We start from the raw sequence: 80,831 nt of genomic DNA, 5'->3' as shown, positions 1-80,831 counted from the left end.
GATCAGGTTGATAGGTTCGAGGTGGAAGTGCAGCAATGCATGCAGCTGACGAATACTAATCGGTCGAGGGCTTATCCTACGAACATTCAGCTCGGATGTTCAACTTCGGACAAGATCAGCTAAACAAGACCTTCGCAAAGGTTCGTATCCAGTTTTCAGGGTGACAAAAGTTCCTGAATTAAACTGTTCCCTGATAGCTCAGTTGGTAGAGCACTCGACTGTTAATCGAGTTGTCACAGGTTCGAGTCCTGTTCGGGGAGCCATTACGCTCTCATAGCTCAGTCGGCAGAGTGCATCCATGGTAAGGATGAGGTCACCGGTTCGATTCCGGTTGAGAGCTCCAGTGATTTTTTTGCAAGATGGCCCGTTGGTCAAGTGGTTAAGACACCTCCCTTTCACGGAGGTAACAGGGGTTCGAGTCCCCTACGGGTCACCATTTTTTTCTCTCTATCCCGGAGGCTTAGCTCAGCTGGGAGAGCATCTGCCTTACAAGCAGAGGGTCGGCGGTTCGATCCCGTCAGCCTCCACCAGTATACTGGGGATTAGCCAAGCGGTAAGGCAACGGACTTTGACTCCGTCATCCCTAGGTTCGAATCCTAGATCCCCAGCCATTTTAGTTTGAGTCATTAGCTCAGTTGGTAGAGCACCTGACTTTTAATCAGGGTGTCGTAGGTTCGAATCCTACATGACTCACCATTTTCACCTAATGAGAATGGAATTGAATATGCGCGCGTATGGCGGAATTGGCAGACGCACCAGACTTAGGATCTGGCGGGCGACCGTGGGGGTTCAAGTCCCTCTACGCGCATCACAAACAGAAGGCCCTCGTTGAGGGCTTTTTTGTGTATAACTCTGTAGATAACTATGGCATAAGTGGCGAAACGCTTGCTATCACTGCTTTACTTATCCACAATTACGCCTGAATGTTGTGACAATTTAAACGATGAATAGATGGTTCTTCACAATTTTGTGCATAGTGTGGGGATATAAAAGTAATGAACCTCCGTTAACGCTTGACGGATCAACTGAGAATGATTATCATGGTATAGAACGTAATGAGAAATATTATCACAAAGCGGAACAGTCTGTTCTGCAAGGAGCTGTAAACAGATGAATTCTTTCATGACATCCAAACTTAATATCGGCTATGAGGAACGCCTTATTGTCGAGAATTTAAATATTATTATCCCTAAAGGTAAAATCACTGCCCTAGTGGGTGCCAACGGATCCGGTAAATCGACGATTCTGAAGACGATGGCTCGTTTGATGTCCCCATCTGCCGGAACGGTGCTTCTGGACGGCAAATCGGTACATAAACAATCCACGAAGGACGTGGCGAAGCAGCTTGCTATCCTTCCGCAGAATCCTACGGCTCCGGATGGACTGACAGTGGCTGAGCTTGTCTCCTACGGACGTTTCCCTTATCAGAAGGGTTTTGGCTCGCTCAGCAAGGAAGACCGCTCTGTCATCCAGTGGGCGGTTGAGAAAACGGGGATGACGGAGTTTGCCGATCGGCCTATCGACCGTCTATCCGGCGGCCAGCGTCAACGTGCGTGGATTGCGATGGCATTGGCACAGCAGACGGATATGCTGTTCTTGGATGAGCCTACAACGTTCCTCGATATGACGCATCAGCTTGAAGTATTGGAGCTCTTGCAGCATTTGAATGAAACGGCTGGCAGAACCATTGTCATGGTAGTTCATGACTTGAACCATGCATCGCGTTATGCCCATCATATGATTGCCATCAAGAACGGTAATGTGGTTGGTGAAGGAACACCGGTTGCCGTTATGAATAAGGATGTCCTCCGTGAGGTGTTCAGCATCGAAGCGGATATCATTCTGGATCCTCGCTCCGGTGTGCCGCTTTGCTTACCGTATGCACTGGCTCGTGCCGGAGCTCCTGCTGCGGTTCAGCAAGAGATTCCAAAACCATTGAGTATGTCGGTATAGCAGCTGTGAGCGTAGCGTAATAAACGCATTTCATCGCCGTCCATAGCAGCATGGCCGGCGATTGCAAAGGTATCATATTTTTTTTTAGAAAAAGGGTTGCATTTCATAATTCAGCATGATATATTATTACTTGTCGCGCTTGAGAAAAAGTGACTGACACAATGCGGAAGTGGCTCAGCGGTAGAGCATCGCCTTGCCAAGGCGAGGGTCGCGGGTTCGATTCCCGTCTTCCGCTCCATTAGTGCCCTTAGCTCAGCTGGATAGAGCATTTGACTACGAATCAAAAGGTCGGGAGTTCGAATCTCTCAGGGCACGCCATTCTTTAATTGCATTAGATACATAACGGGATGTAGCTCAGCTTGGTAGAGCACCTGGTTTGGGACCAGGGGGTCGCATGTTCAAATCGTGTCATCCCGACCATCTTCTTCTGCGGGTGTAGTTCAATGGTAGAACTTTAGCCTTCCAAGCTAATAGCGTGGGTTCGATTCCCATCACCCGCTCCATAAACGACATTCAAGGCCTTGGATTTCCAAGGCTTTTTATTTTTATATAGTTCGACCCTTATTCTTCCAAGCGTGAAAAAGCTTCAACCGATTGTTAATTTGTAGTATGATGGTTAAAGTTAAAAACCGACAATACGGGTTAAATGGGCTTATGTTGATGATTTTACGACCTGGAATCCGAAAGGAAGTCGTATAAATACACAGTGTAAGTAGAATTCATACGTTAAATCCGAAGATTTGCTTACGAGTGGTTTTGCTCCGTTAAACACAAAGACTATGCTTACGAGGTGGTTTTGCATCATGCGAAACCTGGAGGAGGATTAGGGAATGTCGGAACATGCTGGAACAACTGTCACAACCACAAGGCCGCAATCAAACAATTTGCTTCGCCGAGACGTGCGGTTCTTGGGGAACATTCTTGGGGATGTGCTTGTCCACCAAGGCGGTCACGAGCTGCTGGAGAATGTAGAGAAAATCCGTGAGATGAGTAAAGCGCTGCGCGCGCAATTCCTGCCGGAGCTGTATGAAGAATTCACTGCAGTCATTGATGCTTTGAATCCGGAGACGCGTCATCAGGTTATTCGTGCATTTGCGATTTATTTTCAACTCGTTAATATTGCGGAACAGAATCACCGTATTCGCCGTAAACGCGATTATGAGCGTTCAGCCGGAGAAACGGTACAGCCTGGATCGATCGAGAGCGCTATTCAAGTGCTCAAGGATCAAGGTATCGATGTAGACAATGTTAGAAGCATTATTGAAGATATTTCGCTTGAGCTCGTTATGACGGCTCATCCAACCGAAGCTACACGCCGCGCCGTGCTTGATATTCATCAGCGCATTGCAGCGGATGTCGTGGAACTGGACAATCCGACGCTGACTTATCGCGAGCGCGAGAAATTGCGCGAGAAGCTGCTTAATGAAGTACTGACACTGTGGCAAACGGATGAACTTCGCGATCGCAAACCTACGGTTATCGATGAAGTGCGTAATGGCATGTACTATTTTGACGAGACCTTGTTCGAAGTGCTTCCAAGTGTGTATGAAGAGCTTGAGCGCTGCTTGGACAAGTACTACCCTGAAGAGCGCTGGCATGTGCCTACGTATCTCCGTTTTGGTTCGTGGATTGGCGGCGACCGCGACGGTAACCCATCGGTAACGGCAAAAGTCACTTGGGAGACTTTAACGCTGCAGCGCGGCCTTGTACTGGAAAAGTATGAGGAGCTGCTGAAAGATGTGATGAGCCAGCTCAGCTTCAGCACGAATATCATTGAGGTTTCGCAAGAATTGCTGGATTCGATTAAGAGTGATCGCGAGAAGATCGACACACGCAGTGTGGATCTATGGCGTAACGATAAAGAACCATATCGTGTTAAACTCGGCTACATGCTGGAGAAGCTCGCGAATACATCGAAGGATGCGCTTAAGGGCTCCGTCAAGCGCTATAACAGCGCGGATGAGCTGAAAGCGGATCTGTGCATCATCGACAGAAGCTTGCGTAATCATTTTGCCGACTATGTTGCAGATACGCATATTCGCAAATTGATTCGCCAAGTGGAATTGTTTGGATTCCATCTCGCAGCACTCGACGTTCGTCAGCACAGTAAAGAGCATGAGAATGCGATGACTGAAGTGCTTGCGAATATGAACATTGTGGATAATTATGCGTCCCTGACCGAAGACGAGAAGATCGAGCTGCTGCACAAATTGCTGAACGATCCGCGTCCGCTTACTTCGCCGCATTTTGATTATTCCGAGAGCACTCGGGAGTGCCTGGATGTTTATCATACGATATATCGCGCGCAAGCGGAGTTCGGTGTGAACTGTATCTCCAGCTACCTGATCAGTATGACGCAGGGTGCCAGCGATATGCTCGAAGTCATGGTATTTGCCAAAGAGGTTGGCTTGTTCCGCAAGGAATCAAATGGTCAAGTTCGCTGTACGCTGCAGGCAGTCCCTCTATTCGAAACCATCGACGATTTGCATGCGGCACCTGGCATTATGGAGCAGCTGTTTGCACTGCCAATCTACCGTCAATCTGTTGAAGCGCGCGGTAATCTGCATGAAATCATGCTCGGCTACTCCGACAGCAACAAAGACGGCGGCGTGGTTACGGCGAACTGGGAGCTGCGTGTAGCGCTTAATGCGATTACAAGCGCAGCTAAGAAATTCGACGTGAAGCTGAAGTTCTTCCACGGTCGCGGCGGAGCGCTTGGCCGCGGCGGTATGCCGCTGAACCGCAGTATTCTTGCACAGCCTCCACATACGGTTGGCGGCGGCATTAAGATTACGGAGCAAGGGGAAGTGCTGTCGTCCCGTTACTCGATGAAGGGCATTGCTTACCGCAGCTTGGAGCAAGCGACTTGGGCGCTGGTTACGGCTTCGCGTTTGGCGAAGTATCCGGAGCAAGAAGCCGAAGCAACTGCAGAGTGGGATGAGATTGCACGAGGCATTTCGGAGACGGCGCTTACGAAGTATCAGGATCTGATTTTCCGTGATCCGGACTTCATGACGTTCTTCAAAGAGTCGACACCTCTACCGGAGGTTGGCGAGCTGAATATCGGTTCCCGTCCTGCAAAACGCAAAGGCAGCGACCGTTTCGAGGATCTGCGCGCTATTCCATGGGTATTCGCATGGACGCAAAGCCGCTACTTGCTGCCTGCGTGGTATGCAGCCGGAACGGCATTGCAAGGATATGTCGCAGGTGACGAGAAGCGTATGAACACGCTGCGCGTCATGTACGAGAAATTCCCGTTCTTCACCACATTAATTGACAACTTGCAAATGGCGCTTGCGAAAGCCGATCTGCAAATTGCGAAAGAATATGCCGGCATGATTTCAGACACGACGATCCGCGACCGCATCTTCACTCAAATTGAGGAAGAGTACGCCATGACATCTTCGTTCATTCTGCAAATCACAGGCCAAGCGGATATTCTGGACAACGTACCTGTTATCCAAGAATCGATCCGTCTGCGTAACCCGTACGTAGATCCGCTGAGCTACATGCAAGTGCAGCTCCTGAAGGAACTGCGCGAGAAACGTGCCAACGGCGAAGCCGACGATCCGGAGCTGCTGCGTGAAGTGCTGCTCACGATCAACGGAATAGCGGCGGGACTTCGGAATACGGGCTGATCCTGACCATTGGTTTGCGTGCCCATAGGGGTTAGCAGCATGCCTTTGCCAGATAGCGCATAACATTCATAAAAAGGGCTGGACGCCCGGACAGCTGTTGTCCGCCCGGGGTCCGGCTCTTTTTTCGTTGTTATCCGGTCATCTGGCAAGGGAGGCGGCTGCACATGAAGCGGGATCCGTTCTATTGGTTTTGCCTACTCTGTGTGCTGATGGGGGCTGCGAGCTACGGCTTGCTGTCGGTTCTTATTAAGAAGGCGTACGAGGACGGCTTTACGCAGGGGCAAGTGACCGTCCATCAGACGGGGATAGGCATGGCGTTGTTGTGGCTGATCGCGATGGCGCGGTGGAGGCGATGGCGGAATCCTCTTCGCGGACCATGGCTGAAGCTTGTACTAATCGGCACATGCGGACTCGCGATGACGACGATTCTATATAATGCGGCGCTGCAGCGGTTGGACGCTTCGCTTGCGATAGTATTGCTTTTTCAGTTTACATGGATTACCATCTTGCTAGACAGCATTCAGAAACGGACATGGCCCGGCAAATTACGTTTGCTTGCGATTGTCATCGTGATGATCGGTACGGTGCTTGCCGCCCGGCTGCTGGAGAGCGGATTAACCAAGGCGAGCTTCATCGGTGTCCTAGCCGGGTTCTTTTCTGCCGTGTCTTACAGCCTGTTTATATGGTGGACGGGGCAGCTTGAGGGGCAGCAGGATGCTGTTATACGCTCCGCTGTCATGGTCAGTGCGGGTTTTATGCTCATTACGCTTCTCTATGGCTCTGAGGCCTTCTCAGCAAGTCGAGAAGCTGCGCTGGTTGGCTGGGGATTGCTGCTTGGCACATTGGCCCAAGTAGTGCCCACCTTGTTGTTTAATATCGGCATTCCCCGGATTGGCAGCGGCTTGTCTGCTTTGCTTGGTGCGGTGGAGCTGCCGGTAGTGATTTTAACGGCATGGACCATCCTTGGAGAGCCGCTTAGCTTATGGCGGGTAGTTGGTATCTTGCTTATTGTAACAGGGATCGGAATAGCCGAATTGCCGACCGGTAAACGGAAGGGGAACTCGGCGCGTTTGGAGGAGAAGCATTGAAATCAGTTGAGGCGAGATTAGCCAAGTTAGCTTTGAAAGGCGATCAACGGGCTTTCGCAGAGCTCGTGGAGCTTTATCAGGACAAGCTTTATCATATGTCTTATCGAATGCTGTACAACCGTCAGGAAGCCGAGGACGTCGTACAGGATGTCTTTTTGCGTGTATACAAAAATTTAGAGCGTTACGATGATACGATGAAATTCTCCACTTGGATTTATCGTATCGCCACGAATTTATGTATCGACAGACTGCGAAAGAGAAAGCCTGTGTACTCGCTGGATGCTGAGTCGGGTGAACATGAGGGGCTCGATGGTTATGCCATGATCCCAAGTGATAACCGCACGCCGGAGAGCGAGATGCTGCTGTCGGATACGCAGCGCATCATTCATCAAGCCATTGAGACGCTGCCGGCTAAGTATAAGTCGGTTATGGTGCTTCGCTATTTAGAGGAGCTTTCCTTGCAGGAGATCGGCGATGTGCTCGACATGCCGGTAACGACGGTGAAAACCCGTGTCCATCGCGGCCGGGAGTTCCTTCGCAAGAAATTGGAGCATAAGCTGTAGGCAGAAGCGGATGGATCAGAAAAGTTAAATTTTGGACAGGTGCGGATATTCAAAAAAAGTGAAACATCGCCGCCTTGAACACGTAACGTATATTACCGTAACTAACGAAGAAAGGAATGGCTGCTATGAATTGCAACGTCGCCGTCATGCTGATGCATGATTATTTGGATGATGAGCTGCCTCACGATGATCTGGCTGAATTGAAACTTCATATAGATTCCTGTGAATCATGCTGCACAAGGCTTGAGCAACTGGAACGGACGGAAGCGCTGACACATTCGATGATGGACACTCGCGTAACGATTTCGCCGCAACAATCCGCGCAGCTCACCAACCGCATTATGAGCTCGCTTCCCGTGAAACGCCGCAGAATCGGTTTTGCCAGCTGGATTCGCAATCATCCCGCCGTCTCGGTTGCCGCAGTATTTGCCCTTGTGATGTTCTCGAGCTTCCTCGCCATGTGGCAGCAGGATAATGATCTTACTGTACGCGGTGGAGATCTGGCACAGGTTATCATCGAAGGGGATACGGTTACTGTACCGGAAGGTGCCCATTTGAAGGGGGACCTTACGGTTGAGAACGGCAAAGCAAACGTACTAGGCGATGTGGAAGGCGATGTAACCGTGATTTCAGGTTCGTTGTATCAAGCCTCCACCGCACATATATCCGGAGAAGTGAAGCAGATTGACCAGGCGCTGGACTGGTTTTGGTACAAAGTTACGCATTCCATCAGCAGTTTGGCCTATTGATTTTTGACTGCCTCCTCTTGCGGGAGGTTTTTTTGTGAAAAAAAAAGGATTTGCATCCCCGGTTCTAGAAAATAATAAAGTTAGAAATCCGATAAAAGAATTAAAATGCCCAGGCATTTGGTCTTTGGGGGTTGGCAGATGAACTATTTTGCAGATTTGACTTGGAAAGAATGGATCAAAGATCTCATTGATATTTCCGTTGTTAGCTATATTATCTATAAATTGATTCTGCTTGTCCGAGGAACAAGAGCGGTTCAGCTGTTGAAAGGAATCATTGTCCTGGTTGCGACATGGGCCATCAGCACCTGGTTTAATTTGTATACGCTCAAGTGGCTGATGAATCAAATGTTTACGTTCGGGGTCGTTACGATTCTGATTATTTTCCAGCCGGAGCTTCGCAGGGCGCTGGAGCAGCTCGGACGAGGCAGTTTGTTTAGCCGGTCCTCTGTCGTGGAGCGGGATATCAGCGATCGCATTGGCGAGATCATTAAGTCGCTTAATTATATGGCCAAACGCAAAATCGGCGCATTGATCGTCTTTGAACGTAATACCGGGTTGTCGGACTACATAGAGTCCGGAATCCAAATGGAATCCATCGTGAGCTCGGAGCTGCTTATCAATATCTTCATCCCGAATACGCCGCTTCATGACGGAGCTGTTATTATTCGAGGTAGTCAGATAATGGCGGCGGGCTGCTATTTGCCGCTGTCGGAGAATCCTTTTATCAGCAAGGAATTAGGGACAAGGCATCGCGCTGCAATCGGCGTCACCGAGGTGTGTGATGCGGTGTCTATCGTCGTCTCGGAAGAGACGGGGCAGATTTCGCTTGCGGTCGGCGGGATGATTGTTCGCGACATTAAGGAAGAATCTCTGATCTCGAAGCTGTTCGAGGAGCTGAATCCGAACTCGAAAGCGCGTGAGCGTCAAGGCGCGAAGAAACCTTTCTGGAAACGGAAAGGAGGCAAGCAGCATGGATAAGTGGCTCAGCCATCCGACGGCGATTAAGATCCTTTCATTGATGATCGGGATCCTGATGTGGGCTGTTGTGCATTTCGATTCGGAGAAAACGCCAAATACGGTGGCTAACCTGACGGAAACGCAGGAGATCGATGCGGTTCAGGTGACGCCGATTGGAATGGATGATAAGAACTATGCGCTTCGGCTGCTGGATCCGGAAGTCGTTCATTTGACGGTACAGGGCTCGAAGTCGGATTTTCTAATCGCTTCGCGCAACAATGATTATCAAGTCACGGTTGATCTCAGCCAAGCAACGGAAGGGCGCAAGGTGCTTCCGGTTAAGGTGAATTTGCCGCGCGGCTTGGATCTTATTGAAGTGCGACCAAGTAACGTGACGGTCGTATTAGAACGTATCGTTACGAAAGAATATGAAGTTACGGTTAAGACCGACGGTATTCCGGGTAAAGGGTACAAGATCGGACAACCTGTTGTAAAGCCGAACAACCGCGTGCATGTGACGCTGCCGAAGGATCAAATGGATTTAGTCGCATCGGTCGGAGGAACGGTATCGGTTGAAGGGGAAGAAGAGACGGTCAACGATAAGAAGATGAAGCTTGTCGCCTACGATAAGGAAGGCAATGAGTTGACAGATGCGGTCATCAGTCCGAGTGTGGTGGAAGTGGAAATTCCGATTACGAAGCCGTTCAAGAAGCTGCCGCTGCAAATTGGATTTACGGGTAAGCTGACGGATGGTTATGCGATTGCTTCCTTTACGCAGAGCGTGGATCAGATTACGGTATACGGTCCTCAGGATGTGCTGGACAAGTATGATTACTATGACGGCATTACAATTGACTTGTCGAAGCTAACAGAATCAGGTACGATGGAGCTCGATATTCCACAACTAGAAGGAATTGCCACCGTTGATCCGCTGACAGTCACGTTCGAGTATAAGATCGTGCCTGCCGAGACGAGAGTGATGTCGCATTTGCCGGTGAAGATGATTGGTCTGTCCGAAGGTCTGAATGCCAAAGTAACCGTGCCTCCAAACGGCATGGTGGATGCCATTGTCAAAGGCGCCTCGAACGTGCTGGCCTCGCTTGAATCCAAGGATGTCCAGCTGATTGCGGACTTAAGCGGTTTAGGACCGGGCAGCCATGATGTTCCGCTTGAGGTCCATCTGCCGCGGTTCGTCGATCAAGCTCCAAATGCGCCGATTACGATTACGGTGGAGATCACGGACAGTACGGAGACGCTCACCGATCCGGGAGGAGCGGGAGAAAACGGTGGAGATTCGAATGCAACCGCTCCTGATTCCGAGGCTGTGAATGGTGGGGAAGACGCGATAACCGGAAATGAGTCTGCCGGTGATGCTAAAGGAAACAGCGATGGCGGCGCAACAAATTCGAGTACAAACTCGAACACGGGAACATCGGTGCCATAGTGCCCGATTGTTGCTTCATGCATATAGAATAGATAAAGGGGATTTTGGAACAATGGGAAAATATTTCGGAACAGACGGTGTACGCGGTGTCGCAAACCGCGAGCTCACGCCTGAGCTTGCTTATAAAATCGGTCGCTGCGGCGGCTACGTACTAGCCGGTCAGGCTGAGAAGCCGAAGGTCGTTATCGGGCTCGATACCCGTATTTCAGGTCCAATGCTGGAGGCATCGCTGATCGCGGGTCTGCTGTCCATCGGGGCAAGCGTTGTACGTATCGGCGTTGTATCGACGCCTGCAGTCGCTTATTTAACACGTGTGCTGGGCGCAGATGCGGGTGTCATGATCTCCGCATCGCATAACCCGGTTGAAGATAACGGCATTAAATTCTTTGGCGGAGACGGCTACAAGCTCTCCGATGATACAGAGCTTGAAATCGAGCGCTTGATGGATGCGGAAGTGGATGAACTGCCGCGTCCGGAAGGCGGAGATATCGGTACGGTTACGGTGGATGAAACGGCAAAACGCCAATTTATCGACTTCTTGAAAACAACGGTTACGCATTCCTTCACAGGATTAAAGATTGTGCTCGACTGTGCGAACGGTTCCGCGCATTCCATTGCGCCGACGGTGTTCCGTGAGCTAGGTGCAGAGATCATTACGGTCGGCGCGGAACCGAACGGCTTGAACATTAATGACGGCGTAGGTTCGACGCATCCGGAATATTTGCGTGAAGAAGTGCTGAAGCATGGCGCGGATTTCGGTCTTTCTTTCGACGGTGACGCGGATCGTTTGATCGCGATTGACGAGAATGGCGAAGAAGTCGACGGCGACTACATCCTGTGCATCTGCGGCGACGCGATGAAGCGGGCAGGCAAGTTGAAGAACGATACGGTCGTAACGACAGTTATGAGCAACATCGGCTTCTTCAAGGCTGCCGGCAAAATCGGTCTGAACACGGCACAAACGGCGGTCGGTGACCGTTACGTGATGGAAGAGATGCGCCGAGGCGGATTTAACTTGGGCGGCGAGCAGTCCGGCCATGTTATTTTCCTCGATTACAATACGACAGGCGACGGTATTCTGACTGCCCTGCAGTTGACGGATACGCTCGTTGCTTCCGGCAAGAAACTTAGCGAACAGAAAACATTGATGCGCAAGTATCCGCAGGTGCTGATTAACGTGCGCGTTGCAGATAAGAGCACCTACAAGGACAATCCGGCGATTGCCGCGGTTATCGCTGAAGTGGAGCAGGAGCTTGGCGACAACGGCCGCGTGCTGGTGCGTCCATCAGGCACGGAATCGCTTATCCGCGTCATGGCTGAAGGTCCGGATAAAGAGCAAGTTGAAGCTTACGTAGCTCGTATCGTGGACACGGTGCGCGCAGAGCTTGGTGCAGAGTAGTAAACATGGGCATTATCGTTCATAACTTTATGTGATCGGGCAACCCTAGACATACGCAGTTACTGCGGGCATCTAGGGTTGCTTTTGTCATGGATGGCGTCTTCGAAGCGGAGTAAGATGAGCTCTTGGAAAATATGTACCAATTGTAAACGGTTCCCTCAATTATTTGTTGCACCTCAGCATAAAAATGAATATAGTAGGAGAAGTATCATTCAGGAAGCGAAAGTGAGGACAGAGGTTGTAAGCAAGACAAAGCGCCAGAGCTTGCAAGGGTTTCATGCAGCTGCTGCACGGTCCATACGGAAATGGCCATGCGGGTAATCGGTTGTATAAAGCGGCAAGCTGACGAGGTGGAGGTGTTCGGAATGTTCGGCGGGGACCTCCCGGTATTGCATTTAACCGTAAGCCGATACTCAAATAGACCGGGCGACCGGGCTGACAAAGGGTCGGTAAAATGCTCCATAGGATTTTTTGAAGCACCTGCGGCAACGGAGGCCGGAGTGTGTCGATTTTAGCGTATTCATCTGTTCAAGTCTCAGTCACGGGCAGTGGCAGCAACCCATAGAGGGGCTGTCTCTATTGCGTTGTGTTCGGACTCATTGCTTATTATTTTTTCAAAACGCACGGATGGTGCGCTTTCTTTCTTATTGTCTTTTTTGATATTTTCCAACCTTAGCAGGGACGATGCCGGCGAACCGAGGCGGCTTTGTGCCGACCTATTCATTAGTCATGGCAACCGTTGAAGCGGGGTAAACTACCCAATACGGAGGTCTATTCATATGTGTGGAATTGTAGGATATATTGGTAAACGGGATTCGCAGGATATTTTGATCGAGGGCTTGAAGAAGCTGGAATACCGCGGTTACGACTCGGCGGGTATTGCTGTTTTCACGAAGAATGGTCTTGAAGTGCGCAAGTCGATTGGCCGTCTTGCAAACCTGGAACAAAAGTTAGACGGACAGCCGCTTGAAGGATCGGTTGGTATCGGGCATACACGTTGGGCTACCCACGGTAAGCCGTCGGACGCTAACTCCCATCCGCATACAGACAACACGCATAAGTTCTCTGTTGTGCACAACGGCATCATCGAGAATTATCTGGATTTGAAGGATGAGCTGATTGCAAAAGGCTGCAAATTCGTATCCGAAACGGACACGGAGGTTATTTCCCACCTTGTTGCCGATGAGTACGATGGCGATATCGTGAAGGCTGTACAACGTGCGGTTAAACGGATGCGCGGTGCTTTTGCGCTTGGCGTATTGACTGAATATGAACCGGAACGTTTGGTTGCTGTACGTTTCGCCAGCCCGCTCGTTATCGGAATCGGCGAAGGCGAGAACTTCATCGGGTCGGATATCCCGGCAATTCTGGAGCATACGCGCAATGTGTATATTCTGAATGACGGTGAAATGGCGATTTTGACGAAAACCGGTGTCGAATTGATGACGACTGAAGGCGAATTTATTTCCAAGGAAATATTCCATGTCGATTGGGACTTGGTAACGGCGGAGAAAGCCGGATTCGATCACTTCATGCTGAAAGAAATTTACGAGCAGCCGAAAGCATACCGCGACACGATGATGGGCCGTATTTCGGATGATGGCCGTTCCGTTGAATTGACCGAAATCGGCATGACTGCAGACGAGATTCGCGCAATCCGTAAGATTCATATCGTAGCTTGCGGTACGGCGATGCACGCTGGTTTGGTTGGTAAAACCGTTCTTGAGAGCCTGGCTCGCATTCCGGTTGAAACGGACGTGGCGTCGGAGTATCGTTACCGTTCCCCAATCATTACGCCTGACACGCTTGTTATCGTGGTCAGCCAATCCGGTGAGACGGCGGATACGCTGGCTGCACTGCGTGAAGCTAAACGCTGCGGCGCACGTGTTCTGGCCATTACGAATGTGGTTGGCAGCTCGGTTTCCCGCGAAGCCGATGATGTCATCATCACGCAAGCCGGACCTGAGATCGCGGTTGCTTCGACGAAAGCTTACACTTCCCAATTGATCGCGTTCTACCTGCTCGGTCTGTTCTTGGCGGAAACGCTCGGTACGAAGGACAGCGCGTTTATCGCTGAAGTAGTGACGGCGATGCACCAGCTGCCTGAGCAAGTGGAAAGCATTCTTGATAACGCCCCTGTGCTGAAGCAAGTGGCAGAGAACCTTTCCAAGCACAACAACCTGTTCTTCATCGGCCGCGGCGTTGACTTTGCAGTGGCGCAAGAAGGCTCGCTGAAGCTGAAAGAAATCTCCTACATTCACTCCGAGGCTTATGCAGCGGGTGAGCTGAAGCACGGTACGCTTGCTCTGATCGAAGAAGGCATTCCGGTTATCTCGCTGATCACGCAAGAAGATCTGTACGAGAAAACACTTAGCAACATTAAAGAAGTGAAAGCTCGCGGCGCGCATGTACTTGGCGTTGTGAACGAAGGCTTCGAAGGAGAAGTTGCGAAGTCCGTCGATGAGCTATTCGCGATTCCGAAGACGCTGCCGCTTCTATCGCCGGCATTGTCGGTTGTTCCACTGCAGCTGATCGCATACTATGCGTCGCTGGCACGCGGTAATGATGTGGATAAACCGCGTAACCTTGCAAAGTCGGTTACGGTGGAGTAGGGATTACAGGAGCTTAAGATCATTCTGAATGCGTTAAATATTGTTTGTAACTGCAAAATAAAGATTGTAACTGATAAAAGAAGTTTGTAACTGCAAAATAATGTGTGTAACTGTTACTAGCGTAAGATCGTTTCATAGCTGAAGCACTGCACACTTAAAGGCCTGGGAGAGCATTCCCGGGCTTTTTTTTTAATTTAGCAGACTATAATACCTTCGTAAAACAGCCTAAATGGGCATTTTAGTAGTGCATCACTAATTCCACTTTATCTGTAAATTTCATCTTGGCTATGAATTCTACCAAGAACTTCATTCAAGTATTGCAAGACACTAGTTCATAAATCAGTCTAAAAGCTTTCATTAGTAGCAAACTAGAATTAATTGCTCTAATGGGAGGTCTTTATATGATATTAAACGAGCTTTGGCGTCTTTATAAAACAGATAAGCAAATCCAGGGGTTTAGCCCAAATACATTGAAAGCCTATGCCTTGCAGTTCAAGATGCTGGCTATTGAACTAGGAGGAGAAATAAATGTTTCTGAAATAACCTTAAGTCTCCTAAAGGGATATATAGCAAAGCAATCGGAACGATTGAAGCCAAGCAGCTTAGGACATCGCATCCGTTTCGTTCGTTCCCTTTTCCGTTTTGCATATGAAGAAACGTACTTACCATATAATCCCTCTTTAAAATTACGGAACCAAAAATGGAAAAACGAATTCCTAAATTTTTGATGGAGGAAGATGTTATTAACTTAAAGATCTCATGTCAGTCACTTAGGGAAAGAGCACTCCTGGAGTTTCTATACAGCACTGGGTGCCGTATAGGAGAAGTGGCGAAGATTAACACTGAGGATTTGAACTGGGAGAACTGTTCCGTGATTGTAAATGGTAAGGGTTCAAAGCAGAGAGAGGTTTACTTTACGACAGAGTGTAAAGTGTGGTTGAAGAAGTATGTGGCTAAACGAGATGATGCATGTAAAGCCTTATTTGTAACTACAATGAAGCCAGCTAGACGAATGGCGATACCTACGCTCCGGTGGGAATTAAAACGGCTTGCAAAACGGGGGAAGATTGACGCAAATGTGTACCCGCATCGTTTTCGTCATACATTTGCTTGCCAACTCCTTGATAATGGAGCTCCTTTAGATTTTATTCAAGGTATGTTGGGGCATGAAAAAGCGTCGACCACACAACTATATGCTCAGTTGCGCGGGGAGCGTAGAAGAGAACTCTATCGCCGATTTTTTTAGTGTAGGATAGCAGCGGATTCTCTCCATGATATCCGTCAATATTCAACTAAAGGGCAGGTTAGTTATACTCATTTCTATCCAATCCTGCAACTATTTCCTAAATAAAGAGTCTATATATGTATTAGGAGGTCGTTGGTATTCATGGTGAAGAGATTCGTATTTGACCTTGTTACCAGTTCCAACGAGGAAGGATGTTAGCAAGTGAAAAGAGCAAAAGGAAAACAATATTTATTTTTTATATTTGTATTTATATTTGCACTAGCGGCTTGCACCTCAAACCCAGTTTTCGAGTTGTATTCAGGAAAACCGTTAAGAATAGCTGTGGTTGGAGTACCACCAAAAGTAAAAGAAGAACAAGTAAGTTTTATAAAGATTTCATTTGATGAAATGACAATTAATAAATTGAAGGATTATGATGCGGTCTTTGTTATGAAAGAAAATCTTCTCAAAGCCGCTGAGAGTCAATATGCGGATTTTTACATGAGTTCAATCATTCCAGTTTATTTTATTTCGACTAAAAGTCATGTTCCATTTACTGAAAAAGACATAGAATTTGAAGATTCTTGGAGATGGTCTCCTGGCAATAGCTACGCTGTTGGGGTTCTTTCATCACAAAAAAATCACACTTTAAAAAATTGGGGATTCGATTTATATAATGATGAGAAAACTGATGCAAATATAGAAGAGTTGTATTCAAGAATTTTCAAGACAATTGAAGATAATAAACTTTAATTGTTATTCAGTTGACTACGCTAACGGGTACGATAGTTTCATGATACGACGGCAGCCGGCCAAACGATCGGTTGCCGTTTTCATTGAAGTAACGGGCAGAATAGCAACTTTAAGATGGTCATTCGCGTCATAACACATGGGTATATTTGTAAATTTAGGCAAGGGATTAGGTCTTGATTAAATCGTATACAGGGATGATTGCTTCAGCCATGTGCATCGTATTGTGTCCTATTCTTTTTTTTATGAATCACTAACGTTCCAACGGAGGTGTGAATTGAAAGTGGATAATAAAGATCTACTGATTTATCTACACAAGAGATTATCACATTTGAAGAAGAAATTTATCTTGTTTGCTTACACTCGTCATAAAAATGAAGGGAAAATTGAAGAGCTTGAAGATATTATTCGACGGATAGAAATTGGCAATTTTGAGTATCAAGACAATGATTAAACACTTGTCGATTAGAATCAAATTATTCAACAAAGGAAGCAGGCAGAAACTATCCCGCGTTTCTAACGTAATGCGTTTTGATGCATCGGTCGAAAGAGGACTGCGCGCGTTTACTCGCCGGAGCCTTTTTTGTTGATATGATGTAAGGGAGAACGTAAACCGACTGATATCTAACAAGTGAAGGGGTATGAAATATGGTTTCAATGCCGCCACCGAGCTATTACGATTGGCCAGAATGGGATCCTGAGAAAGGTGAGCTGCGACCTGATGCTCCTCTTGAGATCATCAAGAAATACGAGCAGGAACGTAAGCGCTGGCAGCAACGGGCATCAGCGACAGTGGGCAGAGATGGAAGAACCGAGTCAGCCGCCGCTTGTTGATGACCTTCTTACCGATGCCGAAAAGAAGAATATTTTTAATGAGGCTATTGCGACGCTAGCGGAACAGAAACAGCCATCGGATCTGTTGCCGCTGCAGCCAAAAGTCGAGATCGAGGAACCGAGGCATTACCATGACGTTTGGAATTGGGAATGTGATATGGGGGCTATGATCGCCGCAATGCAGCGTGTCGGTCTGAGCCGCGAGCATATCGTCAAGATACTAAAGGAGAACAAGAAAGCCTCGAACGAATTACGACCCGATCAGGCGGCTCTAATATACTGGCAGTTCACGGGAGGCGCGAATGGAGGTTCGGACAGTGAACGATGACAACATAATCAACTTCAAACCTCGGAAGGCAATCCCTGCACCGCTAACCGAAGCAGAACAGAAGCGCAAGCTTACGCAATGGGAAAATGGCTTTACGCTTTATGTCTTTAGTGTAGGACTGCAAGAGATCGCCAAAACTTCTGAAATCGTTTCAGCTACCGACACCCAAGACAAGATGTATCAAGGGATCAGGTACATGGCTGAATCGAATTATCCCAAGATGCTTGCGGTTGTAACGAACGAGCTGCTGATCCAGCGCGCATTCGTTGGCAAAGAAGATCTTCATGCGGAACTACACAGGTAGCGACCTTAGAAGAGGGGGATGATGCTGAGTGATTGGACGTGAAAACGAAGAGGAGCTGACAGGATTACCGGCCGCGGTTCGTAATATGTGCCAATATTCTATTATCAAGCACACGGTGATAGGTCCGAATGCCGGACCGTTAATTACGAGGCTAGAAGGGGTTAGGGAACTACTCGTTATCTTAAAGACACATAACCATGAACATGTCGATAACATGATAGCTATGGTTGACGCAAATATCGAGTCATTGAAGAATCCGATCGAGCTCATCGTTCCTGAAGATTGGGATTTCCCGTCGGGGTAACCATCATACTGTGAATGCACGGAGGATTAGGAATGACTGAAGCTGTGCTGCCGGTTAAACGAAAAGTCGAATAAGCGTTAATCAGAATATCGTGATAACGATAGATGACCCATTTTGCAATTACTATAGTGGAGTACAAAAGGAAGACTTATATAAAGTGTTCCCTCCCTTCGTTTATTTGATTTTCCATGTAATTTGACCCATACTGATAGGGAAAGCCGAACCGTTCTCACGTAAGTCAATACTTTTTAGAGATATGCTTTTCCGACGAACAAAGTGCTATGAATTGCTCTTGCATAGTCAGGTGACGTCATTACAATCTCAGAGGATACAGCTTATTATAAACTTCTTACATCATAGAAAGGCAGGTCACAATGGCCTACAATTATCCATTTGAAGACTTCCAAGAAGTCTGGAAGGAAGAGCCTCTAATAGTACTCGATACCAATGCTTTTCTAGGACTATATAGGTACTCACCAAATACAGCAAATCAGTTTTTATCTGTAATGGACCGAAACAGGGAGCAAATATGGATTCCTGCGCAAGTCTTATCGGAATTCTACAATAATCATAAAGACGTAGTGAAACGAGAGCATAACAAATATAGGGAAGTTAAAAAAGAAATTGATAGAATTACTGAAAACGCTAAAAATAGCTTTGAGAAACAATTTATTCAATTTAACAAATATAGCTACCCTCGCGTAAAAGAACTTTCAAAACATATCGATGCTTCAATAGAGAGCATCCGTGAACAAGCAAAGAAGTTTGAAACCGAAGTTGCAGATGACTCAAAAGAAAATATTAGAATGTTAAAAGAAGATAGAGTGAAGCAATTTTTTGATAAACTTGTCGAAGATGGTAACATCGGAAACATGTTTACTCTATCAAGATTGTTAGGTGTATATGCCGAAGGAGAGAACAGGTATAAATATAAGATACCACCAGGGTATATGGACAGCGTAAAAGACAAAGACGATGAGACCAAAACAAAGAAATTCGGCGATTTACTGTTATGGAAGCAATTACTAGAGAAGGCTGGAGCAACACAAAAACCTATTATATTTATTACTCTAGATGAAAAGGAAGATTGGTGGGTGCTTGGTGATGACGATCAACCAATTAGTCCACGAACTGAGCTAATTTCTGAATTTAGGGAATATAGCAACAAGCCATTTGCTATGATGAGCCTATCCAATTTCTACAACCATGCATCTGTACTCAATAACATGGTAGATAATCGAACCTATCTAGAAATGAACTCGAGGGCTATTTGTTACAGATTACTTGATCAGTCCGATTGGCATACGATTGCAGATGATAACCTTAACTTGACTACGTACCTCATTCATGGTGGTGATCTACAAGAATATGTAGATAATCCTCTACAAGATGTTGAAGTAGAAGGTGTTTCTTCCCCAGATTTATTGATTGAATCGGTATATATCAATGAAAATCATGTAAACATCGAAGGGAAGTTTACATGTGAGGTTGAGGCTTCAATAACTGAGGCTATTTCTTCAAGTTATCATGAGGACTATTTATTCAAAATCACTATATCTGGCTCAATAAGTTTTGAATTTGAGGTGGATTTATTAAAGAAGACTAACTTCATAATTAATAATTCATTATTTGTAAATTGTGGTGGATTTGAGGTTATTGAAGCAGGCTATATTTACGACGATGATGTGTTTGATCAAGATTATGATGATTCGTGCGTCAAATGCGCGAATCCTGTAACGGTTCATTTTACTAATCATGGTGAATCAGTTTGTGAACGGTGCTCAACTTACTACGAAACATGCCCTGAATGCGGAACATTATTTGAAGAAGGTACCCTTGGTGGAGCATTTTGTGTGAAGTGTATAAAGAATCGGTAATGAGCCGGGATTTTTAGCTAATACTTTTTTCATGCCTGTATTTTGAATGGTAACGGGATAATCACATCAGCAAAAAACCACCGCTACTCACGGTGGTCAATGTTGAACTAAATGAGGTGCTTCGCTCGTTGAAAGATCTGAAGCATTGTATCGAAATCTTCCTTTAAGGTCACTTCATTCATAGCTTCTGATTTTTTGTTTAATTGTTGCTGTTCGTTTTTAATCCTTATTTCCTCTTTTAATTCAGCGATCTGTTTGGCCATGTTCTCTATAATCTTTTGTTGTCTTCTAGCCAACTCAACAATTTGATCAGTGATTGTTAATTTGATGTCCTGTTCATCGATTGCAGCAATAGTAACTTGCTTACTAACTGAAGCTCTTTGAATTTGATTCCGCTCTAGCTTAGCTTCTTTAATTTCATTTAAGTAACTTTTTCTGACTTCTGAATTCCATCTAAATCCGCAAGCACTTTCGGTACGTCCTAATAGTTCGGCTGCCTCAGCAAACCCCGCTAATTGAGTACTTTTATTTCGAATGTGTTTAATTACAATATTAGCGAGAAGTAGATCGTCCTCTGACCGCCAACCATCTTTTCTGGCTTCCTGCATGGTATCCATCACCTCAACAACGAATTAGTAGCCATTGTTACCTGTTCTCTTATATTTATGCAAAGATACAAGGTAACAGCAAAGGCAGTCATCGATATAAACTGCTTTTATTCCAACTAAGGGGTAATAAATTCTTGCTGTATCCGGTTAGCAGATAAAGCTAACGGAGAACGATAGTTTAACAAGACACGAAGGCAGCTGGTCAGAGAAAATGATCAGCTGTCTTGTTTCAACTACCATGAAAGAACGAATTAACTTTCATGCTCTGTGGTGCAGTAGAAGAGATGCATGAATGGCTAACGGGGCAGGATATAATAAATCACTCCTCGAATACATTGAAAGAGCCTAATATATGATATGGAGCTAAATCAAGGATGAAATTTCACTTAAAGAAGACAATCATAATTACATTGGTGGTATATCCCATATTTCTTTTTATACTTTACTTAATGGCGGGTTTTGTTATTGAGGCATTTGTTTTGTTTTCTGGTATTTTTTTATTTTTTATGATTTTCCAACTCGGATATTACTGGGTAATTGAAGGTGAGAAGATTAGTAAATACATTTTTTTTATGAAGCATGTCGACATTGAAATATCTGAAATAAAACTAATTGAGGCATATAAAGTAAAGGAAATAGGAACTATTCATTTTTATTTAGGTAAGGGACCACATGAAGATGAATATCAATTCATTATGAAGAATGGATTAATAATTAAGAGCTACGCACATTGCTATAATTCGAATGGCTTAACTATAGGACGTTATTTGAATAACGAAAAGAGAATAAAGCTAATAGAAAAGACTAGATATAAAATTATGAATTCTTAGGGATTTGGTGGTTTTTCGAGGAGAGGCTCCTTCAGATAACACCGTATTCACCAATCGGTCTAGCGTATTCGGTCTAATGGTTAATTGATGAAGACCATGGATTAAACTAACGAGAATCATTAGTTAAACGAAGCAACGAACATATGGGGGGAACCATGACTCGAAAAAAACGAAGAAGGTTAAAAGTTGGAGATGTGTATGCAATTCCACTGCCTAATAAAAAATATGCATTCGGCAGAATGCACATGGATGGATCAATTGCAATTTATAAACAAGTTTCTGAGAGTATAGAAGATCTACCTCAAACCGAAGATTATCAATTTATTGTCGGTGTTTATGAATATGTTTTAAAGTCCGGAGAATGGCCAGTTGTTGATTATCGCCCTTTCGACAACGATGAGGATGCTTGGCCTCCACCAGCTTGTATCGTTGATATTATTTCTGGTGAATACTCAATATACTACAAAGGAGAAATTCGTGATTCGACGAAGGCTGAGTGTGAAGGATTAGAGACAGCTGCGGCTTGGGCTGACAACCATATCATAGACAGAATTATGGGGGACGATAAATGGCATAGACCCTCATAGCATAATAAAGCAGTATCCAAGAGCTCGATAAGAGTTATACGGATTCTATGAAGTAAGACGGTCCTGTGGAGTGGCAATCTCATTACGATAAAAAGGAACGATCGTTGAGGAGCTAGCTGCGGGCAATTCCTTTTTCATTTGTTGAAGTAACGTGCAGTTTTGTTGAAGAAGCAATATCTTTTGTATAATGAAGGATGCGTCGGGGAGGTATACAGTACTATGTCACATCCGTATGGACAATTTGAAGGCTCACCATTATGGGAAGTTATAAATAAAGGGATAAATGACCTTGTAGAAAATAACGACCTCGAAGAAAGAACACAAAGAGAATACATAGTTGGATATCTTTGTAAGTTGATCAATGAATCTCTTATTACAAAACCTTAAACAGCCGTTACTGAACTAACGGGTACGATAGTTGAACGTATTTTTTTGGAGCAGGTTGCCAGCGGCAGCTGCTCCATTTTCATTAAATTTAGCGGCAGGAGAGCTTAATCGCTTCACGAATAATTAAATAGTCAATTTTACTTTGTAGTTGGTAATCAGACGATGGAATCCTCGTGCAAGTACAATAGAAGTAAAAATTAAGAGTTGGTGGTGTATGTAATGCAGTTTCGTGTTGACATAGATGGAACTTTGGAAGGCCGTTGGATGGGGCACATTCTATCTGAATTCGGGTGCATTTGGAAAAGTACAAGTCCAGAAAGGGTTCTTGAACTGGCAAAGGAGGAAACTGTAAAGTATTACTCCTGGTTAAATCAGAACGGAGAGCCTGTTCCAGATCTCAGAGGAAAAGAGATTACTTTTGTACTAGGAGAGCAACAGGAGATTTCCAATTTCGGAATTTCTGGTGCTTCCGTAGGTTTTTTTGAACTTGACCTTATTCCGATAACAGATGTTGATATTTTAACAGCAGTTAAAAGATTGGGATTTGCACGGAATGAAATAATTGATTTGGTCACGGTACTACCAGAGTCATGTTTAGATTGGGAACCAGGTAAGGGGAAAAGGACAATAAGGGATAACCTTATTCATGTTCGAAATTGTTATCCATGGTACTTGTCACGCATTCTCGGGTTAGAGGAAGCAAAGAGGCTTATTCCAAAGCCGTTTCCGGAAGATACCATAGAGAGCTTAAATTATGTTATGAATTGTGCGGTTGAGGTTTTATTGGCTTTTCCTCAAGAATATAGAGAGGGAACTTATTGTGCTCAAAAGCCAAGTGAGGAATGGACCGCTCGTAAGATGCTTCGAAGGTTTGTCGAACATGAGTTAGAACATTTGGCAATTATAAAACGTACAATTGGTGAATGGAAAAGGTTAAACAAAAGGAAAACAATAGAACATGGTGATTATGAAGACATTGATTAAAGGTTAACATTCCGCTGACGGGACACGATAGTTCAATAAAGCAAAGACGGTAGCCAGCTTTATTGCCGTTTTTCTTTGAAGTAACGGGCAGGATAGTTTAATTACTTCGCGAATACCTATGGATGGAATTTTTGCGAAGTTCAAAATAAATCGTTATGTGAAATGCAAACTGAAAGGATAATTATTATGAGAGATGAAATATTAAACAATTATTTCTATCAAGATGGAAGTCTTCGAGATATTTATATACTACAAACCCATTATACTGATTGGGATTTCTTAATGGACTATTTCAAATCAAACCCTGATTTTGAAATATTTATTTTTAGAGATGGAGAAGAAGTACACGATAGACTAAGTATTAAAGAAATATTAAACCTTAAAAATGATTTTTCAATGTCCATTAATATCGTATATAAAGGTATTTCAATTTCTGGATATTTCTATGAAACTGATAATATCGAATTTGACATATCACCTAGAGAAATTGTAAGTCTCAAAGAAGTAGATAAAGTAATTGAGTTTATGAAGGAGATTGCTAAGTTCACTAATAAGGAAGTTATTTTAACACCAGAAATGGATATGAAAGAAGTTTACATAAGGATACTTTCTACAGGAGAAACAATTTTTTTGTAACAGCTCAGGAGCACTTCACATAACACTGTATTTACGCTTCGGACCATTCATTATTAAGCTAACGGGACACGATAGCTGAACGAAAAAGGAGTAGTTTGCCAGCGGAAGAGCAACGGCCTGCTGGAGAAATCCAGCAGGCTGTTAAAAAGTGTTTAGATTATAAAAAGTATGATTAGGCTTCGTCGCTCCTTCTCATGCCTCCAAGAATAATGCTGTACCCGTCCGGGTCCGTAATACGCGCATCGAGAAAGTCCCAGCCATCATTTGAGGTTTCAAGCGGTTCCGTTCCGATCGTACCGCCTCTGGCTCGTACTTCGTCAACGATAAGTAATACATCCTCCCATGACACATGAACAAAAGTATCCCACGGGAAATCGGGGCCTTCCCATAAACCCTCAACGTCTCTGACTTTTGCGCATTGGGCATTCGGACATACATCGTGCGGAGATGCCGCTTGTTGTAAAATCACTTCCATCACAGGATACGGTGCCTCCGGATCACCTCGTCTTGCATACCCGAAATCGTTTACCTCGTCGCATCCTAGCACGTTTTTGTACCAGTCCAGCGATTTCTTCAAATCGGAAACAAGGCGTACTTGAACCGTTTTCATAAACTTATCTTCCGGCTGCTGCGAAATCGGTTCCTCCGTCTGAGAACGGTTGGTGCTTAAAACAATGTTGTAACCGTCATAATCGGTAATATGCGCTTTCATATATAGTCGGCCTTCGTACGCGTATTCATAAGGCTCTACTGTAATTTTACCGCCTCTGCTGCGTACTTCCTCGATGATATAAGCGAGGTTATTCCAAGCGACCTCAACCAAAGAATCACAGCCATACTCCGAGCTTGCCGCTTCCGCTGGTTCATCCGTGCGTTTCTGTGCGACTGCGTTCGGGCGAATATGGTCCGGCGAAGCGGCTGTGCTGACAATGAGCCCCATTCCCCCTCTGTCTCCCCGAGTTGCATGTCCATAGCCGCTGATGTCGTGACATTGCAGCACATTGCGATACCATTCCTGAGACTTTCTGATATCGGATACTAGACGTACAGGGAACGTTAAACCAAATTCTCCTCTTCTGACCGGTTCGTTGGAAGTCAAAATGACAGCTCCTCTGCTACAAATATTGGTGATACCATCTTCGCCTGACAGGCTCACAACAAATATATCATATGAACTTTAACCAAACTATTCCTTTATTGCTATAATTAGCGGGATCTATATTAATTTGCAAGTGGGAGGCTGCCCTTGTTCAGCCAGGGGCAAGAATGACCTCAGTAGCATCGGCAGCCTGTTCCGCTAACGGGCAGATTAGTGGAACAATTTACATGTGTTCCTAGTTGAGGATAGATGTAAAATTGGTAAGTGAGGAAATGAGGAATTACTTTTTTTACATACAGATTTGGAGAGGCGAAGAAATGCCAATAGAGTATAAATTAATTACAGCAGGAGCATTTGCTGGTAAAAGCCGCATGAAGCTTCATTACGTGGAAATTGATACTGACCAAGTTCTTTGTGGTTCACACCTCTCTGGATATGAAACTCAACCTAGAGAAGGGATTAGAGTATGTAAGAGATGTGAGGCCGCATACCGAAAAAGAGGCGGTACATTGCTAGAACCTATAGATACCGATGCATGGTTGGCTGATGCTTATCCAGGTCTAATGGAAGATTTTATAGAAGTAATCTTGGAGAAGCCCTCATTCATTAAAGAGGGTCCTTTAGTTGAAAACATTATCGGCCGATGGTCAGCGGACCAGCTTTATGCGCCAGGTGCAATGGAGGACATTGAGGTTGTATTCAGTCCAACGGGAAATGGTTGGTTGTATTTTAATCATCCATTTGAGCAAATTGTTGAACGATTCAAATGGGAGATTGATAATAGTGGATTAATTCAGATTAATGGGGTAGCATCAGCGGCTTTTTATGATGCAGAGATGGCGAAGGAATATGAGTTGGAAAATTACGAGGGCAGAGACTCAGATTTCGAATTTCTCGACTTAAAAGTAGAGATTACCATAGAATCTACTCCTCGAGGGGAGAGTGAGGTTATTTCTTTCTCAGAGCCGCTATGGCTGACAGACCGTAGATTTGCTTTGGTACAAAGAGACATTAAAAGTCTTGAACCACCATTCTTTTTGTAGTTGTTGCTGAACTAACGGAGAATATAGCTAAACGAACAAGGAGCAGTTTGCCGGTGGCAGCTGCTCCTTGTTTCGTTGAAGTAACGGGCAGTTTAGCGCAACTTTGGTCTCCATCATGCGTTATAGAGATATCCAGTAAACCCATCATCTGGAACAAAGGAGTTGAGATGTTCGATGACTTTTATAATAGGGCTAATTGTCTTGTTTTGCTTAACGATACTGATGGGAGTAACGTTTAATAGTGAGAAATTAATAGCTGCATTATTATCAGTAATATCACATTTGATGATTTATGTATCTATTCTTGCAGTCTATTACTATTCTCAATTTGATAGTGGAGCTGACACTGTTACATTCATGGTTTTTTTTCATATTACTCATGAGCAAGCTTCAATTTTACTAAAGGTATCTCTAACGATAAGTTTAATTTGCTTTACAATGAACAAGTATTTAAAAAGCAAGCACAGTTAATCATCTTACGGTCAGATATAGCTCAATAAACATCAGAGGCTGCCGGCATAATAACGGCAGTCTTTCGTTACGTTAACGGGCAGGCATGTGCAGCATATTAGCGAATATGAGAATAACGATTTGATATGAGAAGGTAGGTGCTTTACTTGTCACCTGATATTGAAGCTAAGATAACCTTTTTGGTAAGTGATGGAAAGGGGAATGGGCGACATAAGCCAGCTCGCTCAGGTTATCGCCCAGCACATTTAGTGAGAGATGATTATTTAACGACAGGAACACATCAATATTATGGGGATGTTATAGCTCAACCAGGAGAGACAGTATTGGGTACAATAGCCTTTATTACACCAGAAGTTTACCCACGAACTTTATGGATTGGTAAAATAATCAGAATACAGGAGGGGTCAAGGATAGTCGGTCATGCTGAGGTAACACAGATTTTTAATGAAATATTGAAAAAGTCAGATTAAGCTAACGGGCAGATTAATTCAATCAATACGTTTGAAGTTACTTTTAACAAAAGGGGGATAGACTAATGTATGGTAATATCAAACTAACAGCCTATGAAGATGTAAACGAGGTCCTTAATTATTTCCTAACGAATATTCAGAGCATTACAGCAGAAAATTTTGTTGGCATGTATGTGATTGGCTCACTTGCACTTGGAGATTTCAACCCAGTTAGCAGTGATATTGACTTTGTCATTGTGACTGATATTGATATTGGCGATACTCTCTTCAAAAGATTGAAAGATATACATGCTGAGTTTGCTTCCAGTAGTTCGCCCTGGGCTAATAAGATAGATGCGGTATACATTACTTTAGAAGCCTTTCGTAATGACAACTCGCCCTCAACACAGTATCCTCAAGTAGAACATGGGACTGAGTTATTCAAAAACGCTCTTGAAGATGGCTGGATCTTTCAGACATACACATTACGTGAAAATGGGATTGTCGTTTTTGGTACTGAACCATGCTCCTTTATTAACCCTATTGACCCTAAAGAAATGATACCTTCAGTAAAGGCTATTGCAGGATTGTGGCTCGAATGTGCCCAACGCGATTCTTCTTGGCAGGAATGGGTTAGAATTAGGAAATGGCAGGTTTTTGTTATTCAAACTCTTTGCCGAATGCTTTACTCACTGCATACGGGTTCTGTAGCCTCAAAGCCTCTAGCAATAAATTGGGCTCGACACGAACTGGGCAAGCCTTGGGATTCGCTGATTACGCGTTCTTTATCATCGAAAGACGAGAATAGTAATATTACAAAGCGTGATATGGACGAAACAATTGATTTTATTCGATACACAGTTGAGAATGCTAAAGTAAATTGGTAATTACGCTCCCTCGAAATGATTCAGTTTCCTCACTCAGACTCATGAATTCGCAGGATTTCATCCAATAGTTAGTATGGAGAAGTGGATGGAGGAGGAGCCGGTAGCTGGAGGATGGAGAATTGGACATGCGGGAATAAAGGTGAATGATGCATCACCCATATTGTTCCATATGTGCACGTCTCCACTTTATCCTAGTGATTCTCGCTCCCATGTCTCAACGGGTCATAGCCCTTTCATTCCTTCGTCACATCTAACTAAGGGGTGGAGGTCGGTCTTTCTAACGGAACGGGTCCGAGCCCTTTTGCGTAACATCTCCCGATACTCCGTGCTTCTTGTCATCCTGCGAATGCTTGAGCAGGTGAGGTTTGACTCATCTTAGGCTGCTTGTGGGAAAACTCTAGTTGAATCGTAAGCCTCGCTGCTTTTTGCTAGGCTGACCAGTAGCCGCGCTACTTTACTACATAATTTCATGATGGATTTCATCTTCTTCAGATTCTTCTTTTCCACATTGTAACGGTGCAAAGCCCGAATTTCCGGGTTCGTCATGACCATACACATCGTCATGAGATAGAGAAAATGACGCAGACGTGGCCGACCTCGTTTGCTAAGCACCATCTTTCCCCGCCACTTCCCAGAACTGGCCTCAGCTAGATTCAACCCCGCATGCCGCAGTAGAGCATTTCCATGCGAATAGCCACTTAGATCACCAGCCTCACCGAGTACGCCAGCTAGACTCGTAGCACTGACACCTCGTATTTCAAGCAGCTTCTGTGCGTAAGGAATGCGTTCAAGAATGAGATGGAGCTCGTGCCCAATCTGTTCAAGTTGGCACTGGGCTAAGTCATATTCTTCAAGCAATTGCCCAAGATGAAGCTTGTAAGCCTTGAGTGCTTGGGTAGTACCAACACTAGATTTTGCTAGTGAAATGAGGAGCTCAGCGCGTTTAACTCCAGCATGACGCTTTACATATTGCTTCCAGCCGTCGATGACTTGTTCCGTGTTAAGCCGACTGATTTCTCCCGGCAAAGGGAAGAGTCTGAGTGTTGCGATTGCGCTGGTACAGGTAAGAATTTTAAAGACCTGACGGAGCTCAGGAAAAACAATGTCTACCCACCGATGAATTTGATTGACCGCACTGTTGAGGCGCTTGGTAACCGTCTCACGATTTGCCATGAGAATGCGTAGTTCCTCATATTCTTCCGTATGAAAACGAACAGGGGAGTAGTACCCGTTCTTGATCATATCTGCAATGACAAGGGCGTCCTTACGATCGCTTTTAGACGGTGTATTATCCCGGTTCTCTTTGTTCTTTTTGACGAGATGAGGATTAACCAGAACGGCTTCAATGCCTTGAGTGGCAAGCCATCGTGCCAGGCTGAACCAGTAGTGACCGGTGGGTTCCATTCCAACTATGATGCTACTCATTTTGTGGGTTTCGAGCAGATCTTGGATCCAACGTTCGAACAGCTTGAACCCTTCACGATCGTTACCAAACTCAAGCGGAGTACCCAGTGCAATGCCTCGAAAGCTGACAGCGCGGGCTACATGAACTTCCTGGGCGATATCTACGCCGACGACTAGGTGAGAAACGGTAATGTTTTCAATGAGTTGATTTTGCTTGTCCTGTGATTTAAACTTCATAGAAGAGCGACCTCCTGATGGGCTTTTTGAGGCTTTTGACCTCGTGCGTAACCCCATCGTACTGGAGTCGCTCGTTTTTGTTCAAACGCCAAATTATTCGTTTTACAGGAATTCTAACGGGCAGGATAATAGAATAATTTATGGAATATTAATCATTAAAAACGATAATTTGGAGGGTGAGATTTGAGAAAAAGGTCTATAAAAGTTGGTGTTTGTTTGATTATTTTGATTCTTATAGGACTTTATATCTTAGTGAAGTCAAATCCACCTTTAGTTTCGAATGGTCTCACTTCGAATCCAAATGACAATACGTATGGAATAGTAGAAGTTCAAAACGTTGGATTTGTAGATATTGTGCTAAAACAAGTGTTGGTAAATGAAAGTGAAGAACCAAAAAAAGTTGATTTGGGAGTAAGTCGTTCTAATCATTTGGTACTTGGTGGAGAATTAGATAGCGACCCCAATATTACATTCCATGCAATAAATGAACTGAAAATTAAACCTGCTCTATCTCCAGCGGAACTTAAAAAATTAGTTGCTAATAATGATAGGGAAGTTATACGGAACTATGGGATTCGAATTCAACATGATAATCCAATTCGACAAATCACCGTGAAATACAATTATTTTATGATTCCTTTCACCTTTAGGAAAGATGTCAGTCTTCAAGAATAGTAAAGTTAAACTAACGTGTACTACACAATACACGTGAACAAGCTGCCTACGTATATCGGCGGCTTGTTCCGCTAACGGGCAGGATAGTTTAATCACTTAACGAATACTTCAGGTTAGGAGAGCTTGCGCAGTTCGTAAAAAGACGTTAGGCGAAATTACGGCTAATATTAAATAAGGAAGTGCAGACATGAATGAAAATCAAATAAGTAGTGAGCAAGATAGTTACTTGTTGGATGCTACATCTCCAGATAATAACTGGTTGACTGTATTTGAGGACGACGGAGAAACGGGATATTTATATTTCTGTGCTTTTGATTTAAGCAGTGGTGAATCCCAAATTATAGATCATTTATGGGTTTATGACCAAATTAGTCCAACAATATATGAATGCGAAAAAGTAAATATATTCTGGTCAGATGATTCCAGTAAAGTTTGTTTAATTGTTGATGGTGAATGTTGGGGGATGATTGATATCAAGAATAAAAGAAAATTATCCGCACCAAGAGAAGGAATAAGCATTAAGACTATCGACAGAAGTACATGGGATAATGGATTAGAGCAAAATGAAGGAGAAGTACTAAGAGTTAAAAGATAATATTTGAGTATTTCTAAGATGGACCACTCTGAGGGATTTCAGGTATTTTTAACCCAATCTTCATTACGCTAACGGGACACGATAGCACAATAGAACATGACGGCAGCTGGATTGATTACCGGCTGCCGTTTTTCATTGAAGTAACGGGCAGTATAGTTCAATGAGAAGTGGGCATAATACCTCCAAAAAATTGGGAGGTCATGTCGATGAGGAGAGAGATGGTTTTAACCGCGCTTTTCTTTGTAGTAATGAATGGATTAAATTACGAATCGGTCATCGCTTCAGATATATCGAGTTCAATCTATGCCGTACATCCAAACGATTATCCGGGACAATTACATTCATTAACAACAAATCAGATTGAATCCGCTGAAATCATGTGGTTGTGCTGTAATCAAATTCCTCTAACTAAAGATGAAATTAATACACTGGTTACATTATTAAAGAAAGTACAAAAGAATGAAATAAGTCCATATACAGGTCCTGGACCAAAAGGTGGACCACGTCGCATAAATTTATATTTAAAATCGAATGAACAATTGACATTTGTGTTAAATGGAGATGGTATCCTTTTAGGTCGTAATCAAATTTATTTGCCCGAAATTCGAGAATTTGTGGAGAATATATGGAAGCAAAAATTAAGAAACGCTCAAATAAGTGATTGAACTAACGGGACACGATAGCATAACGACACCAGGCTGCCGGCACTCACGGCGGGCTGTTATGATAACGGGAACGATACGATAGTTCAACGAGAAGGAGCAGATTGCCGTGGCAACTGCTCTTTTGTTTTATTAAACTACCGGGCAGTTTAGCGCAACAAAATCATCATGATTTGCGTATTAGTTAATGAGGGAATATATGGTAATTAAATGAAGTGAGAATGTATTGAGGGGGGCTTTATGCGCGGATTATGGAACAATGTAGCAGTTAGGAAGCATATCATTTTATTTATTATGGCGGTTGTAGTGATGAGTGGTCTAGTAACTAACGGTAAGAAAGTATCAGCATGCGATTTTGGCAGTAATATCATCAAGCCACATACGGATTCGAATGTGTTCGTCGGTAAAGCACTTGAGATTCGAGGAGATAAGAACGGAAAAGATGTTTTTTTTGAAGTTTACAAAGTCGAACAAGGTACCGTAAAAGCGCTAGCCAAAGTATGGACACCACCCGCTGGTTCTTCCTGTGGCGGTTTTGACTTTAAAGTTGGGGAAATGTATTACGTGATCACAATAGATACTCCAATATTCCCTTCAAAGAAAGTGGTCATGATTAATACAGCCAGACCATTACTGGCTGAGGAAAAAAGCGAAAAGGAACAGATTGAGGGGCAATCTCTCCTTGAAAATTTCCTAAAGCGAACAGATGTATCCGTCTCCATTAATGGAGAGGATTTGGTTATGAATAGACCTTATGATTACTTCTATTCTAATAAAGATAACAGAGTTATGGTCCCTTTGAACGAAGCATTTGTGAGTAGGTTTGGAATAGAGGTCACTCCAATAAATGAGGATGACGACAGCGTAACTTTGAATTATATGGGGAAAGCGTATACTTACCAGATTGGGCATAATACAGTGCGAATCGATGAGAATGATTTCAACATTATGGATACCGTTATTCAACGATTTGATGGAATTACATTTATTCCCGCTAGACAGGTTGCAGACATGATCGGTGCACAACTAACTTGGGACAACAAACTCAAAAAAATATGTTTTTCCTTTTGAAGAGGTCGTTAAACTACCATGAAAGAACGAATTAACTTTCATGCTCTGTGGTGCAGTAGAAGAGATGCATGAATGGCTACCATGAAAGAACGAATTAACTTTCATGCTCTGTGGTGCAGTAGAAGAGATGCATGAATGGCTAACGGGCACTATTTCTTAATAATCACCAGGTCGAGGCTGCTGGCATGAACGGCAGCCTTTCGTTCGACTAACGGGCAGGTTAGCGCAACTTTAAAGTAAAAATGTGGTATTGTATTGTGAACCGAATTGGATTGGTTAAGAAGTACTGGAGGTGGCATGGTATTGATTAGGTTTATGGTTTACTCCTTAGTGTTGTTTCTATTTGGACTCTTCAGTATCGCTGCTGGTCTAATAAAAGGGAAAGTTTGGGCAGCGGATTTCATTAACCCGTCTAAAATAGGGAACCTTGAAGAGCGAGAAGGAATAACCAATGCATTTATTTACTGTCCTGTCATTTTTGGAGGATTAATAACCGTACTCGGGCTAATTATTTTTGCAATTGTTTTTAATAATTGGACAAAGAAATACCTTTAAAGCGCCAACGCTTGTTGACGAACGGGCACGAGACAAAGTGTAGCAGGAGCAGTTTGCCTACGGCAGCTGCTCCATTTTTAATTAAACTAACGGGCAGGATAGTTTAACCAGATTCGCGAATATTATATGCGAGATTTCCAAGTTACACCACTAGGATGTGTTCAAATGCTAACAGATAGAAAGAGCATCGTACATACATATACTGGGTTTAATTGCAATTGTGTGGCTTCCTTATACTATTCTTCTCTATATTCCAATTTCAATATACCTAGAAAAGAAGGTATTCTTTATAATTCTGCCAGCAACGATTCTATTTGTATATTCATTGTATTGGTTTCACTTACATCAGGATTTTGAACAGCAGCTCGGAACAACTATCGTACTTATTATAGGAATTTTTTTTGGGGAAGACATTGCTAACTACTTTAAGTCCTTAAAAAATAAATAAACATTACCCTGACGCAGTCAAAAACGAATCATAAAATTGACTAATAGTAGCTGCTGTCTACCTGAGGGTTGCCGACTACATGACAGTTTTATTGCGCTAACGAGCAGTTTACGTTAGTAAAGGAATTGAATAAGCTCCTCACGAATATGGAGATTGTAATTTTAATGAAAGTAGGTGTTCTTATTAAGGAAAGAGTAGAAGCTATTTTCTATGGCGGAATCCTATTAGGAATAATCTCAATTCCATATTTGACAGGTAAATACTCACTCAATGAAATTATAATCTGGATAGCTATCTTGGTTTTTTCAATGGTATGTGCTTTATTGTTTGGCAAATACGTAGAACCAATATTACAGAATAAATTTGGGATAAATAATTTAATGAAGTTTTTAATAAGTTCATTATTATTTATTATTCTATACGGCACTATTTTTATAGGTTGCATTATTTTTTTGAAACAAGATTTAATTAGTTATTTATTACTCATAGGATATCTAGTTTATTATATTTATTTGAATTACAGACGAATATATGTTCAAGAAATTAAAGACCAGAATGAGTAAATAAACAGAGGCTCATGGCTGGAGATGATAAATCAATATCTGAAATTAGCCTTTCGGTTCGATAATATTATTAATTAAATGACTGAACAAACAGGGAACGATAGTCAATAAACACCTATGATGAAGCTGCCGACAAGATTGGCGGCTTCACCTGTCAGGTGACAAGAACATTATCTCATTAAAAGTCGCGAAAATCGCGGCTTTTTTTATTAATGGGATCAAGTTCTTGTCAAAACCAAATGACAAGAACTTGATCCCATTACCGGAATTGACAAGAACATCATCTCATTCCCGACGATAGGCAGGGAATAGCATAATGAAGGTAGCCGGCCAGAAATGAACGTTTGCACTTCGTTAAGCTCCCTCAGTACGATTTAGTTTTCTCACGAATGCTCGCTTATTCGCAGGATTTCACCCTTGCCAGAAATGAAGAAAGATAGTAAGCGAACCCTTGTAGTAGACCGGGACATCATGAAGGCGTGAGGAAATAGAGGGGGAGGTTGTAGCCCCCATATCCTTCCATATACTGCACGCATTCTCCACGCCGCCCCTGGAGGTTTTCACTCCCATGTCTCAACGGGTCGCTGCCCTCTCATTCCTTCGTTACGCCTGTCCAAGGGGTGGAGGCCGGTCTTGCTAACGGTACGGGTCGGTGCCCTTTGGTTTAATGTATCCGGTACTCCGTGCTTTCTTTTGAAATCCCGCGAATAAGCCAAAACTCGTGCAACGAAACGGGAAGATGTTGGTTAAGCCGCTAGCTGAATGGGCATCGTTTTATGAGGATTGTAGGCTTCGCGGCTGCGAGCCATTCCAACGAGTATGCGAGCAAGTTTTCCACATAGCTTCATAATAGACCTCATTTTCTTCATCTTCTTCACCTGTACGTTGTGAGCATGCATAGCTTGAAACTCCCGGTTGTTCATCACCAAACTCATGGTCATCATGAAGATAAACCGTCGGAGACGAGAGCGTCCTCGTTTGCTAATTTTCATCTGTCCGGTCCATTTGCCTGAGCTAGCTTCTGCAAGATTGAGGCCAGCGTGACGCAGCAGGGCATTGCCGTGAACAAACCCGCTTAAATCCCCTGCCTCACCAAGAATACCAGCTAAAGAAATGGCGCTGATCCCTTTGACAGCAAGCATGGATTTTGCAAAAGGAATGCGATCTAGAACGGCAATGATCTCTGCCTCAACCGTTTTTAGCTGCTGGCAAGCAAGGTCATACTCATCGAGCAGTTGCTTTAAGTGAAGCTTGTAAGCATGCGTGGCTTGTTTAGATCCAACAGAACGACACGCAAGTGAGATAAGCACTCGAGCCTTCCGCTCACCAGAATGCCGTTTCATAAGGGTTTTCCAGCCAGCAATGACGTCTTGAGGTAGAAGCTTACTCAGTTCTTCGGGCGTTGGGAAAAGACGTAGAGTAGCTAACGAACCGGTGCACATTAAGCTCTTGAAAACTTGCCGCAGCTCTGGGAAAACAACATCGACCCAGCGATGAATTTGGTTTTTAGCGCTAACAAGTCTCGTTACAACAGAGTCGCGGTTGGAGAGATAGACACGTAGCTCTTCAAAGGCCTCAGGGGTGTTACGGACGAAAGAGTAGTAGCCGTTTTTGACCATGTCCGCAATGACGAGCGCATCTTTTTTGTCGCTCTTGGACGGCGTATTGTCGCGGTTTTCCTTATTCTTTTTTACAAGATGAGGATTGACGAGAACGACTTCAAATTGACGCTTGGAGAGCCAGTTGGAGACGTTCAGCCAGTAATGGCCGGTTGGTTCCATACCAACAATGGCAGCAGTTAGACTATGAGCGGCTTGTAGCAAGTGGATCCACTGAAGCAGGTTTTGAAAGCCTTCTTCATCGTTCGAGAAGGACAGGGGATGACCAAGTGCGATTCCTCGAAAGTTAACAGCCCGTGCCACATGTGTTTGCTGAGCGATGTCGATGCCGACGACTAGATGGTGAGCGGTAATTTTTTCAATGAGTTGATTTTGTTTGTCCTGCGACTTAAACTTCATAGTAGAGCGTCCTCCTGGATGATGGGATTTAAAGGGCTATGACCCGTTGCGTACTCCCATCGTACCGAGGCGCTTTTCTTTTTTCAAAGACGAAATTAATCCATCTACAGGAATGCTAACGGGTAACGATAGCTCAAGATCCACGAAGAAACGGCAACCGGTATAAAGGTTGCCGTTTTCTCAACTAACTTAACTTTACGATACCAAAATCAAAGGCTGCCGAATGGAATCGGCAGCCTTTTTAGTCGATGGAAAATAGCTTTATACTTAATTATTAGTTTAATACGCAGAAAAAGATAAGTCTATAAATTTTTGGGAATTTCAAGTAAAGTGGTTTTACCGGGCCGGTAGTATCTATATTGGAGGTTCACAATGGCGAGTCCAGAGATATTAAATAAAGCAGCAGTATCTTTTGCATTTGAACGTAACTCTTTTGAGTTTATAAGCAATTCAACTAATAAGGTATTTCGTTTCACAAAGAATGATGAGGTTTTATTTTTAAGAATAACTGAAAAATCTCATGCTTACATCAACAAAATAAAAGCGGAAGTTGATTGGATAAGCTATTTAGTAAACAACGGTGTCCACGCATCATTACCAATCAAAACTTTAGATAATGAATTAACTGCTGTGTATGAAGAGAATGGAAAATGCTTTATTGCAACTACGGTTCTTGGTGGAGGAATTGGTATTGTTAGGAGCGGAGGTTGTTCGACAGCGGCTACTGGGTACGATGGGAACAATAAAAAGTATATTATTACAGCAGGTCATTGCATGTTAGGAACCGGTTCAACAGTGAAACAGTACACTACTACTGTCGGTGTTGATTATGCTACGGCGTATGTTAATGGCGGCCAAGATATTGGTCTTGTTCAAATTACAGATACTACGAGAAAAATTAGTAGTTTGGTATTAAAGAATGGTTCAACAGATTATGACGCGAAGTTTACGAGTACTGGTACTGTAACTCAGGGGCAAACTGTATGCAAAGCTGGTTTAGCAACCAACTATACTTGCAGTACTGTATTGAGTACGTCATACACTAGTATGAATCCAACTACTGGTGTTGATCTACCTGACCAGATTAAAATAGCTAATCCCAACTGGACATTCCAAAATGAAGGAGATAGTGGAGCCACTTTATGGAGTGGAGAAGTATTACATGGTGTTATGTCACGGAAATCAAGTACTCAGGATGCTAACGCTTTTGCCACCGCTAGCAAAATATCGTACTTTTCATATTATTGGCCATCGATTAATATTTACTTATCTGCTACTCCATATTAGGATAAACGAATAGTTTTATTTGGAGAAAAGGGGGGTAAGATGCGTATTTCAGTCGTCGTGTTAATGTTTATCAGTTTGCTTGGTATTACGGCTTGCAACAAACAAAATGAAGCTGTCGAACCGCAGCCTGTAAAAGCTACTTACACGGGTTACATCACCAAAAAAACCCCTGATCGAATTCTTGTAGCATCAGATACGAAAATGACTGGTAGCGAGATGTACGGGGCAATATGGCTTGGATCCTCCGACGATAGCCTTGTTATCGGACAACATGTAGAGGCTACGTTGAAAGGAGATATCGATTCCTCCTACCCTGGCGTCGGATCCGCAAGCAGCGTTGTCGTCTTACCTATTTTGATATCTGGCGAAGCAAAATTAAAACCTGAACAAGCGCTCGCAGTGGTGATCTCAAGTAGATCTGATATGTTAGTTCCAATCATCACGAAAGTTACTTACGAGGAGACTACAAAAAAATGGGTGATTGGTATATTGGATGGCCTTGCTCCTAAACCGAGCGAAGAGATTGTTACTATTAACGATGAGGATGGTAAATAAATACGTCTGCTTCCTTATATATTGTTACTGATAATGTGTGTAACAGTTACTGGCGTAAGATATTTCATAACTGAAGCGTTGTACACATAAGGGCTTGGGAAAGCATTCCCAGGCTTTTTTGTGATTTTTGTTAGTTACAATCTTTATTTTCCTATCCCAATATTTTAGTTACAAACTTTAACTCTATAATAGTGCTAATAAAGTTAAGAGATGCGCGGTTATTTAGTTACAAAGAATATTTAACACATTCATCATTCATTTGATTCTTTACAATTAAGTTTTGGTCTGAACAATTAAGTCTTGTTCTGGCAAATTAAATAACAAATTAGTTTTGTTCTAAAACTAAATAAGGATTATTTACAACTAGGGAGACCCGATGAAGCTCAATTGAATCATCGGGTCTTTTTTGTGAGGTAGCCACTAAATGTCGGAGACAATCGGTACTCGCGTAATAAGAATACAAAAGTTGAATAGATGACTCAGGTTGAATTCCCCTCGTTAATAGGAATTTCGCAAGGTCGACTCAGCGAAATCGAGAAGGATACGCAGGGCGTCAGCTTGGAGCTCTAATGCTGGTCGTCGGTCGGTGCCGTGAGCGTAGCTGAGTTTATGTGATGAAGTTATGATCATTAATGCATAATTATATTAGCGATGTAATGCTAATATAAACGATTGATGGTGATGGAATCCGACTATCTTTTTTGCTTTTCCTTCATGCCATGCTCGAGTAGATATACCCATAGTTTTTCGCCATCCATGGTGTTTATCTTAAGAAGTGTACCGTTTAATACGCGTAGATTAGGTATTAGCGCTTTAAGTTTGCGATGCGATAGCGGCTGAATGAATTTGTGTACGTCCGTTAGCAGCTGATAATATTCGAAATCCGGTTTCCCATCTACTTCTTTCTTGTGCGTCACGCCGTCTGAAATGCCACCGCCGATAAGTCCAACTTCCGATGCGTACCAGAGTACTTTGCTTTCGTTGCTGACATCCTCCATATGTTCTTTGGTCGTGCCGTAGGCTGCACATTTGTGGTTTTGGAGCATGTCCACTTCGTAGTGCGCACCTTCTTTGCGATTAGTGTTGTTGATATAGTAATCAGCCATATATAATCTCCTCTCTGATTTAGCTTCATTTTAATAGAAGCGACTCATGGCTGTAAAAGGTGATATGGACGCAAAAACCGTACCTTTTTTCAATACAAACGTCGTAGCGCGACAAGATGATCTCCAGTTTTCGCAGCTTTTCATCTTTCATTTCGCCAAACTGACAATTCATCTTGAGTTAGATTACGATTCAGTGGACGTCCAGAAGTTTCTTTACGGGAGTCGGTTAGTCCGATAACTCGTATGCTCTCCTCCAACGCTCGGCGAGTTGTTTTACACGCTGCATTCCAATTACGTTTACATCAAACCCGTTACCTTCAAAGATTTCTCTCGGGAGTTTTCCTACCATGGATTGATCGATAAACAACTTCTTAAATTCATCAGCATAGGTTATTGCTTTGTCACTAATCCTGACCACATCCTGTTTTGGGGAGACGAGGTGCGTGGACTATATACAAACGAAAAACAAGCTGACACTGGTTCAATAATGGCATCAGCTTGCTCGTTATATTTATCTATTGCTTATCTGTCTGCTTCTGGTCACTCTGAGCCTGCTGAGACTTCGCTCCCGAGTCCGTTCCAGCTGGACGCTCGCCCAAGCCGCCTCTGCCGCCTCCCATTCCTTTGCCCATATTGCCGATCTTGGTTAAATCAACGGGGGATGCGTCAATCAGCTTGCTTTTATCCGCTTTTTGACCTTCAGTTGTAGAGGGGATTGTACCGTCAAGCTGCCCTTGAATGCTTTCCACTCTCAGCTTTCCGAGCTTCGTCAATTCAGCTACAGCCTTCGAATACGCATCAAAAGTCGTAAAGGAGGTTGGATCGTTCTTCACATGCTCCGAAGTAAGCTGATTTAGGTTAGAAACCGTCTGCTCGAATTTGCCATTCGCAAAGTAGTTATCCACGATTTCTTGCAAATAATTATGATACTGCTCTTTATATTCAGGAACTTCCAGCAGCTTGCCGAGAAGTGGACGTTCTTCGAGCGTCACGCCGCTTACCGGTGTGTCAATCGCTTGGTTGACGACATCAGATGCATTACCCGACATGAAACCGCCGAATGCTAAGTTATAATCCCACGGCAAAATGCTGAGCTGACCCTCATTCTCATAAAGATAATAATTGTGAGCCATATTTGCTGTGTAGCTGTCCATGTTAACAACCACGGTATGTGCGGCAAAATATTTCAAAACCGCGTCGACATCTATATACTTCTCCAAATCAGTGCCAGCGTTTAAGTTCTTAAGCGCAGTAATGACACGTGCATGATCCTCTTCCGTCGTTTTCGTTTCGGCATTATCAAATATCGCTGAATAGCTTTCGATATTGTCATCGCTGTACACGAGGGAAACGCCATTCCCCGCGCCATTCATACCGCCACGGCCACCAAAACCGCCAGCACCTCGTCCACCATTACCATCGCCCTCCGCAGGAGGCTGCATATCCGCCGGAAATGCCGGCATATTCTCCATATCCGCCGGCATTTCCGGCATGTTCTTCATATCCAGCATCGGCATATCCTCGCCATTCGGCATTTCCGGCATACCCTCGCCATTCGGAGCTTTGAAATTGCCGCCGCCCATACCCATCATGCCATTATCGTTATTCGGCTTGTAAAGCTCGCCTTCACCTTCCTGCGTACGATCGAGGTAGGCACTGTCTAACACTTCAACTGCTAAGTAGAAGCCCCACGCTTTCCCATTCACGCTAATATCCGCAAAAGCATACAGCGGCGCGTCAACGCCGATCGAGCTCATTATGTCGTAGCTGAGGTATTCCTTTAAATAACTGTTATCGGCATCCATGTTATTGATGACGATTTGATCAAGCCCCAACCAAGTCTGACCGTCCACATACTCGTCAAACTTAATTTTGAAGCTGAACCGGTCTGTTTTATCATTTTGAACAACTTTCATTAAGCTGGAATTACCTTTTGGACGAATACCTACATTTTTGATCGTTGTCCCATTGATTGTTACATCAGCGGAAATGTACTCCTCCTCCGACGCCTTCTCCAACATTTCCTTCCATTTGGCTTCATCGACGTTTATCGAAAAAGACATGATCTTTGTCTTATCCATTTGGTCAACATAGTCAAGCGATGCCGTTTTCGCTTCACTCGAGTTTGATGCCCCCGCCGATGTCGATGATGTAAGTTCGCTTGATGTAGAGTTTGTATTCGTTCCCTCATTATCACTGCATGCCGCCAACATTGTTACACATACTAAAGCACAACCTGCCTGTTTAATAAATCGTTTAAATTCCATTGTTAAATCTCCTCTCAATTTCAGTAAAATGGTTTAAAAATCTGGATTAGTGCCCGGATACATCGTTAAGGAAAGATCTAAATTGCCGTTTCGGCACCGGATCGCATCGAGTAACGCCTTCTGATCGGTGGAATCCTTCATCGTCACCATATAGACAAGCTCGTATAAGCTCCCAAGCTCGGTCGTTTTAATTCTTTTCAGCACATGCTCCACGCCAAATTTCTCGAATACTTCGGTAAATGCTTCTTCGAAGCTGAGGTTCTCAGGTATCGTAATTTTGAGCTGTTTCTGCATTTGCTTGTTCGCCGCAAAATTGAAACGGCTCAATACATACATGAGCAAGCACAAGACGATTGTAAACAATACAGCGTAGCCGAATGCCCCAACACCACAAGCAAGTCCCGCTGCCATCGTAAACAGCACATACGCGATGTCTTTAGGGTCGCCGGGCGCGCTTCTGAACCGGATGATGGAGAATGCGCCAGCAAGGCTGAATGCCCGTGCAATATTGTTACCGATCAGCAGCACGATCATAGCAACAATGATTGGCAATACAATCATCGTTAACGTGAAATTTTGCGAGTAGCCGTTCGGATTTGTTTTCATATAGGTGACACTAATAAGGGCGCCGAGCGAAATAGCTACTATTATGGTGATCATTGAACTTGTGAAGCTCATCGTCGTGTCCGTCAGCGTAACGTTAAACAAGGAATCAAACATATAAAACACTCTCTCTTTCTGCATAGCCAGTTTTCAGCATTTTTTTGTATTCATTGCCGTATTTAGAGAAGCTCGTACGGTACAAACCGTGCTCAGAAAGCAGCTTCGACAGCCAGAGCGGAATCGTCTTTTCGGCTTTTACTTCCATCAGCCACTTGCCATCAGCCACGAGCGGCTCGCCGAAATCGCCATGCTCCATGTTCAGATCGTACCGTCTGCTTCTAATGTTCGTATCAAAGGTGATCCGCAAATCACGACTCTCCCTAGAAAACAACGCTTTGCGCTCATACGCCAAATACACTTTAGGTTCTAATTCGTACCGCTGCAGAAAATATTCAATTTCCTCAAGCACCTGCTTGTTCATATAAGGCTTAAATTCTGGCGCTTTTCCTGTGCGGACAAACTCATAAGCCTCGTGCAATTTAAGCGCCGTCCTTCTTTTGTTCACCAGTCCGAGCACTTTCTTCTTAATTTCCAAGTACACTTTCGTTTCTTCGTTCGGCACACCGTAAGCTCGCAAGCGGAGCTTCTCCTTGTATTTCGGCTTCGCCAAGCTGTTGCGGATCAGCGAATCATGCTCGGTGTCGAAATACAGATTCGTAATGGAATAATACTCATGCTTCTTGTTGTATTCGTCCAGCTCCATATACGCCAACAAAGCGTTGTAAAATAACCGATATGCGTTGCCATCCAGCAAATATTTGTTCTCATACCGATTGAATACCTCAATAGCCATCTATGCTCGTTCCTTTCTGCGTCATTATTGTCTTGCTCATGACTGTATAATAGCTGGCTAACCTTTAATGAATCTTAAATATTTGTAAAGGTTCGAATTAAGGTTCGTTCAAGGTACAGTTGCTATAATAGGAAAGCAATAAGAGGACAACGGATGTGAAGGAAGGTAGAGCGATGAGAATGTTAGTTGTGGAGGACGAGATTCATTTAGCTGAAGCCTTGTCTCAAATATTAAAGAAGCAGCATTATTCTGTTGATGTTGTGCATGACGGCAGAACCGGACTTGATTACGCGCTCAGCAGTATATATGATTTAGTGCTGCTCGACATCATGATGCCTGAGCTAGATGGGATCAGCGTATTAAAAAAGCTTAGGAGCAAAGGCGTATCCACGCCGGTCATCATGCTGACTGCCAAAGGCGATATAACCGATATGGTGACTGGGCTCGATTACGGCGCGGACGATTACATTGCGAAGCCGTTCTCGACAGAAGAACTGCTCGCCAGGATTCGAGCTGCTCTGCGTCGCAAGGGCGGGATCATTCCGGAGGATGGTTTGAAATTCGGAGATATAGAATTGAATATGGCACATATGAAGGTGACCGTGAATGGCAAGGAACTGAAGCTTAATTTGAAGGAAAGCGAATTGCTGGAGCTTCTCGTTTCTCGAAAGCAGGTTGTAACGTCGAAGGAGCAAATTATTGAGAAGCTTTGGGGCTTTGATTCCGAGGTGGAGTACAACAATGTAGAGGTCTATATCTCCTTCCTGCGGAAGAAGCTAATCTTCCTTCGTTCAGCAGTACGGATTAATACGATTCGTGGCGTAGGCTATGTGCTGGAGATGAGTGAATGATATTCAAGAGGCTGAAAAATCGATTTTTATTGTTGAATCTGGTCATTATTTCGTTTATGATGCTCGTCTCTTTCGTGACCATATACACCATTACTTATCAGGATGTGCGGCGTGACATTGACTTGGAGCTGCGCAAAATCTCCGATTTCTTCCTTATGCCGCAATTGGATATGTTCGATCCGCCTCTGGACAGGCCTATTCCGGATACAGGCAATATGATGCCGGAACGATCCGTCGCATTTGTGATCCATACAGATAGTAATTGGAACTTGAAGTCCAGCGAATCCTGGTTCGATATCGACAATGACTTATATACGCATGGGCTGGAAGAAGCCAAGGCTCGAGGCGTGAAAAGAAGCTCAGGTCAGTTCAACCTGGATGGGAATGACTGGGCCTATACAGTACGGCCTGACGCGGACGGATACATGCTTGTTTTTCTTGACGTGACAGCCAGACAAGGCATATTAACCAATTTAATCTATACGTTTCTGGCCGTCGGACTAGCCATGCTCGTAGTGATCTTCTTTATAAGCCGGTTTTTCGCAAATCGATCAATAGAACCTGTCCAGGAAGCATTCGAGAAGCAGAAGCAATTCATTGCCGACGCCTCCCATGAGCTGAAGACGCCGCTGACTGTCATTCAAACGAATACCGATGTGCTGCTTGCCAACAGTGAGGATACGATTGCGAATCAGGCCAAGTGGCTGAACTACATCAAGCTTGAAACGGAACGGATGGCAAAGCTCACCAATGATCTGCTTTTCTTAACCGAAATGGAGCAGGCTCGTATGTCCATGGTGTATCCGCAATTCAATTTGAGCGAAGCGGTGGAAACGATTGTGCTTACGATGGAAGCCGTCATATTCGAGAATCAGATTCAGCTCGATTATGATATTGAACCTGACCTCTCGGTATATGGCTCCAGTGAGCAGATTAAGCAGGTTATCTTGATTCTGCTCGACAACGCGATCAAGTATACGAATCCGAAAGGCGCAGTAACGCTCACTCTGAAAAAACAGCACAACGAGGTTCTCCTGTCCGTGACGAATACAGGAGAGGGCATCGCGCCGGAGCATCTAACCCGCATCTTCGATCGGTTCTATCGGACGGACGCATCAAGGTCGCGTAAGCAGGGCGGCTACGGCCTCGGCCTCGCCATCGCCAAATCGATCGTCGAGCAGCATAAAGGCAAGCTCTACGCTAGAAGTACCGTGGGTGAGTCCACGACGTTTTATTTGCACCTTGCATGAAAGCTTTGTACGAAATAGGTTTATGGAGCAGACACATCGCCTTTTTATAAGTACATAGCAAAATCATTACATCGTTTGTTATCAACAGTACGGCATACGGTCACCGGAGACCAAAACCGCAAAGCGATGCAGTTCATCGCGGAGCGATTGGTGCGTATTAAATAATGATAATGAAACGGATGGCGTGCAGCCATCCGTTTTTTCTTTGCAAAATCCAGCTTTGATCGTAATTGCGAGGATGATGCGATTGCGAAAAGGGATAAATTTGTAATTGACCGATTTATATATTATATAGTAACATACAAAAAGTAAGGAGCTTAATAAAAAGTTATAAGCGTCTATGAGCAATAGACGTGAACGGATAAATTCCGAATAAAAAATGAAAGAAGGATTATGATTATGTCCACTGTTTTGTATATCACCGCACATCCGAATGAAACCGAAGCCTCGTACAGCTTGGCGGTTGGTAAACAATTTCTCGAGGCCTATACGGCAGCCAATCCGAACGACGATATCGTACATCTCGACTTGTTCAAGATGGATATCCCGCGCATCGATGCTGACGTATTTAGCGCTTGGGAGAAGCTGGGGTCCGGAACGGCATTCGATCAATTAACGAGCGCGGAACAAGCGAAAGTCGCTCGACTTGGCGAGTTGGTGGATCAATTCGTAGAAGCAGACAAATATGTATTCGTAAACCCGACATGGAACTTCTCTTATCCTCCGGTCTTGAAAGCATACATTGACTCGATTTGCGTTGCCGGAAAAACCTTTAAATATACGGAAAAAGGTCCTGTCGGTCTTCTGGACAACAAAAAAGCCATCCACATTCAAGCTAGTGGAAGCGTATTGTCGCCAGGCTCCGATTATGCAGATTTCGAAATCGGTCATCGTCATTTGGACGTTATTATGAAATTCATCGGTGTCCCGAGCTTTGAGGCTATCTTCGTAGAAGGCATGGCGGCTGCAGCGGACCAAGCTCGCCAAATTAAAGAAAATGCCATTCAGCAAGCTTGGAAGCTGGCAAAAACATTCTAAGTATTGAAGGAGTCAAGTTAACGTGATCCAACTTCTTAAAAAAATATTCAGCTCTAATAATGGCCATGGCCGTAAAGAAAAAGTGTTGTATATAACGGCTCATCCCAAAAACGAAGACACTTCATATAGTATGTCCGTTGGCGCTGCATTTATAGAGACTTACCGAAAAGCAAATCCTAACGATGAAGTGATTCACCTTGATCTATATAAATCGAACATTCCGGAGATCGATGCCGATGTAATGAACGGTTGGAAGAAAGCAGGGGAAGGCAAGCCATTATCCACTGCAGAACAAACCAAAATCGATCGCCTGAACGAGCTTGTTAATCAGTTTGTGGAAGTAGATAAATATATTTTTGTGAATCCGATTTGGAACTTTTCATTTCCGCCTGTATTAAAGGCCTATATCGATTCCATCTGCGTAGCAGGGAAAACATTTCAGTATGTCCCCGGAAAAGGGCCGGTTGGATTATTAAACAATAAAAAAGCGGTTCATATCCAAGCCAGCGGAAGCGTATTGTCGCCTGGATCGGACTTTGCCGCTTTCGAAATGGGGCATCGCCACCTGAACGTAATCATGAAATTTCTTGGCGTTCCGACCTTGGAAGGGATCTTTGTGGAAGGCACGGCATCAGCTTCCGGTCAAGCGAAGATGATTATAGACAAGACGATCCGAAAAGCGCGTGAAATAGCAAAGACATTCTAACCATTTCTAGCCGGAACTGAATATACCAAGCTTCTGCACCAGAATTATCAGAATCAAGCCGGGTCGACCTAGTCGATCCGGCTTGATTTAGGAAGGAAACAGTTGCGGTTACGCTGATATTGTCCGATCTAGTTCATTCTTAAACTCTAGCAATTTTGTACGATTAGCTCGTTTATTCTCGCCGTAATTCGGCAACTCTATTAGTAATACCAAAATGCCAAGAAAGGAGCACTTTCCAATGAAATGCATTAATTGTAACTCCATCGATATCGGAAGGATTGGTCCTCATCAATATTTCTGCTGGAATTGTTGTATCGAAATGAGCCTCCACGGCGAGAAGCTCGATGTATATCAGGTTGAAAAGGATGGATCGCTAAGTTCATTGAATGATTTATTCATGCCGCAAGAGGTTGACTTGACAACACATTCTACCGCCACCTGAACCTGCGAACCTGAATAATGCGTTAGATAGGAACTGAAAAATAATGTCCCGATGATGGGTTACCGATCATCGGGATTTTTTTTGTGCCGGTGAAAATGGAATGATGATCTTTCATGGCTAAGTACTGAACATGATGGCTAAAATAGGTGAAATGTTTAAAACGATCGCCGAAGGTTCGGGGATCGTTTTAATGAAAAAGTTGAAATCAATCGGAGACTTTTACGTATAGCTATTGCACATATATCTTTGGTGGTTGAAAATTTATCACGGTTTAGGGGGAGAATCAAGTTGGACTCATTGTGGTTGGAGTATGCATGGGCGTTACTAATTCTAATCGGTTTGGAAGGTTTGTTGTCGGCCGATAATGCTCTCGTGTTGGCGGTCATTGCAAAGCAGTTGCCGGAAGAACAGAAGAAACGAGCGATCAATTATGGGATCATTATGGCGTTTGTCTTTCGTTTTGCCGCTCTATTCGCGATTTCCTTTATTGCTAATGTGTGGCAGGTGCAGGCGATCGGCGCAGCCTATCTTCTATACCTGGGCCTAAAGCACATCATCCAAGCGAAATTCGGTAAAAAGAATGAAAGCATGCGCAAGGAAGAAAAGAAAGAAGCAGCAGGGAAAGGCTTTTGGCCAACTGTAGGAAAGATTGCGCTGGCTGATCTCGCGTTTGCGATTGATTCCATTCTTGCCGCGGTCGCGCTTGCACTTGGCCTGCCGGATTCCCCGCTCAGAGAGTTCGGAGGCATGGACGGGGGGCAGTTTATTGTAGTGGTGCTTGGCGGAATTGCCGGATTGGTTTTAATCAAATATGCTGCTACTTGGTTTGTAAAACTGCTCGGTCAACGGCCGGCGCTGGAGACAACGGCTTACGTGATCGTTGCTTGGGTGGGGGTAAAGCTTGCTGTAATTACGCTGGCCCATGACGATATTGGCGTTTTCGATCACGATTTCCCTCATAGCACGGGGTGGACGTTAACCTTTTATGCTGTCTTGGTTGCCGTCGCCGTGATTGGTTGGTTTGCACCCGGCAACAAAGCTACGGAGACGAGCCATACTTAAGGGATGGGGTAGACAAGAGCATAGAGGCAGTAAAAAGTATGGAACCAGCGCATTCGCACCGGTTCCATACTTTTTTTGCCGGATAGAAACGATTTCGATCATCGAAGGCCGCCGATCTTATCTTTTAACAACAGGTACCCAAAATTCGCCGTAGAAAGTGCCGTCGCCGTTATCTTTGCGATACGTTGCATTTGGGCCGCCGATGTAAGCATAATCAGTGATTTGAGCCAAGACTTCGCCAAACGCACGGTAGGTCAGCTGATCAAACAACGTTTCCTTGTCGCCATTTCCTGCGAGCACGATATACTCGCTCTCCGGAAACTCGATGATACGCGTTGCGTCAGCCACTGATTTGCCGGCTTCTACCGCGAAATAATTCCACGGTTTGCCTTGATACACCTCATTGACGGACCATTCGCGATCGTCTTTTGCGGCGTCTTTGAGCTTATTGAATCGCCCGTCGGCTTTGAGTTTGCCCCAGAACTCGGCTTTTTCCTTTTGCAGAGCCGGCATATCTTGAAAATTCGACTGGATGGAAAACCCATACGCGGTCAATGTGAATGATTTTTTGCGTTCAAGCGTGTACGCTGCCATACGAGTGCTCCTTTTACTCTTCGACTTTTTTTGCGCGAAGCCACATCTCGCCGTAGAATTCACCGTTTTCATCTGCTTTGACGAACGTTGAGTTACCGGGACCGACGTATTTGTATGCTGTGATTTCTTGCAGCATGCCGCCGAAGACGCTGCCTGTGATTTCGTCGGCAAGGTGATCTCTGTCAGCGCCTGTGCCAGGCACGACGAGGTAGTCGCCGGCGAGGAAATCGAGAACGACCGCGCCTTCCACGTCGAACTCGCCCATCACGCCGAATCCGCGCCAAGCCTTGCGGTCGATGGCGTAGTTGATTTGGTATTCTTGCCCGTCGGCGAGCGCGAGAAGTGCAGCAAGCTTGCCGTTTTCCGTGATTTCCGCTTTTTTGGCCGCGGTTTTTGCTGCATTGCCTGCCCAGTCGTTGTAGTCTTCAAGTGTAACACCGAAAGCGGTCATTTTGTAGTTTTCTGATATGGTTCGGATGGAGTAGTTAGTCATATTGTTCTCTCCTCTGTGGGATTTCTTTTTACAAGATTGATTCTATTTCCCGAATGTATCAAAAAGTGATACATTTAATTTTGCTACCTTTTTGATACAATAAAATCATGAAGAAAACAGAACGAGTGAACCTGATCATGCGCTACATCAATAACCGGGCGCATTTTACGATTGCCGAGATTCAGCGGGAGTTCAAGATTTCCCGTGCGACGGCGATTCGCGACGTTAACGAGATACAGGCGATGGGTTTCCCGCTGACGACCGAGCTTGGACGCGGCGGCGGTTACAACGTCTTGCAAAATCAGTATCTGCCCGCAGCCCGCTTTACGACGGAAGAGCTGAAAGCGATATTTATCAGCTTTATCGCCTCGAAGAATTCGCAGCTGCCTTATCTGCAGAACCGTCGCTCCATCACTGAAAAACTCATTGGCATCGCATCGCAGACCCAGCAAGACGAGCTGATTGAGCTGAATAATATCTTGCTTTTTGAAAATACAAACCCTGCCAATCCGAACCTGTTGGAGCTCGATGATGCGGCGCCTCCGGAGCTGAACCAGCTGATTTCGCTTGCAGTGCGGGATAAGCATTTGCGCGTGACCTATGAGCTGAGTCTGGGCTGGCCGCAGCTGCTGGACGTTTTTTTGCTGCATATTTTTAACTCGAACGCGCAGTGGTTGGTCGAGGTTTATGATTTCGATACGGACGAGTTTCGCTATTTGCCAGTTGAGATGCTCCGGGATTCGGCCATTTCGGAGCGGGAGATGAAGTGGTCCGAGCAAGAAATAGTAAATAAAAAACGGCTTCGCGCACGCGAGTCCAATCTTGTTGTGAAGCTTGATGCGACCGGGATTCAGCGCTTTAAGCGTATGCACCCGCCGGGGATCATTTTGTCTCTTACCGGGATGTTTCAGTCGAGCGGGAATTTCAATGTGCAGCTGGATGTGACGGATGACGAGGCGCTGGCGTATTATGCGGATTGGCTTTTGTTTTTGGGGAGAGGGGTCGAGTTTGTACGGATTCCTAAGGAACTGCGCGTGATTATGGAAGAGCGTTTAGCTAATTTGAACTTTCATTGAGTAGTTTCCTACGTTCCTTTCACGATCTGGTACAGGAGATTAAGGATCGTGCCTTACAAATGAACTAAGAAAGAGTGTGAGTAAGAGCATTTATAGGAAGGGATAAACGAAGCCATGCGTAATTCACCGAGGATTTCAGAGGAACACCTTCAATCCTGCCTACAAGAGCAGTATGACTGGACTCCCGCGACAATAGCATTCCTTCCATTGGGGCTTGATTACAGTTCCGCCGTGTATCATGCGGTTAGCGAGCAGGGGGATGCCTATCTGGTCAAAGTCACGTCCAGATCGTTATATGAACCGCAATATCTCGTTCCTCGCTATCTCAACGATCAGGGGATTACAGGTGTCGTGGCGCCCATTTCGACTGGGAGCGGTGCCTTATGGACCTATGTAGAGGATTGGACGGTCGTGCTTTATCCCTTTATCGATGGGGATTCAAGCTTCGAAGGGATGACAGCAGAGCAGTGGAGTAAGCTCGGGGCCATTCTGCAAAGGATTCACAAGATCATTATCCCGCCTGAAGGAGGGATGTCGCTCCGAGAGGAGACCTTTGATCCCACGGAATATGTGCGATGGATAAGAACCTTCGAGGAGCAGCTTGCACGCTTTGAAGGCGGAAGCACATTGGATCGTACACTTCATGCTTCTTGGATAGAGCATAGATTGACGATACTCAGCAAGTTGACCGCACTGGAAAAGCTGGCGGGGACGCTTCAATCTCGAAAGATCCCGCATGTCATCTGTCACGCGGATCTGCATCCGGCCAATGTGATTCGAGATCAGGCAGGGCAACTGTTTGTTATCGATTGGGACGAGGTGATGCTCGCTCCCAAAGAGCGTGATTTCATCTTTGTCGGCCATCCGCATGCCCAAGCTTTTTTCGAAGGATACGGAGCCGCTGAGGTGGATGAGGAAGTGCTCGCCTACTATCGCTTAGAAAGAGTTCTTCAGGACTTGATTGAGTGTGCTCGAAACGTGTGGATTCAGGATGATTTAGGAGAAGAAACGAAGGCGGAAGCGCTCAAGTTGTTTCAAACTATTGTGGCAGCGGAAGCATCACGGTGAGGAATGCCTTTCCTTCAGAAACAAAAGAACCTCCGGGACACCATCGTCCCGGAGGTTCTTCTATTTAGCAGTTTGTTATACGACCGGTTCCAAGCTGTCCAAAATCTCCTGCAGGCTCAGCTCACAGGCCGCCATGGACGTATCTGCGACGCCATAGTACATCTTGACGACATCGCCTTCCACAAGTGCGCCGCAGGCGAAGACGACGTCTCCGAAGAAGCCTTTTTTCTCGTAGTCGGCTTCCGGCTCCAGAATCGGTTTGCCCGAGCGGGCGATCACTTTCGACGGGTCGTTCAAATCAAGCAGCACGGCCCCCATGCAATAGCGATGCTCGAGCGTCGCGCCATGGTAAAGCTCCAGCCAGCCGCGTTCGGTTTTAAACGGCACGCAGCCGCCGCCAATGCGGCCGCTGTCCCACATGCCTTCGCGAAGACCGATCAGATGCTTGTGATTGCCCCAGTACAGCAGGTTATCCGACTCCGCGATCCACATTTCCGGATTGCCGGTGCTCTTGGTCGTCGGACGGTGAAGCGCGTAATATTTGCCGTTTACCTTCTCCGGGAAAATAAGCACGTCTTTGTTATCCGGCCCGAAAATCATGCCGTGGTAAGTGGTGTTCACAAAGTCGGTCGTGGATACCATCGACTCGCCGACGCCGACCGGACTTACGGCGGAGTAGTAGATGTAATACGTGTCGCCGATCTGCGTAATGCGCGGATCCTCGACCCCGAACGTTTCAAGCGAATGCGACGGATACACGAACGGCTTCTCGTCGACAGTGAAACGGTGGCCATCCTTGCTGCGCGCGATCCGCAGATAGGAAATCGAGGTAAGATACTCGAACGTTGCGCTTTTTGACTTGTTTCTGATAACGCGCGGGTCGGAGAAGTCGTAGCGCTCGTCATCCAGCCGAAGCTCGATCAGGTCCAGATCTTGCGTTGCCGTATTATAGACCGGTGCCAGCACGATGTCCGGATCAGGGCTGATCGGCCGTTCTGCCACGCGGAGCAGCATAATGATTTCATTATTGTAGGAGGCGATGCCGGCGTTGAACGCGCCGATGACCTCGAAATTGTCACGGTGCGGTTTCACGTCGAGAGGCGTCAGCAATGGGTTTTCTTCATAGCGGTATACGTTCATCTAAATCGATAACTCCCTTATCAAGCAATTTCGTGTTCAAACCGTGCGAACGGATCTGCGATGGTGATCCGTTGCGCTTCTGCGTCGCTTATACCGGCGTACAGGACCGCTGTTCCGTCTCCCTGGCGTACAAGGCCGCCGCTGAAGACAACGTCCTGCAGATCCGGGCGCTTCGACGGGCCCGGCAGAAATGCGGCGCGAACGGCGATCAGCTCCATATCCGAGAAGGTCTCGTCCGCTGGATCGAAGACGAATGCCATCGGGTAATAATGACGGTCCCCTTGTTCGTCGAAGGAAGCGATGTGGCCGAGTACGCCAACCAGTCCGTTCCGAAGCAGGTGGGCTTCATTGGCTCCGCCCCATTCTTCATCGGTGAACTGTCCGTCAAGCAGCGGCGCTTCGTTAATCCGATCGACCGTTAGCTCATCCAGAGATGCGACGCGGACGAAGCCGATTTTTCCCCGGCCCCCTTTGTCCGCGCCCTGCGGACGCGTGAAGACACCGATCGAACCGTCCGTGAGCCCGACGAGGCGAATATCCTTCATGCCGTCAGGCCCTTTGAAGAACGGCTGCAGCGAGGCGATATTCTCTCCGCGGTAGAAGACCGTTCGCCATTTCAGCGCATCCGGCTTCAGCGGATCAGGGAAAATTTCCACGCCGCCGAGCACGAGCTCGCCGGCGATTCGCGTGAAGAAAGGATCTTGCAAGCGGAATGTCGGCGCTCCGGCGCGCGGCGACCAGCTTCCGTTCTGCTCCGTGAAGAACAGAATATCCGAATGCTCGCTGTCGCGCGACTCTACGCGTCCCGCAATAACTTGTTCGCCTTCGTCCGTGAACGGAGCGGTAATATTGTAAACGTCCTTGCCCTCAACGTCAGCGCCGGCAAAGACGATCCTCTGCGCATCGCGCAGCACAGCGCTCGAGGACTGGAACGTTCTTAGAAGCTCTTCGCATGTTTTTACAGCTGTTTTGTTCAAACCCAAGTTATTCGACTCCTCTCCCAGGTAAATCGCTATTATTTCAAGTTAAATTGCATACCTTCTTGGAATTTCTTCCCGAAGAAGATAAACAGGATGATGATTGGCAGCGTCAGCAGCACCGATGCGGCATACAACGGCCCCGGATAGGTACCGTACGGGCCGAACATTTGCGATAGCAGCACGTTCAGCGTTAGCATATCGTCGCTGCGCACAATGATCATATCCCACAGCAGCTCCGTCCAGCGTTCCATAATCAGGAACAGGAAGATGACGGTCGTGATCGACTTGGACATCGGAAGCATGATGCGGTACATAATTTTGAAATCGCTGGCGCCATCCAGCTTAGCCGCTTCGATGAACACCGACGGAATCGCCTTGAAGAAGTTCGTGTACATGAAGATGGCCCACAGGCTGACCGCCTTCGGGAGTATCATCCCCCAGTACGTGTCGTACAGGCCGACCTTCTGCACGATCAGAAACGTCGGAATGAGCAGAATAATCGCCGGGAAAAACATATGGAACAAGACGAAATTGTTAATCGTGTCCCGCCCGCGGAAATTCAGCTTGGAAAGCGCGTAAGCAACCATGATGCCTGACATCATCATCAGTGCGGTCGAAGCGATCGATACGAGCACGCTATTGAAGAATGAGCTCACCCAAGGGCGCGTAATCCCCGTCTCGCCGCCGGAAAATAGCCATTCGTACGATTTCGTTGAGAACGAATTCGGTATAAATTTTCGGTCAATCTGGGTCCAATCCGCGAACGAATTGAGCACCATGTATAAATACGGGTAGACCATCATGAACAGAAGAATGGCAGCCACCACGTAGCGGACGACCAGCTTGCCCGTACTGTTTCGGTTAGACCCAACCATTTCGTTTCCCCCACAGTTCCAGCAGTTTGCGGATGATAAAGATCGAGATGAAGGTTGCGATCGACGCAAGCAGCGCGACGGCTGATGCGTAGCCGGCTTTCAAGTTTTTGAATGCTTGGTTGAAAATCTCCATCTGCCACGTGTTCGTGGCGAAATTCGGTCCGCCGCCGGTTAATTGATACACTTCGGTGAAAATGCCGAACGTGACGCCGAACGATAGAATGAGCGTCGTATAGAACGCCGGGTAGAGCAGCGGCAGCGTAATGCGCCAGAATCGCTGTCGGTCCGTGACGCCGTCGATTGCGCCGGCTTCATAGATTTCGTTGTCGATGCTGTTCAGACCCGATGTCAGAATCAGAGCATAATACCCTGTGAATTTCCACGCCAAAATCATGCCGACGACGAACAGGGCTGCCATCGGAGTGCCGAGCCAGTCAATATTGATGCCAAGCTTGCGCAGAAACGTATTGATCGGACTCGAATAAGACAGAAACCCTTTAACGATCAGCGATGACACAACCCCCGAAGACAAGTAGGGGAGGAAGAAGCCGATGAGAAACACGCTCTTGAACCGAGGCAGGCTGTGTACAACGACTGCAACGCACAGGGCGAGTATCGTCACGAGCGGGACGAAAATCATCATGAATTTGTAAGTTACCCAGAATGCGGCGTGCACGCCGGGCGACTTCAGCGCATCGGTGAAATTGCTAAACCCAATAAAATTGTACTCCGGCGAGATTAGATCCCAATCCGTAAAGGACAGGTAAAACGACCAGAGAAGCGGGCCGAAGAAGAATATCAACGAATAAATGAGGTAGGGGCTGGTAAATAACCAGCCCAACCGATTGTTTTTTTGATCCATTAGGACAACTCCCTCTATTGAAGAGCGGCTTCAATGGCTTTTTTCATATTAGCCCAGCCTTCGGCCGGTGCGATTTCACCGCGTACTACTTTGTTGAAGGCTTCTTGACCGATAAGCGTCTGAAGATCGTTATATTTGGCATTATCCATCGGAGGAACGGCATTCGGTACATTTTCCGCATAAGGCTTCAAGGCCGGATTTGCATCGAGTACGGTTTTGAACGATTCATTGGTCGTCAGGTCGTCGCGTGCCGGCGGGAGCTTCGTTTGCTCGAGCCACTTCACGTCGTTCTTCGGATCGGCATAAACCCACTTGATAAAGTCGACCGCCGCTTTCTGCTCCGCTTCCGAAGCTTGCGCGAAGATGACGAGACCTTTCGTATCAGCGAACGTCTTGCTTGCAGCCGGGTCTGCGCCATCCGGAACCAAAGGCATGCTGAGTGCGAACGTTTCGCCTAGTTTAAGCTCAGGGAATTTCTCTTCCCACATGCTGAAGGTCCAAGGACCGATATCGGTGAAGACGCCAACGCCGGTTTCGAAAGGATCGGTAACGGTTTGCGACAGAATGCCTTTCTCCTTGCGCAGGTTGTCTACGAACGTCAACACTTCCGTGCCTGCTTTGTCGTCACCGACAAATTTGCTGCCTTCGACGAAGTGGTTGCCGTTCGATGCCGCATTGTACAGCATGAAGAAGTCGAACCAGCGTTTCCAAGCGGTCGGATCAGCCAAATCAGGTTTAGCCCATACGTATTTATCCGGGAATTTAGCTTTCAGCTTCTTGGTCGCGTCCAGCATTTCACTGTAGGTTTTCGGAATTTCGTTAACGCCGGCTTGCTTTAGAATGTCGATGCGCCAGCCGAACAGCATCGGGTTGGAGTAGATCGGCAGCACGTATTGATGTCCGTCGGAAAACTTCCAAGGTTCAATGGTGTTTGTCATATTCCGGCCTTTAATGACGTCTTCAAATCCAGGCAGTGTTTCTAACGGAATTAACGCTTTGCTGTTAGCCAGCTGGGCTGCAAATCCACGGTTGATGTTCTCCGATATTGTAGGCGCGCTCTTACCGGCAATAGCCGATTGAATGCTCGCTTCAGAGGTAGGCGATTCTTTAATGGCGCTGACATTGATTTTTACTTTGTCATTCACTTTCTCGTAAGCTTTGGCTAAATCGGTCCAGTAAGCTTGCTGAGTCGGGTTAGGAGCAGCCCAAAACTCGATGGTGGTTACACCATTTTCCGCTGCATTTTGGTTATCGCTGCTTTTGCCGCAGCCTGCGAGCACCGAACCGGCTATTGCGGTGATGAGTAGTGTTGAAGCGAGCTTTTTCATTGTGTGGAAATCCTCCTTTGATGTGGTGACACGAAAAAGTAATGAGGCTTGTAATGACTTTAGTAACGTTACATTAAATTTGTAAGCGCTTGTGTAATCAATTATTGATTATTTGTAACGCAAAGTCAAGTGATTAATTCGTTTTCCAAATGGTGTAGTAAAGGACAGAATGTTTACAATTATATTTTGTAACGTTACAATAGAAGAAATTGCTGCGCGGTAAGAAAGTCTATGAATTTGCTATGCTGCGTCGAAAGGATGATTGGGTAATGAAACCGAAAGTAACGATGCAGAATATTGCCGACGAGCTTAAATTGTCCAAAAACTCCGTCTCGCAAGCGTTGACCGGAAAAGATGGCGTCAGCGAAGACACGCGCAAGCTGATTATCGAGACGGCCCAACGGATGGGCTACATATATAGCAGGGGCAAGAAGGAGATGAGCAATCTCCCGTTGAGCGGCAAGTTCGCACTGATTGCTTCGGATTTTGCCTTTAGCATGCACAGTTTTTTTGGCCAAATCTATCTGAGCGTGGAGAAAGAAGTGAAGCAGCAGGGCTATGAGCTGCTTATACAATCGATCGGCCCCGATTCGGTCAAGGAACTCCTTATGCCGACAATCGTGCAGAACCGTTCGGTGGACGGCATGATTATCTTGTCCCATATTACGACAGATTATATAAACGCCCTTCTGGATACAGGCATACCTGCCGTTCTGATCGACCATCACCACCCGCAAATCAAGGCAGACTGCATTCTGACCAATAATCGTTTCGGTGCCTATGAAGCGGTTAGCCATTTGATTGAATTAGGGCACAAGAACATCGGTTTCGTAGGCGATATTGCTTTCTCGCCAAGCTACTACGAGCGGTTAGACGGCTACCGAATGGCGATGTACGAATACGGCCTTCCAATACGGGAAGAATGGGTTCATACTTCGGCAATTGAAGACGGATCGTTCATTTGTTCCTATATAAAAGGGATGCGTGAGCAGCCGACGGCTTGGTTTTGCGTCAATGACGGTCTCGGCTTCTTCCTCAACGCCGCGGTACAGCAACAAGGCTTGTCGGTGCCGGAAGACGTCTCTATCGTAAGTTTCGATAACGGATATCTGTCCCGTATCTCTACGCCGCCGTCAACGACGGTAGAAGTCGACCTGAAGCTTTACGCAGTCAAAGCCGTGGAACGGCTGATAGAGCGCATTAATTGTTCGGACGACCCTTTTACGGAGCTGCTGCTGCCGACGCGATTGATCGTGCGGGGGTCAACCGTTGGTCCTCGCGTAGTATAGCGATAGAGGGCATTGGGGAATTTGGATACGAAGGATGACCGCGAGCTGCAAGTCACGATCTGATGACTCGAAGAGGTGAATGTGGTGATGAACGATAACAACACGCAAATGATTGCACTTGGTATGGGCTGCTTCTGGAGCCCCGACGCTTTGTTCGGACAACTGGCGGGGATCACGCGAACGCGCGTAGGCTTCGCCGGAGGAACGACCGACAATCCGCCACGGAGCGGGCATGCGGGGGATCACACCGAGATGGTCGAAATCGAGTTTGATCCAGCTGTCGCGAGGTTGGAGACGATCCTGAATTTGTTCTGGAACAACCATAATCCGGCGAATATAAATAACTACAGAGACCGTCTGTACAATTCCTTGATTTTGTATCGTGACGAGGCGCAGCTAAGCGTCATCCAAGAGGTTATGAACAACAGAGGGGAACAAGGAAAAGGTGTACCGGAAACCGAATGTATGCCTTATACCGTGTTTTATCCTGCCGAGGATCGGCATCAGAAGTATTTTTTGAAACGGTACCCGGATGCGATAGCCAAGCTGAGAACGCTCTTCCCGACCGAGGATGAGCTGACCCGTGCAACGTTGGCCGCTCGATTAAACGGAATTGCGAAAGGGTTCGCCAATATGGATCAAATTATTCATGAGATTCGGACTTGGAAGATCAGTCACGAGGAACAAGAGGAGATCATCGATCTCATCAAGCAAATTAAATGGTAGCGCAGTAAGCATAAAGTTAATCAAATCTTATTCGGATTCGACAAAAATCATCGTGATTTCGCAGGACAGTACGACACTCTTTTTTCCACGGACATCATAAAATGTAGGTACGCAGTAATTCCTACTTTCTCTATTACCGACAATGGGGGGATGGGCCGGTGGACGAGCAGTTCCTGAAGAGATTGCATACCTTGAATCGTCGCGATGAGTTGAGATCCAGATTATTAATTGACGGGGCTAAGTTTATCCTGGAACGAAATAAGAAGATGAGTTGGTTTGGGAGATATTTAAAGAATAAGAAGAAAGCCACTACCCCCGCTAAGTATTAAATAGGGGATGGCGCGTACCGTTCAAATAAAAAGACCCGAAGCAGCTGCTTCGGGTCTTTCTCATGCAATCGCGATTACTGTAATACATAGAACATGCATGATTTGCCATAATAACCTTTATCCTCATGCAAGTGAAGGGAGTATCCTGTCATGGGCCATCCCCGTTCAGAGAGCATGCCTTCGCTTGGCGAACTTAGTTCCGGTTTGCAAGAGAATGAAGCTCGATTACGCCAAGTGTTCGCCAATTGCTCGGACGTTATTTTTCGTAAGCTATGTTCACAGGCAGAAGAAGCACAGGCGGAAACGCTGCTTATCTACTTGGATGGATTAACGAATACCGCCGAGCTGGAGCAAGTCATCCTTAAGCCCCTGGTTTACGAGATGGAGCGGTCGAATAGACAAGGCCAAACCTATGTTCAAGAAGCGATCAGGACCGGTCAGCTTGCAGCCGCTCATATTACGGTTAATTCGGATTTGAATGAAATCGTAGAAGGCATCTTAACCGGAAAAGCGGCACTGATGACGCAAGGCGAAGCCATCGCCATACTTGCGGATTTCAACGATTTCCCTAAACGTTCCGTCGAAGAGCCGGCTCTTGAGGCTTCGATCCGCGGACCCCGTGAAGGATTTACGGAAGTACTGCGGACGAATACCAGCTTGATTCGCAGAAAGCTTGCTACGCCCTTGTTAAAAATGGAATCGATCCGTCTTGGCAGCATATCGTCGACCGGTATCGTTATAGTCTATTTGGAGGGAACAGCCTCTTCATCCTTGGTCGAAGAAGTGCGCAGCCGGCTGAAGCGGGTCCAGGTCAAATCCGTCTTGGACTCCAGCTATCTGGAGGAATATCTGGAGGACCAGAAGTATTCGCCGTTCCCGCAAATCCAAAACACGGAGAGACCGGATACGGTGGCGGCCAGCCTGCTGGAAGGTAAGGTAGCCATCATCGTGAACGGATCCCCCAATGTATTGCTTGCGCCGATGACCTTCTGGAACGGCTTCCAAGCTGCGGAGGATCATTATGAGAAGTTCTGGTATGTTTCCGCGGTGCGGCTCATCCGGTTTATTCTGTTCATGATGTCACTCCTGCTGCCATCCTTCTACGTAGCGTTAACCACCTATCATCCGCAAATGATCCCTGTTGCGTTAATGATGAGCATCTCCTCTGCAAGAGAAGGCGTACCGTTTCCGACCGTAGTAGAAACCTTAATGATGGAGATCATGTTTGAGGGACTAAGGGAAGCAGGACTCCGATTGCCGAGGGCTATCGGTTCGGCGGTCAGCATCGTCGGCGCTCTCGTGATCGGGGAGGCTGCCGTGCAGGCCGGGTTTATTTCGGCGCCGATCGTCATCATCGTGGCCAGTACAGGGATCGCTTCGTTCTCCATTCCCAGATACAGCATGAGCTTGCCTTTTCGGCTGCTGAGGTTCCCTCTGCTGGTATTGTCAGGCACGTTCGGTTTCTTTGGCATCGGGGCCGGCGTCATCGCGATTCTGATCCATTTATGTACGCTGGAATCGTTCAAAGTTCCTTACTTTACCCCGTTCGCACCGCTGCATCTCAAGCAGCTCAAAGATACGATTATTCGCGCACCGAAGGAGAGGCAAGAATCATGAAGCGAAGAAGCAATCGAACCTTATTGGCCTTCTGCTGCTTGCTTCTCCTTACAGGCTGCTGGGATCGAACGGAAATCAACGAATATGCGTTCTGGATGGGAACCGCGCTGGATAAGGGCAAGGTCAAAAAAGTGAGGGTAAGCGCCCAAATCGCCGTTCCGCATGAAATAGGAGCAGATAAGGGCAGTGCATCAAGCCGAAGCACGCTGGTGATTACAAGCGAAGGAAACACTTTGCTGGATTCGTGCCAGAACGTTCAAAACCGGCTGCCGCGCCGCCTGTTTATCGGGCATCGAAGAGCTGTTTTCATCTCGGAGCGGCTGGCAAGAGAAGGCATTAGCGATTTTCTGGACATGTATTCACGGAATCCGGAGCTGTCGCTTCGTTCCGGACTATTTATCGTGATCGGCATCGATCCCGAGGAAATATTGAAAATGGAGAGCCCTTTCAATCCGTTCTCATCCGATGTCATCGTCCGGCAGGATAAGTTCTCTAAAATTGGCGATATGGCGGCGCATGATCTCTTCGTCGATTACTCTTCCGAAGGCACATGCCCGATTCTGTCAGCGATTAGTACAAAAGATTTAACGAAAGCAGAGAAGGGCAAGGTCGTCGATATCAATCAATTAGCCGTATTTAACAAACAAATGCAAATGGTCGGCCTATTAGACGAGAAAGCGTCCATGATCACGCTATGGATGAGCAATCGGTTGAAGCTCTATTACTTAACGGAGTTCATCCCGGAAGGAAAGGGCTATGTGACCGTGGACGAAACGAACTTGAACTCTAAAATCACGACGGAAATCAAAAACGGAAAGCCGGTTGTCAACGTCACGCTCTCGGGAGTCGGAACGGTAAGGGAGAATGAGACCAATCTGGATGTAGCACTCTCGAAAGATCTTACTATCGTTGAAAATGACATGAATCGATACGTCAAGAAGCTTGCCGAGGATACCATAAAGCAGGTGCAGCGCGAGTACGGTACGGATATTTTCGGCTTTGGCGAGAAAATCCATCAGGAGCATGCAAAGGTATGGAGAACCCTCCGTCGCGACTGGGAGCAGCAATTTCGCGATATTGAGGTACACGTGGATGCCCGCATTCACTTGAAGCGCATTGGCGTATTCGGTCCAAGACCCAAACAAGGAAATCTCTTCTAAAAAAACAGAACCGGAGATACCCATGAAACTTACGCGTTGGCAGTTCTTCTGCATGATGACGGCATTGGAAGTTTGTATGACCATCTGGCTGACCATTGCGCCTGCACTCAAGACGGCGAAGCAGGACGGATGGATTTCAATTCTGCTCGGAGGCTGTATCGGGATCGTCGTAGCGCTAATGATGGCAGCGATCAGCCGGTTATATCCGGGCCACACGCTGGTTCAATTCACGGAGCTCATATTCGGAAAGTGGATCGGTAAATTCGTGACGCTGCTGTACTTCTTGACCTGGTATTCCGTTGCGGCCGTCATCTTGCGGGATGCGGCTGATTTTCTGCAGCTTGTTTTGTTTCGCAGTACCCCGATGTACACGATTATCATCGTGATCTTGCTGCTAATGCTTTATATCAATTATCGAGGCGGAGTAAACGCGCTGGGGCGATTCAGTGAAATCGCCGGCCCTTTATTGCTATTCGTTATTGCGCTATCCATCATTCTCAACCTGAAAAGCATGGAACCCCATCTCATCCGCCCCATCCTGTCCGATACCGGCATGTCTGCCATATTGCAAGGCTCGTTCGTCTATGCCTCGTTCTTGGGAGAGACGTATTTCATCTTTATGCTGATGCCGTTCTTAGCCGCCAAGAAGCAGGCGGGAAGGGATTTAGTGCTCGTCATTGTAACGACGACCATTACCGTTACCCTTGCCACTTTACTCGTCATTATGTTATTCGGCCCTAACTTCCCGTCCAAATTTATGTATCCTTATTTTTTCGCCGTCCGTTATATTTCGCTGCTCAACTTTATCGAAAACATAGATATTTGGGTCATGTTTGTATGGCTGCTTGCGGTGTTTGTCAAGCTGTCGCTCTATATGTTCATCTGTTCCTATGGGACTGCGCAGTGGCTTGGCATCAAGAATTGGAAGAAAATCGTTTGGTGGTTCGCGGGGATCATGTTTCTATCGTCGGTGCTACCGCGAAATATCACGATCATCAATCAGATCTATGCGGAGAAGTTTTGGACGCCATACGTTTTTCCCGTCATGATGATCGGGCTTCCCGTTATCATGCTGATCGTGGGCAGCCTCCGGCAAAACCGGCGAAATGGGGATAGCGCCCGGGAGCAGGCGGGTTAATGGTTCATATCGTTAATAAATTGCGGCTCCTTCCTGATAGAGGTAGGAGCTTCTTTGCGGTTGCTCGAAAAAGTAAAGAATTGTAGATTCAATGTCGGCAACGGATGATATTCGCGAGCCGAGCACTCCCGTAAGATTAAGTTATCGGCGTTCAGGGCCCTGAATGCCGATCACCTTCTGAGGAGAATGGAGTGGTCTAAACGCAATGAAACGGCAATCCGTGCTCAAATGGTTCTCCATGGTCGTAACCTTAGGTTTGATCATAAGCTGCTTCCCGATGCTGCCGGCGGCAGCCGCAGGGGATTCCGCGGCCGCGCTAACGGCATCTTACACGTATCACGGTGACCGCCTGGAAGACGCGAACGATGGCATTGTTTCCTATGACGACGATCCGAAGAGTCGCTGGACTTCCTATGAATCGGTCAACCCGCAGGATTGGGTACAGTTCGAATACGCTGCCGCCACATCGAAAAACACGGCGGGCCTTTATATTTTCGACGACGGCGGAGGAATTAAAGCGCCCAGCTCGTATGATGTTCAATACTGGAACGGCACGGACTGGGCGAGTATCCCGAACCAAACGAAATCACCCGCGGTGCCTACCGGCAACGAGCTGAATCTCGTTACCTTCGATTCGGTTTCTTCTACGAAATTCCGCGTGCTCTTCACGCATTCCGGCTCCAAGAGCGGCGTGACGGAAATCGTCTTCGCGGATTCGAACACCGAGCCGGTGCCCGGTGCGGAAGTATCGCCGCTTGGCAATGCATCGGCATCCTACACGTTCCGTCTCGATCAGGTGAGTCACGTCAACGATGGAATCGTGTCGTACGATGCGACTCCTGCCAATCGCTGGACTTCGTACGAGTCTCCGAACGAAACCGATTGGGTGCAGACGAACTTCGGCGCCTCGAAGCGGAAGGATGCGGTCGGCATTTATCTCTTCTCCGATGGCGGAGGCATCAAGCCGCCTGCTTCGTACGATGTTCAATATTTGAATGAGAGCGACGAATGGGTAAGCGCCGCCAATCAAGTGAAAACGCCGGCAGAACCTGCAGGCAATGCGCTTAATCTGGTGACGTTCACTTCGGTGGAAGCGCAGAAGTTCCGAATCGTCTTTACGCACAGCACGGCTAAGACCGGCGTTACCGAAATTCAGTATGTGGATTCCGTCACGCAGTCGCTGCCGACGGAGCCTTCCATGGGCGAGGCGACGGCTTCTTACTCAAACAACGGCGATGACGCTAGCTTCGTTAATGACGGCATCGTCTCGTTGAACGATTTTCCGCGTAACCGCTGGACTGCCTACGGTTCTCCGAATAGTTCCGATTGGGTGCAGACGGAGTACGAGAGCGCGCTCTCCAAAAATATGGCCGGCGTTTATCTCCACGACGACGGCGGCGGTGTGAAATCCCCGGCGTCGTTCGATGTTCAATATTTGAGCGGCAGTGAATGGGCGAGCGTTCCCGGGCAAGTACGCACACCTGCCGAACCGGCGGCGGGCTTGAATCTCGTTGCGTTTAACACGGTCATCGCGAGCAAGTATCGCGTCGTGTTCACGCACCAGGGAGACGCCAAATCCGGTGCAACCGAAATTTCGTATGTCGACACGAACAAAGAACCGGTACCGACGGCCCCTCCGGTTGTGGAAGTTGAGCCTGCAATCGAAATTATCTCTCCCGCGATCGGTTCGACGGTGTCGGGTAATGTGACCATTACCTTCAAAGCCCCGGAGATGAAGAATGTATGGGCGAGAGTGTGGCATCAACCGGATGAAGCGCATCCGGATCCGAACGGCTATGACGCTTGGCTGCAGCACGCTGCACCGGATGCGGAGGGAAATGGCTCGATCCAGATCGATGCCGATACATTGCCGCACGGTCCGCTCACCGTCATGCTGAATGCTTGGAATTCTCCGGAAGGAGATCCAAACTTCACGAAATCGACGACGAGCTACTTGCAGCTGTACAACGAAGGCGGAGTCGTGTGGAAGCAAGGGCTTCCGGCCGCGCCGCCGCAAACGGCAGGCATGCATGTGCTGTTCGAGGACGATTTCAAAGGTCCGCTGTCGATATCCAAGACGGGCGAAGGCACGCGCTATACGTCGCTGAAGCCGGACTGGCCGAACGGCTCGGAATTCGGCGAGGCCATCTTCGCGGACAAGGCGGATGCGGTTAACCCGTTTGCCATTCTCGGCGACAATCATTTGCGCATTCGGGTAACGAAAGCCCCGGAAGGTTACGCTGACCCGCAAGGGTGGAACCGCAAATATATCGGCGGCTTGCTCTCGTCCGTAGGCTTGGACGGAACCGGCATCGCCGCGACGAACGGCTACTTCGAGGCGAGAATGCAAATGCCTGCGGGTAAGGGAGCATGGCCGGCATTCTGGTTAATGTCCCAGAACAGCACGGGACCGGATCATCTGCCATCGACTGCCGAGCTTGATACGGTAGAAGCATACGGTCACGATCCAAGCGGAGCATGCCAAGCCAAGCACTGGTGGTCGGGCAATCCGGAGACGCATCAGACGAACTGTTCCTCCACGAATTTCGCTTACGGGGATAATGCGTCCACGTGGCACACGTACGGCACGAGAATCACCCCGACAGAAGTGATCTATTACATCGATAACGTTGAGGTATGGAGACATGCTTCTTTCGAGCAAGCCAATACGCCGATGTACTTCATGATCAATCTCGCGCTCGGAGGAGGCTGGCCGATTGATCTGGCGAAATACGGGGATCAGATCGACTTGTACGTCGACTACGTAAGGGTGTTTGAACCGGATGCGGATGTTCCGCCGCCATCGTCCGGCCCAACTGCACCTGCGTCAATCCCGGCAACGAAGGTAGTGGGAGATACGGTCGTCGTTGTACCTGCTGTATCGACGAATGCCCATATCACGACGTTAGCCGTGAGCAAGGACGTATGGAAGCAAGCCCAAGACAGTGCGGCAGGCAGCGGTATTCATAAAATAGTACTCGAAGCGCCTTCATCGCAATCTCAAGAAGGTGTTCCAACCTACGAGCTCAAACTGCCTGCAGACGCTTTATCGGGCGGTTCGCCGCTTTCGATCGCTTTGAAAACGCCGCATGCTTCGGTCGTGCTGCCAAGCGATATGTTAAAGGGGCAGCCGCTCGCTTCAAGCGAGGTCTCCATTCAAATCAGACGCATAGATGCCGATACATTGCGTGCAGAGACGAAGCAACAAATCGGCAACCATCCCGTTATCGAGCTGACCGTCCTGGATGGGAATAAAGTGATTTCGTGGAACAATCCGCAGGCGCCGGTCCGAGTCAGTATTCCATATGTGCCGACGGCGGAGGAATTGCGAAATCCCGAGCATATCGTCGTGTGGTACGTGGACGGAGCGGGTAACATTCATGCTGTGCCGAACGGACGTTACGATGCCGAAGCGGAAGCGGTCATCTTCACGACAACCCATTTCAGCACGTATTCCGCTGCTTACGTCCACAAGACGTTCGAGGATGTCGGTGCATCGCCTGCGAAGCAAGCCATCGAGGTGTTGGCTTCCAAAGGCATTATTAACGGTACATCGGATAACCGCTTCAGTCCGGACCAAACGATTTCCCGCGCCGACTTCGTCGTGCTGCTGGCACGGATTCTCGAATGGAACGGCCAACAGGCCGGCGATAGTTTCTCCGATGTATCAGCCAATGCTTATTACTCGGATGCCCTGCGCACCGCCAGAGCATTAGGCATCGTTCTGGGCAGCGGAAATAACAAATTCAATCCGGCCGCCTCCATCACGAAAGTCGAAATGACGACGATCGCGAAGCGGGCATGGGCAGCTTCCAAGCTCGATGCCGCAGCGCTAGGCGACTTGTTCGACGAGCTTGGCAATACGCCGACTCGGGCAGAGACAGCGGAGCTTCTCTACAACCTATACGGCGCAAGAAGTTGAAATCGGTCGATCCGATGTCAACAACGGACGATAGGCTGGGAAGTAAAGCTGCTTTATCATTAAGCACATAAGGAACGATTCCTTACGACACACATATAATCGGGGAGGCACAGTATGAACAAGAAGCTGCGCAACAGAAGCTTGACCGCATCCGTTGCTCTTTTGCTGGCGGTTACGACCGCATGCGGCAATAATAGCGACAATACCAACGGCGGGACGAACGCCAAGACCAACACGGCAACAGCATCCGAAACGACAAACACGAACGAACCGGCGCAGGCCGAGACGGAAGCTCCGGCAATCGATCCGAACGCTAAATACGATCCGCCGATCGAAGTAACGGCCGTTCGCTACACCGACCCTACTTACAAATTCAAAGACGGCGACACCATCGAGAACAACGTATGGACCAGAGCGTACGAGAGCGACCTCGGCATCAAGATCAAGTACAAATGGATCGTCAACGGCGACCAGTACGGACAGAAGATGAACCTGACCATCACATCGAATGATTTGCCGGACATCTTCCAAGTCGACTCCGTGCAGTTCCGCCAATTGGCAGAAGGCGGCCAGCTCGAGGATTTGACGCAGTACGTCGCGGACTACGGTTCCGAATTGACGAAAACGATGATCGACCGCGGTACGAATGCCAAATCAGCCGCCATGTACGACGGTAAACTGATGGGTATCCCGCCTGCGGAAGATTACCTGGGCGGCGCTCCGCTGTTGTACGTAAGAACGGATTGGCTCAAGAAGCTGAACCTGCCTGAACCGAAAACGATGGACGACTTCATCGCTATCGCGGAAGCGTTCACGACGAAGGACCCGGACGGCAACGGCAAGAACGACACTTACGGCCTCGCTGCTTCGAAGGACTTGTTCGGCGGATACCCGGACTTCTCCGGTTTCATGAACGGGTTCCACGCTTACGCGAACATCTGGATCAAAGACAGCTCCGGCAAGCTCGTCAACGGCAGCACGCAGCCGGAAATGAAAAACGCCCTCGCGAAGCTGCAAGAGCTGTATAAAGCAGGCGTGATCGACAAAGAATTCGGCGTCAAAGACGGCGGTAAAGCAGCCGAGCTGCAAACGGCCGGCAAAGTAGGCATGAGCTTCGGAGCGATGTGGAATCCGCTGTGGCCGCTTCAAGACGGCGTGAATAAAGATCCAAACGCCGAGTGGGGCGTGTTCCCGATTCCTTCCGTGGACGGAACGCCTGCCATGGCGCAATCGAAAGCGGATTTCAACGCTTTCTGGGTCGTCAAGAAAGGCGCCGAGCATCCGGAAGCGATCGTGAAGCTGTTCAACCTCTACAATGAGAAGATCGTTGGAGAAACGGCTGAGCCTGCCAAGTTCCACAGCGCGGATGGGATCGAATTCTTCAAATACGCGCTGCTGCAAGGCGGCTTCGGAACACCGCAAGGCCTGCTGTCCGTGCATAAGAACGTCGTTACGGCACTTCAAGCCAATGATGCAGCCAAACTGACGCCGGAAGAGAAAAGCTATTACGACAAAATCGTGCTGTTCAACGGCGGCGACAAAACAAACTGGGGCACGAACAAAGTATTCGGAGCCGGCGGTTCATGGGATGTCATCGGAGCAAACTACGTCGACCAAAGCTTGCTGATGAAGAGTGAGTTCTTCGGCGCTCCAACGCCGGGCATGACGGACAAACAAGCGATTTTGGATAAATTGGTGCTGGAGAAGTTTACGAAGATCATCCTAGGCGCGCCGATCTCGGACTTCGACCAATTCGTATCCGACTGGAACAAACTCGGCGGCGAACAAATTACGCAGGAAGTTAACGATTGGTACGCCAAAAAATGATAAACACCATGAATCATTAGTCATCTTAAGCCATACACGTAATCGGGAGGTCGGGACTTGCTTCCGGCCTCCCTTCCTTATCTTGTGCCGGGAAGGCGGTGTCCGTAGATGTTGAAACCGAAAATGCGCCGACAGCTGCCTTTGCATCTGATGGTGGCCCCCTCGTTCCTGCTGGTGCTGGTGTTTAGTTACGGCCCGATCGCAGGACTCGTAATAGCGTTCCAGAAATTTTCCGTCGTAAAGAGCTTTGCCCATTCTCCGTTTGTGGGCTGGGATAATTTCGACTATATGTTCAAGCTGCCGGACATCTGGCAGGTCATTCGCAATACGGTCTTCATCGCCGTGATGAAAATCGCGGCAGGGTTAGTCGTGCCGATCGTTGTATCGCTTCTGCTCAACGAAGTGCGTAAGCACGTGTTTAAACGTTCGATTCAAACGCTTATCTATCTCCCTCACTTTCTTTCGTGGATTATTCTGGGCGGCGTGCTCATCGATATTCTGTCGCCGACTTCAGGCATTGTGAACCAGTTCCTCGGCGTGTTCGGCATCGAGCCGATCTTTTTCCTTGGCCATGTGCAGTGGTTTCCGGCTGTCGTCGTCATCTCGGACGTGTGGAAGGAGTTTGGTTTCAGCACGATCGTCTACTTGGCCGCGCTTGCGGGCATCAATCCGGCGCTTTATGAGGCTGCCGTTATCGATGGGGCGAACCGTTGGAAGCAGATGCTGAATATTACATTACCCGGCATGGCGCCGGTTATCGTACTTCTTGCGACTTTGAGCTTGGGCAACGTGCTGAATGCCGGGTTCGATCAAATCTTCAACTTGTACAGTCCGATCGTTTACGAAAGCGGAGACATCATCGACACGCTCGTGTACAGGCTCGGTCTTGAGCAAGCCCAGTACAGCCTGGCAACGGCCGTAGGGTTGATAAAATCAGGCGTATCGATCGTTTTGATATCCGTTTCCTATTATCTCGCTTATCGCTTGGCCAACTACCGAATCTTCTAAATAAGGAGCGGAACCCATAATGAAGACGACTTCCGTATCCGGAAAAGTATTTAACGTCTTTAACGCACTCTTTCTCATCCTGCTTGCCTTTCTCTGCTTGTTCCCGCTCGTTAACGTGCTTGCGGTATCGCTCAGTTCGAGCACCGCGGCGAGCTCCGGAGAGGTGTCGCTGTGGCCGGTTGATTTCACCTGGCAATCGTATCGTTTCGTTCTGCAAAAGCCCGAGTTCGTAAAGGCCCTCGGCGTCAGCGTGGAGCGGGTGCTGCTCGGGACCGCGCTGAACATGCTGCTGACCATTACGCTCGCATACCCGCTGTCGAAGGAATCATTCGCATTTAGGGGCAGATTGTTTTACGTCTGGTTCTTCGTCTTGACGATGCTCGTCGGGGGCGGAATTGTTCCTTGGTACCTCGTAATTCAGAAGCTTCATTTGCTCGGCACGATGGGCGCGCTCATTCTGCCCGGAGCGGTGAACGTGTTCAACGCCGTATTGCTCCTAAATTTCTACCGCGGTTTGCCCAAAGAGCTGGAGGAAGCGGCTTTCGTCGACGGAGCAGGACATTGGAAAATATTATGGAAGGTATATGTACCGCTGTCGATGCCGGCTATCGCCACACTGATCTTGTTCTCCATGGTCGGGCATTGGAACTCTTGGTTTGACGGTCTCATCTTGATGAACTCGCCGGACAAATATCCCTTGCAAAGCTATCTGCAAACCGTCGTCATTAACCGCGATCTCAGTCTCGTCTCGATGGCGGACGCAGAGGCGCTGGCGGATATTTCGGACCGCACGTTGAAAGGCGCGCAGATTTTCCTGGCCGCCTTGCCGATCATTTGCGTGTATCCGTTCCTGCAGCGATTCTTCATTAAAGGCGTTATCGTGGGCAGCGTGAAAGAGTAGCTGAGTAGAAGAAGAGAGGAGCCCCGAAGCGAATGGCAGGTTTCGTACAAGGTGAATTTGATCATCTGCGCGCGCCGTACAAGCGGGAAGCGCCGGTGCTTCAAGGTTCAGGTAAGGCCGGCAGCTATAATGCGATGTCGGTGGATTGTCCGTTTGTTTTCTTCCATAACGACAGGTTTTATATGATGCATATCGGCTTTGATGGTTTAGGGTATCGGACGGCGCTGGCTACGAGCGACAACTTAGTCGAGTGGGGGCGCGAAGGCGTGATTTTGGACCGCGGGGAAGACTCCTCACGCTGGGATTATGTAGGCGCCGCCTATTCCTGGGTGCTGCTGGAGAACAACGATTTATACGAACTTCCCCGCTTGAAGAAAGTCGACGGAAAGTACTGGATGATCTATCATGCGTATCCCGAGTTCGGTTACGAAGCCGGGGGAGCGAAGATGGGGCTTGCTTGGTGCGAGAGCGAGAGCTTGCTGGACTGGCATCGTCTCGATGAACCGATTCTCTCCTATGAGAACGGCGGGGATTGGGAGCGAGGCGGCTTGTACAAGTGCTGCTTCGTCGAATACGAGGGACGGTATTGGATGTACTACAATGCCAAGGATAAACCGAATTGGCCATGGACCGAGGAGACGGGGCTGGCGGTGTCGGACGATCTGCTGCACTGGACGAGGCTCCCCGGCGGTGAGCCGGTTATGGGCGTGAAGCCCGGGACGTTCTACAGCCAATACGTGAGCGATCCCCATATCCGGTTCGATAGCAGGACGGGCAATTGGGTAAACTTTGGCTTCGGGTTTGACGGCGAGCATGCGCAGGGGCTGCTGGCGACGTCGAAGGATTTAACGAATTGGAAAATCGCAGATGAACCGTGGATCCCGCATGGAGAGCCGGGCGAGGCGGACGAGACGCATGCGCATAAGTCCGCGGTCATCTATTGGAAGGATCGATTCTATCATTTCTACTGTGCATGCAGGCCCGCTAAGCCCGGGGACGCCTCCACTGTAGCGGAGGGTGAAGGCGAATTCCGCTGCATCATGCTGCGGACGAGTTTGCCCTTAGATTAAAATAAAGCGCAGTCCGCTAAGGACTGCGCTTTATTTGACCTTGACCGGCTCCAAAGAAGTAGAAATCGGTAGAGCGAAAGTAGCGAACGGCTGATGGCAGCGAAGCGCGGCTTCGCTATAATACATTTGCAGCCCAAATTAGCGAAAAGGTAGTGATGATTAATGACAAAGAAGAGATTAAGGCCCAGGAGAGCGTTCTTATCGTTTCTAATTGTAAGCGTTCTCTTGTCCACGCTGTTCTCCGGCATGCAGGTCTTTGCGTATGACACCGGGGCCACGGTCACGGCGTCTTACACGTTCTTCATGGACGCGACGAGCGAGGTGAATGACGGCATTGTGTCTTACGACGATACGCCGAGTAACCGTTGGACGTCGTACGAATCGCCGAACGCGACGGACTGGGTACAGACGGATTTCGGCTCGGCGGTAACGAGAAGCAGCGCTGAAGTCTATCTGTACGATGACGGAGGCGGCGTGAAGGCACCGAGCTCCTACAAGGTGCAATACTTGAACGGCAGCACATGGACGGATGCCGCCGGCCAAGTGAAATCCCCGGCTTCTCCTACAGGGAACCAAGTCAACACGGTAGCCTTCACGTCCGTGTCGGCAAGCAAATTCAGAATCGTCTTCACGCATCAATCCGGCTCCAAATCGGGAGTGACCGAAATCGCTTATGGCACGGGTTCTTCCACACCGCCTACCGATCCTCCGACTACGCCGCCATCGTCGCCGCTGGCCGGAACATCCACAGCCTCGTACACGTTCCACATGGATGAAGTGGACGATGTCGATGACGGAACGATCTCGTACGTGAACTCGCCGCATAATCGCTGGACCAGCTACCAATCGCCGAATGCAACCGATTGGGTGCAGAAAGATTTAAGCGCAAGTAGCACCGTATCGCAAGCTGAAATTTATATTTACGATGACGGAGGCGGCGTTAAAGCCCCGGCTTCCTATAACGTGCAATACTGGAACGGTACGGCCTGGACGAACGCGGCAAGCCAATCCAAGTCGCCGGCCGCACCGACGGGCGGTCAGGTCAATACGGTCACATTTACGGCCGTTACGACCTCCAAGATGAGAATCGTCTTTACGCCGCAATCCGGTTCGGCTTCCGGCGCGACGGAAATTAAGTATTACGGCACCGGAGGCGGAACAACGCCGCCAACGGAACCGCCAACAGGGGAATATCCGAATTACCAAGTAAGCGTGGTTTCGCCATCTTACGGTGCTTCGATTAACGGGACCATTACGATCAAGTTCTACGCGCCGGGCATGCAGAACGTATGGGCAAGGTCTTGGCATCAGCCGGACACCGCGCATCCGAACGCGAACGGCTATGATAGCTGGTTCCAGCGGGTAACGCCTGCTGCAAACGGATATGGCGAAGTGACCTTCCCGGCCGCGGACTTCCCGCACGGTCCGATCACGGTCATTCTGAGCGCATGGGATTCGCCGGAAGGCAATCCGAACTATGCGCATTCGGATAACTGCTATGTGCAGCTGTATAACGAAGGCGGAGTCACTTGGAAGCAAGGCATTCCTTCCGCGCCTTCGCAAGCGTCCGGCATGAGCGTGCTCTTCCAAGATGATTTCACAGGCCCTCTGTCGGCATCCCGCACGGGCGCCGGAGCTACCTATGCAACATCGAAACCGGATGCGCCGAACGGCACGGAATTCGGCGAAGCGATATTCGCCGATTACGGAAGCGCGAATGATCCGTTTGCGATCCTCGGAAGCAACTACTTGCGCATCCGCGCCAAGAAAGCGCCGTCCGGAACGGTTGATCCGATGGGCTGGAACCGCACCTACACCGGCGGCTTGCTGTCTTCCGTTCGTACCAACGGAACCGGCGTAGCGGCAACCTACGGCTACTTTGAGGCTCGCATTCTGATGCCTGCAGGCAAAGGAACCTGGCCGGCATTCTGGCTCATGTCGCAGAACAGCATCTCGCAAGGCGTGCCGTCGACGGCGGAGATCGATACGGTCGAAGCGTACGGGCAGGATCCGAACGGCGCTTGCCAGGCGAAGCACTGGTGGGCGGGTAACCCGGAAATGCACGACACGCATTGTTCTTCCTCTAACTTTGCGTTCGGCGACAACGCGTCGACCTGGCATATTTACGGCACCAAAATAACGCCGACCGACACCATCTACTACATCGATAACGTAGAGGTATGGCGCCATACGACGTTCGACCAAGCCAAAACGCCGATGTACTTCATGATCAACCTGGCGCTTGGCGGCGGTTGGCCGATCGATCTCGCCAGATATAACAATCAGGTCGACATGTTCGTCGATTATGTCCGCGTGTTCCAATAAACCCATAAGAAAGCCGCCGGTGAACTGTCAACCGGCGGCTTTTCTTTATGAAACGGATGCGCGCTCCCGATATTCGTGGGGCGTGGCGTTCATTTCTCTCTTAAAGAACCTTCCGAAGGACGTCGCGGAATCAAACCCGACCTTGAGCGCGATATCCTGTATTTTCAGATTCGAGAACTGGAGCAGATCACAGGATTTCGTCAGACGAAGCTCGGCGATATATTCGGAGATCCCTTGGCCGGTCTGCTGCTTGAATAATCGCGACAAGTAGGTCGGATTCAAGTAGACGGTTTCAGCCAGCCGGACGAGCGACAGGTCTTCATTCAAGTGGCTGTCGATAAAGGATTTGAGCTTGGCGATCAGCAGGTGGGCACCAGCCTCGCTCTCTTGATTGCGAATGTCGAGCAGCCGGCGGATGATGTCCCGCATATAATCGAGCGCCTCCTCCCACGAGGAGTGGGCATCCAGGGAGACGAGCTTGGTCAGCCAATCGGACGGAAACGCTTCCGTCCGGTGCTGATGATTAATGGCGGATAACAGCATGTAGGCAATGCCGTTGTACATTTCGTACAGAAAAGGATGATTGCCCGTCAGCTTGCGAGAGTGAGAGGCTAGCTCATCGAAATCGGCGAGCAGCCGATTCTCCAGCGCCATCTCGGAGGATAAGAGCTGCTTTAAGCGGCTTTGGGCTTTGATGATCGTCTCGTTGGTTTGCGGGCTTCCCGAAGCAAAATTTCGATTGACGTCATCCGTGAGCAGCATTTCGGTCCGCTGGCCGAAGCCGTAGAACAACATTTGCTTAAGCTCGGCGTATTTCAAGTGAATGTCAGCCCAATGGACGGTCTCCGAGCTGGCGACGAACGAGACCGGAAGCTTCAAATATTGTTTGCAGGCGGCTTGGATCGTTTCCAGCTGACCATGCACGAACCGGATCCATCGCGGGCTGACCGTCTCCCACTGACTGTTCCTCACAGGCTGGACAAAGGTAACCATCGCGGACGGATCAAGCATGACGCTGAAAGCCCGGCAGCCTGCCCAGAACTCGCCGGCAATATTTTGCAGCGCGTAATACATAAGGGTTTTATCCGAATCGGAATGCGAAGGTGCAAAGCGGTCGACGCGCGAGATCAGAAGAAGCGGAGGGACGGATGTGTCCATCGCCATCTTCAGCTCATCCATCCGCTCCTGCTTGGCAGGCGCAAGCCCATGGATCAGCTGGCTAACATAATCTCTCTGCAAAGGGGTAAGCGACTGCTGCAGCTTATGTTTCGCTTGGTCCATCAATTGGTTCATGGAGCTTGCGCGAGACAGCTCATCGATCGCCTTCTGGATGGCAGCTATGATCGCTTCATCGCCGTCCATCTTCAGCACGTAATCGACGCCGCCGTTTCGGAAAGCGGTCTGGATATAAGAAAAGTCGTCGTAACCGGACAGGAAAACCACTTTGCAGTCCGGCCATTGCTCGACTATCTTGGCTTGCAGCTCGAGGCCGTTCATCCCCGGCATGCGGATATCGAGCAAAGCGATATCGATCTTCATGATGCCGAGCAGCCGCAGCGCCTCTTCCGCCGAATGCACGCCATAGATATCGAGCTCGAAGGGTGCCTCTTCCGCCAAAAGCTGCTGAAGTCCTCTTACGATAATCGGTTCATTATCCACGATCAACAGTCGGTACATCGCTTTATGCCTCCTTTAATGGAATAATGATGGTCATCCGCAAGCCTCCGAGCGCACCCCGATCCGCGAGCAGTTCGGCATGCTCGCCGAAGTTCAGCCGAATGCGCAGCTGAACGTTGCGCAAGCCTTCGCTGTCAGATTTGTAGTCCGCATCGGCCAACAGAGCGACGATATGCGCCAGCTCTTCCTCCTCCAGTGCCCCGTTATCTTCCACCGCGATTTGGGCATGATCCCCGCAGTCCTTGAAGGTGACCATGACGAGCCCCTCTTCCACTTGGTCCTCCAGTCCATGCTGGTAGGCGTTCTCGACAAGCGGCTGAAGCAGCAGCTTGGGCACGGCCAGCGAGCCGACGCGTTCCGGAACCGCGCCGAATTCGACGCGGACATGATCGTCGAACCGAATGCCTTGAATGGCAGCATAGGATCGGCAGAACTTGATTTCCTGATCGAGCGGCACGAAGTCGGCGTTCTTGGTGACGTATTTGAAGTATTCGCCCAGATGCTTGGAGAAGGCGACGACTTTGTCATTCTCTTGCAGTTTGGCCAGCCGGTGCAGGTTGAAGAAGCTGTTGTACAAGAAGTGCGGGTTAATCTGCGATTGCAGCTGCTTGAGCTCGGCAACCTTAATCTGGTATTGATGAACGTAGGCTTCGTTAATGAGATCCTGCAGTCTGGACACGGTGCGGTTGTATTGCAAATACAAGTAATTGAATTCGTCTCTGGAGCGATAGTTCAATTGAGCCGAGAGGTCGCCTTTCTCCAGTCCTTTGAAGGCGGCGACAAGTCGCTTCAGCGGCGTATGGATGACCTGGTAGAGCCGATAGGAAAACAGCAGAATGAGAATCGGAGCGGCAATCGAGATGGCCCATAACCAAATCGCGTATTGTTTAAGCGGACCGATGAAGCTGCTTTCTTCCACGAATATCGCGAGCGTCAGCCCTAATTTCGATGATTTCTCAAAAAAACCGTAGTACGTGGAGTCCCCGTCCTCGATGATTTCGTACCCGCTCTTCTGTCCGGCTTGCAGCTGATTGCGGATAAGAGATTGCAGCTTGGCGCGATCGGAAGGCACATTGCCGCTCGTCTCGCTCCAGGATAAATCCCGGTCCATGAGCATGGCGCCGCCATTGCCGTCGATGAGGAAGCCGGACAGCGAATCCTTGATCGCAGCGCTCGATATTTCGAGCGCAATCGTGAACCCGCGGCCGACCGCCAGATTGTTCGGGTAGGGCAGACTCATCCACAGCCGATTCCGATAGAGCAGGAAGGGCGATTCGAACGTATCGGCGATTTGGTTTAAAGCGGCTGCTTCCTCGTGGTTCAATTCGTTGAAGGATAAAGCGGATATTTTACGGTCGAGCACGGGGAAATTGACGAAGGCGTCTTCCACGTAAGGGCTCATATTTTTTAGGATCTGCAGCTTCTTCTGGACATTCCTGACCGCATTCGTATACTGCTCGCTGGTCATGATGATCGAAGAATAGGCGAGATTAAAGATGTCATCGTCGAGCGTATATTGCTGCTCCAGCGTAACCAGAGGTCCGAAATCATCCTCCAGCGCGTTGATATAATAATTGACCTTGGCTTGCATCGAGCCGGTGATCTCGTTGCGGACGAGGCGCTCGCTGCGAATATTCATGAGAAGGCTGATCGTAACGAGAGGGACGATAATGACCAGAAAGGTCAGAACGAGCTTGGGATACAGGGTGAGCCGGCGCAGAAAGCTCATTCGGAACCTTCTCCTTTGCGGATTTTCTCTTAAGTATAGCGTGTAAACGCTATCTTACAACGAACATTCCGAAAGAAGTTGAGGATGGTAGATCGAAAGTAGAGAACGGATGATGACTTGCGTTCGTCGGCTCCGAATAATTATTGGCCTCGCGATTCCTTTGTTTTGCCGTATGTTTCGTAAGATATTGGGATTGTACGGCAATACGCGCTGCATTAAATTGAGAGATGTATTCAAATAAAAGGTTGGAAGGAGTTCATTATGAAAACGCTCACATCTTGTTTGGCACTCTTCATCTTTATTTGTAGTTTTTCATTCGGCACGTCTTCGCTCTCCAGTGCGGACGCCACGGCAAGCGACGCGAACGAAGTCATTTACAGCTACGAAGCGGAAGCGGCGGGGAACACGATGACGGGAAACGCTTCGATCGCCGACTGCAGCGGCTGCTCAGGCAGCAAGAAGGTGGGGGGCTTGTACCAAGGAAGCAGCATGCGTTTTACCGATATTGAGGTGCCGGAAGCCGGCTCGTATAACGTTGTTTTCTCCTACATCTCCGGAGATCCGAGAAGTGCGGACATCAGCGCGAACGGCGGCACTTCCCGCCATATTGACTTCGACAAGACGGCAGACTGGAATACGTTAGCTGCGTTAACGATCCCGATGACCCTTGTCCAAGGCAGCAACTATATCGACATTTCCGATGGTAACGGGTACTCGCCTGATTTTGATAAAATCGACGTTTATCCGATTGCACAAGGTTATGAGGCGGAGGCTTCGGGGAACACCCTGACAGGCAATGCTGCCGTGTCTAATTGCGGCGCTTGCTCCGGCGGACAGAAGGTAGGGAATCTCTATCAAGGCGCTTCCCTGCAATTTAATGCGATTAACGTTCCATCCACAGGCAGCTATAACCTGACGGTGTATTATATTTCCGGAGATCCGCGTGCTGCCGATGTGAGCACGAACGGCGGTCCGGCGCAGAACATTCTCTTCCAGAGCACGAAGGATTGGAGCACCGTAGGCTCACAGACCATCAGCGTCAACTTGGTGGCCGGAAGCAACACCATTCTGTTCTCGGATGGAGGCGGGTATTCACCGGATATGGACAAAATCGTCGTAACCCCGATAGATGCGGATCAAGTAAAGCCTTGCGAGCAGGTCATTACGGAAGCGCCGGCGCTCGGAGAGCAGGTGGCCAAGAAGAAGTTCGGGTCGATCAAGATTTCCGAATATGCAGATGCAGTGGTGATCCAAAATGGCGACTATGCCGTTACTTACCGCACGGACAACGGCATGGCGGACTATGCCTGGAAGGATAAGACGATTGCCAAAGGCGTATACAGCAAGTTCGAAGATGAGGCGAGCAGCTGCTATGACAGCCACAGCTTCTCCATGGCGGACGTCACTCCCCTGAAGGATGGCTTCGGCAAAGGCATTAAGGTGAAGTTCGTCAACAGCCAAGCCGGAAGTCCGACGTTGAACCAGTGGTACAGCTTCTATGAGGATAAGCCTTATTTCTTCACCCGAACAGAGGCGGTTTCGGCTGCCGAATTGCAATCGAATTATATGGCTCCGCTTGTAACGAATACAACCGGCGGCATCGACATCGGCAGCTACACGGACGGGCGGGTATTATCCGTTCCTTATGACAACGATATGTGGATTCGTCACCAAGCCGTGCCGATCAATTCGGCAGATACCAGTTACGAGGTGTCCGCGATCTACGATAATGCCAGCCGCAACGGACTTATCGTGGGTTCGGTGACGCACGATACTTGGAAAACGGGAATTCGCTTCACCGGCGAAAATAATCGTTTGAATCAATTGGAAGTATTCGGCGGCGCTTCGACCGCGAAAACGCATGATTCGGTGGCTCATGGCAGCATCAAAGGAACCGTACTGACATCGCCTATGGCATTCGTCGGCTTCTATGGCGATTATCGGAAAGGCATGGAAGAGTACGGGAAGGCAAACGCAGTAATTGCTCCGCCGCTCGCTTTCGGCAAAAAGGTTCCTGAAGGCGTGCCTGTCGGCTGGAACAGCTGGGGTGCTTTCGGCAGCAATTTGACCTATCAGGATGTGCTGGACACGTCCGATTATGTGAAGCAGCATCTGCAGAAGGAAGGCTTCAATAATAAGAAGGTCACCTATATCAATTTGGATTCGTACTGGGACAATCTAACGGAAGCGCAATTAGCGGACGTTGTTGCCAAGATCCGCGAGAACGGACAGAAGGCCGGCATCTATTGGGGACCGTTCGTTTACTGGGGCGACAATATGGAGCAGCAGGTCGAGGGATCGAGCTATAAATACGGAGATATCATCCTGCGCGACGAGTCGGGCAACCCGCTGCCTAAATTGGACGGCGCTTATGCGGTAGATCCGTCTCACCCGGGGGCTAAGGATCGGATTACTTATTTCCTTAACCGGTTTAAGAATCTCGGTTTTGAATATATCAAGCTGGATTTCCTCACCCACGGTGCCTTGGAAGGCAAGCATTATGACCCAGCGGTCCAAACCGGAACGCAAGCGTATAACCAAGGAATGGCTTACGTCGACAGTCTCATCGCGGATAAAATGTTTATCAGTGCCTCTATCGCGCCGCTGTTCCCAAGCCAATACGCGCACAGCAGACGCATCGCTACCGATACGTTCGGCAGCATCTCCGACACGGAATTCCAGCTGAACGCCTTGACGTATGGCTGGTGGCAGAACGGAACGATCTACCATTACACGGATCCCGATCATATGGCGTTGTCCAGAGCGGGTTCCTTGACCGAGGCAAGAAGCAGAGTCAACTCCGCCGTTATTTCGGGAACGGTGTTTATGGATTCGGATAACGTTCGCGATGCGAAAGCGCAGGAATACATGACGGCGCTGCTAACCAATAAGGCGGTGTTGGAAGTCGCTCAGATCGGAAAAGCATTCCGTCCGATCGAAGGGAATACCGGTGCTAAGGCTGCGGAAGCATTCGTACTGAAGGATAAAGGCGATTACTACCTTGCGCTCTTTAATTATGGAAGCACGCCTGTCGACAAAACCGTAGATTTAGCAAGGGCGGGTCTGGATGGCAGTGCGGCTTATAAGCTGAAGGATCTCTGGACGGGGGCTGTTTCCGGGGATGTACAAGGCTCCTTGCAAGTAACGCTTGAGCCAATGGAATCGAAGCTGTTCCGCTTGACGCCTAAGAACTAGTGCATAACACGAGGAAAACCGGAGGCCCGTGCCTCCGGTTTTTTTGAAGCTGAGAGTCGGGTTTCGCGACTCTCAGCATCTTTTTGCGGCGTTTTCGCCGCTGAGAGTCGCATTTTGCGACTCTCGGCCATCGGCGTGAGCGGGGTCTTGGGTTTCTTGAAGCTGAGAGTCGGGTTTCGCGACTCTCAGCATCTTTTTGCGGCGTTTTCGCCGCTGAGAGTCGCATTTTGCGACTCTCGGCCATCGGC

69 protein-coding genes and 11 tRNA genes are annotated in these 80,831 nt (G+C 47.5%); 62 read left to right on the top strand and 18 right to left on the bottom strand.

The genetic code is table 11. The features are described 5' to 3' along the window. Window positions 1–187 precede the first annotated feature (187 nt). From I8J30_RS28145 to I8J30_RS28015, 28 genes are all read left to right on the top strand, one after another. Window positions 188–263, top strand: a tRNA-Asn gene (locus I8J30_RS28145). Window positions 264–267: 4 nt separating this feature from the next. Then, window positions 268–343 (top strand) — tRNA-Thr (locus tag I8J30_RS28140). 18 nt (window positions 344–361) lie between these two features. Beyond that, window positions 362–436, top strand: a tRNA-Glu gene (locus tag I8J30_RS28135). Between the two features lie 18 nt (window positions 437–454). Then, window positions 455–530, top strand: a tRNA-Val gene (locus tag I8J30_RS28130). A 6-nt stretch (window positions 531–536) separates the two neighbouring features. Then, window positions 537–611, top strand: a tRNA-Gln gene (locus I8J30_RS28125). Window positions 612–620: 9 nt separating this feature from the next. Then, window positions 621–696 (top strand) — tRNA-Lys (locus tag I8J30_RS28120). Window positions 697–728: 32 nt separating this feature from the next. Then, window positions 729–808, top strand: a tRNA-Leu gene (locus I8J30_RS28115). Between the two features lie 302 nt (window positions 809–1,110). Then, complete coding sequence (locus I8J30_RS28110) at window positions 1,111–1,953, top strand: ABC transporter ATP-binding protein (RefSeq protein ID WP_210663819.1); 843 nt, start codon at window positions 1,111–1,113, stop codon at window positions 1,951–1,953. Window positions 1,954–2,116: 163 nt separating this feature from the next. Continuing rightward, window positions 2,117–2,191: transfer RNA gene (locus tag I8J30_RS28105), tRNA-Gly, on the top strand. A 3-nt stretch (window positions 2,192–2,194) separates the two neighbouring features. Then, window positions 2,195–2,271: transfer RNA gene (locus I8J30_RS28100), tRNA-Arg, on the top strand. Between the two features lie 25 nt (window positions 2,272–2,296). Further along, window positions 2,297–2,373 (top strand) — tRNA-Pro (locus I8J30_RS28095). Window positions 2,374–2,382: 9 nt separating this feature from the next. Further along, window positions 2,383–2,456, top strand: a tRNA-Gly gene (locus tag I8J30_RS28090). A gap of 327 nt (window positions 2,457–2,783) precedes the next feature. Further along, the gene (gene ppc / locus I8J30_RS28085) at window positions 2,784–5,591 is read left to right on the top strand and encodes a phosphoenolpyruvate carboxylase (RefSeq protein WP_210663818.1); all 2,808 of its coding nucleotides are present in this window, start codon (window positions 2,784–2,786) and stop codon (window positions 5,589–5,591) included. Window positions 5,592–5,755: 164 nt separating this feature from the next. Then, window positions 5,756–6,679 carry an EamA family transporter gene (locus I8J30_RS28080; protein WP_210663817.1) on the top strand — a complete coding sequence of 308 codons (924 nt, stop codon included), beginning with the start codon at window positions 5,756–5,758 and terminating at the stop codon, window positions 6,677–6,679. After that, window positions 6,676–7,242, top strand: coding sequence for an RNA polymerase sigma factor SigW (gene sigW, locus I8J30_RS28075; RefSeq protein ID WP_090986482.1), 567 nt, complete (start codon window positions 6,676–6,678; stop codon window positions 7,240–7,242). The genes I8J30_RS28080 and sigW overlap by 4 nt, the downstream gene beginning before the upstream one ends. Before the next feature lie 125 nt (window positions 7,243–7,367). Further along, a complete protein-coding gene (locus I8J30_RS28070; protein ID WP_210663816.1) occupies window positions 7,368–7,991 on the top strand; it encodes a zf-HC2 domain-containing protein in 624 nt (207 codons plus the stop codon). A 138-nt stretch (window positions 7,992–8,129) separates the two neighbouring features. Then, the gene (cdaA, locus tag I8J30_RS28065; protein WP_210663815.1) at window positions 8,130–8,969 is read left to right on the top strand and encodes a diadenylate cyclase CdaA; all 840 of its coding nucleotides are present in this window, start codon (window positions 8,130–8,132) and stop codon (window positions 8,967–8,969) included. Beyond that, complete coding sequence (locus I8J30_RS28060; protein ID WP_210663814.1) at window positions 8,962–10,392, top strand: CdaR family protein; 1,431 nt, start codon at window positions 8,962–8,964, stop codon at window positions 10,390–10,392. The genes cdaA and I8J30_RS28060 overlap by 8 nt, the downstream gene beginning before the upstream one ends. A 52-nt stretch (window positions 10,393–10,444) precedes the next feature. Then, on the top strand, window positions 10,445–11,791 hold the full coding sequence (gene glmM, locus I8J30_RS28055; RefSeq protein WP_210663813.1) for a phosphoglucosamine mutase: 1,347 nt from the start codon (window positions 10,445–10,447) through the stop codon (window positions 11,789–11,791). Window positions 11,792–12,570: 779 nt separating this feature from the next. Further along, window positions 12,571–14,403, top strand: coding sequence for a glutamine--fructose-6-phosphate transaminase (isomerizing) (gene glmS / locus I8J30_RS28050; protein ID WP_210663812.1), 1,833 nt, complete (start codon window positions 12,571–12,573; stop codon window positions 14,401–14,403). A 401-nt stretch (window positions 14,404–14,804) separates the two neighbouring features. Then, a complete protein-coding gene (locus I8J30_RS34125; protein WP_338044968.1) occupies window positions 14,805–15,131 on the top strand; it encodes a site-specific integrase in 327 nt (108 codons plus the stop codon). Further along, entirely contained in the window at window positions 15,104–15,649 is a 546-nt protein-coding gene (locus tag I8J30_RS34120) for a tyrosine-type recombinase/integrase (protein WP_338044967.1), read from the top strand. The genes I8J30_RS34125 and I8J30_RS34120 overlap by 28 nt, the downstream gene beginning before the upstream one ends. 201 nt (window positions 15,650–15,850) lie before the next feature. Beyond that, the gene (locus I8J30_RS28040; protein ID WP_210663811.1) at window positions 15,851–16,381 is read left to right on the top strand and encodes a hypothetical protein; all 531 of its coding nucleotides are present in this window, start codon (window positions 15,851–15,853) and stop codon (window positions 16,379–16,381) included. A gap of 274 nt (window positions 16,382–16,655) precedes the next feature. Next, the gene (locus tag I8J30_RS28035) at window positions 16,656–16,832 is read left to right on the top strand and encodes a hypothetical protein (RefSeq protein WP_210663810.1); all 177 of its coding nucleotides are present in this window, start codon (window positions 16,656–16,658) and stop codon (window positions 16,830–16,832) included. A 348-nt stretch (window positions 16,833–17,180) separates the two neighbouring features. Beyond that, window positions 17,181–17,540: a hypothetical protein gene (locus tag I8J30_RS28030; protein WP_210663809.1), complete on the top strand. Its 360-nt coding sequence runs from the start codon at window positions 17,181–17,183 to the stop codon at window positions 17,538–17,540. Beyond that, on the top strand, window positions 17,515–17,844 hold the full coding sequence (locus tag I8J30_RS28025) for a hypothetical protein (RefSeq protein WP_210663808.1): 330 nt from the start codon (window positions 17,515–17,517) through the stop codon (window positions 17,842–17,844). Before I8J30_RS28030 ends, I8J30_RS28025 begins: the two co-directional genes overlap by 26 nt. A 28-nt stretch (window positions 17,845–17,872) precedes the next feature. Beyond that, window positions 17,873–18,148, top strand: coding sequence for a hypothetical protein (locus I8J30_RS28020; protein WP_210663807.1), 276 nt, complete (start codon window positions 17,873–17,875; stop codon window positions 18,146–18,148). Window positions 18,149–18,522: 374 nt separating this feature from the next. Continuing rightward, window positions 18,523–20,025 carry a PIN-like domain-containing protein gene (locus I8J30_RS28015; RefSeq protein ID WP_210663806.1) on the top strand — a complete coding sequence of 501 codons (1,503 nt, stop codon included), beginning with the start codon at window positions 18,523–18,525 and terminating at the stop codon, window positions 20,023–20,025. 107 nt (window positions 20,026–20,132) lie between these two features. Here the strand turns inward: I8J30_RS28015 and I8J30_RS28010 are convergent, their stop codons facing one another. Beyond that, on the bottom strand, window positions 20,133–20,633 hold the full coding sequence (locus tag I8J30_RS28010) for an RsfA family transcriptional regulator (RefSeq protein WP_210663805.1): 501 nt from the start codon (window positions 20,631–20,633) through the stop codon (window positions 20,133–20,135). Window positions 20,634–21,007: 374 nt separating this feature from the next. Between I8J30_RS28010 and I8J30_RS28005 the strand changes: the two genes are divergently transcribed. The 4 genes from I8J30_RS28005 to I8J30_RS27990 all read left to right on the top strand — a co-directional run bounded on the left by I8J30_RS28005 (window position 21,008) and on the right by I8J30_RS27990 (window position 24,057). Beyond that, a complete protein-coding gene (locus I8J30_RS28005; RefSeq protein ID WP_210663804.1) occupies window positions 21,008–21,463 on the top strand; it encodes a hypothetical protein in 456 nt (151 codons plus the stop codon). 155 nt (window positions 21,464–21,618) lie between these two features. Next, window positions 21,619–22,050, top strand: a complete 432-nt coding sequence (locus I8J30_RS28000; protein WP_210663803.1) for an Imm26 family immunity protein — start codon at window positions 21,619–21,621, stop codon at window positions 22,048–22,050. A gap of 606 nt (window positions 22,051–22,656) precedes the next feature. After that, on the top strand, window positions 22,657–23,421 hold the full coding sequence (locus tag I8J30_RS27995) for a DinB family protein (protein WP_210663802.1): 765 nt from the start codon (window positions 22,657–22,659) through the stop codon (window positions 23,419–23,421). Window positions 23,422–23,607: 186 nt separating this feature from the next. Further along, window positions 23,608–24,057, top strand: coding sequence for a protein export chaperone secb (locus tag I8J30_RS27990; protein WP_210663801.1), 450 nt, complete (start codon window positions 23,608–23,610; stop codon window positions 24,055–24,057). Between the two features lie 172 nt (window positions 24,058–24,229). On the opposite strand, the gene I8J30_RS27985 is transcribed toward I8J30_RS27990, so the two are convergent. Next, window positions 24,230–25,156, bottom strand: a complete 927-nt coding sequence (locus I8J30_RS27985; protein WP_210663800.1) for a VOC family protein — start codon at window positions 25,154–25,156, stop codon at window positions 24,230–24,232. A 317-nt stretch (window positions 25,157–25,473) separates the two neighbouring features. On the opposite strand from I8J30_RS27985, the gene I8J30_RS27980 reads away from it, so the two are divergent. From I8J30_RS27980 to I8J30_RS27970, 3 genes are all read left to right on the top strand, one after another. Continuing rightward, entirely contained in the window at window positions 25,474–26,199 is a 726-nt protein-coding gene (locus tag I8J30_RS27980) for a hypothetical protein (protein WP_210663799.1), read from the top strand. Window positions 26,200–26,816: 617 nt separating this feature from the next. Further along, on the top strand, window positions 26,817–27,140 hold the full coding sequence (locus tag I8J30_RS27975; protein ID WP_210663798.1) for a hypothetical protein: 324 nt from the start codon (window positions 26,817–26,819) through the stop codon (window positions 27,138–27,140). 65 nt (window positions 27,141–27,205) lie between these two features. Next, entirely contained in the window at window positions 27,206–28,006 is an 801-nt protein-coding gene (locus I8J30_RS27970; RefSeq protein ID WP_210663797.1) for an aminoglycoside adenylyltransferase domain-containing protein, read from the top strand. Between the two features lie 375 nt (window positions 28,007–28,381). Here the strand turns inward: I8J30_RS27970 and I8J30_RS27965 are convergent, their stop codons facing one another. Continuing rightward, window positions 28,382–29,647 carry an IS110 family RNA-guided transposase gene (locus I8J30_RS27965; RefSeq protein ID WP_210663796.1) on the bottom strand — a complete coding sequence of 422 codons (1,266 nt, stop codon included), beginning with the start codon at window positions 29,645–29,647 and terminating at the stop codon, window positions 28,382–28,384. Between the two features lie 183 nt (window positions 29,648–29,830). Here I8J30_RS27965 and I8J30_RS27960 point away from each other — a divergent pair, with 183 nt between their 5' ends. The 5 genes from I8J30_RS27960 (at window position 29,831) to I8J30_RS27940 (ending at window position 34,216) form a co-directional block, all read left to right on the top strand. Beyond that, window positions 29,831–30,322, top strand: a complete 492-nt coding sequence (locus I8J30_RS27960) for a hypothetical protein (RefSeq protein WP_210663795.1) — start codon at window positions 29,831–29,833, stop codon at window positions 30,320–30,322. 187 nt (window positions 30,323–30,509) lie between these two features. Further along, window positions 30,510–30,917, top strand: a complete 408-nt coding sequence (locus I8J30_RS27955) for a DUF2251 domain-containing protein (RefSeq protein ID WP_240548441.1) — start codon at window positions 30,510–30,512, stop codon at window positions 30,915–30,917. Between the two features lie 206 nt (window positions 30,918–31,123). Beyond that, a complete protein-coding gene (locus I8J30_RS27950) occupies window positions 31,124–31,582 on the top strand; it encodes a hypothetical protein (protein WP_210663794.1) in 459 nt (152 codons plus the stop codon). 237 nt (window positions 31,583–31,819) lie between these two features. After that, window positions 31,820–32,650 carry a copper amine oxidase N-terminal domain-containing protein gene (locus tag I8J30_RS27945; RefSeq protein ID WP_210663793.1) on the top strand — a complete coding sequence of 277 codons (831 nt, stop codon included), beginning with the start codon at window positions 31,820–31,822 and terminating at the stop codon, window positions 32,648–32,650. A 1,167-nt stretch (window positions 32,651–33,817) separates the two neighbouring features. After that, window positions 33,818–34,216 (top strand): hypothetical protein, encoded by a 399-nt coding sequence (locus I8J30_RS27940; RefSeq protein WP_210663792.1) that lies wholly within the window; start codon window positions 33,818–33,820, stop codon window positions 34,214–34,216. A 746-nt stretch (window positions 34,217–34,962) separates the two neighbouring features. Here the strand turns inward: I8J30_RS27940 and I8J30_RS27935 are convergent. Next, window positions 34,963–36,234: an IS110 family RNA-guided transposase gene (locus I8J30_RS27935; RefSeq protein WP_210663791.1), complete on the bottom strand. Its 1,272-nt coding sequence runs from the start codon at window positions 36,232–36,234 to the stop codon at window positions 34,963–34,965. Window positions 36,235–36,606: 372 nt separating this feature from the next. Between I8J30_RS27935 and I8J30_RS27930 the strand changes: the two genes are divergently transcribed. After that, window positions 36,607–37,521, top strand: a complete 915-nt coding sequence (locus I8J30_RS27930) for a S1 family peptidase (RefSeq protein ID WP_210663790.1) — start codon at window positions 36,607–36,609, stop codon at window positions 37,519–37,521. A 39-nt stretch (window positions 37,522–37,560) separates the two neighbouring features. Further along, complete coding sequence (locus I8J30_RS27925) at window positions 37,561–38,076, top strand: DUF3221 domain-containing protein (RefSeq protein WP_210663789.1); 516 nt, start codon at window positions 37,561–37,563, stop codon at window positions 38,074–38,076. Between the two features lie 692 nt (window positions 38,077–38,768). Here I8J30_RS27925 and I8J30_RS27920 read toward each other — a convergent pair. The 5 genes from I8J30_RS27920 to I8J30_RS27905 form a co-directional block, all read right to left on the bottom strand. Then, complete coding sequence (locus tag I8J30_RS27920; protein ID WP_210663788.1) at window positions 38,769–39,182, bottom strand: hypothetical protein; 414 nt, start codon at window positions 39,180–39,182, stop codon at window positions 38,769–38,771. A 226-nt stretch (window positions 39,183–39,408) separates the two neighbouring features. Next, window positions 39,409–39,600, bottom strand: coding sequence for an HTH domain-containing protein (locus I8J30_RS34315; protein WP_420831257.1), 192 nt, complete (start codon window positions 39,598–39,600; stop codon window positions 39,409–39,411). 97 nt (window positions 39,601–39,697) lie between these two features. Continuing rightward, a complete protein-coding gene (locus I8J30_RS27915) occupies window positions 39,698–41,245 on the bottom strand; it encodes a CotH kinase family protein (RefSeq protein WP_240548440.1) in 1,548 nt (515 codons plus the stop codon). A gap of 237 nt (window positions 41,246–41,482) precedes the next feature. Beyond that, a complete protein-coding gene (locus tag I8J30_RS27910) occupies window positions 41,483–42,169 on the bottom strand; it encodes a DUF4956 domain-containing protein (protein ID WP_210663785.1) in 687 nt (228 codons plus the stop codon). Next, window positions 42,162–42,905, bottom strand: a complete 744-nt coding sequence (locus I8J30_RS27905; protein WP_210663783.1) for a polyphosphate polymerase domain-containing protein — start codon at window positions 42,903–42,905, stop codon at window positions 42,162–42,164. Before I8J30_RS27905 ends, I8J30_RS27910 begins: the two co-directional genes overlap by 8 nt. A 173-nt stretch (window positions 42,906–43,078) precedes the next feature. On the opposite strand from I8J30_RS27905, the gene I8J30_RS27900 reads away from it, so the two are divergent. The 6 genes from I8J30_RS27900 (at window position 43,079) to I8J30_RS27880 (ending at window position 48,254) form a co-directional block, all read left to right on the top strand. After that, window positions 43,079–43,756: a response regulator transcription factor gene (locus I8J30_RS27900; protein WP_210663781.1), complete on the top strand. Its 678-nt coding sequence runs from the start codon at window positions 43,079–43,081 to the stop codon at window positions 43,754–43,756. Beyond that, on the top strand, window positions 43,756–45,006 hold the full coding sequence (locus tag I8J30_RS27895) for a sensor histidine kinase (RefSeq protein WP_210663822.1): 1,251 nt from the start codon (window positions 43,756–43,758) through the stop codon (window positions 45,004–45,006). Before I8J30_RS27900 ends, I8J30_RS27895 begins: the two co-directional genes overlap by 1 nt. A 399-nt stretch (window positions 45,007–45,405) precedes the next feature. Next, entirely contained in the window at window positions 45,406–46,044 is a 639-nt protein-coding gene (locus tag I8J30_RS27890) for an NAD(P)H-dependent oxidoreductase (RefSeq protein WP_210663780.1), read from the top strand. Between the two features lie 22 nt (window positions 46,045–46,066). Beyond that, complete coding sequence (locus I8J30_RS27885; protein ID WP_338044966.1) at window positions 46,067–46,750, top strand: NAD(P)H-dependent oxidoreductase; 684 nt, start codon at window positions 46,067–46,069, stop codon at window positions 46,748–46,750. Between the two features lie 238 nt (window positions 46,751–46,988). Further along, complete coding sequence (locus I8J30_RS33355) at window positions 46,989–47,192, top strand: hypothetical protein (RefSeq protein WP_240548438.1); 204 nt, start codon at window positions 46,989–46,991, stop codon at window positions 47,190–47,192. Window positions 47,193–47,480: 288 nt separating this feature from the next. Continuing rightward, window positions 47,481–48,254, top strand: a complete 774-nt coding sequence (locus I8J30_RS27880; protein ID WP_210663779.1) for a TerC family protein — start codon at window positions 47,481–47,483, stop codon at window positions 48,252–48,254. A gap of 117 nt (window positions 48,255–48,371) precedes the next feature. Here the strand turns inward: I8J30_RS27880 and I8J30_RS27875 are convergent, their stop codons facing one another. Both I8J30_RS27875 and I8J30_RS27870 read right to left on the bottom strand, forming a co-directional pair. After that, window positions 48,372–48,848 (bottom strand): GyrI-like domain-containing protein, encoded by a 477-nt coding sequence (locus tag I8J30_RS27875; protein WP_210663778.1) that lies wholly within the window; start codon window positions 48,846–48,848, stop codon window positions 48,372–48,374. A gap of 13 nt (window positions 48,849–48,861) precedes the next feature. Beyond that, window positions 48,862–49,341 (bottom strand): hypothetical protein, encoded by a 480-nt coding sequence (locus tag I8J30_RS27870; protein WP_210663776.1) that lies wholly within the window; start codon window positions 49,339–49,341, stop codon window positions 48,862–48,864. A 107-nt stretch (window positions 49,342–49,448) separates the two neighbouring features. Here I8J30_RS27870 and I8J30_RS27865 point away from each other — a divergent pair, with 107 nt between their 5' ends. Beyond that, on the top strand, window positions 49,449–50,417 hold the full coding sequence (locus tag I8J30_RS27865; RefSeq protein ID WP_240548437.1) for a helix-turn-helix transcriptional regulator: 969 nt from the start codon (window positions 49,449–49,451) through the stop codon (window positions 50,415–50,417). 207 nt (window positions 50,418–50,624) lie between these two features. Further along, complete coding sequence (locus I8J30_RS27860) at window positions 50,625–51,485, top strand: aminoglycoside phosphotransferase family protein (protein WP_210663774.1); 861 nt, start codon at window positions 50,625–50,627, stop codon at window positions 51,483–51,485. Window positions 51,486–51,560: 75 nt separating this feature from the next. Here I8J30_RS27860 and I8J30_RS27855 read toward each other — a convergent pair whose 3' ends face one another. From I8J30_RS27855 to I8J30_RS27835, 5 genes are read right to left on the bottom strand one after another with little or no spacing between them, the layout of a single operon-like run. Beyond that, window positions 51,561–52,625, bottom strand: coding sequence for a BtaManbiosPhlase (locus I8J30_RS27855; protein ID WP_210663772.1), 1,065 nt, complete (start codon window positions 52,623–52,625; stop codon window positions 51,561–51,563). 20 nt (window positions 52,626–52,645) lie between these two features. Beyond that, window positions 52,646–53,608 carry an MTP-1 family protein gene (locus I8J30_RS27850; RefSeq protein WP_210663770.1) on the bottom strand — a complete coding sequence of 321 codons (963 nt, stop codon included), beginning with the start codon at window positions 53,606–53,608 and terminating at the stop codon, window positions 52,646–52,648. 32 nt (window positions 53,609–53,640) lie between these two features. After that, the gene (locus I8J30_RS27845; protein WP_210663768.1) at window positions 53,641–54,480 is read right to left on the bottom strand and encodes a carbohydrate ABC transporter permease; all 840 of its coding nucleotides are present in this window, start codon (window positions 54,478–54,480) and stop codon (window positions 53,641–53,643) included. Continuing rightward, window positions 54,467–55,342 (bottom strand): carbohydrate ABC transporter permease, encoded by an 876-nt coding sequence (locus I8J30_RS27840; RefSeq protein ID WP_210663766.1) that lies wholly within the window; start codon window positions 55,340–55,342, stop codon window positions 54,467–54,469. Before I8J30_RS27840 ends, I8J30_RS27845 begins: the two co-directional genes overlap by 14 nt. Before the next feature lie 14 nt (window positions 55,343–55,356). Continuing rightward, on the bottom strand, window positions 55,357–56,670 hold the full coding sequence (locus I8J30_RS27835; protein ID WP_210663764.1) for an ABC transporter substrate-binding protein: 1,314 nt from the start codon (window positions 56,668–56,670) through the stop codon (window positions 55,357–55,359). A gap of 269 nt (window positions 56,671–56,939) precedes the next feature. Between I8J30_RS27835 and I8J30_RS27830 the strand changes: the two genes are divergently transcribed. From I8J30_RS27830 to I8J30_RS27780, 11 genes are all read left to right on the top strand, one after another. Further along, entirely contained in the window at window positions 56,940–57,959 is a 1,020-nt protein-coding gene (locus tag I8J30_RS27830; RefSeq protein WP_210663762.1) for a LacI family DNA-binding transcriptional regulator, read from the top strand. 87 nt (window positions 57,960–58,046) lie between these two features. Next, a complete protein-coding gene (locus tag I8J30_RS27825) occupies window positions 58,047–58,685 on the top strand; it encodes a peptide-methionine (S)-S-oxide reductase (protein WP_240548436.1) in 639 nt (212 codons plus the stop codon). Window positions 58,686–59,164: 479 nt separating this feature from the next. Then, window positions 59,165–60,631, top strand: a complete 1,467-nt coding sequence (locus I8J30_RS27820; protein ID WP_210663759.1) for a spore germination protein — start codon at window positions 59,165–59,167, stop codon at window positions 60,629–60,631. After that, window positions 60,628–61,791 (top strand): Ger(x)C family spore germination protein, encoded by a 1,164-nt coding sequence (locus tag I8J30_RS27815; protein WP_210663757.1) that lies wholly within the window; start codon window positions 60,628–60,630, stop codon window positions 61,789–61,791. Before I8J30_RS27820 ends, I8J30_RS27815 begins: the two co-directional genes overlap by 4 nt. A gap of 22 nt (window positions 61,792–61,813) precedes the next feature. Continuing rightward, complete coding sequence (locus I8J30_RS27810; protein WP_210663756.1) at window positions 61,814–62,929, top strand: GerAB/ArcD/ProY family transporter; 1,116 nt, start codon at window positions 61,814–61,816, stop codon at window positions 62,927–62,929. 205 nt (window positions 62,930–63,134) lie between these two features. Continuing rightward, window positions 63,135–66,851, top strand: coding sequence for an S-layer homology domain-containing protein (locus tag I8J30_RS27805; RefSeq protein ID WP_210663754.1), 3,717 nt, complete (start codon window positions 63,135–63,137; stop codon window positions 66,849–66,851). Between the two features lie 114 nt (window positions 66,852–66,965). Continuing rightward, window positions 66,966–68,678: an extracellular solute-binding protein gene (locus I8J30_RS27800; protein ID WP_210663752.1), complete on the top strand. Its 1,713-nt coding sequence runs from the start codon at window positions 66,966–66,968 to the stop codon at window positions 68,676–68,678. Window positions 68,679–68,786: 108 nt separating this feature from the next. Then, window positions 68,787–69,686: an ABC transporter permease gene (locus I8J30_RS27795; RefSeq protein WP_210663750.1), complete on the top strand. Its 900-nt coding sequence runs from the start codon at window positions 68,787–68,789 to the stop codon at window positions 69,684–69,686. 19 nt (window positions 69,687–69,705) lie between these two features. Then, window positions 69,706–70,587: a carbohydrate ABC transporter permease gene (locus I8J30_RS27790; protein WP_210663748.1), complete on the top strand. Its 882-nt coding sequence runs from the start codon at window positions 69,706–69,708 to the stop codon at window positions 70,585–70,587. Window positions 70,588–70,619: 32 nt separating this feature from the next. After that, the gene (locus I8J30_RS27785) at window positions 70,620–71,657 is read left to right on the top strand and encodes a hypothetical protein (protein ID WP_210663746.1); all 1,038 of its coding nucleotides are present in this window, start codon (window positions 70,620–70,622) and stop codon (window positions 71,655–71,657) included. Between the two features lie 162 nt (window positions 71,658–71,819). Continuing rightward, window positions 71,820–73,982: a galactose-binding domain-containing protein gene (locus I8J30_RS27780; RefSeq protein ID WP_210663743.1), complete on the top strand. Its 2,163-nt coding sequence runs from the start codon at window positions 71,820–71,822 to the stop codon at window positions 73,980–73,982. A 45-nt stretch (window positions 73,983–74,027) separates the two neighbouring features. Here the strand turns inward: I8J30_RS27780 and I8J30_RS27775 are convergent, their stop codons facing one another. Together I8J30_RS27775 and I8J30_RS27770 are read right to left on the bottom strand one after the other, a co-directional pair. After that, a complete protein-coding gene (locus I8J30_RS27775) occupies window positions 74,028–75,659 on the bottom strand; it encodes a response regulator transcription factor (RefSeq protein WP_210663741.1) in 1,632 nt (543 codons plus the stop codon). A 4-nt stretch (window positions 75,660–75,663) separates the two neighbouring features. Beyond that, window positions 75,664–77,388, bottom strand: coding sequence for a sensor histidine kinase (locus tag I8J30_RS27770; protein WP_210663739.1), 1,725 nt, complete (start codon window positions 77,386–77,388; stop codon window positions 75,664–75,666). Window positions 77,389–77,649: 261 nt separating this feature from the next. Here I8J30_RS27770 and I8J30_RS27765 point away from each other — a divergent pair, with 261 nt between their 5' ends. Further along, entirely contained in the window at window positions 77,650–80,583 is a 2,934-nt protein-coding gene (locus I8J30_RS27765; protein ID WP_210663737.1) for a carbohydrate-binding protein, read from the top strand. The last annotated feature ends 248 nt before the right edge of the window (window positions 80,584–80,831 follow it).

The sequence above is a fragment of the Paenibacillus lignilyticus genome, assembly GCF_017942085.1.
Lineage (GTDB): Bacteria > Bacillota > Bacilli > Paenibacillales > Paenibacillaceae > Paenibacillus_Z > Paenibacillus_Z lignilyticus.
The sequence above is the reverse complement of the archived record's forward strand: the minus strand, read 5'-3'. Positions and strand labels throughout refer to the sequence as shown.

Bases quoted from the DNA above. Each gene is read 5' to 3' on its own strand.
- I8J30_RS27820 (WP_210663759.1), top strand. From the start codon at position 59,165: ATGGGCCATCCCCGTTCAGAGAGCATGCCTTCGCTTGGCGAACTTAGT.
- I8J30_RS27900 (WP_210663781.1), top strand. From the start codon at position 43,079: ATGAGAATGTTAGTTGTGGAGGACGAGATTCATTTAGCTGAAGCCTTG.
- I8J30_RS27875 (WP_210663778.1), bottom strand. From the start codon at position 48,848: ATGGCAGCGTACACGCTTGAACGCAAAAAATCATTCACATTGACCGCG.
- I8J30_RS27890 (WP_210663780.1), top strand. From the start codon at position 45,406: ATGTCCACTGTTTTGTATATCACCGCACATCCGAATGAAACCGAAGCC.
- I8J30_RS27830 (WP_210663762.1), top strand. From the start codon at position 56,940: ATGAAACCGAAAGTAACGATGCAGAATATTGCCGACGAGCTTAAATTG.
- I8J30_RS27795 (WP_210663750.1), top strand. From the start codon at position 68,787: ATGTTGAAACCGAAAATGCGCCGACAGCTGCCTTTGCATCTGATGGTG.
- I8J30_RS27840 (WP_210663766.1), bottom strand. From the start codon at position 55,342: ATGGATCAAAAAAACAATCGGTTGGGCTGGTTATTTACCAGCCCCTAC.
- ppc (WP_210663818.1), top strand. From the start codon at position 2,784: ATGTCGGAACATGCTGGAACAACTGTCACAACCACAAGGCCGCAATCA.
- I8J30_RS27870 (WP_210663776.1), bottom strand. From the start codon at position 49,341: ATGACTAACTACTCCATCCGAACCATATCAGAAAACTACAAAATGACC.
- I8J30_RS27920 (WP_210663788.1), bottom strand. From the start codon at position 39,182: ATGGCTGATTACTATATCAACAACACTAATCGCAAAGAAGGTGCGCAC.
- I8J30_RS28110 (WP_210663819.1), top strand. From the start codon at position 1,111: ATGAATTCTTTCATGACATCCAAACTTAATATCGGCTATGAGGAACGC.
- I8J30_RS27775 (WP_210663741.1), bottom strand. From the start codon at position 75,659: ATGTACCGACTGTTGATCGTGGATAATGAACCGATTATCGTAAGAGGA.
- I8J30_RS28030 (WP_210663809.1), top strand. From the start codon at position 17,181: ATGGAAGAACCGAGTCAGCCGCCGCTTGTTGATGACCTTCTTACCGAT.
- I8J30_RS34125 (WP_338044968.1), top strand. From the start codon at position 14,805: ATGATATTAAACGAGCTTTGGCGTCTTTATAAAACAGATAAGCAAATC.
- I8J30_RS28070 (WP_210663816.1), top strand. From the start codon at position 7,368: ATGAATTGCAACGTCGCCGTCATGCTGATGCATGATTATTTGGATGAT.
- I8J30_RS28025 (WP_210663808.1), top strand. From the start codon at position 17,515: ATGGAGGTTCGGACAGTGAACGATGACAACATAATCAACTTCAAACCT.
- I8J30_RS27990 (WP_210663801.1), top strand. From the start codon at position 23,608: ATGAGAGATGAAATATTAAACAATTATTTCTATCAAGATGGAAGTCTT.
- I8J30_RS28060 (WP_210663814.1), top strand. From the start codon at position 8,962: ATGGATAAGTGGCTCAGCCATCCGACGGCGATTAAGATCCTTTCATTG.
- I8J30_RS27905 (WP_210663783.1), bottom strand. From the start codon at position 42,905: ATGGCTATTGAGGTATTCAATCGGTATGAGAACAAATATTTGCTGGAT.
- I8J30_RS27930 (WP_210663790.1), top strand. From the start codon at position 36,607: ATGGCGAGTCCAGAGATATTAAATAAAGCAGCAGTATCTTTTGCATTT.
- cdaA (WP_210663815.1), top strand. From the start codon at position 8,130: ATGAACTATTTTGCAGATTTGACTTGGAAAGAATGGATCAAAGATCTC.
- I8J30_RS27955 (WP_240548441.1), top strand. From the start codon at position 30,510: ATGAATGAAAATCAAATAAGTAGTGAGCAAGATAGTTACTTGTTGGAT.
- I8J30_RS28005 (WP_210663804.1), top strand. From the start codon at position 21,008: ATGAAATTTCACTTAAAGAAGACAATCATAATTACATTGGTGGTATAT.
- I8J30_RS28000 (WP_210663803.1), top strand. From the start codon at position 21,619: ATGACTCGAAAAAAACGAAGAAGGTTAAAAGTTGGAGATGTGTATGCA.
- I8J30_RS27855 (WP_210663772.1), bottom strand. From the start codon at position 52,625: ATGAACGTATACCGCTATGAAGAAAACCCATTGCTGACGCCTCTCGAC.
- I8J30_RS27805 (WP_210663754.1), top strand. From the start codon at position 63,135: ATGAAACGGCAATCCGTGCTCAAATGGTTCTCCATGGTCGTAACCTTA.
- I8J30_RS27915 (WP_240548440.1), bottom strand. From the start codon at position 41,245: ATGTCTTTTTCGATAAACGTCGATGAAGCCAAATGGAAGGAAATGTTG.
- I8J30_RS27780 (WP_210663743.1), top strand. From the start codon at position 71,820: ATGACAAAGAAGAGATTAAGGCCCAGGAGAGCGTTCTTATCGTTTCTA.
- I8J30_RS27995 (WP_210663802.1), top strand. From the start codon at position 22,657: ATGCAGTTTCGTGTTGACATAGATGGAACTTTGGAAGGCCGTTGGATG.
- I8J30_RS27835 (WP_210663764.1), bottom strand. From the start codon at position 56,670: ATGAAAAAGCTCGCTTCAACACTACTCATCACCGCAATAGCCGGTTCG.
- glmS (WP_210663812.1), top strand. From the start codon at position 12,571: ATGTGTGGAATTGTAGGATATATTGGTAAACGGGATTCGCAGGATATT.
- I8J30_RS27790 (WP_210663748.1), top strand. From the start codon at position 69,706: ATGAAGACGACTTCCGTATCCGGAAAAGTATTTAACGTCTTTAACGCA.
- I8J30_RS27940 (WP_210663792.1), top strand. From the start codon at position 33,818: ATGAAAGTAGGTGTTCTTATTAAGGAAAGAGTAGAAGCTATTTTCTAT.
- I8J30_RS34120 (WP_338044967.1), top strand. From the start codon at position 15,104: ATGGAAAAACGAATTCCTAAATTTTTGATGGAGGAAGATGTTATTAAC.
- I8J30_RS27785 (WP_210663746.1), top strand. From the start codon at position 70,620: ATGGCAGGTTTCGTACAAGGTGAATTTGATCATCTGCGCGCGCCGTAC.
- I8J30_RS27950 (WP_210663794.1), top strand. From the start codon at position 31,124: ATGAGGAGAGAGATGGTTTTAACCGCGCTTTTCTTTGTAGTAATGAAT.
- I8J30_RS27765 (WP_210663737.1), top strand. From the start codon at position 77,650: ATGAAAACGCTCACATCTTGTTTGGCACTCTTCATCTTTATTTGTAGT.
- I8J30_RS27770 (WP_210663739.1), bottom strand. From the start codon at position 77,388: ATGAGCTTTCTGCGCCGGCTCACCCTGTATCCCAAGCTCGTTCTGACC.
- I8J30_RS27970 (WP_210663797.1), top strand. From the start codon at position 27,206: ATGTATGGTAATATCAAACTAACAGCCTATGAAGATGTAAACGAGGTC.
- I8J30_RS27945 (WP_210663793.1), top strand. From the start codon at position 31,820: ATGCGCGGATTATGGAACAATGTAGCAGTTAGGAAGCATATCATTTTA.
- I8J30_RS27810 (WP_210663756.1), top strand. From the start codon at position 61,814: ATGAAACTTACGCGTTGGCAGTTCTTCTGCATGATGACGGCATTGGAA.
- I8J30_RS28080 (WP_210663817.1), top strand. From the start codon at position 5,756: ATGAAGCGGGATCCGTTCTATTGGTTTTGCCTACTCTGTGTGCTGATG.
- I8J30_RS28010 (WP_210663805.1), bottom strand. From the start codon at position 20,633: ATGCAGGAAGCCAGAAAAGATGGTTGGCGGTCAGAGGACGATCTACTT.
- glmM (WP_210663813.1), top strand. From the start codon at position 10,445: ATGGGAAAATATTTCGGAACAGACGGTGTACGCGGTGTCGCAAACCGC.
- I8J30_RS27910 (WP_210663785.1), bottom strand. From the start codon at position 42,169: ATGTTTGATTCCTTGTTTAACGTTACGCTGACGGACACGACGATGAGC.
- I8J30_RS27825 (WP_240548436.1), top strand. From the start codon at position 58,047: ATGAACGATAACAACACGCAAATGATTGCACTTGGTATGGGCTGCTTC.
- I8J30_RS27935 (WP_210663791.1), bottom strand. From the start codon at position 36,234: ATGAAGTTTAAGTCGCAGGACAAACAAAATCAACTCATTGAAAAAATT.
- I8J30_RS33355 (WP_240548438.1), top strand. From the start codon at position 46,989: ATGAAATGCATTAATTGTAACTCCATCGATATCGGAAGGATTGGTCCT.
- I8J30_RS27965 (WP_210663796.1), bottom strand. From the start codon at position 29,647: ATGAAGTTTAAATCACAGGACAAGCAAAATCAACTCATTGAAAACATT.
- I8J30_RS27865 (WP_240548437.1), top strand. From the start codon at position 49,449: ATGAAGAAAACAGAACGAGTGAACCTGATCATGCGCTACATCAATAAC.
- I8J30_RS27980 (WP_210663799.1), top strand. From the start codon at position 25,474: ATGCCAATAGAGTATAAATTAATTACAGCAGGAGCATTTGCTGGTAAA.
- I8J30_RS27800 (WP_210663752.1), top strand. From the start codon at position 66,966: ATGAACAAGAAGCTGCGCAACAGAAGCTTGACCGCATCCGTTGCTCTT.
- I8J30_RS27815 (WP_210663757.1), top strand. From the start codon at position 60,628: ATGAAGCGAAGAAGCAATCGAACCTTATTGGCCTTCTGCTGCTTGCTT.
- I8J30_RS27925 (WP_210663789.1), top strand. From the start codon at position 37,561: ATGCGTATTTCAGTCGTCGTGTTAATGTTTATCAGTTTGCTTGGTATT.
- I8J30_RS27845 (WP_210663768.1), bottom strand. From the start codon at position 54,480: ATGGTTGGGTCTAACCGAAACAGTACGGGCAAGCTGGTCGTCCGCTAC.
- I8J30_RS28015 (WP_210663806.1), top strand. From the start codon at position 18,523: ATGGCCTACAATTATCCATTTGAAGACTTCCAAGAAGTCTGGAAGGAA.